The sequence below is a fragment of the Kitasatospora sp. NPDC048407 genome (assembly GCF_043200475.1).
In the GTDB taxonomy this organism is placed as follows: domain Bacteria; phylum Actinomycetota; class Actinomycetes; order Streptomycetales; family Streptomycetaceae; genus Kitasatospora.
On the sequence record NZ_JBICXW010000020.1, the window covers coordinates 56,496 to 143,232 of the forward strand.

77 protein-coding genes, 1 rRNA gene, 1 pseudogene and 1 riboswitch (1 of these 80 running past the window's edge) are annotated in these 86,737 nt (G+C 72.6%); of the genes and pseudogenes, 30 read left to right on the forward strand and 49 right to left on the reverse strand.

Annotated elements, in window-relative coordinates; translation table 11 throughout:
- From cobT to argC, 15 genes are all read right to left on the reverse strand, one after another.
- Positions 1-3,042: the 5' portion of a nicotinate-nucleotide--dimethylbenzimidazole phosphoribosyltransferase gene (gene cobT, locus ACGFWJ_RS28910; protein ID WP_392954816.1), read on the reverse strand. The gene continues 783 nt to the left of window position 1, outside the view; the window shows 3,042 of its 3,825 coding nt (coding positions 1-3,042); its start codon is at positions 3,040-3,042; its stop codon lies beyond the left edge, outside the window.
- A gap of 405 nt (positions 3,043-3,447) precedes the next feature.
- Positions 3,448-4,686 (reverse strand): precorrin-6y C5,15-methyltransferase (decarboxylating) subunit CbiE, encoded by a 1,239-nt coding sequence (cbiE, locus tag ACGFWJ_RS28915; RefSeq protein ID WP_387642956.1) that lies wholly within the window; start codon positions 4,684-4,686, stop codon positions 3,448-3,450.
- A gap of 179 nt (positions 4,687-4,865) precedes the next feature.
- Complete coding sequence (locus ACGFWJ_RS28920; RefSeq protein WP_392954819.1) at positions 4,866-5,492, reverse strand: GNAT family N-acetyltransferase; 627 nt, start codon at positions 5,490-5,492, stop codon at positions 4,866-4,868.
- 153 nt (positions 5,493-5,645) lie between these two features.
- Complete coding sequence (locus ACGFWJ_RS28925; RefSeq protein WP_392954821.1) at positions 5,646-6,485, reverse strand: MetQ/NlpA family ABC transporter substrate-binding protein; 840 nt, start codon at positions 6,483-6,485, stop codon at positions 5,646-5,648.
- A 69-nt stretch (positions 6,486-6,554) separates the two neighbouring features.
- Positions 6,555-7,325: a methionine ABC transporter permease gene (locus ACGFWJ_RS28930; protein ID WP_387642959.1), complete on the reverse strand. Its 771-nt coding sequence runs from the start codon at positions 7,323-7,325 to the stop codon at positions 6,555-6,557.
- Positions 7,322-8,365, reverse strand: a complete 1,044-nt coding sequence (locus ACGFWJ_RS28935) for a methionine ABC transporter ATP-binding protein (RefSeq protein ID WP_392954823.1) — start codon at positions 8,363-8,365, stop codon at positions 7,322-7,324. Before ACGFWJ_RS28935 ends, ACGFWJ_RS28930 begins: the two co-directional genes overlap by 4 nt.
- Positions 8,366-8,774: 409 nt before the next feature.
- A complete protein-coding gene (locus ACGFWJ_RS28940; RefSeq protein WP_392954825.1) occupies positions 8,775-9,266 on the reverse strand; it encodes a GNAT family N-acetyltransferase in 492 nt (163 codons plus the stop codon).
- A 281-nt stretch (positions 9,267-9,547) separates the two neighbouring features.
- Positions 9,548-10,912 carry an FAD-binding oxidoreductase gene (locus ACGFWJ_RS28945; protein WP_392954827.1) on the reverse strand — a complete coding sequence of 455 codons (1,365 nt, stop codon included), beginning with the start codon at positions 10,910-10,912 and terminating at the stop codon, positions 9,548-9,550.
- Positions 10,913-11,135: 223 nt separating this feature from the next.
- On the reverse strand, positions 11,136-12,557 hold the full coding sequence (argH, locus tag ACGFWJ_RS28950) for an argininosuccinate lyase (protein WP_392954829.1): 1,422 nt from the start codon (positions 12,555-12,557) through the stop codon (positions 11,136-11,138).
- 91 nt (positions 12,558-12,648) lie between these two features.
- Positions 12,649-13,842, reverse strand: a complete 1,194-nt coding sequence (locus tag ACGFWJ_RS28955; RefSeq protein ID WP_392954831.1) for an argininosuccinate synthase — start codon at positions 13,840-13,842, stop codon at positions 12,649-12,651.
- Between the two features lie 109 nt (positions 13,843-13,951).
- On the reverse strand, positions 13,952-14,497 hold the full coding sequence (locus ACGFWJ_RS28960; RefSeq protein ID WP_387642966.1) for an arginine repressor: 546 nt from the start codon (positions 14,495-14,497) through the stop codon (positions 13,952-13,954).
- A 25-nt stretch (positions 14,498-14,522) separates the two neighbouring features.
- Positions 14,523-15,740: an acetylornithine transaminase gene (locus ACGFWJ_RS28965; RefSeq protein WP_392954834.1), complete on the reverse strand. Its 1,218-nt coding sequence runs from the start codon at positions 15,738-15,740 to the stop codon at positions 14,523-14,525.
- Positions 15,737-16,669 carry an acetylglutamate kinase gene (gene argB, locus ACGFWJ_RS28970; protein ID WP_387868546.1) on the reverse strand — a complete coding sequence of 311 codons (933 nt, stop codon included), beginning with the start codon at positions 16,667-16,669 and terminating at the stop codon, positions 15,737-15,739. Before argB ends, ACGFWJ_RS28965 begins: the two co-directional genes overlap by 4 nt.
- 22 nt (positions 16,670-16,691) lie before the next feature.
- A complete protein-coding gene (gene argJ / locus ACGFWJ_RS28975; protein ID WP_392954931.1) occupies positions 16,692-17,846 on the reverse strand; it encodes a bifunctional glutamate N-acetyltransferase/amino-acid acetyltransferase ArgJ in 1,155 nt (384 codons plus the stop codon).
- Positions 17,847-17,860: 14 nt separating this feature from the next.
- Positions 17,861-18,889, reverse strand: coding sequence for an N-acetyl-gamma-glutamyl-phosphate reductase (gene argC / locus ACGFWJ_RS28980; protein ID WP_392954836.1), 1,029 nt, complete (start codon positions 18,887-18,889; stop codon positions 17,861-17,863).
- A gap of 105 nt (positions 18,890-18,994) precedes the next feature.
- Between argC and ACGFWJ_RS28985 the strand changes: the two genes are divergently transcribed.
- Positions 18,995-20,185 (forward strand): YncE family protein, encoded by a 1,191-nt coding sequence (locus ACGFWJ_RS28985; protein ID WP_392954838.1) that lies wholly within the window; start codon positions 18,995-18,997, stop codon positions 20,183-20,185.
- Between the two features lie 408 nt (positions 20,186-20,593).
- Here ACGFWJ_RS28985 and ACGFWJ_RS28990 read toward each other — a convergent pair whose 3' ends face one another.
- Positions 20,594-21,442, reverse strand: a complete 849-nt coding sequence (locus tag ACGFWJ_RS28990; RefSeq protein WP_392954840.1) for a universal stress protein — start codon at positions 21,440-21,442, stop codon at positions 20,594-20,596.
- Between the two features lie 319 nt (positions 21,443-21,761).
- Here ACGFWJ_RS28990 and ACGFWJ_RS28995 point away from each other — a divergent pair, with 319 nt between their 5' ends.
- The 6 genes from ACGFWJ_RS28995 to ACGFWJ_RS29020 all read left to right on the forward strand — a co-directional run bounded on the left by ACGFWJ_RS28995 (position 21,762) and on the right by ACGFWJ_RS29020 (position 26,903).
- A complete protein-coding gene (locus tag ACGFWJ_RS28995; protein WP_392954842.1) occupies positions 21,762-22,634 on the forward strand; it encodes a universal stress protein in 873 nt (290 codons plus the stop codon).
- A gap of 150 nt (positions 22,635-22,784) precedes the next feature.
- On the forward strand, positions 22,785-23,801 hold the full coding sequence (gene adhP / locus ACGFWJ_RS29000; protein WP_392954844.1) for an alcohol dehydrogenase AdhP: 1,017 nt from the start codon (positions 22,785-22,787) through the stop codon (positions 23,799-23,801).
- 54 nt (positions 23,802-23,855) lie between these two features.
- A complete protein-coding gene (locus ACGFWJ_RS29005) occupies positions 23,856-24,377 on the forward strand; it encodes a universal stress protein (protein WP_392954846.1) in 522 nt (173 codons plus the stop codon).
- Between the two features lie 63 nt (positions 24,378-24,440).
- Positions 24,441-25,430, forward strand: a complete 990-nt coding sequence (locus tag ACGFWJ_RS29010) for a cation-transporting P-type ATPase (protein WP_392954848.1) — start codon at positions 24,441-24,443, stop codon at positions 25,428-25,430.
- Complete coding sequence (locus ACGFWJ_RS29015) at positions 25,420-25,725, forward strand: hypothetical protein (protein WP_392954850.1); 306 nt, start codon at positions 25,420-25,422, stop codon at positions 25,723-25,725. The genes ACGFWJ_RS29010 and ACGFWJ_RS29015 overlap by 11 nt, the downstream gene beginning before the upstream one ends.
- A gap of 41 nt (positions 25,726-25,766) precedes the next feature.
- Entirely contained in the window at positions 25,767-26,903 is a 1,137-nt protein-coding gene (locus ACGFWJ_RS29020) for a hypothetical protein (RefSeq protein ID WP_392954852.1), read from the forward strand.
- Positions 26,904-27,065: 162 nt separating this feature from the next.
- Here the strand turns inward: ACGFWJ_RS29020 and ACGFWJ_RS29025 are convergent, their stop codons facing one another.
- Together ACGFWJ_RS29025 and ACGFWJ_RS29030 are read right to left on the reverse strand one after the other, a co-directional pair.
- Positions 27,066-27,521 (reverse strand): hypothetical protein, encoded by a 456-nt coding sequence (locus ACGFWJ_RS29025; protein WP_392954854.1) that lies wholly within the window; start codon positions 27,519-27,521, stop codon positions 27,066-27,068.
- Positions 27,522-27,645: 124 nt separating this feature from the next.
- Positions 27,646-28,638: a LacI family DNA-binding transcriptional regulator gene (locus ACGFWJ_RS29030; RefSeq protein WP_392954855.1), complete on the reverse strand. Its 993-nt coding sequence runs from the start codon at positions 28,636-28,638 to the stop codon at positions 27,646-27,648.
- Positions 28,639-28,847: 209 nt separating this feature from the next.
- Here ACGFWJ_RS29030 and ACGFWJ_RS29035 point away from each other — a divergent pair, with 209 nt between their 5' ends.
- The 5 genes from ACGFWJ_RS29035 to ACGFWJ_RS29055 all read left to right on the forward strand — a co-directional run bounded on the left by ACGFWJ_RS29035 (position 28,848) and on the right by ACGFWJ_RS29055 (position 33,246).
- The gene (locus ACGFWJ_RS29035; RefSeq protein WP_392954857.1) at positions 28,848-29,756 is read left to right on the forward strand and encodes a ribokinase; all 909 of its coding nucleotides are present in this window, start codon (positions 28,848-28,850) and stop codon (positions 29,754-29,756) included.
- Between the two features lie 90 nt (positions 29,757-29,846).
- Positions 29,847-31,193, forward strand: coding sequence for an NtaA/DmoA family FMN-dependent monooxygenase (locus ACGFWJ_RS29040; protein ID WP_392954859.1), 1,347 nt, complete (start codon positions 29,847-29,849; stop codon positions 31,191-31,193).
- Between the two features lie 110 nt (positions 31,194-31,303).
- Positions 31,304-31,852 (forward strand): flavin reductase family protein, encoded by a 549-nt coding sequence (locus ACGFWJ_RS29045; RefSeq protein ID WP_392954861.1) that lies wholly within the window; start codon positions 31,304-31,306, stop codon positions 31,850-31,852.
- Positions 31,845-32,279, forward strand: a complete 435-nt coding sequence (locus ACGFWJ_RS29050) for a riboflavin kinase (RefSeq protein WP_392954863.1) — start codon at positions 31,845-31,847, stop codon at positions 32,277-32,279. The genes ACGFWJ_RS29045 and ACGFWJ_RS29050 overlap by 8 nt, the downstream gene beginning before the upstream one ends.
- Positions 32,280-32,565: 286 nt before the next feature.
- Positions 32,566-33,246 carry a nicotinamide riboside transporter PnuC gene (locus ACGFWJ_RS29055; protein ID WP_392954865.1) on the forward strand — a complete coding sequence of 227 codons (681 nt, stop codon included), beginning with the start codon at positions 32,566-32,568 and terminating at the stop codon, positions 33,244-33,246.
- A gap of 70 nt (positions 33,247-33,316) precedes the next feature.
- Here the strand turns inward: ACGFWJ_RS29055 and ACGFWJ_RS29060 are convergent, their stop codons facing one another.
- Positions 33,317-34,480 carry a serine hydrolase domain-containing protein gene (locus ACGFWJ_RS29060; protein WP_392954867.1) on the reverse strand — a complete coding sequence of 388 codons (1,164 nt, stop codon included), beginning with the start codon at positions 34,478-34,480 and terminating at the stop codon, positions 33,317-33,319.
- Between the two features lie 111 nt (positions 34,481-34,591).
- On the opposite strand from ACGFWJ_RS29060, the gene ACGFWJ_RS29065 reads away from it, so the two are divergent.
- The 5 genes from ACGFWJ_RS29065 (at position 34,592) to ACGFWJ_RS29085 (ending at position 38,657) form a co-directional block, all read left to right on the forward strand.
- Positions 34,592-36,046, forward strand: a complete 1,455-nt coding sequence (locus ACGFWJ_RS29065) for a hypothetical protein (RefSeq protein ID WP_392954869.1) — start codon at positions 34,592-34,594, stop codon at positions 36,044-36,046.
- 42 nt (positions 36,047-36,088) lie between these two features.
- Positions 36,089-36,589, forward strand: a complete 501-nt coding sequence (locus ACGFWJ_RS29070) for a GNAT family N-acetyltransferase (RefSeq protein WP_392954871.1) — start codon at positions 36,089-36,091, stop codon at positions 36,587-36,589.
- Positions 36,590-36,725: 136 nt separating this feature from the next.
- Positions 36,726-38,039, forward strand: coding sequence for a hypothetical protein (locus ACGFWJ_RS29075; protein WP_392954873.1), 1,314 nt, complete (start codon positions 36,726-36,728; stop codon positions 38,037-38,039).
- A 27-nt stretch (positions 38,040-38,066) separates the two neighbouring features.
- Positions 38,067-38,303, forward strand: coding sequence for a hypothetical protein (locus ACGFWJ_RS29080; protein WP_392954875.1), 237 nt, complete (start codon positions 38,067-38,069; stop codon positions 38,301-38,303).
- A gap of 36 nt (positions 38,304-38,339) precedes the next feature.
- Entirely contained in the window at positions 38,340-38,657 is a 318-nt protein-coding gene (locus ACGFWJ_RS29085) for a hypothetical protein (protein ID WP_392954877.1), read from the forward strand.
- A gap of 24 nt (positions 38,658-38,681) precedes the next feature.
- On the opposite strand, the gene ACGFWJ_RS29090 is transcribed toward ACGFWJ_RS29085, so the two are convergent.
- The 3 genes from ACGFWJ_RS29090 to ACGFWJ_RS29100 form a co-directional block, all read right to left on the reverse strand.
- Entirely contained in the window at positions 38,682-39,215 is a 534-nt protein-coding gene (locus tag ACGFWJ_RS29090; RefSeq protein WP_392954879.1) for an SMI1/KNR4 family protein, read from the reverse strand.
- Positions 39,216-39,241: 26 nt separating this feature from the next.
- Entirely contained in the window at positions 39,242-40,759 is a 1,518-nt protein-coding gene (locus tag ACGFWJ_RS29095) for a hypothetical protein (protein ID WP_392954881.1), read from the reverse strand.
- Positions 40,760-40,855: 96 nt separating this feature from the next.
- A complete protein-coding gene (locus tag ACGFWJ_RS29100) occupies positions 40,856-42,091 on the reverse strand; it encodes an erythromycin esterase family protein (protein WP_392954883.1) in 1,236 nt (411 codons plus the stop codon).
- Positions 42,092-42,170: 79 nt separating this feature from the next.
- Here ACGFWJ_RS29100 and ACGFWJ_RS29105 point away from each other — a divergent pair, with 79 nt between their 5' ends.
- Complete coding sequence (locus tag ACGFWJ_RS29105; protein WP_392954885.1) at positions 42,171-42,944, forward strand: MerR family transcriptional regulator; 774 nt, start codon at positions 42,171-42,173, stop codon at positions 42,942-42,944.
- On the opposite strand, the pseudogene ACGFWJ_RS29110 reads toward ACGFWJ_RS29105, so the two are convergent.
- Positions 42,941-44,225: pseudogene (locus tag ACGFWJ_RS29110) on the reverse strand (amidohydrolase); the annotation flags it as partial. The gene ACGFWJ_RS29105 and the pseudogene ACGFWJ_RS29110 sit on opposite strands and share 4 nt — an antisense overlap.
- 375 nt (positions 44,226-44,600) lie before the next feature.
- On the opposite strand from ACGFWJ_RS29110, the gene ACGFWJ_RS29115 reads away from it, so the two are divergent.
- Positions 44,601-45,824, forward strand: a complete 1,224-nt coding sequence (locus ACGFWJ_RS29115) for a beta-ketoacyl-[acyl-carrier-protein] synthase family protein (RefSeq protein WP_392954933.1) — start codon at positions 44,601-44,603, stop codon at positions 45,822-45,824.
- Between the two features lie 79 nt (positions 45,825-45,903).
- Here the strand turns inward: ACGFWJ_RS29115 and ACGFWJ_RS29120 are convergent, their stop codons facing one another.
- Positions 45,904-46,890, reverse strand: a complete 987-nt coding sequence (locus ACGFWJ_RS29120; protein WP_392954887.1) for a hypothetical protein — start codon at positions 46,888-46,890, stop codon at positions 45,904-45,906.
- Between the two features lie 127 nt (positions 46,891-47,017).
- Between ACGFWJ_RS29120 and ACGFWJ_RS29125 the strand changes: the two genes are divergently transcribed.
- Complete coding sequence (locus ACGFWJ_RS29125) at positions 47,018-48,187, forward strand: methyltransferase (RefSeq protein WP_392954889.1); 1,170 nt, start codon at positions 47,018-47,020, stop codon at positions 48,185-48,187.
- 143 nt (positions 48,188-48,330) lie between these two features.
- Positions 48,331-49,275 carry a rhomboid family intramembrane serine protease gene (locus ACGFWJ_RS29130; protein ID WP_392954891.1) on the forward strand — a complete coding sequence of 315 codons (945 nt, stop codon included), beginning with the start codon at positions 48,331-48,333 and terminating at the stop codon, positions 49,273-49,275.
- Positions 49,276-49,326: 51 nt separating this feature from the next.
- Here the strand turns inward: ACGFWJ_RS29130 and ACGFWJ_RS29135 are convergent, their stop codons facing one another.
- Positions 49,327-50,787, reverse strand: coding sequence for a PLP-dependent aminotransferase family protein (locus ACGFWJ_RS29135; RefSeq protein ID WP_392954893.1), 1,461 nt, complete (start codon positions 50,785-50,787; stop codon positions 49,327-49,329).
- A 223-nt stretch (positions 50,788-51,010) separates the two neighbouring features.
- Between ACGFWJ_RS29135 and ACGFWJ_RS29140 the strand changes: the two genes are divergently transcribed.
- The 3 genes from ACGFWJ_RS29140 to ACGFWJ_RS29150 all read left to right on the forward strand — a co-directional run bounded on the left by ACGFWJ_RS29140 (position 51,011) and on the right by ACGFWJ_RS29150 (position 53,925).
- Positions 51,011-51,958, forward strand: a complete 948-nt coding sequence (locus ACGFWJ_RS29140) for an EamA family transporter (protein ID WP_392954895.1) — start codon at positions 51,011-51,013, stop codon at positions 51,956-51,958.
- Positions 51,959-52,040: 82 nt separating this feature from the next.
- Positions 52,041-52,871: a polysaccharide deacetylase family protein gene (locus tag ACGFWJ_RS29145; protein ID WP_392954897.1), complete on the forward strand. Its 831-nt coding sequence runs from the start codon at positions 52,041-52,043 to the stop codon at positions 52,869-52,871.
- A gap of 61 nt (positions 52,872-52,932) precedes the next feature.
- The gene (locus ACGFWJ_RS29150; RefSeq protein WP_392954899.1) at positions 52,933-53,925 is read left to right on the forward strand and encodes a ketopantoate reductase family protein; all 993 of its coding nucleotides are present in this window, start codon (positions 52,933-52,935) and stop codon (positions 53,923-53,925) included.
- 31 nt (positions 53,926-53,956) lie between these two features.
- Here the strand turns inward: ACGFWJ_RS29150 and ACGFWJ_RS29155 are convergent, their stop codons facing one another.
- Positions 53,957-54,775 (reverse strand): SDR family NAD(P)-dependent oxidoreductase, encoded by an 819-nt coding sequence (locus tag ACGFWJ_RS29155; RefSeq protein WP_392954901.1) that lies wholly within the window; start codon positions 54,773-54,775, stop codon positions 53,957-53,959.
- A 239-nt stretch (positions 54,776-55,014) separates the two neighbouring features.
- On the opposite strand from ACGFWJ_RS29155, the gene ACGFWJ_RS29160 reads away from it, so the two are divergent.
- Positions 55,015-55,878: a 3-hydroxybutyryl-CoA dehydrogenase gene (locus ACGFWJ_RS29160; protein WP_387643003.1), complete on the forward strand. Its 864-nt coding sequence runs from the start codon at positions 55,015-55,017 to the stop codon at positions 55,876-55,878.
- A gap of 73 nt (positions 55,879-55,951) precedes the next feature.
- On the opposite strand, the gene ACGFWJ_RS29165 is transcribed toward ACGFWJ_RS29160, so the two are convergent.
- Both ACGFWJ_RS29165 and ACGFWJ_RS29170 read right to left on the reverse strand, forming a co-directional pair.
- Complete coding sequence (locus tag ACGFWJ_RS29165) at positions 55,952-56,338, reverse strand: hypothetical protein (protein ID WP_392954903.1); 387 nt, start codon at positions 56,336-56,338, stop codon at positions 55,952-55,954.
- Between the two features lie 205 nt (positions 56,339-56,543).
- Positions 56,544-57,368: a chitosanase gene (locus ACGFWJ_RS29170; protein ID WP_392954905.1), complete on the reverse strand. Its 825-nt coding sequence runs from the start codon at positions 57,366-57,368 to the stop codon at positions 56,544-56,546.
- Between the two features lie 190 nt (positions 57,369-57,558).
- On the opposite strand from ACGFWJ_RS29170, the gene ACGFWJ_RS29175 reads away from it, so the two are divergent.
- Positions 57,559-58,047: a GNAT family N-acetyltransferase gene (locus ACGFWJ_RS29175; RefSeq protein WP_387643006.1), complete on the forward strand. Its 489-nt coding sequence runs from the start codon at positions 57,559-57,561 to the stop codon at positions 58,045-58,047.
- On the opposite strand, the gene ACGFWJ_RS29180 is transcribed toward ACGFWJ_RS29175, so the two are convergent.
- Entirely contained in the window at positions 58,028-59,275 is a 1,248-nt protein-coding gene (locus tag ACGFWJ_RS29180; RefSeq protein ID WP_392954907.1) for an MFS transporter, read from the reverse strand. The two genes, ACGFWJ_RS29175 and ACGFWJ_RS29180, sit on opposite strands and share 20 nt — an antisense overlap.
- A gap of 152 nt (positions 59,276-59,427) precedes the next feature.
- Between ACGFWJ_RS29180 and ACGFWJ_RS29185 the strand changes: the two genes are divergently transcribed.
- Positions 59,428-59,817, forward strand: a complete 390-nt coding sequence (locus tag ACGFWJ_RS29185; RefSeq protein WP_392954909.1) for a hypothetical protein — start codon at positions 59,428-59,430, stop codon at positions 59,815-59,817.
- 78 nt (positions 59,818-59,895) lie between these two features.
- On the opposite strand, the gene pheT is transcribed toward ACGFWJ_RS29185, so the two are convergent.
- The 7 genes from pheT to infC form a co-directional block, all read right to left on the reverse strand.
- Complete coding sequence (pheT, locus tag ACGFWJ_RS29190; RefSeq protein WP_392954911.1) at positions 59,896-62,406, reverse strand: phenylalanine--tRNA ligase subunit beta; 2,511 nt, start codon at positions 62,404-62,406, stop codon at positions 59,896-59,898.
- A complete protein-coding gene (gene pheS / locus ACGFWJ_RS29195; RefSeq protein WP_030464253.1) occupies positions 62,406-63,527 on the reverse strand; it encodes a phenylalanine--tRNA ligase subunit alpha in 1,122 nt (373 codons plus the stop codon). Before pheS ends, pheT begins: the two co-directional genes overlap by 1 nt.
- 148 nt (positions 63,528-63,675) lie before the next feature.
- Positions 63,676-64,770 (reverse strand): ATP-binding protein, encoded by a 1,095-nt coding sequence (locus ACGFWJ_RS29200; RefSeq protein WP_387643010.1) that lies wholly within the window; start codon positions 64,768-64,770, stop codon positions 63,676-63,678.
- A gap of 50 nt (positions 64,771-64,820) precedes the next feature.
- Entirely contained in the window at positions 64,821-65,681 is an 861-nt protein-coding gene (locus tag ACGFWJ_RS29205; RefSeq protein WP_387643011.1) for a TrmH family RNA methyltransferase, read from the reverse strand.
- Positions 65,682-65,798: 117 nt separating this feature from the next.
- Positions 65,799-66,185: a 50S ribosomal protein L20 gene (gene rplT, locus ACGFWJ_RS29210; protein ID WP_387643012.1), complete on the reverse strand. Its 387-nt coding sequence runs from the start codon at positions 66,183-66,185 to the stop codon at positions 65,799-65,801.
- A 104-nt stretch (positions 66,186-66,289) separates the two neighbouring features.
- Complete coding sequence (gene rpmI / locus ACGFWJ_RS29215; RefSeq protein ID WP_030268653.1) at positions 66,290-66,484, reverse strand: 50S ribosomal protein L35; 195 nt, start codon at positions 66,482-66,484, stop codon at positions 66,290-66,292.
- Positions 66,485-66,617: 133 nt separating this feature from the next.
- Positions 66,618-67,328 carry a translation initiation factor IF-3 gene (gene infC, locus ACGFWJ_RS29220; protein WP_387643047.1) on the reverse strand — a complete coding sequence of 237 codons (711 nt, stop codon included), beginning with the start codon at positions 67,326-67,328 and terminating at the stop codon, positions 66,618-66,620.
- 463 nt (positions 67,329-67,791) lie between these two features.
- Here infC and ACGFWJ_RS29225 point away from each other — a divergent pair, with 463 nt between their 5' ends.
- On the forward strand, positions 67,792-68,166 hold the full coding sequence (locus ACGFWJ_RS29225; protein ID WP_387643013.1) for a DUF1844 domain-containing protein: 375 nt from the start codon (positions 67,792-67,794) through the stop codon (positions 68,164-68,166).
- A gap of 546 nt (positions 68,167-68,712) precedes the next feature.
- On the opposite strand, the gene gcvP is transcribed toward ACGFWJ_RS29225, so the two are convergent.
- The gene (gcvP, locus tag ACGFWJ_RS29230) at positions 68,713-71,583 is read right to left on the reverse strand and encodes an aminomethyl-transferring glycine dehydrogenase (RefSeq protein ID WP_392954916.1); all 2,871 of its coding nucleotides are present in this window, start codon (positions 71,581-71,583) and stop codon (positions 68,713-68,715) included.
- A 218-nt stretch (positions 71,584-71,801) separates the two neighbouring features.
- Positions 71,802-71,908: riboswitch (glycine riboswitch) on the reverse strand.
- Between the two features lie 186 nt (positions 71,909-72,094).
- Between gcvP and ACGFWJ_RS29235 the strand changes: the two genes are divergently transcribed.
- Positions 72,095-73,096 carry a PRC and DUF2382 domain-containing protein gene (locus ACGFWJ_RS29235; RefSeq protein ID WP_392954918.1) on the forward strand — a complete coding sequence of 334 codons (1,002 nt, stop codon included), beginning with the start codon at positions 72,095-72,097 and terminating at the stop codon, positions 73,094-73,096.
- 158 nt (positions 73,097-73,254) lie between these two features.
- Complete coding sequence (locus tag ACGFWJ_RS29240) at positions 73,255-74,730, forward strand: MFS transporter (protein WP_387643016.1); 1,476 nt, start codon at positions 73,255-73,257, stop codon at positions 74,728-74,730.
- 426 nt (positions 74,731-75,156) lie between these two features.
- Here ACGFWJ_RS29240 and ACGFWJ_RS29245 read toward each other — a convergent pair whose 3' ends face one another.
- From ACGFWJ_RS29245 to rrf, 12 genes are all read right to left on the reverse strand, one after another.
- Positions 75,157-76,539, reverse strand: coding sequence for a DNA polymerase IV (locus ACGFWJ_RS29245; RefSeq protein WP_392954920.1), 1,383 nt, complete (start codon positions 76,537-76,539; stop codon positions 75,157-75,159).
- A gap of 147 nt (positions 76,540-76,686) precedes the next feature.
- On the reverse strand, positions 76,687-77,406 hold the full coding sequence (locus tag ACGFWJ_RS29250; RefSeq protein ID WP_387643018.1) for a vancomycin high temperature exclusion protein: 720 nt from the start codon (positions 77,404-77,406) through the stop codon (positions 76,687-76,689).
- Between the two features lie 54 nt (positions 77,407-77,460).
- On the reverse strand, positions 77,461-78,138 hold the full coding sequence (locus ACGFWJ_RS29255) for a MerR family transcriptional regulator (protein ID WP_387643019.1): 678 nt from the start codon (positions 78,136-78,138) through the stop codon (positions 77,461-77,463).
- Positions 78,139-78,451: 313 nt separating this feature from the next.
- A complete protein-coding gene (locus ACGFWJ_RS29260; protein WP_387643020.1) occupies positions 78,452-78,925 on the reverse strand; it encodes a bifunctional nuclease family protein in 474 nt (157 codons plus the stop codon).
- Positions 78,926-79,013: 88 nt separating this feature from the next.
- Positions 79,014-79,754, reverse strand: a complete 741-nt coding sequence (locus ACGFWJ_RS29265; RefSeq protein WP_387643048.1) for a MerR family transcriptional regulator — start codon at positions 79,752-79,754, stop codon at positions 79,014-79,016.
- Positions 79,755-79,819: 65 nt separating this feature from the next.
- Positions 79,820-80,362, reverse strand: coding sequence for an FHA domain-containing protein (locus tag ACGFWJ_RS29270; RefSeq protein ID WP_387643021.1), 543 nt, complete (start codon positions 80,360-80,362; stop codon positions 79,820-79,822).
- Between the two features lie 505 nt (positions 80,363-80,867).
- Positions 80,868-81,803, reverse strand: a complete 936-nt coding sequence (locus tag ACGFWJ_RS29275; protein WP_392954923.1) for a DUF881 domain-containing protein — start codon at positions 81,801-81,803, stop codon at positions 80,868-80,870.
- A gap of 10 nt (positions 81,804-81,813) precedes the next feature.
- On the reverse strand, positions 81,814-82,146 hold the full coding sequence (locus ACGFWJ_RS29280) for a small basic family protein (protein WP_043908904.1): 333 nt from the start codon (positions 82,144-82,146) through the stop codon (positions 81,814-81,816).
- Positions 82,143-83,123 carry a DUF881 domain-containing protein gene (locus ACGFWJ_RS29285; RefSeq protein WP_392954925.1) on the reverse strand — a complete coding sequence of 327 codons (981 nt, stop codon included), beginning with the start codon at positions 83,121-83,123 and terminating at the stop codon, positions 82,143-82,145. Before ACGFWJ_RS29285 ends, ACGFWJ_RS29280 begins: the two co-directional genes overlap by 4 nt.
- 195 nt (positions 83,124-83,318) lie before the next feature.
- Positions 83,319-85,814: a sugar phosphate nucleotidyltransferase gene (locus tag ACGFWJ_RS29290; RefSeq protein ID WP_387643024.1), complete on the reverse strand. Its 2,496-nt coding sequence runs from the start codon at positions 85,812-85,814 to the stop codon at positions 83,319-83,321.
- A 125-nt stretch (positions 85,815-85,939) separates the two neighbouring features.
- On the reverse strand, positions 85,940-86,551 hold the full coding sequence (locus ACGFWJ_RS29295) for a CDP-alcohol phosphatidyltransferase family protein (RefSeq protein ID WP_392954928.1): 612 nt from the start codon (positions 86,549-86,551) through the stop codon (positions 85,940-85,942).
- Between the two features lie 101 nt (positions 86,552-86,652).
- A 5S ribosomal RNA gene (rrf, locus tag ACGFWJ_RS29300) occupies positions 86,653-86,737 on the reverse strand; the annotation flags it as partial.

Below are 86,737 nucleotides of genomic sequence, written 5' to 3' on the forward strand. Positions count from 1 at the left end.
CACCGCTCCCCCGGCCAGGAAGTTCCCGACCATCTGCGCGGTGACCTCCTGCGGCCACGGCGTCACGCCCTGGGCGTGCACCCCGTGGTCACCGGCGAAGATCGCCACGCAACCCGGCTCCGGGATCGGCGGCGGGCACTGGCGGGCCAGGCCGGACAGCTGCGCCGCGATGATCTCCAGCACGCCGAGCGACCCGGCGGGCTTGGTCATCCGCTTCTGCCGGTCCCACGCCTCGCCGAGCGCCTTGGCGTCCAGCGGACGGATGTTGCGCAGCGTGTCGGACAGCAGGTCGTGCGGCTCCTCGCCGGGCAGCGCGCGGTTGCCGTACTGCTCCTCGTGCACCACCCAGGACAGCGGGCGCTTCTTCGCCCAGCCCTGCTGTTGCAGTTCCGGCTCGTCCGGGAACGCGTCCACGAAGCCGACGCACAGGTAGGCGACGACCTCCAGGTGCTCGGGCAGGCCGAGCTCGCGGACCAGCTCCTCGTCGTCGAAGAAGCTCACCCAGCCGACGCCCAGCCCCTCGGCGCGGGCCGCCAGCCACAGGTTCTCCACCGCCAGGGCCGCCGAGTACGGGGCCATCTGCGGCTGGGTGTGGCGGCCCAGCGTGTGCCGGCCGCCGCGGGTGCGGTCGGCGGTCACCACGATGTTGACCGGCGTCTCGAGGATCGCCTCGATCTTGATTTCCTTGAACTGCTTCGCCCGGCCCTTGGGCAGCGAATCCGCGTACGCCTCGCGCTGACGCTCCGCCAGCTCGTGCATCTTCCGGCGGGTCTTCGCGGACCGGATCACCACGAAGTCCCACGGCTGCGAGTAGCCGACGCTCGGCGCGGTGTGCGCCGCCTCCAGCACCCGGATCAGCACCTCGTGCGGGATCGGGTCCGGCCGGAAGCCGTTGCGGATGTCGCGGCGCTCGCGGATCACCTGGTGCACGGCCTCGCGGCTCGCGTCGTCGAAGCCGGGGGCGGCGGGGCCGCGGGGCTCCTCGGGGACGGGGGTGACATCGGCGTCGGGGGTGGGAGTGGAGTCGGTTTCCGGGGCGGGGGCCTCGACGGCGGATTCGGCGTCGGGGGCGGAGACGGGGACGGGGTCCGCGGTGGGCTCGGCCGCTGCTTCGGCGTCGGCCGGGGCCTCGGGGGCTTCGGCGGCCTCCGGGGCTTCCTCGGACTTGGCGGCCTCGGGAGCCTCGGCGGGCTCCGGCGCGGTCTCCGGTTCGGCGGCAGGCTCGGCGACGGGCTCGGCCTCGGCGGCGGGGTCGGGCTCAGTAGCGGGCTCGGCCTCGACCTCGGGGGTCGGCTCGGCGGCCGGTTCCGGGGTCTCGGCGGCCGGCTGCTCGGCACCGGCCGGGGTCTCGGCCTCCGCAGCCGCCTGAACGGGCGCGGCAGGCACCGCTCCCTCGGTCGGCGCGGCGGCCCCGGTGGCCTCCGCGGCCTCGGTGGCCTCCGCGGTCTCGGCAACCTCGGCGGCGGGCTGCGGCTCGGCCGACGGCGCCTCGGGCGTCAGCAGCGGCAGACCGGCGGGCGCGGCGAGGAACGCCGAGATGCGGCGGTGCGCACCCCGTCCGGCCGACTTGGTGGCCTGCGCGGGGATCGGCTGCTCCGCGGCCTCGCCATCGGCCGCCTCCGCCTGGGCGGCCTGCGGCGCGGGCTCCTCGGTGGTGGCGGCTTCCGGCTGCTCGGCCGACGGGGTTTCGGCAGCGGCGGCCTCGGCCTGCGGCTCCGACGGCGCGTCAGCCGCCTCGGCCGCGACCGGCTCGACGGCGACCGGCTCGACCGCAACGGGCTCGGCGGACACAGTCTCGGCAGCCGGCTGGGCCTCGGGCTCGGCGGCGGGCGCCTCCGCAGCCGGGGCGTCCGCGGCCGGTGCTTCGGCAGCCGGTTCCTCGGCAGTCGGCGTCTCCGCCGGGGCCGCCTCGGCAGCGGGCGCCTCGGCCACGACCGGCTCAGCGGCGACCGGCTCGGCGGCGGGCTGCTCGGCGGCGGGCTGCTCGGCGGCAGCCGGGGCCTCGGGGGCCGGGGTGGTCTCGGCGGTGGGCGCCGGGGCGTTCGCGGGTGCGGTGGGCTCGACCGGCTCGACGAACACGGGCGTCAGGTTGGCGGCGGGCGCGGGGATCGCCACGGCCTCCGGCGCCGGCTGTGCGGGGGCCTCGGCGGCGGCGGGCGCGGGCTCGGTGACGACCGGTTCGGCCGCGACGGGGGCGACCGCGATCGGTTCGGCGGCCACCGGCTCGACGGCGATCGGCTGCGCGGCGGCGGCCTCCGGCTCGGCGGCGGGCGCTTCCTCGGCGGGGGCGACCGGCTCGACGACGGCTGCGGCAGCTGCGGCCTCCACCACGTGCGGCTGCACGGACGCGGGCACCTGCGCAGCGGTCGGCGCGGGTGCGGTCGCCTGGGCGGGCACCGGCACCGGCTGGGCCTGCACGGCCTGCGGCTGAACCGGTTGCTGCACCGTTTCGGCGTTGACCACGGGCACCCCGAAGGCGGGCGTGCCGCCGGGGGTGGACGGGCCCCGATCGGCCAGCGAGCGGACCGGGACCTGGCCGGTCATCAGCGACGGGTCCGGGATCGGCGGGCCGGCGTGCAGCGGGCGGCGCTGGTGAGGGGGGGTCAGCAGCGGGGCCGCGGCGGGCTGCGCCTGCGGGGTACCGGCTGCGGGAGCGCTCTCCGCCACCGGCTCGGCGGTGAGCACCGGCGGGGCGAGCGGCGGCCAGGACGGCGCGACGGGGGTGCCGGGCGGCTGCTCGGCGACCGGCTCGGCGGCGGCGGCCTCGGCGGCTGCCGGGGCGTCAGCGGGCCCGGCCGCCGCCTCGGCGGTGCCGTTCACGGCGTCGCCCCAGGCGGTCTGGGGGCCGGGCATCAGCAGCACGTCGTCGTCCTCGTCGCCGTCGGGCTGGTCGAGGAAGGTGTAGGCGGGCCGCTGCTCGCCGTGCCATCCGGCGGCGGCAGGCGGAAGGGGCGCGCCGAGGTGGTGCTCCGGGGCGGACCCGCCGGGCCCGGGTTCGGGCGCGAGGGGACCGGCGTGGGGGGCGTGGCCGCCGTCGGTCATGTCAATGCTCCTTCCAGGCCGCTTGCGCGTCCTTGGCGGGTGTCCCGGAGGTCCCGCCCACTTCGCCGGGGCGGAGCCGCACCGACCCGTCCCTTACTCCATCGGTCGTCACCCTCAGGGGTGGCGTGCCATCAGAAACAACGACAGCCCCGGGCAACCGGCACGACGGCACGGCCGCTTTCGGACGCTCACGGCATTCTTCCGGGCTGGTGCGCACCGCGTCGAATGCCCGCGAAGCGGGCTGTTCGGGTTGCAGTGCGTCAAATCGGCGGTAATCATGCCTGATCGGACACGGTGCTGCCGTGACGAATTGCGCCCCGGGGAAACCCTACCGGCCGCGACCGAACCGTTCTCGAAACCTTGTCCGGATGCGACGGGGATCACCGTACCGTCCGGGTCTGACGGTCAGTCGCGCGGTTCGGCCCAGATCAGCAGGGTGTAGTCGCCGCGCCCGAAGGAGGGTCCGGCGCCGCCGGCCGGTTCGGCGCGCAGCGGGGCCGATTGGAGCAGCAGTCCGTCGGTGCGGTAGCCGGCGGTGTCGAGGATCTGCCGGGTCTCGCCGGCTTCGGCGAGGCTGCGGGCGACGGCGACGACGCGTTCGGGTCGGCGGTCGACGACGGCGCGGACCATGACGGGTCCGCCGTGTTCGACGGCGACGGCGTCGGGTTCGGGGAGGGCGCCGAGGACGTCGGGTCCGGTGCCGGTGGCGGTTTCGATCTCGACGCCGGCCTTGCGGGCGTTGGCGGCTATCCGGGCGCAGTCGGAGGGTTCGGCTTCGACGGCGACGACGGCGGCGCCGAACCGGGCGGCTTCGACGGCGAGTGCGCCGTCGCCCGCGCCGACGGTCCAGAGCAGGTCGCCGGGGGTGGGTGCGAGGCGGGCGAGGGCGAGCGCGCGGACGTGCGGGGGCAGTGCGCGGGGGCGCCTGGTGTCGGCGTCCGCGCCGGCGTACGCCCGGTTGGGAAGCGCCCAGCCGCGCTGCGGTCCGGGGTGGTCGAGGGGTTTGCCGGCCAGCCAGCCCGAAGCGGCCTCGGTGGGCGGGACGTTGCCGATGACCAGGACGACGGAGGGGTCGCGCCAGTCGTGGTCGGGGACGCGTTCGGAGGTGAGGACGGTGACGTCCTCCTCGGGGGTGCCGAGGGCTTCGCAGACCACGAAGGTGCGGGGGACGCCGCGCAGCATCAGGGCGAGTTCGCTGGGTCCGGCACCGGCGGTGGTGAGGACGGCGACCTTGGGGTGGGCGCGGCAGACGTTGGCGGCGCGGCGCAGTCGTCCGCCGTGGGCGGAGACCACCTGGGCGTCCTCCCAGGGCATGCCGGCCCGGGCGAAGGCGGCGGCCACCGAGGAGACGGCGGGCAGCACTTCGAGTTCGAGTCCGTATTCGGGGCGGCGCAGGGTGCGGACGACGCCGAAGAAGCCGGGGTCGCCCTCGGCGACGACGACGGCGGTGCCGCGGTGGTCGGCGAGGCGGCGGGCGGCGGCCCGCAGGTCGGCGAGGCCGATGCGTTCGGCGCGTTCGGGGACGGGAAGTGCGGCGAGCTGGTAGCCCGCTCCGGCGACCAGGGTGGCGGCGGCGAGTGCGCCGGCGGCTGCCTGGGTCAGTGGGGTGCCGTCCCACCCGATGACCGTGATCCGGTCAGCCATCTGCGGCTGTTCTCCCTATGCCGTGTTCCGCCCCTGGTGGGTGCGCCGGTGGCGGATTCCGCCGTCGGTGTTCCCTGGGCAGAGGCTACCGCCTGCCGGGGGTGTGCGGAGCAGGGGCACGCGCCCGGGGGCGCGTTCAGTGGCGCAGGGCACAGAACGCGTCGGTGGCGCGGCGCGGGTCAGTGGCGCAGCGCGTGGTGCTGGTCGGCGGGGTGGGCGGGTTCGGGCGGGTCGAGGTCCTCGGGGAGGAGGCTCCACACGATCAGGTCGGTGTGTTCCTCCGGGCCGGGGCCCCATTCGCCGCCGCGGACTATCGCGGCGTTGCGCAGGACGCCTTCGCTGATCGCGCCGGTTTTCTGGGCGACCTGCTGGGCGGCGGTGTTGCCGGCGGCGGTGCGCAGTTCGAGGCGTTGGAAGCCGCGGTCCTCGAACAGCCACTGGGCGGTGCCGAGGACGGCTTCGGGGGCGTAGCCCTCGCCGCGGGCCCAGGGGGCGGTGATGTACCGGACCTCGGTGGCGCGCAAGTGCCAGTCGGTGTGGTCGAGTTCGAGGAGTCCGACCAGGCGCTGGGTGAGGTGTTCGGTGACGGCGAAAACGATTCCGCGTCCCCCGGTGCGGCGCTCGGGTGCCTGGCGGGTGATCAGGTCGTGGGCGTCGGCCTGGGTGTAGGGCCGGGGGTACTCGGACCAGATCTGGACGAGTTCGTCGGAGAGCATGGTGATCAGGCCGGGGGCGTCCTGGTCCTCAAGGGCGCGCAGCAGCAGCCTTTCGGTGCTGATGGCTGTCTCGGGGAAGTTCGCAACCATGCCGTCTCTCCTCGCCGGGTCGTGGACACACCGTACGCCCCGCCCTTGTCGGGCGTGTCAGCGTACCTGTTCCGCTCCTGACAGCTGGTCGGCACGGTGCCCCCGGCGGGGAGGCCGGGGGCACCGTGGGAGCCGATCGGGTCAGCGGGTGGTTCAGAACGCGGGGATGACGGCGCCCTGGAAGTTGTCGTCGATGTACTTCTTGACGGCGTCGGAGTGCAGCAGCTCGGCGAGCTTCTTGACCCGCGGGTCGCTCTCGTGGCCCTTCTTGACGGCCAGGATGTTGGCGTACGGGTTGCCCTGGGCCTTCTCGACCAGCAGCGCGTCGCTGGACGGCTTGAGGCCGGCGCCGAGCGCGTAGTTGCCGTTGATGACGGAGGCGTCGACGTCGTCGAGCGAGCGCGGCAGCTGGGCGGCCTCCAGCTCCTTGATCTTCAGGTGCTTGGGGTTGGAGGCGATGTCGTCGGCGGTGGCGGTGGTTCCGGCGCCGTCCTTGAGGGTGATGATGTTGTTGTCGGCCAGCAGCTTGAGGGCGCGGCCCTCGTTGGTGGCGTCGCTGGGGACGGAGACCACGGCGCCGTCCTTGAGGTCCGCGAGGTTCTTGACCTTCTTGGAGTAGACGCCGAGCGGCTCGAGGTGGACGGTCCCGACGGAGACCAGGTCGGTGCCGTTCTTCTTGTTGAAGTCGTCGAGGTACGGCTGGTGCTGGAAGAAGTTCGCGTCCGCGGATCCGTCCTGGACCGTGGTGTTGGGGGTCACGTAGTCGCTGACCTCCTTGACGTCCAGCTTGAGGCCGGCCTGGGCCGCCAGGTTGTCCTGCACGAACTTGAGGATCTGCGCGTGCGGGGTGGCGCTGGCGGCGACCACCAGGGGCTTGTTGGGGTCGGCCGAGGCGCCGGAGTCGGAGCTGCCGCCGCTGGAGCAGGCGGTGAGGCCGACGACGAGTCCGGCGGCGGTGGCGGTCAGGACGGTGGTCTTCAGAAACTTACGCACGAAAAGTGCCTTTCTGCGGGTGCGAACGGCCCGGGTGGGCCGGGGACCGCTCCGGGTGGGGAGCGGTGGTCAGTGGGAGGAGACGAGGTCCTCTTCGACCGCCTCGGCGGTCTTCTGGGCGCGCGGCGCGGCCTTCGTGGCCTTCGCGGCGCGCAGCAGGCTCAGTCCGCTGCGGTAGTTGCCGCGGTGGCCGAGCCGGCGGGCGATCAGGTCGCCGAGCAGTTGCAGCGCGGTGACGATGATCACGATTTCGGCGACGATGACCCACATGAAGGTGGTCTCGAAGCGCTGGTAGCCGTAGCGGATGGCGAGGTCGCCGAGTCCGCCGCCGCCGACCACGCCGGCCATCGCGGAGTATCCGATCAGGGCGATCAGCGTGGTGGTGAAGGCGGAGACCAGCGAGGGCAGGCTCTCCGGCAGCAGGGTCTTGCGGACGATGGTGCCGGTGCCGGCGCCCATCGCCTTGAGCGCCTCGACGAGTCCGCCGTTCACCTCGCGCACGGCGGTCTCCACCAGGCGGGCGAAGAACGGGATCGCGCCGATGGCGAGCGGGACGGTGGCGGCCTGCCAGCCGAGCGAGGTGCCGCCCGCGACCACCTTGGTGAACGGGATCACCGCGACGATCAGGATGACGAACGGGATGGAGCGCCCGACGTTGACGATCGCCCCGAGCACCCGGCTGACGGCGCGGTTCTGCAGCAGGCCGCCCTTGTCGGTGAGCACCAGCAGCAGCCCGATCGGCAGTCCGACCACCAGGGTGGCGAGGCCGGCGAGGCCGACCATGCTGAGGGTCTCCCAAGTGGCGGGCCACATCAGTTCCTGCATCCGGTCCCAGGTCATGCCGCCACTCCGTTCGACAGGTCGAGGACGTCCACCTGGAGTCCCTGTTGGCGCAGGTAGCCGATCGGCACCACGTTGTCGGTGTGGCTGCCGGGCAGTTCGACCCGCATGCGGCCGACCAGGCGGCCGGCGATGGTCTCCACGGCGGCGCCGAGGATGTTGATGTCGATCTGGTAGGTGCGGGCCAGCTGGGAGACGAACGGCTGGGCGGGTGCGTCGCCCTGGAAGGTGATCTCCAGGACGGTGCGGTCGCCCGTAGTACCGAACGGAGCAGCGCCGGAGCCGAAGTCGCCGAGCGGGAACAGGTCGCGGGCGATCCGCGAGTGGCCGTCGGCGAGCAGGTCGGTGAGCTGTCCGCTCTCCACGACCTTGCCGCCGCGCATCAGGGCCGCGGAGTCGCAGACCGACTTGATGACGTCCATCTCGTGGGTGATCAGCAGCACGGTGAGGCCGAGCTGCTGGTTGAGGTCGCGCAGCAGCGCCAGGATCGAGCGGGTGGTCTCCGGGTCGAGGGCGCTGGTGGCCTCGTCGGAGAGCAGCACCTTGGGGTCGCCGGCCAGGGCGCGGGCGATGCCGACGCGCTGCTTCTGGCCGCCGGAGAGCTGGCCGGGGTAGCTGCGCGCCTTGTCGGCGAGGCCGACCAGGTCGAGCAGTTCGGCGGCCTTGCGGCGGCGGTCGTGCCGGTCGAGGCCGATGATCTCCAGCGGGAGTTCGACGTTCTGCTGCACGGTGCGCGAGGACAGCAGGTTGAAGTGCTGGAACACCATGCCGATCCGGCGGCGGGCCTCGCGGAGTTCGCGGCCGGCCCGGTGTTCGCTGCCGGCCAGCGCGGTCAGCTCGACGCCGTCCACGGTGACGGTGCCGGAGGTGGGCCGCTCCAGCAGGTTGACGCACCGGATCAGGGTGGACTTGCCGGCGCCGCTGGTGCCGACGACTCCGAACACCTCGCCCTGCCGCACGTGCAGGTCGACGCTGTCCAGCGCCAGGACGTCACGGCCCCGGGAACGGTAGACCTTGGTCAGGTCCTTGGTGGTGATCACAGCTGCTTCCGTTTGTTCGTCAGCGGACGACCCTTGGGGCATCCGCGCCAATGGAACGGCACCTGGTGCCGGGAGGAAGATCGGGGGCTGACGTCTTGTCGATCACGGCCGCCGGCCGGACGGACCGCGCACGGGCGCGGCCTTGTCGGGACATCGGAGGACGGAACGTCAGCGGGCGCTGGGCAGAGCTCTCAGCGACAACACATTCGACGGCACATGCGTCGCTCACCTGCCGGCGTCGCGCCGGTGGGGATGCATGTCGTCGTCGTGGTCATGGAACCCAGTAAATCAGACAATTGGTGAACGTCCCAACTTCCAGGACTCACTGTCCGACATGCGGACACGACCCTTGCGGGACAAGCACTGCGGCACCCGACCGATGTCCGGTTCGGGTGCCGCAGTAGGTGGTTCAGGCCGCCAGCGAGGCCGCGCCGGGCTTGGCCAGGGTGACGATCGACAGCCGGCGGGAGACCTCGCGCACCTCGGTCTCGCGGTAGCCGAGGCTCTGGTAGAGCCGCAGGTTGCCGAGGCTGCGATGGCCGGTGAACAGCTCGAAGCCGGCGGCGCCGTCCTCGGCGAGCTGCGCCTCCAGGGCGGTCAGCAGCCGGCGGCCGAGGCCGTGCCGCTGCATCCGCGGGTGCACCACCAGCTTGCCGATCCGGCCGGTGCCGGTCTCGTCCACCGAGCCGCGCACCGAACCGACCACCTCGTCGCCCAGGCGGGCCACCAGGACGCGGTGCCCGGCGAGTTCGGCCTTCAGGCTCTCCAGGCTCTGGGTCAGCGGCTCGAGGGTCCAGTCGCTGTACAGCTCCGCCTCGCTCTGGTAGCCGAGGTACTGGAGCTTGAGGATCTGCTCCGCTTCATCAGGTCGTGCCGCTGCGATGATCACACTCATGCCCATGTGCGGGGGCCTCCATCGTCAATCGCCCGGCGCGCACGAGTGAGGGTCTGGCACCGGCCTTGTCCGAGGTGTGCCCGGACGGGGATCGGCCCGGCCCGGGAAAAGCGCGACACGTCCCGCCGGACGGTGGCCCGACGGACCGGAACTGACGCGCTCACGCTCAGTATCCGGACGGTCGGACTACGGTCAAGAGAGACGTTCGCCACCGCTCTACCCAGCCGACCACTGTTCTCAACCTCCTGGACGCCCCGACGTGGCGAGCGTCACGCCGGCCCCGGCCGTCACCCGTTCGGACGGATGTTCTGGTTCACCCGGAACAGGTTCCCCGGGTCGTAGCGCTCCTTCAGCGCCACCAGCCGCTCGTACTTCGCCAGCCCGTACGCCTCCACCACCCGCCCCTGGCCCTCCATGCCCATCAGGTTCACGTACGCCCCGCCCGAGGAGAACGGCCGCATCGCCTCCCAGCACTGCCGCACCCACGCCACCTGCGGCTCCGCCGGGCCGGTGGTCCACCGGCCCACCGCGCTCAGCAGGTACGGGGCCTGCCGGTAGGTGTACGCACTGTCCTCCGCGCCCACCCGGGCCACCGCGCCGCCCAGGAACGCCAGCTGGGCGTACGCGTCCGGCGAGGGCAGCGCGGCCGTCTGCTCCGCCAGGCAGCCGATCGCCGCGTCGTCCAGCACCGACAGGAACTCCGACCGGCCGAACACGCCCGCACCCGGGCCCCGGCCGGTGTCCAGCATCTGCTGCCACAGCGTGTACGGGCGGGTCTGCACGGTGTCCGCCACCACGCCCGGCAGAGCACGCAACGGCGCCAGCACCTCCCGGCCCCGATCGGCCCGGCCGGCCCAGCACAGGCCGATCCGCACCGCCGCCCCCGCCGGCAGCTCCGGCACCCCGCGCGGGTGGCCGAACTCGCACGCCACCGTCAGCCCGTCCGGGGCCTGCGCCATGAAGTCCCGCACCGCCGCCACCGTCTCCGCCAGCGCCTCCCCCGGCAGGTACAGCGCCCCGCACAGCACGTGCGGGCCCACCCGGTGCAGCCGGTACGTGAACGAGGTGACCACCCCGAAGTTCCCGCCGCCGCCGCGCAGCCCCGCGAACAGCTCCGGGTGCGAGGCCGCGCTCGCCGTCAGCAACCGGCCCTCGGCGGTCACCACGTCCGCCTCGACCAGGTTGTCGCAGGTCAGCCCGTACGCCCGGGTCAGCCAGCCGATGCCGCCACCGAGCGTCGTCCCGGCGATGCCCGCCCCCGAGTACGGCGCGCCCGGCGTGGCCAGGCCGAACGCCTGCGTCTCGTGGTCGAAGCCGCCCCAGGTCGCGCCCGGCTGCGCCCGGGCGGTCCGCCGCTCCGGGTCCACCCGCACCCCCGTCAGGCCGGACAGGTCGATCAGCATCGCGCCCTCGCCCGTCCCGAGCCCCGCCAGGCTGTGCCCGGCGCCGCGGACGGCCACCGGCAGGCCGTGCTCGCGGGCCACCGCGACGGCCTGCAGCACGTCCGCGACCCCGGTGCAGCGGGCGATCACCTCGGGCCGGCGGTCCACCGCCGCGTTCCACACCCCCCGCGCCCGGTCGTAGTCCACGTCCCCGGGCACCACGATCTCGCCCCGGAACCCTTCGGCAAGCGCCACGGCTGCGTCGGCCATGGATCCAGCCTAGGCGGGCCGGCCGCCGCCCGCTCCGGCGCGGACCGGCCATCGGGTGACGCACGTCACCGGCAGTTCCCGCCGATTCCGGCCGCCGGACGCGGGCGGACGGCATGCTCGGAACCGATGATTCGCGCGATCCTGCACGGGAACCCCGGCCTGCTGCCCGCGTTCCCGGTCACCGCCCTGCTGCTCGGGGCGCTCTCGTTCGTCGATCGCGGTCTCAGCCGAGCCAGGCCTGCTGGACGGCCAGGTCCTGCTTGATCTCGGCGAGCTGCACGGCGACGGCCGAGGGGGCGGTGCCGCCGCGGCCGTTGCGGGAGGCGATCGCGCCGTGGACGGACAGGACGGTGCGGACGTCCGGCGTCAGGTGGGAGGAGATGGCGGCGAACTGCTCGTCCGTCAGGTCGGACAGTTCGATGCCCTCGGCCTCGCAGACCTTGACGCAGGCGCCGGCCACCTCGTGCGCGACGCGGAACGGGACGCCCTGCTTGACCAGCCACTCGGCGATGTCGGTGGCGAGCGAGAAGCCGGCCGGGGCGAGCTCCTCGAGGCGCTCGCGGTGCACGGTGAGGGTGGCGATCATGCCGGTGAAGGCGGGGAGCAGGACCTCGAGGGTGTCGCAGGAGTCGAAGACCGGCTCCTTGTCCTCCTGGAGGTCCCGGTTGTAGGCCAGCGGCAGCGCCTTGAGGGTGGCGAGCAGGCCGGTCAGGTTGCCGATCAGGCGGCCGGACTTGCCGCGGGCGAGCTCCGCGATGTCGGGGTTCTTCTTCTGCGGCATGATCGACGACCCGGTGGAGAAGGCGTCGTGCAGCGTGATGAAGCCGAACTCCTTGGTGTTCCAGATGATGATCTCCTCCGCGATCCGCGAGAGGTTGATGCCGATCATCGCGGTGACGAAGGCGAACTCGGCGACGAAGTCGCGGGAGGCGGTGCCGTCGATGGAGTTGCCCACCGAGCCGCGCTCGAAGCCGAGTTCGGCGGCGACGGCCTGCGGGTCGAGGCCCAGCGAGGAGCCGGCCAGCGCGCCCGAGCCGTACGGGGAGACGGCGGTGCGGGTGTCCCACTGGCGCAGCCGCTCGGCGTCCCGGCCCAGCGACTGGACGTGGGCGAGCACGTGGTGGGCGAACAGCACGGGCTGGGCGTGCTGGAGGTGGGTGCGGCCGGGCATCGCGGTGTTCGGGTGCGCCTCGGCGAGGCCCACCAGGGCGTGCTGGAGGTCGAGGATCAGCGCGCCGATGGTCTTGGCGTGGTCGCGCAGGTACATCCGGAACAGGGTGGCGATCTGGTCGTTGCGCGAGCGGCCGGCCCGCAGCTTGCCGCCGAGGTCGGCGCCGAGGCGCTCCAGCAGGCCGCGCTCCAGGGCGGTGTGCACGTCCTCGTCGGCGACGGTGCCGACGAACGCGCCGGACTCGACGTCGGCCAGCAGCTGGTCCAGCCCGCCGAGCATGCCGGTGAGCTCGTCGTCGCTGAGCAGGCCCGCCTTGTGCAGGACCCGGGCGTGGGCCTTGGAGCCGGCGATGTCGTAGGGGGCGAGCCGCCAGTCGAAGTGGACGGAGGCGGAGAGCTTGGCGAGGGCCTCGGAGGGGCCGTCGGCGAAGCGCGCGCCCCAGAGGCGGACGTCGGCGGGCTGGTTCGCGGTCATCGCGTGGACTCCTTCGAGGGTGGGTCTGAGTGTGGAGATGCCCCGGCCGCCGTGGCGGATACGGCGGGCCGGGGCAGGTACTGCGGGTGGATCAGGCCAGGTCGCGGCGGGCGGCGATCTTCGAGGACATGCCGAAGATCTCGATGAAGCCCTTGGACATGGACTGGTCGAAGGTGTCGCCGGTGTCGTAGGTGGCGAGGTTGAAGTCGTACAGCGACTGGTCCGACTTGCGGCCGTTGACGACGGCGCGGCCGCCGTGCAGGACCATCCGGATCTCGCCGGAGACGGCCTGGTTGGCCTCGTTGACGAAGCCGTCCAGGGCGCGCTTGAGCGGGGAGAACCACAGGCCGTCGTAGACCAGCTCGGCCCAGCGCTGCTCGACCTGCCGCTTGTAGCGGGCGAGTTCGCGCTCGACGGTGACGTTCTCCAGGGCCTGGTGGGCGGTGATCAGGGCGATCGCGCCGGGGGCCTCGTAGATCTCGCGGGACTTGATGCCGACCAGGCGGTCCTCGACCATGTCGAGGCGGCCGATGCCCTGGGCGCCGGCCCGCTTGTTCAGCTCCTCGATGGCCTGCAGGACGGTGACCTTGCGGCCGTCGATGGCGCCCGGGACGCCCGCCTCGAAGGTGATGACGACCTCGTCGGCCTCGCGCGGGGTGGCCGGGTTCTGGGTGTACTCGTAGACGTCCTCGATCGGGGCGTTCCAGATGTCCTCGAGGAAGCCGGTCTCGACGGCGCGGCCGAAGACGTTCTGGTCGATCGAGTACGGGTTCTTCTTGGTGGTGACGATCGGGAGGTTCTTGGCCTCGGCGAAGGCGATCGCCTTGTCGCGGGTCATCGCGTAGTCGCGGACCGGGGCGATGCACTTCAGGTTCGGGGCCAGCGACTGGATGCCGACCTCGAAGCGGACCTGGTCGTTGCCCTTGCCGGTGCAGCCGTGGGCGACGGTGGTGGCGCCGTGCTTCTGCGCGGCGGCGACCAGGTGCTTGACGATGACCGGGCGGGACAGCGCGGAGACCAGCGGGTACTGGCCCTGGTACAGGGCGTTGGCCTTGAGGGCGGGCAGGCAGTACTCGTTCGCGAACTCGTCGCGGGCGTCGGCAACCTCGGCCTCGACGGCGCCGCAGTCGAGCGCGCGCTGGCGGATGACGTCGAGGTCCTCGCCGCCCTGGCCGACGTCGACCGCGACGGCGATGACCTCGGCGCCGGTCTCCTCGGCGATCCAGCCGATGCAGACGGACGTGTCCAGACCGCCCGAGTAGGCGAGTACGACGCGCTCAGTCACGGCTTTCTCCTTCAGTACAGGTTTCATGCGGCGTTAGGCATAAGTATGCACGAGTGCGTATGCATTGCCAAACCGGTGGCACTCGGTGAGACGGATAAGGGGTGGAGGGCTACTGCGACTTGGCCTGGGCGAGCTGCATCAGGTGGTCGGCGAGCGCCTGGCCGCCGGCCGCGTCGCGGCTGATCAGCAGGACGGTGTCGTCGCCGGCGATGGTGCCGATGATCTCGAACACCTCGGCGGTGTCGATCGCGGAGGCCAGGAACTGGGCGGCGCCGGGCGGGGTGCGCAGCACGACCAGGTTGCCGGAGGCGGTCGCGGAGACCATCAGCTCGCCCGCCAGCCGGGCCATCCGGGCCTCGCTGGCGGACTCGCCCATGGGGGCGCGCGGGGTGCGGTCGCCGCCCTCGGCCGGGACGGCGTAGATGAGCGCGCCGTCCCGGTTGCGGATCTTCACCGCTCCGAGTTCGTCCAGGTCCCGGGAGAGGGTGGCCTGGGTGACCACCAGGCCGTCGTCGGCGAGCAGCTTGGCCAGCTGGCTCTGCGAGCGGACGGGCTGACGGGTCAGCAGGTCCACGATCCGGCGGTGGCGCGCGGTGCGGGTCTGCGGGACCTGCGGCGTGGGCGCCGTGGTCGACTCGGGGCGGGGTTCGGTCATAACTGAAGATTCTCCTGAAAGACGCTCAGCTGTTCGCGTCGGGGGCCGTTTCGCGGACCGTTCGGAGGATCGCGGGCAGTGCGGCAAGGAACCGGTCGGCCTGCTCCTCGGTCAGGATCAGCGGCGGAACCAGCCGTACGGCGTCCGCGACGGCCGCGTTGACCAGGAAACCGGCGTCCTGCGCGGCGGCCTGGACCTGGGCGGCGACGGGCTGCGTCAGCACGATACCCAGCAGCAGGCCCTTCCCGCGCACCTGTGCGACCAGCGGATCGCCGATCGCCTCGATGCCGTGGCGCAGCCGCTCGCCGATCTTGGTGACGTGCTCCAGCAGGCCCTGCTCCTCGATGGTGCGCAGCACGGCGAGGCCGGCGGCGGCGACCACGGGGTTGCCGCCGAAGGTGGTGCCGTGCTGGCCGGGGGCGAGCAGTTCGGCGGTGTCGCCGAAGGCGAGCACGGCGCCGATCGGCAGGCCGCCGCCGAGGCCCTTGGCGAGGGTGACGATGTCCGGGTCGGCGCCGTCCTCGGCCTGGTGGGCGTACCAGTGGCCGGTGCGGCCGATGCCGGTCTGGATCTCGTCCATGACCAGCAGGGTGCCGGTGGCGCGGGTGATCTCGCGGGCGGCCAGCAGGTAGCCGTCGGGCAGCGGGACGGCGCCGTTCTCGCCCTGGACGGGCTCCAGGAAGACGGCGGCGGTCTCGGTGGTGACGGCCTGGCGCAGGGCTTCGATGTCGCCGAGCGGGACGTGCGTGACGTCGCCGGGCAGCGGCTTGAAGGGTTCCTGCTTGGCGGGCTGGGCGGTGAGCGCGAGGGCGCCCATGGTGCGGCCGTGGAAGGCGCCCTGGACGGAGACCAGGTGGGTGCGGCCGGTCAGCCGGGAGATCTTGAAGGCGGCCTCGTTGGCCTCGGCGCCGGAGTTGCAAAAGAACACCCGGGCCGGGCGGCCGGCCAACTCGACGAGCTTCTCGGCGAGTTGGATGGTCGGCTCGGCCATGAACAGGTTGGAGACGTGGCCGAGGGTGGCGATCTGCTCGGTGACGGCGGTGACGATCGCGGGGTGCGCGGTGCCGAGCGCGTTGACGGCGATGCCGCCGACCAGGTCGAGGTACTCGTTGCCGTCGGCGTCCCACAGCAGGGCGCCCTCGCCGCGGACCAGCGGGATGCGCGGGGTGCCGTAGTTGTGCATCAGGGTGTGCCGGTACCGCTCGGTGATCGACGCGTTGCTGATGGCTTCGTGCTCGCTCATGCCAGGCCCCCCAGGACGGTGGTGTCGTCGTCGGGCACGACCATGGTGCCGATGCCCTCGTCGGTGAAGATCTCCAGCAGCAGGCTGTGCTGGACCCGTCCGTCCAGCACGCGGGCGGTGCCCACGCCGGAGCGGACGGCGCGCAGGCAGCCCTCCATCTTGGGGAGCATGCCGCTGGCCAGGGTCGGCAGCATCTCCTCCAGTTCGGAGGCGTTGAGCTGGCTGATCACGTCGTCGGAGTTCGGCCAGTCCTTGTAGAGGCCCTCGACGTCGGTGAGCACGACCAGCATTTCGGCGCCGAGCGCGACGGCCATCGCGGCGGCGGCGGTGTCGGCGTTGATGTTGTAGATGTGGCCGTCGGCGCCGCGGGCGATCGAGGAGATCACCGGGATGCGGCCGTCGGCGATCAGTGCCTTGACCGCGCCGGCCTCGATGTTGACGATGTCACCGACCAGGCCGATGTCGACCTGTTCGCCGTCGACCACGGCGTAGCGCTTGACCGCGGTCATGGTGTGGGCGTCCTCGCCGGTCATGCCGACGGCGAACGGGCCGTGCGCGTTGAGCAGACCGACCAGTTCGCGCTGGACCTGCCCGGCGAGCACCATCCGGACCACGTCCATGGTCTCGGGGGTGGTGACACGCAGGCCGGCGGTGAACGAGGACTCCAGGCCGAGCTTGTCGAGCTGGGCGCTGATCTGCGGGCCGCCGCCGTGCACCACGACGGGGTGCAGGCCGGCGTAGCGGAGGAAGACCACGTCCTGGGCGAAGGCGGCCTTCAGGTCCTCGTCGACCATGGCGTTGCCGCCGAACTTGATGACGACGGTCTTGCCGTGGAAGCGCTCCAGCCAGGGCAGCGCCTCGATCAGGGTGCGGGCCTTGGGCAGGGCGGCGTTGCTGCGGGCCTGTTCGCCCTTGGGTGCGATCTGCATGGCGTGTGTCGATTCCCCCGGGTCAGCTGGAGTAGGCGCTGTTCTCGTGCACGTATTCGGCGGTCAGGTCGTTGGTCCAGATGCTGGCGGAGGCCTGACCGGCCTTCAGGTCGGCGGTGATGACGACCTCGCGGCCCTTCATCGAGACCAGGTCGCGGTCCTCGCCGACGCCGCCGCCCCGGCACACCCAGACGCCGTTGATGGCGACGTCCAGCTGGTCCGGGTCGAAGGCGGCGGAGGTGGTGCCGATCGCGGACAGCACCCGGCCCCAGTTCGGGTCCTCGCCGTGGATGGCGCACTTGAGCAGGTTGCTGCGGGAGATGGTGCGGGCGACGTCGACGGCCTCGTCCTCGGTGGCGGCGTTCACGATGTCGATCCGGATGTCCTTGGACGCGCCCTCGGCGTCGCCGATCAGCTGGCGGGCCAGGTCGGCGCAGACGGTGCGCACGGCCTCGGCGAACTCGGCCTGCTCCGGGGCGAGTTCACTGGCGCCGGAGGCGAGCAACAGCACCGTGTCGTTGGTGGACATGCAGCCGTCGGAGTCGACCCGGTCGAAGGTGGTGCGGGTGGCGTCGCGCAGCGCGGCGTCCAGGGCCTCCGCATTCACCACCGCGTCGGTGGTGAGCACGACCAGCATGGTGGCCAGGCCCGGGGCGAGCATGCCCGCGCCCTTGGCCATGCCGCCGACCGTCCAGCCGGCCGGGCTGGTGACCTGGGCGGTCTTGTGCACGGTGTCGGTGGTCTTGATGGCGATCGCGGCGCTCTCGCCGCCGGTGGGGCTGAGCGCCTCGGCGGCCTGCTCGATGCCGGGCAGCAGCTTGTCCATCGGCAGCCGGACGCCGATCAGGCCGGTGGAGCAGACCGCGACGTCAATCGCGCCGACGCCGAGTTCGGCGGCGACCTTCTCGGCGGTGGCGTGGGTGTCCTGGAAGCCCTCCGGGCCGGTGCAGGCGTTCGCGCCACCGGAGTTGAGGACGACGGCGGTCAGCTCGCCGTCCTTCAGCACCTGCCGCGACCACTTCACCGGCGCGGCGTGCACCCGGTTCGAGGTGAACACGCCCGCGGCGGCGTGCAGCGGGCCGTCGTTGACGACCAGCGCCAGGTCTGGGGTGCCGGACGCCTTGATGCCGGCGGTGACGCCCGCCGCGCGGAAGCCCTTCGCCGCGGTGACGCCGATGTTCTGGGTGTCCGTCATGGTGCGACTCCGTTCAGCGGGAGGCCGAGCTCCTCGGGGAGGCCGAGGGCGATGTTCATGCTCTGCACCGCGCCGCCGGCGGTGCCCTTCACCAGGTTGTCGATCGCGCTGATCGCGATGATCCGCCCGGCGTGTTCGTCCAGCACGACCTGCAGCACGGCCGCGTTCGACCCGTACACGGACGAGGTGTGCGGCCACTGTCCCTCGGGCAGCAGGTGGACGAACGGCTCGTCGCCGTACGCCTCCTGGTACGCGGCTCTGATTTTCGCGGCGGTGGTGCCGGGCTTCGCCTTGGCGGAGCAGGTGGCGAGGATGCCGCGCGGCATCGGCGCGAGCGTCGGCGTGAAGGAGACGGTGACCGGCTCGCCCGCGAGCGGCGTCAGGTTCTGCGCCATCTCCGGGGTGTGCCGGTGGCCGCCGCCGACGCCGTAGGGGCTCATCGAACCCATCACCTCGCTGCCCAGCAGGTGCGTCTTGGCGGCCTTGCCCGCGCCGGACGTACCGGACGCGGCGGTGATCACCGCCTCCGGCTCGGCCAGGCCCGCGGCGAACATCGGGAACATCGCGAGCGTCACCGCGGTCGGGTAGCAACCCGGCACCGCGATCCGCTTGCTGCCCTTCAACGCGTCACGGTGGCCCGGCAGTTCGGGCAGACCGTAGGGCCAGGTGCCGGCGTGCGGGGAGCCGTAGAACTGCTCCCAGTCGGCCGACGACCTCAGCCGGTGATCGGCGCCGAGGTCGACCACCAGGACGTCCTCGCCGAGCTGGGCGGCGATCTCGGCGGACTGGCCGTGCGGCAGACCGAGGAACACGATGTCGTGCCCCGCCAGCGTCTGCGCGTTCGTCGGCTCCAGCACCCGGTCGGCCAGCCCGATCAGGTGCGGCTGCAGCGCGCCGAAGCGCTGACCCGCGTTGGAGCCGCCGGTCAGCGCCCCGATCTCCACCTCCGGATGCCCTTGCAGCAGGCGCAGCACCTCACCGCCCGCATACCCGCTCGCTCCGGCGACGGCAACTCGCAATACCATGGCATTCCCTCCTGAAGCCCAGCATGAATATACGCAGCTCGGCAAAATCATGCAAGAATGCCGACTGTCGTACCGGCTGTCGTACACGCGTCCTAGCCTGCCGCCATGACCGAACTCGCCGTACTGGACCGCCTTCTGGACGACAGCGACTTCCCGGTGGAGCAGCTGACCTGCCATCCGCGGCTGCCGCTGGCCGCCGGCACCTCGACCGACTGCCGTACCGTCCGCGTCTTCGACTGCGCCGAGGGGCGGCTGCGCGAGCTCGCCGCGCTCGACGCCGAGCCGGGCGCCTCGCCCTGGGGCGACTCGGCCCCGCAGGCGGTGGCCTGGCACCCGCACCGGCCGCTGCTGCTGGTGGCCGACGGGGAGTTCCTGCTGCGGTGGACCGCTGACGACCCGTCCGGCCCGGTGCGCGTCCCGGCCGGCGCCGAGTACGACGCGCTGGCGTTCAGCCCGGACGGCGGCCGGCTGTGGGCCACGCCGTCCGCCGACGACGGCTGGACGGGATCGGACGTCCTCGACCCCGCCACCGGCGCGGTCACCGGCACCGCCCGGCACTGGGACACCGGCGTCGCCGTCCACCCGTCCGGCGAGCTGGTCGCCACCCTGGCCAGCGACCAGGGCGCCACCTACTGCCTGTTCGCCCGCCCCGGCGACGGCCCCGCCGCGGCGATGCGGACGCTGCGACAGGCGCTGATCCTGGACTGCGACGGCTACGGAGCCCCGCTGTTCAGCGCCGACGGGCGGCACTTCGCGATCCGCGGCAACGCGTACGTCGACATGCTGGAGGTCTTCGCCTTCCCCTCGCTGCGGAAGGTCCTGTCGACGACGCTCGCCGAGGACAGCTCCGAGGAATGGCCGCGCGGCAACCTCGCCTGGAGCGCCCGGCCCGGCGTGCTGTGGATCGGCACGCCGACCGGCTCGCTCCTCGAACTCGACGTCGAGGCCCGGGAAGCCGCCGAACACGCCTCCCCCGACGACGTCCCGGTCGCCGCCCTGGCCGCCACCGCGAACGGCGACCTGCTGCTCGCCCGCACCGACGGCGAACTCGTCCTGCTGTCGGTACGGCCCGCCTCCGCTGCCGCGGAGCCGAACGACGACGTCGCGGTGTTCCTCGCGGGGACGGAAGAAGCGCCCCTGGACGGTGCGGTGGACGAACACCTGGAGGTCACCGACGGCATCCGCAGCTGGACGGACGACGATCTCGACTCGGTGACCGAGACCTCCGACGACGACCCGACCTGGTTGCAGATCCAGGCCTCGATGAACCGCTTCCGCAGCACTCGGGCCACCTGACACCGAAATCGGCCACGCTCCGACCGCACAGATCCGACCGCGCGGATCGGGGTGCGCGTTCCGCCTACCGCTGCCGGGCAAGCCGGGGCGTTCCGGCTGCCGCGCCGCGCCGGTCGAGGATCTGGACGGCCAGCTCCCGCGCGGAGGCGACCGGGTCGGTGTCCGCGCGGGTGGCCGCGGCTGCCAGGGCTCCGTCGATCAGGAGCAGGAGTTGGTCGGCGGCGTGAGTCGGCCGGGGAAGGGCCAGAGGACAGCAAGTTGACGCCAAATCAGGCATTTGCGCCGATAATGGTCATCGTCAACGAGGCCCGGGCCCGACCGGCGGCCGGGCAGCGACAGCGCCCCGCACGGCGGTTGGCCGAGCGGGGCGTTCTGCTGTCCGGACACCCGCCGGGCGGGTGGGGCGGGTCAGTCGTGGGGGACGATGGCGACCGGCGACTTGGCGTGGTGGCTGACCGCGTGGGCGACCCGGCCCAGGCGGTGGCGGCGGCGGCCGACCACCACCAGGGCGGCGCCGGCGGAGGCGTCCACCACTGCCCCGGCACCGCTGCCGATCCGGCTGTCCTCGACCACCGTGACCTGCGGGTACTTGGCCCGCCACACGCCGAGCGCCTGGGTGAGCAGCTCCGCCTCGAGGACGCGGAACTGCTCGGCCTCGGTCGCCGGCGCCACCCCGCCCGCGTAGCCCCAGACCGGGGGCGGAGTCCAGCCGTGGACGGCGCGCAGCACCGCGCCGCGGGCCTCGGCCGCGCGGAAGGCGAATTCGACGACGGCGTCCGCCGGGGCGTGGGTGTCGATCCCGACGACCACCTCGCCGGGGGCCTCGCCCGGCTGCGGCTGCGCGGCCCGCACCAGCACGACCGGCACCTCGCAGCGCGCCGCGACGTCGAGGCCGATCGACCCCACCAGCAGGCCCTCGAAGCGGCCCAGGCCCAGCGAACCGACGGCGAGCAGCTCCGCCTCGGCCGCCGCGGCGGCCAGGTCGGCGGCGGGCTCGCCGCCGGTCAGCATGCCGGTGTGCAGTTCCAGCCCCGGGTGGGCCTCGCGCACCTGCTGCGCGGTGTCGGCCAGCATCCGCTCCGCCAGGGTGCGCACGGACTCCGGCTGGCTGGGGTCGGCGTGCAGGTCGTCCTCCCAGGTCCAGGCGTGGACGAGGCGCAGGGCGAGGCCGCGGCGCAGCGCCTCGTCGGCCGCCCAGTGCGCTGCGGCGGTGCTCTCGGCCGAACCGTCGGTGCCGGCCAGAACGAACGTGCCCATGGCGGTTTCCCTGCTCTCCGTTGCTCGGGGCGGCCCCGGGCGTGGTCGCCGGGGGTCCATGATCATCCTGGCCGAGGTGCACCCTCCGAGTCCAGTGCCTGCCCGGCCCCCGGGCCGGGCCCATGGTCCCGCCCGGTCGGGGGCCGGTGCGGGCGGTCCGGCGAGGCCGTCCCGGACGGGCGACGGCCTGCGGGACCTTCGGGACCCGCCGGGGGCTTCCGACCCCTGTCCGGACGGCCGGGGCCGCGGCGACGCTGACGGGAGCACGAGGCCGGGCGGACCGCCGCCCGGACCATCCGCACCCCCTGGAGGTCCTCCCATGTGCGATTCCGTCGTGGCCGGTGTCGACGGCTCTGCCGAGAGCGCCGCAGCGGCCCGCTGGGCGGCGGCCGACGCGCTCCGGCGCGGCGTCGCCCTCCGGCTGCTGTACGTGGCGTCACCGTCGGGCAGCGCCTTCGGGCACCGCGAACCGGCCGGGCACGCCCTGCCGGAGTTCGCGACGACGCTCCGGGCCGAGCTCGTGCACGCCCTGCCGGGGCTGGACGTCTCCTGCGAGGCAGTACCCGGCGAGCCGTGGTCCGTGCTGGCCGCCGCCGGTGAGAAGCAGTGGCTGCTGGTGCTCGGTTCCAGGGGATCGGGCCAGCTCGCCGGGCGGCTCCTCGGTTCCGTCGCGCTGCGCACGGCCGCGGAGGCGCGGTGCCCGGTCGTCCTGGTGCCAGGAGGCGCCGCGGACCCGGACGGCCCCGGCGAGGTCGTGGTCGGCATGCGGGGCGAGCAGCCGTCCGGCGCCGTCCTCGGGTTCGCCTTCGAGGAGGCCGCCCGGCGCGGGGCCGTGCTGCGGGCCCTGGAGGGCGGGGCCGATCCGCACGGGCCGCTGCGGACCGACGCCCCGATCGAACCGGCGGAGATCCGGCGGTCGCTGATGGAGGCGAAGACCGTCCGCCTGCAGGACGCGCTGGCCCCCTGGCAGGAGAAGTTCCCCGCGGTGCGCACGGTGGCGGAGGTGACCGGCTGGGGCGCGTCCCGGGCCCTGCTGGAGGCCTCGCGCGGCGCGGCCCTGGTGGTGCTGGGCCGGCGCGCCCCCGCGCATCCGCTGGCCGCGCCGCACCTGGGGCATCTGGCACACGCGGTCGTCCACCACGCCCACGGCCCGGTGGCGGTCGTCCCGCACGACCCGGCGCAGCCCCGGTGACCAGCGGCCTCGGCGGCCGGGGACCTTCAGCCCGCCGCGAGTGCACCGCTCGACCCCTGTGAACGGCGGGCCCGGGCGGTGGGATGGAGACACAGCAGAACCGGCGCGGACCGGAAACCGCCGCCGTTCCGTACGAAGGGCAGGAACACCATGAAGGCCGCCGTCGTCCGCGACTTCACCGCACCGCTCGTCATCGAGGACCGGCCGGTGCCGGCCCCGGCACCGCACCAGGTGCTGGTCCGGCTGGAGGCCTGTGGGCTGTGCCACACCGACATCCACGCCGCCCGCGGCGACTGGCCGGTCAAGCCGAACCCGCCGTTCGTCCCCGGGCACGAGGGAGTCGGCATCGTCGAGGCGACCGGCGTGGACGTCCGGCACGTCCGGGTCGGCGAGCGGGTCGCCATCCCCTGGCTCGCCGAGGCCTGCGGCCGCTGCGACCACTGCGTGGACGGCTGGGAGACCCTCTGCACCCGCCAGCAGAACAGCGGGTACTCGGTGGACGGTGGCTACGCCGAGTACGCCGTCGCCCACGGTGACTACGTCGTCCCCGTCCCCGACGGGGTCGACCCGCTGGACGCCGCTCCGCTCACCTGCGCCGGCGTCACCACCTACAAGGCGCTCAAGGTCTCCGGCGCCCGGCCCGGCACGCGCGTCCTGGTCTCCGGCATCGGCGGCCTCGGCCACCTGGCGCTGCAGTACGCCCGGATCTTCGGCGCCGAGACCGTCGCGGTCGACGTCACCGACGACAAGCTGGCCCTCGCCCGCGAGCTCGGCGCCGACCACGTGATCGACGCCCGGGTCCAGGACGTCGCCGCCGAGGTGCAGCGGCTCGGCGGGGCGGACGCGGCGATCGCCCTCGCCGTCAGCAACGACTCCTTCCGCGCCGCGTACGGCGCGCTGCGGCGCGGCGGCACCCTCGTCCTGGTCGCGCTGCCCGCCGAGGGCGAGCTGACCCTGCCGGTGTTCGAGACGGTGCTGAACGGCACCAAGGTGGTCGGATCCATCGTCGGCACCCGCCAGGACCTCGCCGAGGTGTTCGCCCTGCACGCCCTCGGCCGCACCCGGGTGATCCGGGAGAGCCGCCGTCTGGAGGACGTCAACGCCTGCATCACCGAGGTCCTGGACGGCAAGGTCGCCGCCCGCCTCGTCTTCGACCTGCGCGGCTGAACCGCACCGCGCAACCACGCAACCCGACAACCCACCGATCGGAAGGACACCAGCATGAACGGGACCGGCAGCACGGCGCAGCGGCGCATCGTGGTGGGAGTGGACGGCTCGGAGTCGTCCCGGGCCGCCCTGCGCTGGGCAGTACGGCAGGCGGCCCTGACGGGTGCCGCCGTGGAAGCGGTGATCACCTGGGAGTTCCCGGCCATCTACGGCTGGGGAATGACGCTGACCGACGCGGACTTCACCACGGCCGCCGAGCAGACGCTCGCCCAGGTCACCGAGGAGGAGAAGGACCCGGCCCACCCGGTCGAGATCAGCCGCCGGGTGGAGCGCGGCAACGCGGCCCGCGTCCTGCTGGACGCCGCCAAGGGCGCCGAACTCCTGGTCATCGGCAGCCGGGGCCACGGAGGCTTCACCGGGGCGATGCTCGGCTCGGTCGGCCAGCACTGCGTCCACCACGCCACCTGCCCGGTCGTCGTCGTCCGGGACACCGAGTACCAGGACACCGCCCGCGACACCGAGCACCGGGACACCGCCCGCGCCGAGCACACCGACGTGCCGACCGCCGGTCACTGACCCGCAGCCCCGGCTGACAGGAGTTCCAGCCGGACGCACCGGACCCTCACCCGGCCGGGCCCGGTGCGTCCGGCTGCCGGGCAGCAGGGCGCCGCCGCCGGGATACCCGCCCGCCAGGCCGCCACGCAGGACGCCGAGCAGGTGCTCGCCCGCCTGGGCAGCACCCGCGCCGGGCTGTCCGGCGCGGAGGCCGGGCGGCGGCTCGCCCCCGGCGGCCCCAACGCGGTCCGCACCCACCGGGTGCGGGCCCTGGCGGTGTTCGGCCGCCAGCTGCGCAGCGCCCTGCTGTTCCTGCTGCTGGCCGCCGCGGTGGGGTCGTTCTTCTTCGGCGAGCGCACCGACGCGGTGATCATCGGCGTGATCCTGCTGCTGAGCGTCGCCCTCGGGTTCGCCAACGAGTACCGGGCCGAGCGGGCCGCGCAGGCCCTGCACTCGCAGGTACGGCGCACCGCCGTGGTGCTGCGCGACGGCCACGAGCAGGAGGTGGACGTCACCGGCCTGGTCCCCGGCGACGTGGTGCGGCTGGCCCTCGGCCAGATCGTGCCCGCCGACCTGCGGGTGCTGGAGCGCACCGGCCTCCAGTGCGACGAGAGCATCCTCACCGGCGAATCCGCCCCGGTGGACAAGGACCTGGCCGCGGTGGACGGCGAACCGGAGCCGGCGGAACTGTCGTGCTGCGCGCTGATGGGCACGGTGGTGCACGCGGGCAGCGGCACCGGGGTGGTCGTCGCCACCGGCGGGCGCGCCGAGTTCGGCCGGATCGCGCTCGGCCTCGGCGAACGGCAGCCGGAGACCGCGTTCCAGGTCGGCCTGCGCCGGTTCTCGGTCCTCCTGCTCCAGGTCGCCGCCGCCCTCACCACCGGCATCTTCGTGATCAACACGGTGCTGCACCGGCCGCTGCTGGACGCTCCGCTGTTCCCGCTGGCCATCGCCGCCGGGATCACCCCGTTGCGCGAACTCCCTCCCGTGGAGAACGGGTTGGCGCCCGAGTTCGACCCGGCCGACCGCGGCGCTCTGACGCCGGTCCGCCATAATGGCGCTCATGACTGGTGAGCCCTTGTCCATCTCCCTCGCCGACCTGCGCAAGTCGTTCGACGTGCTGCTGAGCCGCGTGGAAGCCGCCGCGGCGGGTGATTCCGTCCTCCTGGACAAGGAGTACTTCTGGTCCGTCCCCTCGGACGCGCTGTACGACGTCGCCAGGGATCCGGAGATCCTGACGATCGGGCAGCTCTCGGAGTCGTGGCAGCATCTGACGGCCCTGCTGGCGGACCAGGATCGCGCGACGGGGCACCACTTGGTGTGGCTCGCCGATGTCCTGCGGGCGATGGGCCAGGACCTTCCCGCGTAGCACGCCGTGTTGGTGTCACGCCCGGCCGCTACGGTGCCGCTATGACCCAACTCGCCCTGCTGGCCCACCTGTCGGCCGACGGCCGGCGCCCCGTCGAGCAGCTCGCCCGCCACCCCCGGCTCCCACTGGTGGCCGGTACTGCCAGGGAGAGCCGGGTGGTCCGGATCTGGGACTGTGACGGCGGGCGGTTGCGTGAACTCACGCCGGTGGACCTCGGGTTGGCGCCCGAACTCGACCCGGCCGACCGGTGGCGCGCCAACGTCCCTCCCCCGCTGGCGTGGCATCCCGAGCAGCCGCTGCTCGTCGTCGCCGACGGCTCCACCCTGACGCGCTGGACGCCCGACGGGCCGTCGGCACCCGAGCAGGTCACGGCCGTCTACCACCACCTGGCGTTCAGCCCGGACGGCCGCGCTCTGTGGGCGAAACCGTCCGGCGACACCTCGGACGTTCTCGATCTCGCCAACGGCGCCACCGCCAAGGGCCCGTACTGGGACACCGGGGTCGGCGCGCACCCGTCCGGGGAGCTCCTCGTCACGCTGGTCAGCGACCAGTCCGCCACCTTCTGCCTGTTCGCCCGGCCCGGCGGCACCGACGGCGGCATGCGGGTGCAGCGGCACGCGCTGATCCTGCACGTCGACGGCTACGACACGCCGCTGTTCAGCGCGGACGGGCGGCATCTCGCCGTCCGGGGCAACGCGTACGTCGAGTCGCTGGACGTGTTCGCGTTCCCCTCACTGCGGAACATCCTGACGACGACGCTCGCCGAGGACCCGTCCGAGGCGTGGCCGCACCACAACCTCGCCTGGGACGCCCGGCCCGGTGTGCTGTGGATCGGCACGCCCACCGGTTCGCTGCTCGAACTCGACGTCGAGGCACGGAAGTCCACCGAACACCCGCACCCGGACGGCGTCCCGGTGTCCGCGCTGGCCGCCACCGCGAGCGGTGAACTGCTGGTCGCTCGCGCGAACGGCGAGTTGGCACTCCTGTCGGTGCACCCCGTCGGCGCCGCGCCCGCTCCGAACGACGACGTCGCGGTGTTCCTGGCGGGGACGGAAGAGGCGTCACCGGAAGGGGAGTTGGAGGATAACCTGGTGTTCACCGACGGCACCGCCGGCTGGGACACCGAGTCCCTGGACGTGGTGACCGAGGCCGCCCCCGCCGCCCCGATGCGGCTATGAGCCCGATCCGCCGGCCGGACAAAGGCGCATAACTGACGTGCCGTCACATCGACTCGGCTGCACGCCAGTTGACGGTCGGCCCGACGATCCGGCGGCCGGGAGCAGACGGCCCGGGCGCCGGGCCGCGCCGAAGCTGGAGTTCGGTGCGGCCCGGGTGGCCGGTCAGGACTCCGGCTGTGCGACCGTCAGCCCCCAGTGCACGTCGGGGGCCGAGGTCAAGACCCCGACGTAGAAGGCCCGGCCCTGTTCGGCCGTGACCACGACCGAGCCGCGGCCGACGGTGTCGGCGGGGCAGGGCACGGTGAACTTCACGGGGGTGGTGTCGCCGTACTCCGGCCGGTAGGTGACCTGCGCTTCGCCCGCGCCGTCGCTGCCACCCTGGCAGCCGACCGTGACGACGACCGGCTGACCGTTGGGGCTGGCGCCGCCGGTGACGGCTCCGCCGTTGCCGATCCAGTCCGGGATCCAGATCAGGCCGTCGGGCCCCGGGTGCGGCAGGATCTCGCCCGTGCCGGGCATGCCGTGGTCGGGTTCCCCGTCCTGTCCGGCGGCCGCCGGGCCCGCCGCCACCACGAGTGCCGCCACTGCAGCGACCCACGCGAAAGTCGTACGCTTCATGATTTTCCCCTCCGACACCGTCGGGTTCCGAAATCCCGACGTGCCCGAACAGTTTCATTCTCCCCCGACCGGCCCTGCCTGAGTACGGATACTCAAGTCCCCTGCCCAGGGCCGGAGCAGGCCGTCAGGCGTTCGCGTCGGTGGAGGCCCGGACGACCAGTTGGGGGGCGAAGCGTTCGACGTCCTCGGCCCGTTCCCTCGCGGGGGACTGCAGGAGGGTCAGGGTGCGTTCGGCCATCGCGGCGAGCGGGTGGCGGATCGAGGTGATCGGCGGGTCGAGGAGTTCGAGTATCTCGGTGTCGTCGAAGCCGGTGACGGCGATCTCGCCGGGCACCGACACGGCCGAGCGCTGCAGGGTGGAGACCAGGCCGACGGCGAGGACGTCCGCGCCGCAGACGACGGCGTCGATGCCGTCCCGTTGCGCGGCGATCCGCCGCCCGGCGGTGCGGCCGGCGTCGGTGGTGAAGCTGGGGAGCAGGACGGTGGTGGCGTCGTCGCCGCGGGCGGCGGTGAAGGCGGCGAGGCGTTCCGCGCCGGAGGAGGAGGCCTGGTCGGCGGCGACCAGGGCGATGCGGTGGCGGCCGAGGGTGTCGAGGTGGTCGAGGAGCAGGCGCATCGCGGCGGCGTTGTCGAGGGTGACCGCGACCGTCCCGGAGCCGCTGGCCCAGCGGTCGAACAGGACGAGGGGTGCGCGCTTGGCGGCGGCCCGGACGGCGGGGCCTGAGGCGGCGGCCGAGACGGGGACGACGACCAGGCCGTCCACCCGTCCGCCGAGCAGGGTTTCGATCTGTTCGGCCTCGATCTGCGTCGAGTTCGCGGCGTCGGAGACGACCAACTGCCCGCCGGCGGCGCGGACTTGCTGGGCGATGGCGTCGGCGAGCTGGACGAAGTAGGGGTTGGCGAGGGAGGGGACGACCACGCCGACGGTGCCGGTGGTGCCGGTGCGCAGCGCTCTCGCGGAGTGGTTGGTGCGGTAGCCGAGTTCGCGGGCGGCGTCCTCGACGCGGCGGGCGAGTTCGGGGTCGACGTTGCGCGGGGTGCCGGCCAGGACGCGTGACGCGGTCGCGCGGGAGACGCCGGCGGCTGCGGCCACATCGAGGAGTCGGGGCGCTGTCACGTGGGGGTCCTCCCCGGTCGGGAATGGTGTCGGCGGTGGGCGCCGACGATTTCGGTGTCGAAACGATGTCGGCGCGGTCTCGGATCGGGCGGCCGCGGACCGGTATGTCCGAGCTGGCGGAATGCGCAGCACGAGGGTACTTGACGGTCGGCGAGGGCTGGGCCAGAGTGTGGGAAATCGATCTCCCAAGGAGCTCCCAAGGAGCGCAGATGCCGTCCATCACCGTCGTCGGTTCGGTCAACCGCGATCTTGTGCTGACCGTTCAGGACCTGCCGCGACCTGGCGAGACCGTGCTCGCAGAGGGGTTCGTGGAGGGTGTCGGCGGCAAGGGCGCCAACCAGGCCGTGGCGGCCGCCCGGCTCGGTTCGCGGGTGCGGCTGGTGGCCCGGGTCGGGGCGGACGCGGAACCGATCCTGCGGGCGCTGGCCGCCGAGGGTGTGGACGTCGCGGCGGTGCTCCCGGCCGAGGACGCCAGCACCGGGATCGCCTCGGTGGTGGTCGACCGCGCGGGCGAGAACACCATCGTGGTCAACCCGGGCGCGAACGCGGCACTCGCCATCGCCGACCTGCCGGAGCAACTGGCAAGCGCCGCAAGCGATGTACTGCTTCTCCAGCACGAGATCGCCCCCGAGGTGGTCGCCGCCGCGGCACTCCGGGCCCGACAGCAGGGCGGCACGGTCGTCCTCAACCCGGCGCCGGCCCGCCCGGTAACGCGTGAGGTGCTGACGGCGGTGGACGTCCTGGTCCCCAACCTGGGCGAACTCGCCTCGCTGCTGGGCGTCGAGCGTCCGACCGGCCCCGAGGGCGCCCGCGAACTGCTGGAGAACGCCGAACTGCCTTGCGGGGCCGTGGTGGTGACGCTCGGCGCGGACGGGGCACTGGTCAAACAGCCCGGCCGGCCCGCCGTCCACCTGCCCGCCCCCGAGGTGGAAGCCGTCGACACCGTCGGAGCCGGCGACACCTTCTGCGGGGCGCTCGCCGACTCCCTCGCCCGCGGCACCGACCTGCTCGCCGCCGCCGAACGCGCCGTCCGGGCGGCCTCGTTGGCCGTCACCGGGCTCGGCGCGCAATCCTCGATGCCGTACGCGACGCAGCTCGACTCCCCCACCGCACCCTGACTCCCCCACGCCTCCCTGACGTACCGTCACCTCACTGAGTTCCCACAGACTTTCCTGTCACCCGCAGCATCAGTTCAACGGAGAACACCCATGCGCAGCCTCAAGCTCGGACTGTTCGAGAACGCCCAGACCAACGCGAGCGGCACCGCCACCTGGCGCCACCCCGACAGCCGTCGACACCTGTTCGACACTCTCGGCTACTGGCGCGAGGTCGCGCAGCTCTGCGAGGACGCCAAGCTGGACTTCCTGTTCCTGGCGGACGCCTGGGGCTGGTCGGAGATCAACGGGGTGCGCCCGCCGATCGCCACCGAGGAGACCCTCGACCTGCCGCGCCTGGACCCGTTCGTGATCGCCTCGGCGCTGCTCGCCTCGACCACCGACCTCGGCCTGGTGGTGACGGGTTCGGTGCTGGTGGAGCCGCCGTACGGGTTCGCCCGCCGCCTGGCCACCCTGGACCAGCTGTCCGGCGGCCGGCTGGGCTGGAACATCGTCACCACCGGCACCGCCGACACCGCCGTGAAGGCGTTCGGGATGGACATGGTGGCGCACGACGACCGGTACGCGATGGCCGAGGACTTCCTCGACCTGGTCTACAAGTACTGGGAGGGCTCCTGGGAGCCGGACGCCCTGGAGAAGGACAAGGCCGGCCGGTTCGCCGACCCGGCGAAGGTGCACCTGGTCGAGCACGCGGGCCCGTACTTCCGCTCGCACGGCTACGGCAACACCGCCCGCTCCCCGCAGGGCACCCCGGTGCTGTTCCAGGCCGGCGCGTCCCCGGCGGGCCGCCGGGTCGGCGGACGGCACGGCGAGTGCATGTTCGTCGGCAGCGGCAGCGTCGCGCAGCTGGCGGGCCACACCAAGGCGATCCGCGAGGAGGCCGTGAAGGCCGGCCGCGCCGCCGACCAGGTCAAGATCATGTCGGCGTTCTCCTGCGTGGTCGGCGCGAGCACCCAGGACGCCGAGCGCCGCTGGCAGCGGATCCTGGACGCGCAGCGCCCGGAGGTCACCGTCGCCTCGTACGCGATGTTCACCGGCCTGGACCTGTCCTCGTACGCGCCGGACACCCCGATGAGCGAGCTGTCCACCGAGATGTCGCAGACCCAGGTCGCCCGGTTCGCCGACAAGACGGTCGGCGACGTGCTCGCCGACTGGCACACCCACGGCGTCGGCGCCCGCCCCGTGGTCGGCACCGCCGAGGAGATCGCCGACGAGATCTGCGCGCTCGCCGAGGGCGCGGACCTGGACGGCTTCCTGCTGTCGCCGCCCGTGCAGCCGGCCTCCACCGTCGAGTTCGTCGAGTCGGTGCTGCCGATCCTGCGCAAGCGCGGCGTGTTCCGCGGCGAGTACACGGACGGCGAGTCGCTGCGCGAGCGCCTGACCGGTGCCGAGGACCGCGCCCTGCCGGCCAGCCACCCGGCCGCCCGCTACCGCCGCTGACCCTCCCCGCCCGCACACCCACGCCACCCACGCCATTCGCGCCATTTAGCGACGAGAGGACGACGACGGCCATGGCCACTCCTGCCCACCACCCCACGACAGCCGGTGACTTGAGCACGGCCGCTCGGCCGAGCACGACCGGCGACCTGGGCGCGGCCACGCTGCCCGGACCGACCGGCGACCTGAGCGCGGCCACGCTGCGCCAGGCCTTCGGGGCGTACCCCACCGGCGTGGTCGCGATCGGCGCACTGCGCGACAGTGCGCCGGACGGGTTCGCGGCGAGCTCGTTCGTGTCGATATCGCTGGAACCGCCGATGATCGCGGTCAGCGTGGCCCGCACCTCGACCACCTGGCCGCGCCTCGCCGACCTGCCGGTGCTGGGGCTCAGCGTGCTCAGCCACGGCCAGGGCACGCTCTGCCGCCGGCTGGCCGCCCGCTCGGGCGACCGCTTCGAGGGCACCGACTGGCAAGCCACGCCGGACGGCGCGGTGCTCATCGAGGGCGCCGCGCTGTGGCTGACCGCCCGGGTCGGCGCGGTGTACGACGGCGGCGACCACGAGATCGTCCTGATGGAGCTGCTCACCGCCGAACTGTTCCCCGGCGTGGAGCCGCTGGTCTTCCACACCAGCCAGTTCCGCGAGCTGTCCCCCCATGCCTGACCCCTCGCCCTCGCCAACCCGCCTGTCCGGCACCGTCGTTCACGGTGCCGGACGGGGCCGGGGCCTCGGCTTCCCCACCGCCAACATCTCCCCCGACCCCGGCGCGGACGTCCCGCCACCGGCCATCTACAGCGGCTGGCTGGCCCGCCCGGCCACCGGCGCCGTGCACCGCGCGACGATCAGCATCGGCACCAACCCCACCTTCGAGGACGGCCCGCGAATCCACACCGAGGTGTACTGCCACGACACCTCCGACGACCTGTACGGCGAGCACGTCGCCCTCTGGTTCGTCGCCCGGATCCGGGACACCATCAGGTTCGCCTCGGTGGACGAGCTACTGCTCGCCGTGAAGGCGGACGTCCGCCGCTCGGAGGCGCTGCTGGACTCGGCGCACGGCTGCCGCGTTCGGGCCGCTGTGCTCAGCTGACGTTTCGTCAACTTCGTTATTTTGCAGGTACGCACGGCCTCGCGGCCCGTACCCCACAAGCCGGTCGGCCCCGCCCCCGCTTCCCCCGATGCGGGGCCGACCACCCCCTCTTCCCGCTGCACGGCACGCCCCCTCCCCCTTTCCCATTGCACGGCACGCACCCTCACCCCCACACCCACGTCTGCGCCCAACGCCCGCGTGCCCGGCCGGCCCCGCCCCGCATCCCCCCTCGCAGGGCCCGGCCGCTCTTCCCCCTCCTCGCTCCGAACGAACAAAGGTGTGAGCAATGAGCGCATTCAACTGGCTGAACGAGCAGTTCAGCTTCTTCGGACTCCCCGTCTACTGGTCCGACTTCCTGGGCAACATCCTCGCGCTCGCCACCGTCTGGCTGGCGCTGCGCCGTTCGCTGGTGGCCTGGCCCGTCCAGATTCTCGGCTCGGTCTTCCTGTTGATCGCCAGCCTGAACGTGCACCTCGGCGGCAACGCCGCCCGGCAGGTCGTGATCATCGTGTCGGCCTCCTGGGGCTGGGCGACCTGGAAGCGCAGCCGCGAGCAGGAAGGCGTCATCAACGTCCGCTGGGCGACCTGGACCGAACGCGCCCTGCTGATAGGCGCGATGGTGCTCGGCACTGCCGCGTTCGGCGCGGTGCTCAACTGGAAGGACGCCTCGTTCTACCCGGGCGCCCCGTGGTGGATGATCCTCGCCGACGCCTGGATCTTCATCGGATCGATTCTCGCCATGTACAGCCAGGCCCGCCGCTACATCGAGTTCTGGTTCGTCTGGCTGGCCGTGGACCTGGTCGGCGTGCCGCTGGCCATCCACTCGGAGCTGTACTTCTCCGGCATCGTCTACGGCATCTTCTTCGTCATGGTCCTGATGGGCATCCGCGACTGGGCGTCCCGCAGCAAGCCCCAGGACATCGCCTCCCCGCTGGAGCCCGCCGTCCAGGTCGAGAGCCGCTCCTGACACTCCCCCGCAACCGCGACAGGCCGGCCCCACCCCACGGGAGCCGGCCCGTTGCGCTTCTGACGTTGCGTCAGTTTGCCTGAAGCGCCCGGTAAACGGCCGCGATCAGCTTGTGGTTCTCCGGGCCCGCGCCGTAGCGGGACGGGAAGCCGAAGCGACGGCGGGTGTAGGCGTAGGCGAGGCCGGCGCCCGGGTCGGCGAAGCCGAGGGAGCCGGTGGCGCCGCTGTGGCCGAAGGCTTCGGGGCCCAACGGGAGAAATAGGGCGGTGAGTTCCTCGAAGCCGAGGCCAAAGACGTCCTCGTTGCCGGTGATCACGTCGGTGCCGTGGAACTGCGGGCGGGCGAACTCGGTGATGGTCTCCGGCTTCAACAGCTGGGCCCGGCCGTCCACTTCGCCGATCGCCGCCGAGTACATGCCCGCCACGCCGCGGGCGGTGCCGACGCCGCCGGACGAGGCCGGCCCGAGGGCCCGCACGGTGGGGTTGTTGGCGAAGTCCACCAGTTCCGTCTTGTGCGGCCCGTTCTGGTTGCCGGCGACGGCGAGGATGCTGTTCGGGTCGAGCTTCCTGGCCGCGAGCCGCGCGGCCTCCTCCGGCGTCGGCAGGTGCGGCAGCGTCCCGGCCCGGCGCGGCTCCAACTCCTCGGGCAGGCCGAGGTAGAGGTCCAGCCCGTACGGGGCGCGGATCCGCTCCTCGAAGATCTGCTGGATCGAACGGCCGGTCACCCGGCGCACCACCTCGCCGGTCAGCGCGCCGATCACGAACGCGTGGTAGCCGTACGCCGATCCCGGCTCCCAGAACGGCCGTTGGGCCGCCAGCCGGGCCGCGATCACCCGGTCGTCGGCGAGCTCCTCGTCAGTGAAGCCGCCGTCCACCCCGGGCACGCCCGAGCGGTGCGCGAGCAGCTCACGCAGCGTCAGCCGATCCTTGCCGTGCGCGCCGAACTCCGGCCAGTACGAGGACACTTCGCGGTCCAGGTCGAGCACGCCGTCCTGCACCAGCAGGGCGACGACCAGGTGCGCCGCGCCCTTCGAGATCGAGAACACGTTCATCAGCGTGTCCGGCTCCGTCCCGTCGCCGGACCACAGGTCGACCACCCGGCGCCCGTCGACGTGCACCACCAGCTGCGCCTCCGGCGAGGCGTTCATCTCGCCCAGCGCGGCGGCGAATTCGTCCCGCACGCCCTCGAAGCCCGCCGCCACCGTGCCCTGCACCGCACCGCCCTGGTACGCCATGGCCGTCTCCCCCGTCCACTTCGGTCATCCGGCCGCATGTCGACCCGGAGTCCCCAACTACCGTTCCCCCACCAAGATTCCCGTTCCGGACGATCTTCTAGGATCACCTCCGTGACCAGCACTTTCCACATCGAACGCCGCTTCGCCGACCGGCCGTTCGCCGAGGCCGGCGACCCTGCGGTGGCGGTGACGGACGAGCGCCGCGCCCTGCTCGCGGTGGCGGGCCTGGCCCGCCACGGGCGGCCGGCGCCGGTGACGGTGTACCGCACCGGCGACCTGGCCTGCGTCGCCCTGCTGCGCTCCGGCTACCCCGTGCACGCGCTGGCGTTCCACCCCGAGCTGCCGCTGCTGGCGATCGGCACCGGCCGGTACGACGGCGGGCACTCCTTCGAGGGCGAGCTGCTCCTGCTGGATCTCGAATCCGGCGCGCACGTCTCGCTGTTCGAGGACTGGACGGGTCGCGAGGTGCTCGGCCTGGAGTGGCTGGACGGGCAGTCGCTGCGGCTGCTGCTCGCCCCGCCGGACGACTGGCAGGACCGCGCCGCGTGGCAGGACGGCCACCGCGCCGTACTGCACCGCCCCGACTGGCGCACCGTCGCCCCCGGGTCCGTCACGCCGGCCGAACTGGCCGGTCCGCGCCTTCCCGTCCCCCGCCCGGACGGCGCCGAGGCGGCCCGCCGCCTGCTGGACGACCTGCACGGCGGATGGGCGCCGCGCGGTCCGGTCAGCGCTGTCGAGGAACTCCCGGACGGGCGCCTGCTGGTGGCGCTGCCCGGGGTGCTGGAGTGCCGCACACCATCGGACGCCGTCGCCTGGTCGGCGGAACGGGTGGACCGCGCAGGCGAGTTCGCGGTCGCCCCCGAGCGGCAGTCGGTCTTCGTCCGCAGCGCCGAACCGTGGTCGGTCACCGAGCTCTCCCTCGCGGACGGCTCCCGGCTCGCGCAGTATCAACCCCGGCGCAACACCGGGCTGTTGGCGTGCGCGGACGGCCTCCCGGTGATCGCCCCGTTCTGGCACCGCGATCTGCGGATCCGGCACAGCCGCCTGGTGTACACCTCGCCGCACCCGCCCCGGCCCGACCGGTGGGTGGCGACGGCCGACCCGTCGCGCCTGCCCGCCGCCGAACGGCCCTTCCGCACGATCGGCCGGCTCGAACAGCGCTTCCCGCTGTCCTGGGACCCGACCGAAACCCACCTGCCCGGCCCCGGCGTCGAACTCCCCGACGGCGACCTGCTCCACGCCGGAACTGTCCACCACGGCCAGGGCCTGCAACCGGGCGGCTCCTTCGTGGTCCGCCGTGACCCGTCCGACGGCACGCCGCGCTGGGTCTTCCGCACCGACCGCCCGGCCCTCGCGCTGGACGCCGACTGCGACCGTGGCCTCGTCCATGTCGCCTACGACGACGCCGAGTTGGTGACCCTCTCGGCCACCGACGGCACCGTCCTGCGACGCGCCCCGCTCACCGTCGGCCGGGTCACGGCGGTCGCGACGGCACTCACCGTCCCCGGCCCCGGCCGCGTGCTGATCGGCACCGCGGACGGCCGCCTGCTCGCCTGCACCACCTGACGCGGGCCGTTCCGCCGCGCCGGCCCGTGCCATGATCGGACCATGACCGAGCCCGTGATCCGCCCGCGACGTGACGACGATCTGCCTTCCTGCGTACGGGCGTTGGCCGGTGTGTACGAGTCGGACGGGTATCCGGCGTACTGGCCGACCGAACCGAAACACTGGCTGACGCCAACGGAGTTGCTCGGCGTGTGGGTCGCCGCCAACGGGCCGGAGGTGCTCGGCCACGTGGCCCTCACACACAGCGGGCCCGTCCTGGCGGCGGCGGTCGGGCTCCCGGAGGACCAACTCGCCGCCGTGGCACGGCTGTTCGTCGGGGTTCCGGCGCGGCGGGGTGGTCTGGCCGGCGCGCTGCTGGAACGGGCGGCGCAGGCGGCGGTCGAGGGCGGGCGGCGGCCGGTGCTGGAGGTGGAGTCCGGTGCCGCGGGTGCGATCGCGCTGTACGAGCGGGCCGGCTGGCAGTTCGTCTGCACCGCCACCGCGAACTGGCTGACGCCCGCCGGGGAGCCCGCCGTGGTGCACACCTATCTCGGCCCGGCCTGACCCTCGCTCAGCACCCTCCACCGCTCGTGGGACGATACGAAAATCGGTTCGCCTTCCGGCCGCGATTCACGGGAAACTGCCTGGTCGCGATCGGCGCGCCCGATCACCGCCGTCCCGAAGCCCAAGGTGCTGCCGCATGACCGTCCCCACCCCGCCCGACCGCCCCGAAACCGCTTCCGGGCCGGCGCCCGAAGCTGCTGCCGGGCCGGTGTCCGAGGCCACGCCCGCGCCCGTCTCCATGGCGAAACCCGAGGCCGAGGCCGAGCCTGTCTCCGCGCCCGAGCCGGACGCCGAAGCCAAGTCCGAGCCCGTCTCCATTGCGAAGCCCGAGGCCGAGCCCGCGCCCGTGTCGATGGCAGAGCCTGAGCCCGCGCCCACGCCCGAGGCCATGCCCAAGTCCGCCTCCGAGGCCATGCCCGAGTCCGCCTCCGAGCCCACGCCCGCGCCCGCCTCCGAGGCCATGGCCGAGCCCGCACCCCCGTCCGCGGACACCCCGCCATCCGCCAACCCGTGGGCCGCACCGAACCCCAACACGGCACCGCCCACGCCGTATCCGGCACCGACACCGACACCGACTCCGATTCCGGCCCCCGGCCCGCCCCAGGCCCCCGGCGCCACCGGCACGTACTGGCCGCCGTACGCGCCTCCGGCCCCGCAGCCGCGGAACGGCATGGGCGTGACGGCCCTGGTGCTCGGAATCGTCGGGCTCGTGCTCAGCCTGCCGCTGATCCTGTTCTGGCTCGCCTGGCTGCCCGCCCTACTCGCGGTGATCTTCGGCTTCATCGGCCTGAGCCTGTCGCGCAAGGGCCTCGCCACCAACCGGGCGATGGCGCTCACCGGCACCATTCTCGGCCTCATCGGCGTGGTGGCCTCCCTCTGCGTCGGCGGACTCGCCATCGTCGCCGTGCAGGCCGGCGTCCGCGAGGAACACCGCCGCGTGCAGGAGCAGCGGCGCGACGACACCGAGCGGCAGCGCCTCGCGGACGAGCGGGCGAGGCAGCGCGCCACCGAGCAGGAGACGAAGGCCGCGGACGAGCGGGCCCGCCGTCTGTCGTTCGGCGGTTCCTACACGTACCCGGACGGCCTGAAGGTCACCATGTCCGAGCCGACCCTCGTCACTCCTAGCCGGAGCGGCGGCGCGCCGCTCCCGGAGGACGCGACGTTCGTCCAGGTCCGGGTCACCGTCGTCAACACCACCAACGCCCAGCTGTCGCTGTACGGTTCGGGCCTGCTGATCGTCAAGGACTCACACGGCACGCTGCTCCACCCGCTGTACGGCGGCAGCCAGTACAAGGCTCTCCCGCAGAACCTCGACCCCGGCCAGGAGGCCACCGGGCAGGAGACGTACGGGCTGCCGAACGCCTCGGCCAACCCGTTCAGTCTCCAGTTCACCCACGGCACCCGGATGGAGCGCAAGGACGTCATCTGGACCGGCGCCCCGCCCCACTGACCCGTCCCGCCAACGGAGTTCACCCGCATGACCGCCATCCACGAGCTCGCCGCCCTCGGCGAGCCCGTCCTCGCCGTCGCCGACCCCGCCCGCCGGCTGCTCGCCGTGGCGTGCGCGGACAAGTACGGCGAGGCCCTGACGCTCGGCCTGTTCGAGACGGGCGAACGGGCCCGGCTGCTGCGCCGGATCAAGTGCGAGCACCACATCAACGCGCTGGCGTTCCACCCGAGCAGCCCGCTGCTCGCGGTGGGCCTCGGCGAGTAAGACGGCGGCTACTTCTTCGAGGGCCAGCTGCTCCTGGTGGGACTCTTCAACAACACCCGGCGGTCGATGTTCGCCCACTCCTGGGGCCGCCAGGTCATCACCGCCGAGTGGCTGGACGACACCCGGCTGCGCGTGCACCTGGCCCCGCACGACGACGACAACGACGACGCCGCCCACCACGAGGCCCACGTGGTCGTCCTGGACCGCCCCGACTGGACGTCCGCCCTCGGCCGGACCATCCCCGACAAGCACCTCCAGGGCCCACGCATCCCGTTCCCCCGCCCGGTCCACGACCCGTCCGACGCCGGCCAGTTGGCGACCCGCCTGCTCGACCCGCCGGTCCACAACCGCTGACAACCTGCTCCCCGGGGCGCGACCTCAGCGGCAGAGCTCGGCCACGGTGTCGTCGAACTCGGGGAACTCCATGGCCGCTTCCTCGATCACCGCGGTGGGCGACTGCCGCCGCTCCCCGGCGAACTGCTCGGCGACAGCCAGCAGTTCGGGCCGCGGCCGGGCCTTCCACTCGCGCCGCCGCCACGGGTCGGCGGCCTCGCCCGGGCCATAGCCGCCCAGCAGCCACAGGAACGCGCCCAAGTCGCGGGCCACGACGCCGGTTTCGCCCTCGGATCCGAGGAACACCACGGGCTGCTCCACGACCGGACGCCCCGTCCGGACCAGCCAGAACGCCGCGTACCCGCCGCTGCCGTCCTGGCCGAACACCTGGAACCCGTCACCGTCCAGTTCGGCGTTCCCGGTCCAGGCCCGGAACCAGGACGTGGTGTCGTCGGCGCACTCGAAAGCCGGGAGCGGCTCGAAGTCGATCCCGCCGTCACCGTCGTAGTCGCAGTCGAGGACGAGTGCCAGCGCGGCGGCGAGAGCGGCGGGGAACTGTCGGCCATCGGTGTGGTTCACGTGGGCGAGGCTAGTAATACGGCCCGTCAGCTCACCCCGTCCGGCGGCATCAGCCGCAGCATCTCGGCCACTGGCAGCGCCGGATTCGCGGCGGCGCCCTGGACGGTCGCCGGGTCCGAGTCGTCCAGCAGGGGCAGGAGTTGGGCGAGCGGCAGCGCCGGATGGGCGGCGGCCTTGCGGCGGGCTCGTCGGTCGCGCAGACAGGCGGTGAGGGTGGGGCCGTCGGCCGCGGGGTGGTCGGCCAGGGCGCGCAGGGTGGCGACGTTGTGGTCGGCGCGGACGAGTTCGGCCAGCAGCGCCGTACTCGCGTCGGGGTTGGCCGCGATTCCGGCCCCGACGGCGCGGCCGTGGCGCCGAAGCATTGCTCTCAACTGCCCTTCGCCCAGGCCGGGATGGGGCGCGACGGCAGCAGCGACCTTGGCCACGGCGTCGTCGGCGAGCCGGTCGCGGACGGGGGCGGGCAGGTCGCGGCGGAGTGCGGTCAGGCGGCGCAGTTCGGGGTTGGCGGAGCCGGCGAGCGCGTCCAGTTCGGCGGGCGTGGCGGCGGCGATCCGCGGCAGCAGCAGCGAACCGAGCCAGTCGGTGGCGCACAGCCGGCCCAGGACGTCCAACGGGAGCAGCGGGTGCTGGGCGGCGCTGCGTCGCACCTCCACGGACGGGTCCTCGGCGAGGTGCCGGAGCAGTTCCTCCCCGATCGCGGGGTTGCTCGCCAGCGGCTCCCGCACCCAGATCTCCGGAGCGGCGGCGAGCACGGCGTACGCGGACGCGGGGAGGTCGGTGCGCGAGGCGAGTTGCTCGCGCAGGAACGGCGACGGGGCGTCCAGGTACCGCATCACCTCGGCGACGGGCGCGGCCGGATTCCCGAGCGCGGTCCGCAGAATCGTGTGCCGCGCGTACTGGTGACTCCCGTCGCAGGCCGCCCCGCCAGGCAGGGTGCACTCCGGGTCCGGGCAGTCCGGCGGATGGACCCATGGGACGGCGTGGCGCACGCATACGTCACAACTGATCAGCGGCGGACGGTCGTTGATCAGGTCGGCGAGGACGGTGGGCGACACGTCCCGGTTGAAGCCGAGTTCCGCCCGGATGTGCTGCGACGGGTGCGCGGCCAGCAGCGCGGCAATCTCCGGGTCGGCCGTCTCCTCGGCGAGCGCGAGCGGGACGGCAGGATCGGAGTCGCCCGCCAGCCGCCGCGCCACCTCGCGCGGCAGCGCGCGGCATCCGGCCAACTCCTCACGCAGCTCGTCCCGTTCGACCAGCACGTGCGCCCACTCGACGGGCGCGAGCCCGGCCCGCAGCAGAGCGAGCGCGGCGACCGGCTGTTGCGCCGGGTCGATCCGCTCCACAGCCAACTGCCCACTCTCAACGAGGCCCCCCGCGACCGCGACACCCCGCTCGGCAAGGACCAGTCTCTGAGGCGCCGTCAGATCAGTGCGCTCCGCAAGCTCCAGCGACAGGTCCGGCTCGCCCATCGCCAGCAGCCGGTCCACCGCCTCGACCGGCAGCAACGGATTCTCGGCCAGCCCGGCCCACACATGACGACGCATCCCGGCATCCTCCCCGAATCGCCCGCACCCCGCCGCGAATTACGCCCCGCCCCCGACCAAGCCGCAGCCTGCCCGCCGCAAGCCGATCGCCCCGCCTCACCCGCCCCCGAACACCCCTGCCTGCCGCGGAATCTCCCGCACGAACACCACCCCGTCCAGCAACTCCAGCGCCTCCGGATCCAGCCCGAAGTACGTGTGATCAGCCGGAACCCGCCGCTTCACCCGACCGGCCGTCGCGGCGGCCAGCAGCCCGGGGTCCAGGACCGAACGGGCCTCGGGCAGGGTGGCGAGGTGGCCCTCGAGAGTCTCGGGGGCGGGGTGGTCGTCGGCGGCGCGGTGGCCGAAGGCAGTGGCGACGAAGGCGTAACCCTCGCCGAGGCGGGCGGCGAGGAGGGAACCGGCGCTCCAGCTGAGCAGGTGGTGGGTGCCGAGCGGGATGCGGGCGGCCTCGCGCTGGAGGTGGAGGTTGTGGGCGAAGACCAGTGTCGGACCGCGCCGCGCCTCGCGGCGTGTGATCGCTTCGAGGTTGTCGGCCATCATCAGCCCCCGTTGCCGCATCAGCGCGTTGAACCGGTCCGGCCCGGTGTCCGCCATCGCGGCGTGGAATCGCAGCAACCCGCTCGCGGTCCGCGCGTCCAACTGCGCCCGCCAGTACGTCTCGGGGTCCGCCTCGGCCGCGAACTGCGGCCCGTGCGCTGCGAGCAGCGCCGCCAGATCGTCGGCGACCAGCCGTAGTTGCTCGGCATCGGCCGTCCGCCCGACGGACCGCTCGGGCTCGAACGCCGCCGCCGGGTCGGTCCACCTCTCGTCCGGCCCGCACAGCCGCCGCAACTTGCCCTCCGGCACCACGAGTTCGGCCGGAAGATGCGCGGCCAGGAAGTCGCGCAACCGGACCAGCGAGGGCCCGGGCGCCGCCGCTCGCGTCGTCTCCAGCGGCCCGTCCGCGCCGTAGAACCGCAGCCGTTCCTCCCCCTCCCCCAGCCCATCGTTGAACTCCCGCATCCAGCGCACCAGTTCAAGGTTCCCGGCGAACTCGCCGAAACCGTGGCTGAACCCCTCCCGCACCACGTCCGCAAGCTCGCCCTCCCCGCCGCCGCCCACGTAGGCGTCCACGGCGAGCGCCGCCAGGCAGTCGCTCTCCACGGCGATCGACCGGTAGCCGTGTTCGGCGACCAGGTGCCGGAAGAGTTCGTTGCGGATGTCGAGGAACGCCTCGACGCCGTGGGTGGGTTCACCCAGTGCCAGCACCCGGGTGCCGGGCGGGATCAGGTCGGTGACGGCGGACGGGGAGAAGGGACGGGAAGCGTCCCGGAGCGAAGACCAGAGAGTCATGACTTCCACCGTATCCCTGAATTCTCGTTGTAAAGTTTTCTGCTCTCAGCCCGCGAATCCAGTAGAAAAGTTTCAAATCATGGCGCTGCGGCCGATCGATCTGGCCCGGGAGCACGGCCTGTCCACCCAGGCGGTGCGCAACTACGAGGAGGCGGGCATCCTGCCGCCCGCCGAGCGGTCCCCGTACGGGTACCGGCAGTACGGGGAGCGGCACGCCGTCGCGCTCCGCGCGTTCCTGGCCCTGCTGCCGGGGCACGGCCACCGCGCGGCCGGCGCCATCCTGTGCGCCGTCAACACCGGGGAGTCGGAGGAGGCGCTGCGGCTGATCGACGACAGCCACGCCCTCCTCGCCGAGGACCGCCGCACCCTGGACGCGGTGCGCACCGCACTCGATCACCTGCCCCCGCGCCAACCGGCCGCCACCGAACCGGCCCAACCAACCGTCACCCAACCGGCCGCCACCGAACCGGCCCAACCGGCCCAACCGGCCGTCGCCGAGAGCGAATTCACCCACATCGGCCCGCTCGCCCACCGCCTCGGCCTGCGCCCGGCCACGCTGCGCGAGTGGGAACGCGCGGGGCTGGTCACCCCGTCCCGCGACGCCCGCACGGGCTACCGGACGTACACGCCGGACCAGGTCCGCGAGCTGCTGATCGCCGAGCAACTCCGGCGCGGCGGCCACGGGTTGGCCCGGACGGCCGAGATCCTGCACCGCCTGCGCTCGGCGGGCCACCCGGATGCCGTCCGCCCCACCCTGGCCGCCTGGCAGGACCGCCTCACCGCCCGCGGCCGCGCCCTGCTCTCGGGCGCGGCCGCCCTGGACCTCTACCTCAACCAACCACAAGAACCTTAGATCTGACGGTTCGTCACCAAACCACCGGACATGGTCATCGGCACGGCAGACCTGCGAACTCATCGGCCTGCGCGGTCAGCGGGTCGAGTGCGAAGGCGGTGAGGTCGGCGCGCAGCCCGGGCACGATACGGCCGGTGCGGTCGAACTCGCCTGCGGCGCGGGCCGCGTGGGTGGTGTAGCCCTCCAGCGCCACCAGCGGGGTGAGCCCCTGGCGCAGGGCGACGGGCGCGGTGCCGGCGTGGCGGCGCAGCTGCGCGTAGGCGAGGACGCCGCGCGGGCCGTGGTGGGCGATGGGCCAGTCGGAGCCGAGGGCGAGGGTCGCGCCGCTGTCGCGCAGGGTGCGGCAGATCCAGGCGCGTTCGGCGCGTTCGGCGCGTTCGACGCCGAGGCGGGTGGACCAGGCGTCGGTGTGGTCGGCCCGGGTGTACGCGGAGTGGGTGGGCTGCGTGGACGGGGGACGCCCAACTCGGCGAAGCGCAGCGCCTGTTCGTCGCTGAGCGTCTCGATGTGCTAAATCCGGCGCCGGCCCCGGGCGGTGTACGGCAGTGCGGCGATGGTGTCGAGGACGTGCCGCACGCCCGCGTCACCGATCGCGTGGGTCGCGGTGCGCACCCCGTAGGCGTCCAACTGCCGGACCACGTAGGTGTATTCGGCGGGGTCGAGCCACAGCGCGGCGGCGCCCTCGCCGTGGCAGTCGGGGCGTTCCAGCCAGACGGAGCCGCCTTCGACGGTGCAGTCCATGAACAGCTTCACCCCGCCGACCAGCCAGTTGCGGCCGGACTCGCCTTGCAGGTCGGCGAGTTGGCGCAGGTCGGCGGCGCTCGCGCCGGGCATGCACCAGGGGACGATGCGCAGCCGCAACGGCAGGGGGCGGTCGGACTCGATGGCGCGGACCAGTTCGAGGATGTCGCCGCCGGCGTCCATCACGTGCGCGCCGGCCAGGCCGCGGGCGGCCATGTCGAGCAGCAACGAGTGCAGCGTGTCCCGGCGTTCGGCGAGCGGGCGGCTGGGCATGACGGCGGTGACGAGTTCCATCGCGGCGAACTCGATCAGGTGGCCGGTGGGGGTGCCGCCGGGGTCACAGACCACGGTGGCGCGCTGGGCGAACTCGCGCGGCCCGGTGACGCCGGCGGCGCGCAGGGCGGCGCCGGTGACGAGCGCGGAGTGGCCGTCGTAGAGCCGGATGAACACCGGCACGCCGGGGCCGACCATGTCCTCGATCAGGGCGCGGTGCACGGGCCGGTCGCCGAACACGTTGTGGTCGAGGTTCCAGGCGAGCAGCGAGGCCAGGATGCTGGTGACGATCAGTACGGGCATCAGGTCCGCGGCCCAGCCGCCGACGTACTGCTCGATGGCGGTGAAGAACAGGCCGCCGGGGTCCTGGGCGGCTGCGGCGACCACCTCGGCGTCGCCGTAGGCCCACGCCGCCCTCCTCACCCGGGCCCGCACCCTGCTCCCCTGAGCCCCTGAGCCCTTCCCGGCGAACCGTCGACTCAATCTGTCCGTTCCCTCCAAATTCGCCGGACGCGAATCAGTCCCGTTCAGTACCCCAACCCCCCATCCTCCCTTGGCAGAGTGGCCATCACCGACCGACCCGGCCGAACGCCGGGGCGGAACTTGTTGTGCCATCACTACAAATGGAGCTGCACCGTGCGCATGGAATCCGACAGCGTCACCGACCCCGTTCTGGTCACCGGCTTGGGCGCCACCACCCCGCTCGGCGGCACCGCCCCCGCCACCTGGCAGGCCATGCTGGAGGGCCGCAACGGCATCCGGGCCATCGAGCGGGAGTGGACGGCCGAGATGCCGATCCGGATCGCCGGGCAGCTCGCCGTCGAACCGTCCGAGGTGCTCGACCGCATCGAGGCCCGACGCCTCGACCGCAGCGAGCAGTTGGCGCTGATCGCGGCCCGCGAGGCCTGGGCGGACGCGGGCCGGCCCGAAGTGGACGGGGAACGTCTGGCGGTAGTGATCGGCACCGGCACCGGCGGCGCGGTCACCATGCTGGAGCAGGACGACGTGCTGGAGCGCTCCGGCGTCCGCAAGGTCTCGCCGCACACCGTGCCGATGCTGATGGCCAACGGTCCGGCCGCCTGGGTGTCGATCGACCTCGGCGCCAAGGCCGGCGCCCACACCCCCGTCAGCGCCTGCGCGTCCGGCGCGGAGGCCGTCGCACTCGGCCTGGACCTGATCCGCCTCGGCCGCGCCGACGTGGTGATCGCCGGCGGCACCGAGGCCTGCCTGCACCCCCTCCCGCTGGCCGGCTTCGCCCAGGCCCGCGCACACTCCCTGCGCAACGACGACCCGGCCCACGCCTCCCGCCCCTTCGACCTCGACCGGGACGGCTTCGTCATCGGCGAGGGCGCGGCCGTCCTGATCCTGGAACGCGCCTCACTCCGCCCCGGCCGACGCGCCTACGCCACCCTCGCCGGCGCCGCCGTCACCTCCGACGCCCACCACATCACCGCCGGCCACCCCGACGGCCAGAGCCGCGCCATCCGCCGCGCCCTCGCCGAGGCCCGCATCGCCCCGGAACAGATCGGCATGGTGCACGCCCACGCCACCTCCACCCCCAAGGGCGACCTCACCGAAGCCGAAACCCTGGCCCGCGTCTTCGGCCCCCACCGCCCCGCCGTCACCGCCACCAAGTCCATGACCGGCCACCTCTTCGGCGCGGCCGGCGCCCTCGCCGCCCTCGCCACCGCCCGCTCCCTCCGCACCCAACTCGTCCCGCCCATCCGGAACTTGACCACCCCCGACCCCGCCGCCGACCTCGACCTGGTCACCACCACCGCCCGCCCCGTCACCACCGCCGCCGCCCTCACCAACGCCTTCGGCTTCGGCGGCCACAACGCGAGCCTGATCTTCACCACGGCCTGACGCCCGGCCCGGCCCACGCCGGAAACGGCCCGGCCCGACCCGCCCCGAAAGCCGCCCGCCCGCGCCGGAAACCGCCCGGCTATCCGGCCCGCAGGGCGCGGCGGCGCAGCCGCTTGTAGGCGGTGCCCCGGCCGAGGCTGGTGAGGGAGCGGAGGTAGGCCCAGGGATGTTCGCTGGCGTAGCCGTTGAGCGCCCTGAAGTGCGGTGCGGCCAGGGCGTGTTCCTCGGCGAGTCCGAAGACGGCCGCGAAGAAGCCGTGGGCCTCGATCGCCGAGTAGCCGCCGCGGAACTCGGGGTGGAGGACGGATGCCCGTGCGGCGTCGACGAGTTCGGCGACGACCTCGGGCCGGCGCAGGTGGGCCGGGTCCTTGTCGCCGCCGACGTTGAGCCAGCGTTCGAGGTGCGCCTGCGCCACCAGGACCGGGTCGAGGCCGCCGGGGTCCGCGGCGCCGCGGCACTCCCGGGCGAAGGCGAACGCGGCGTCCCAGGATCCGCCCCACTTGGGCAGCAACTGCTGGAGCAGCTGGGACTGGCCGGCGTAGTCGTGCGGCTGGTGCGCGGCGAGCCGCTCGTAGCGGGTCCTGGCCCGGGCGATGCCGAGTTCGAGGCCGCGGGCCGTGGTGAGCCGGAGCCGCCACGCGTCGGCGTTGCCCGGTTCCTCCGCGACGACCTCGGCGAGCAGCTTGTCGGCGATCTTCAGGCGGCGGTGGAAGAGCTCGAAGGACTCGGCATCGACGTACTTCGCCCGGGCCGCACCGCGCGCCTCCCAGGCCTGGTGGACGTAGTAGCAGCCGTGCAGCACCCGTGGCAGTGTGCTCCCGGGGTGCTCGGCCGTCATCCGTTGCAGGAACGCGCCCGCGTCCGGCGTCTCGGCGACGACGTACGCGGCGGTGGCGCGGTCGGCCGGGTCGGTCAGCCCGCCCAGGAAGGCCGCCACCTGCTCCCAGCGCTGCTGCTGGACGGATTCGCGCAGCGCCGCGAGTTCGGGGAAGGCCTTGAGCCGGTCGAACTCCGGGGACCGGGCGGGCGGTGCGGCCGGTATGGACGGCGGCGGGGTCGGTGACATGCGGGGGATCTTAACGATCATCCTCGCCCTCGCGATCGCCCCGTCCACCGCCGTTACTGCCCCGACCGCCCCTCCCCCGCCGTCGCCGTCCGGCCGCCCCCAGCGCCTCCGATAGCCTGGGGGCACGATGAACAACTCTTTCACCACCGCCTGGGGCACCTTCGAGCTGGCCCGATTCCCGGAGAACCCGCGTGAGCAGCTGCGCGCCTGGGACGCCGCCGACGAGTACCTGCTGCGGTACCTGAAGGAGGGGCCGGAGAACGGCGGCCCGGTGCCGCTGGACGGCGCGGTGGTGGTGCTCGGCGACCGCTGGGGCGGCGTCTCCACGGCACTCGCGGGAGCGGCCGGAACGCTGACGGCGATCACCGACTCGTACCTGTCCGGCCGGGCGATCACCGCGAACCTGATCCGCAACGGCCTGGACCCGGCGCTGGTGGACGTCCGCACCACCCAGGACGCACCCCCGTCCCGCATCGACGTCCTGCTCGTCCGGGTGCCCAAGAGCCTGGCGCTGCTGGAGGACCAGCTGCACCGCCTGGCACCCGCCCTGCACGAGGGCACCGTGGTGGTCGGCACCGGAATGGTGACCGAGATCCACACCTCCACCCTCCAGCTGTTCGAACGGATCCTCGGCCCGACCCGCACCTCGCTGGCGGTCCGCAAGGCCCGCCTGATCCACACCACCCCGCAGCCGGAGCTTGCTCGCCCGGCCAACCCGTGGCCGCTGCGCTACCGGCTGCCGGACGGCATCGGCGTGCTCTCGGGCCGCCAAGTCGCCAACCAGGCAGGCGTGTTCTGCGCGGACCGCCTCGACATCGGCACCCGGTTCTTCCTCCAGCACCTGCCCGACCTGCAGGACGCCCGCCGGGTCGTCGACCTCGGCTGCGGCAACGGCATCGTCGGCACCGCGGCCGCACTGACCGCCCCGCACGCCGAACTCCTCTTCGTGGACGAGTCGTTCCAGGCGGTGGCATCCGCCGAGGAGACCTTCCGCACCGCCCTCGGCCCGGACGCCCGCGCCGAATTCCTGGTCGGCGACGCCCTCGCGGACATCCCGGACGCCTCGGTGGACGTCGTCCTGCTGAACCCGCCGTTCCACTCCCACCAGGCCACCACGGACGCCATCGCCTGGCGGATGTTCACCGGCGCCCGCCGGGTGCTGCGCCCGGGCGGCGAGCTGCGCGTGGTCGGCAACCGGCACCTGGGCTACCACGTCAAGCTCCGCAAGCTGTTCGGCAACTGCCGTACGGTGGCGGGCAGTCCGAAGTTCACCATCCTCAGCGCAACCCGCCGCTAGCTCCCGACACGCCCCGCCGGCAGCCCGGGCAGGGCTGACCTCCCACCCGTCCGGGCCGTGCTCTAGGGTGAGCGCCGATTCGCCGTGGATCATCGCCGTGGACGCCCCGCGGCCGAGCACCACCGCCCAGGGGAGGCCCGTTCATGGACGCCGCAGAACCCGCCCCGGGAGCCCCCGCTCCCGAGGCGCCGTCACCGACCTGCTTCCGGCACGCCGACCGCGAGTCGTACGTCCGCTGCACCCGCTGCGACCGCCACGTCTGCCCGGACTGCCGACGCGACGCCGCGGTCGGCTACCAGTGCGTGGAATGCGTCAAGTCCGGCCACCAGAGCGTCCGTCAGGCCCGCACCGCGTTCGGCGGCCGGATCACCTCCCGGCCCTACGCCACCATGGTGTTGATCGCGCTCAACCTCGCCGCGTACGTCCTCGAACTGGTCCGCCCGGAGACCATCCAGCGGTTCGGCATGCTCGGCTCGGCGCTGATGCTGCGCAACCCGGGCGAGGACCCCACCGACATATCGGCGTTCTACCAGGCCGGCGTGGCCCACGGCGAGTGGTACCGGCTCCTCACCGGCGCCTTCCTGCACCTCTCGCCGACCGCGGACTCCTCCTTCGGCCCGTTCGCGATCGCCCACATCGTCTTCAACATGTACTGGCTCTGGTCACTCGGCTCGGTCATCGAGGACCGTCTCGGCGCCCTCCGCTTCACCGCCCTGTACCTGCTCTCCGCCCTCGGCGGCGACGTCCTGGTCTACCTGATCGCCCCCAACAGCCTCGCCATCGGCGCCTCCGGCGCGATCTTCGGCCTGGCCGGCGGCTACTGGATCCTCAGCCGCCGCCAGGGCTACGACCCCCTCGGCGGCAACCAGATGCTGATCACCATGGTGATCTGGATGGCCGTCTCCGCGAGCTTCACCTCCTGGCAGGGCCACCTCGGCGGCCTCCTCACCGGCCTCGCCTCCGGCGCCGCCATCGCCTACGCCCCCCGCCACCAACGCGGCGTGGTCCAACTCGTCCTGCTGACCGTCGTCCTGCTCGTCCTCGTCTTCGCCGCCGTCGCCAACACCTACCAGCTGCTCACGACCTGACGCTCCGTCAGCCTTGCCGCCGCCGAGGTACAACCCGGCGGCGGCACCCCGTCAACCCACCTCCCGCACCGCCTCCCCGAGCAGCGCAGCCTCCCCGAGCAGCGCCGCCGCCTCCCGCGCCGCCTCCCCGAGCAGCGCCGCCGCCTCCCACAGCCGCTGCTCCGCAACTCCCGCATACCCCAACGCAATTGCCGGCCGCCCGGGCCCCAGCCGCCCCGGCGCGACCGTCGCCACCCGCACCCCGCGCCGCAGCGCGGCACCCGCCACCGCACCCTCCTCCACGCCGTCCGGCAGATCCGCGTACAGGTGCAACCCGGCCGCGACGCCCCGCAGTTCGGCCTGCGGAAGGTGCTGCCTCAGCGCGGCCGCCAAGGCATCGCGGCGGGCCCGGTAGCGGGGGCGGACGGAGCGCAGGTGACGGTCGTAGCCGCCGCTCTCCAGCAGGGCGGCGAAAGCGAGTTGGTCGATCGCACCGGTCCCGAGATCCGCGTACCGCTTGGCGTCCGCGAACTCCTCCACCAGGTACTCCGGCAGCACCGCCCAGCCGAGCCGCAGTCCGGGCGCCAAGGTCTTGCTGAGCGAACCCAGATACACCGTCCGCTCCGGCGCCAACCCCTGGACGGCGCCCAGCGGTTCACGGTCGTAGCGGAACTCCGCGTCGTAGTCGTCCTCGATCACCAGCCCGCCGGCCCGCGCCCACGCGGCGAGTTCACTCCGCCGACGCGCCGACAGCACCACCCCGGTCGGATACTGGTGCGCCGGGGTGACCAGCACCGCGTCCGCACCACTGGACGCCAACTCCCGCACCACCAAACCCTCTTCGTCCACCCGCACGCCCACCGGCCGCGCCCCGTGCGCCCGCAGCAACTCCAGTGTGCCGGGCGAACCGGGATCCTCCACCGCGATCCGCCGCCGCCCGCCGGCGGCCAGCACCTGCAACAGCAGCGCCAGCCCCTGCCCCACCCCGCTCACCACCGCCACCCGCTCCGGCCGCGCCACCACCGCCCGCACCCGGCCCAGGTACGCCGCCAACTCCCCACGCAGCTGCGGAAGTCCGGCCGGATCCGAGTACCCCAGCTCACTGTTCGCCGCCCCCAGCAACGCCCGCCGCACCGCCGCCGCCCACGCCGCCCGCGGAAACACCCCGAGATCGGGCGTCCCGGGCTTCAGGTCGTACCGCACCTCGGCCGGCGCCGCCCGCTCCACCCACCCCGGCCCGGCCGCCGCCACCCCCGCCGCGACCCGCGTCCCCGACCCGCGCCGCCCCACCAGGTAACCCTCCGCCGCGAGTTGCTCGTACGCCTCCACCACCACCCCCCGCGACACCCCCAACTCCGCCGCCAGCACCCGACTCGCCGGCAACCGCTCCCCCGCCCCCAACCGCCCGTCCCGCACCGCCGCCCGCAACCCCCGCGTCAACCGCCCCGCCAGATCCCCCGCCCCCTCCCCCCACTCGACCAACAACTCCCGCACCCCACCGGAAGACGCCCCCGACCCCACCGAATAACCCATACCCGCCATCATGCGACAGGCCCCACCAGGGGCCCGTGGGGGCACCTCCCGGCCCGCCAGGGGCCGGGGGAGAACGGCGGGGCCAAGTCTGCCGGCGATCAACGGGGCGCGAAAAGGCCCCGAAGTTTCTGGTCCCCGTCTCCGACCCGCGCCAAAGTGGTCCTCTCCACCAGCCCACAGGTGGCCCTGGGAACCAGACCACCCCGCCCCTAGCGTCACCACCATGCCCACCACCACCGCCCCAGCCGCAACACCCCCGCACACCGCAAGCTCGCGACTGCCGGGTTCCCTCCAAGCCGCCGCCGCCATGACCCTCCTCGGCTGCTCCACCGGCGTCACCGCCGCCCTCTCCTCGTACCCGCTCGCCGCCGGCCAGGCCCTCCGCTACGCCCTCGCCGCCGCCGTCCTCCTCCCTCTCGCCCGCCGCCAGGGCCGCCTCACCAGACGGCTGACGGCACGCGAACTGGCGCTCCTCCTCGCTCTCGCCGCCACCGGCCTCTTCGCCTTCAACCTCCTGATGGTCACCGCGTTGCGCCACACCGACCCGGCAGTGGTCGGCAGCATCGTCGGCTGCACCCCGCTGCTGCTGGGCGTCCTCGGACCGCTCCTCGCCCGCCGCCGCCCCGCCGCCCGGCTGCTCGCGGCGGCCGCCCTGGTGGTGGTCGGTGCGGCTCTCACCCAGGGTTTCGGCTCCGGCGACACCCTCGGACTGCTCTGCGCCACCGGCACCTTGCTCTGCGAGGCCGCGTTCTCCCTCCTCGCCGTTCCGCTCCTGCCCCGTCTCGGACCGGTACGCGTCTCGGCATACACCGTCGCCCTCGCGGTCCCGCTGTTCGCCGCGACGGCCGCCCTCTCCCCCACCTCCCCGCGCCCGCCGACCGGGACCGAGCTGCTCGCCTTCCTCTACCTGTCGCTGCTGATGACGTGCGTCGCCTTCCTGCTCTGGTACTCGGCCCTGACCCGGCTCACCCCGGAGCACGCCGGCCTGTTCGGCGGCCTGATCCCGCTCACGGCCACCCTCTCGGGCGCCGTCCTCACCGCCACCGCCCCCACCCCGCTCCAACTGCTCGGCGCCACCCTGGTCACCGCCGCGCTCCTCCTCGGCCCACCCCGCCCCACGAAGCACTCGCCCACCACCGAGCACCCGGACCCCAAGCACCCAACTCCCTGACCCGCCACCCGAAACCGAAACCCCACTCGTCCGGACGGCAGCCGCTGCCACACCCCGAGGGCTCTGCGTAGGGTGGGCCGCGATGACACTCGACCGCCGCAGTGTTCTGCGTTCCTCCGCCCGGCTGGCTGCTCTCACCGCCACCGTCGGCCTCACCGCCACGTGCAGCGCCGCCACCGACGGAAACCGCAACGGAGCCGCCTCCGTCGCGGCCCGCCCGCAGCCCTCCCACCTCGCGGAGGACCCGAGCCCGTCCCCGTCCGCCGCCCCCGAGACCGAAGAGGCCCCCGCCCTCCCCCCGCTGGCTCCGGACACCCCGCAGGAAGTGGTCACGGGGCCGCACAGCCGCCCGCAGCTCGCCCTGACGTTCCACGGGCAGGGCGACCCGGCGGTCGCGACGGCGCTGCTGACGGCGGCCGAGCAGCGCGGGGCGCGGCTGACCGTCCTGGTGGTGGGCAGTTGGCTGGACGAGCAGCCGCAGATGGCGCAGCGGATCCTCGACGGCGGCCACGAACTGGGCAACCACACCCAGAACCACCTGGACATATCCGCGATGCGCCCGGACCAGGCCCGCGACGAGATAGCCCAGTGCGCCGAGCGCCTGCAGCGCCTGACGGGGTCGATAGGCCGCTGGTTCCGGCCGTCCGCGGCGCAGTACGCGACGCAGATGGTGAAGGACCAGGCGCAGCAGGTCGGCTACCAGCACATACTGTCCTTCGACATCGACCCGCTGGACTACACCGACCCGGGCTCGGACGTCGTCACCCAGCGCGTCCTGAAGTCGGCGGCGGCCGGTTCGGTGGTCGCCCTGCACATGGGCCACCAGGGCACCGTGACGGCTCTGCCCGCCATCCTCGACGGACTCGACGCCAAGGGCCTGCACGCGGTGACAGCCTCCGAACTCTGCTCGTAGCAGACGCCCCAAAAAGCACCGGGCCTCAACTCCCGCTCCCCGCCCGTGCGATGCTCACCCCATGCGCTATCTCTTCCTCGGCGCCGGCGCGGTCGGCGGCACCATCGGCGGACGTCTGCACCAGAGCGGCCACGACGTGGTCCTGGTCGCCCGCGGCCCGCACCTCACCGCCCTGCGCAAGGACGGCCTGCGCCTGACCACCCCGGACGGCACGCACCACCTGCCCGTCCCGGCGATCGGCGGGCCGGACGAGATCGACCTGATGCCGGACGACGTACTGGTGCTGGCGGTGAAGACCCAGCATTCGACGGAGCTGCTCGACCAGTGGGCGCCCCGCCCGGTCGCCGGCGGCGGCACGGCGGGCGAGCGCCTGCCGCTGGTGTGCGCGCAGAACGGGGTGGAGAACGAACGGATCGCGCTGCGCCGCTTCGCCCGGGTGTACGGGATGTGCGTGTGGCTGCCGTCCACGCACCTGGAGCCGGGCCGGGTCTCGGCGGCGGGCTCGCCGCGCTCGGGCATGCTGCACCTGGGCCGCTACCCGCAGGGAACCGACGGCCTCGCCGACCGGATCGCCGCCGATCTCACCGCCTCGTTCTTCGACGCCCCGGTGACCGACCGGGTGATGGAGTGGAAGTACGCGAAGCTGCTGGGCAATCTCGGCAACGCACTGGAGGCGGTGGCCGGACCGATCGACGGCGAGCTGCGCGAGCAGGTGTGGCAGCGCGTCCAGGCGGAGGGCCGGGCGGTGCTGGCGGCCGCCGGGATCACCCACCCGTCCTCGGACGAACAGCGGGCCACCCGCGCCAACCGCGTGACGCTGGTGCCGCTCAACGGCGAGCAGCGCGGCGGCGGCTCCTCCTGGCAGAGCCTGATGCGCGGCACCGGCGACATCGAGGCGGACTGGCTGAACGGCGAGATCGTCCTGCTCGGCCGCCTGCACAACATCCCGACCCCGGTCAACGCGGCCCTCCAGCAGCTCGCCGGCGCCTTCGCCCGCGAGGGCCGCCCGGCCGGCTCACTCCCGGACGCCGACTTGGCCGCACTCCTCCTCTAAAACGTCCTCCTCTAAAACGCTCAGCACACCGTCACGCCATCGGATCATCGGGCCCGTACGGCCGCAGCCGCAGCGTCCGCGCGTCCGCCTCCCGCATCGCCTCGGCGGACGCGACCAGCGTCTCCAGGTTGTCCCGCCCGGCGTGCAGGAAGCGTCCGTGCAGCGCGTCGAAGCGCCCGCGGGCGGCGTCCACCGTGACGGCCACCATGTAGGGAATGGAGCCCCACTCGCTCCGGTCCCGGAACATCGGCATGTCAGCGGTCATGTCCGTCCGGACGGCGCCGGGGCTGATGTCCAGCACCACGATGCCGTGCTGCCCGACCGAGTCGGCGATGTTGTCGGACAGTTGCAGCAGCGCGCCCTTGGAGGTGGCGTAGGCGGTGTAGTTGCCGTCGGGGCGCAGCGCGAATCCGCTGTTGAGGTTGACGACCCGGCCGCGGCCGCGTTCCACCATTCCGGGCAGGACGTGGCGCAGCAGGTTGTAGGGGCCACGCAGGTTGGTCTCGACGACCTGCCACCACTGCGCGGGGTCGGTCTCCCAGATCGGCACTTCGTCGCGGTCGACCTGCCCGGCGTTGTTGACCAGCAGGTCGACGGGGCCGAGGTCGTGTTCGACGGCGCGGACGGCTTCGCGGACGGCGCCGGGGTGGCTGACATCGGCGGTGACGGCGACGCCGCGCGATCCGTGCCGGACGCACTCCTTGAGCGTGGCGATCAGCGTCTCCTGGGTGCGGCCGATCAGGCCGACGGCCATGCCCTCGGCGGCGAGGCCGATGGCGATCTCCCGTCCGATGCCGCGCCCGGCACCGGTGACCAGCCCGACCTGCCCGGCAAGTGATCCGGTTCCCATCTGCCTGCTCCCTCCTACGGCTGAACGTTCGCATTCTGGTGCCCGGCCGCGAAGCGCGAACGGGCGCACCGCCGATGCTCACCCGTTCGGAAGAGCGAAGCCGGGCACAGGTCCGGGGTGAACGAGCGTTAAGCCAGGTAGTACCGTCGTCCGGGCGGACTCGCCGGGCCCCGACCGGGGCGCGGTGGCCGTGACACCACCGGCTGGGTGACCCCCAGCTCCACGTGAAGGGCATCTGAGTGAGTGACATCGCGCGTGTCGGAGTAGTCGGCTGCGGCCTCATGGGGTCGGGCATCGCCGAGGTCTTCGCCCGTTCGGGCCTGGACGTGCTGGTCTCGGAGGCCAGTGGCGAGGCGCTGGAGCTGGGCCGGACCCGGCTGACCAACTCCCTGGAGACCGCGGTTCGGCGCGGCAAGCTGACCGAGGAGCAGCGCGACGAGGCGCTGTCGCGGCTGGCGTTCACCACCGAGCTGGCGGACTTCCACGACCGGGACCTGGTGGTCGAGGCGGTCGCGGAGCGCGAGGACATCAAGATCAAGATCTTCCAGACGCTGGACCAGGTGGTGAGCCGCCGGGACGCGATCCTGGCTTCGAACACCTCCTCGATCCCGATCGTGAAGCTTGCTGCGGCGACCAGCCGCCCCGAGCAGGTGATCGGCCTGCACTTCTTCAACCCGGCGCCGGTGCAGAAGCTGGTCGAGGTCATCCCGACGCTGACCACCTCGGCGGAGACCACCACCCGGGCCGAGCAGTTCGCCGTCGAGGCGCTCGGCAAGGAGCCGATCCGCGCCCGCGACCGGGCCGGTTTCGTGGTCAACGCACTGCTGGTGCCGTACCTGCTGTCCGCGGTGCGGATGTTCGAGTCCGGCGTGGCCACGGCGGCGGACATCGACAAGGGCATGGAGGCCGGCTGCGCCCACCCGATGGGCCCGCTGCGCCTGTGCGACCTGATCGGCCTGGACACCATCGTCTCGATCGCCGAGTCGATGTACGACGAATACAAGGAGCCGCTGTACGCGGCCCCGCCGCTGCTGTCGCGGATGGTGGACGCGGGCCTGCTGGGCCGCAAGTCCGGCCGCGGCTTCTACGACTACACCGCATAACTCCGACCGCCCCCTTCGGCCGCCCCTTCCGCGAACCAGCAGGGGCGGCCGAAGGCGTTTCAGTGCGCGGCTCTCAGGGCGTGGCGTAGCGGGCGATGTCCACGACCCGGCAGCTGACCGGGCCTTTCGGGTCCGCGGTTCCCTGGGCCTGCTCGACGGCGTCCTGCGCGGGGGCGAGGGAGCTGGCGGCGGCGACGCCCTCGGTGATCTGGCGGCCGGCGTTGTCCAGGAAGGCGATCTGCACCACGTAGTTGCTGATGGTGGCGGTGTGATTGGTGATCCGGACGGTGGCGGCGGGCCAGTGCAGTTCGTCGTCGACGGCGCAGGCGGTCAGCTCGACGTCGCCGGTGCCCCGGTCGATCTCGTAAGCGAGTCCGGGCCCGCCACGGGCCGGTGCGCAGCCGCTCGCCGCGAGAACGACGGCCAGGCAGGCGGCGGTGACGGTCGCTCGGATGCGCATGGCTCCCCCTCGGAAACGGGCGCGGGTCGAGGCCGACGCTACCGACCGGCCGGGGCACGGCGTCCCAGTTGTGTCCGAGTTGTAATAACCGTGCGCACCAAGTGTGTTGACGAACCATCGACAACACCGTCGACAGCACCCGACGGCCCGGCCCCCGCAGCACCGCACGGAAGCCGGGCCGTCAACAGCCGCCCCTACAACCCGATCAGCTGTTGATCTGGTACGAGTCGCCGTACACCTTCCACTTCAGCGGCGGGTTGAGGTCGAAGTTCTTGGCGTTCAGGAACACCCGCTGCTCGGTGTCGACCCGGCTGGTGTCGGCGTGCGCCTCCTCCTGCTTCATGATCACCTTGCGGACGTCCAGGAAGGCGTTCAGGTAGGTCGCCTCGTCGCCGCCCTGGGCGGGCGTCTTGGCCTTCTTCATGGCTGCGGCGCGGATCCCGCCGAAGGAGTCGGAGCTGCTGCCGGGGCCGTGCATCACGATGGCGTCGTAGTAGATGAACTGGCCGAGCGCCCGCAGCCCGTCGGACTTGGCCTGCTTCACCGAGGGGTTGAAGTACACCCGGTCGCGCTCGTCGTTCTGCGCGGTCTGGAAGACGGTGTCCTTGGCGGCGGTCTTCCAGTCGTTGACGAAGGCGGTGCCGAGGCCGGAGTGCGAGGAGCTGCCGTTGACCTTCTTCAGCGCGGGCAGGTACTTCGCCAGCACGTTGCCGGACTTCAGGTCGGTGTAGTGCTGCACCAGTTCCAGCATGTCGCCGGTGCCGGAGCAGAAGCCGATGATCCCGGCGGTGTAGCCGCGGCCGTCGCCGATGTCCTCGATGTACTGGTACTGGGCCTTCCAGTCCAGCGAGGAGTTCTCCGCCGAGGAGACCAGCTGCATGGCGATCTCCTTCTTGTGCGCGTCGTCCAGCCCCACGGACGCCGCGGCGGCGGTGCCCGCCCCGGCGGTGGCCAGGGTGAGCGGGATGGCGGCGAACAGGACCGCGAGGGCGGCGCGGGTGGTGCGGTGCTTGGTCTGCATCTGACGCATCTGACACTCCGTCGGCCGGCTGCGGGCATGGGAGGACCCACAGGAGAGGGTTAGGAAAGTTTCCTAACAGGGATTGAAGCGTCCACCTCGCGACCCCGCAAGACGTCCGGCAGCATCTGACGGGTACTCGCCAAAGAATGCGGCGGAAAACCGCTCGCCACCGCCGGCGAGCACCGCCATGCTGGCCCGAATGATGATCCGCGACGCCAACTCCGAGGACTGGCCGGCCATCTGGCCGTTCTTCCACCGCATCGTCCGCGCCGGCGAGACGTTCACCTACCCGGTCGACCTCACCGCCGACACCGCCCGCGACTGGTGGATGCTGACCGCGCCGAACCGCACCGTCGTCGCCGTCGACGACGACGGCACGGTCCTCGGCACCGCCAAGATGAACAACAACCAGTGGGGCAACGGCGCGCACATCGCCAGCGCCAGCTTCATGGTCGACCCCGACCACGCCGGCCGCGGCACCGGCCGCGCCCTGTGCGAGCACACCCTCGACTGGGCCCGCCAACAGGGCTACCGCGCCATGCAGTTCAACGCCGTCGTCGCCAGCAACGCCCCCGCCGTGCACCTGTACGAGTCACTCGGGTTCACCGTCCTCGGCACCGTCCCCGAGGGCTTCCGCCACCCCACCCTCGGCCTCGTCGGCCTGCACATCATGCACCGCCCGCTCTGACCCCACCCGCCGCAGCCGCCGCCTCCCGCCGCACCGCCCGGCGGGAGGCCACCGTCACCACCAGCGAGAGCGCGGCCAGCAGCCCGATCGCCCACCCCGGCTCCACCACCTGTGCGAGCGCGCCCCCGACGGCCGCGCCGATGCCCTGCCAGGTGATCCGCCCGGCCGACTCCACGCCCTGCACCTGCCCGCGTTCCGCGTCCGGCGTCAACGCCAGCAGCCGTTCCTGCAACGGCAGCGTCGCCGCGAACCCCACCCCGGCCACACCCACCGCGAGCACCGCCACCGCCACCGGCGGGCGCGGCGCCAGCAGCAGGAACGGCCCCGCCAGCAGCAGCCGCAGCGGATACGCCCACCGCGCCCGCCCGGCCTCGTCCAGCAGCCGGCCCACCACCAGGTCGCCCAGCAGCATCCCGGCCGAACCCGCCGCCAGCAGCAGGCCGGCCGAGGCGGGCGCGTACGGCAGCAACAGCGCCTCGCAGCCCACCACCAGCCCGTTCGGCACCCACAGGTTCAGCAGCAGCGCCCGCCGCCCCGGACGGCCCAGCAGCGCCACGTTGCCCTGCCAGGTCTCCCGCAGGCCCGGCCGGCGCGCCGTCCGCACCGAACGCTCCCGCACCGTCGCCGCCACCACTGCGGTCGCCAGCGCCGCCAACACCCCGGCCAGCACGAACACTTGGGACGGGCTCAGCGCCGCCAGCAACGCCCCGCCGAGCGCGAACCCGAGCACCGACGCGCCGCCCGCCGTGAGGTTCATCAGCGACCGGGCCGGCGCGTAGCCGGAGGCCGGCACGATCTCCGCCAGCAGCCCCATCCGCGCTCCCGTGCCCAGCGACTGGAAGAACCCCACCACCAGCAGCAGCCCGAACCGCGCCACCAGCGGCAGCCCGGGCACGGCCTGCGCCGCCACCGCCACCAGCGACAGGCCGTGCAGCGCCACCAGCGTCCGCCGCGGCCGCCCGCCGTCCGCGACCGACATCAGCGTCAACGCGCCCGCCACCGCCGCGAACGACGACCCGAACATGCTCAGCGCCGTCAGCAACGGCGACCCGGTCCGCGCCTGCACCAGCGAGCCCAGCGCGAAACCCGACAGCGTCCCCGACGCCGCCGTCAGCGAGAAACTCGCGTACAGCCCGGCAAACTCGCGCTGCCGCAGCAGCGCCAAGTACCCCACCGGGCCGGACGATTCAGCGGCACTCCCCGTACCCCACACCGTGTCAGAAGTCATGAAAAAAGCCTCCGACGCTGCCGCGGGGGCGCGTTCGAAGGCTGTCAGGGGGAACATAGCAGCCCGGCCGGCCGGTTCGTCAACCGTGTTGTCCCGCACACCTTTTCGGTACCGGCCGCGCCCCGCGCCGCTGTTCTGGCACAGTGTCCCCCATGCGATCCGTCATCACCCGAACCGCCCTTGGCTGCCTGGCCCTCGGCGTCGCCCTCACCCTCACCTCGTGCGACTTCCCGGGCTCCAAGAGCAGCGACAAGAAGCCCGCCGCCGCCGCGTCCCCCTCGGACGACAACTGGGACCAGGCCGTCGACGCCGAGATCAACATGCTCAACGGGCTGAAGGATCTCGACCCGGACCTGATCAAGGACCAGCAGACGGCGATCGACGCCGCCGGCGAGGTCTGCAAGGAGATCAAGAAGTCCAAGGGCAGCGACGCCGGCCTCGGCCAGGTCGCCGCCACCAAGTTCGCCGAGGCGAAGAGCGGCCTCACCGCCGCCGAGGGCGACAAGATCGTCACCGTGCTGAAGGACACCACCTGCAAGTAGCGCACACACGACGGAGCCCCGCCGCGCCGCGACCCGAAGGTCCCGGCCCGGCGGGGCTCCCGTCCGTAGCGGTAGCCGTCAGGCCCCGCGCAGCACCGCGCCGGTGCGCTCCGCGGCCACCGCGACGGCCGACTCGCGGGCCGCCGACGCCTCGTCCGCGGTCAGCGTCCGGTCCGCGGCACGGAACCGCAGCGTGTACGCCAGCGACTTCTTGCCCGCACCGGCCTGCTCGCCCGTGAACACGTCGAACAGCCGCAGCGACTCCAGCAGTTCGCCCGCGCCCTCGCGCAGCGCCGACTCCACGTCCGCCGCGTGCACGCCCGCGTCCACGATCAGCGCCACATCCTGCGTCGCCACCGGGTACGCCGAGACCGGCGGGCCGGACACCCGGCGGCCGTCCTCGAACACCAGGTCCAGGTCGATCTCCATCGCGCTGGTGCGCTCCGGCAGGTGCAGCGCCTTGATGACCCGCGGGTGCAGCTCACCGGCGTGGCCGACGACCTCGTCACCGACCAGCAGCTCGGCGCAGCGGCCCGGGTGCCACGGCGCGTACTGCGCCTGGCGGACCGTCAGCTCCACACCGGCCGCCGCGGCGACCGTGCGGGCCGCCTCGATGGCGTCCGCCCAGCCGGACGGCGCGCCCTTGCCCCACCAGCCCGACGGCAGCCGCTCACCGGTCAGCGCGACGGCGACCCGGCGCGGCTGGTCCGGCAGCGCCGCGTTCAGCTCGGCGAGCTGCTCCTCGGTCGGACGGCGGTCCACCGGCAGCCGCGGCGCGACCTTCGGCTCGGCCTTCGGCAGGAACACCGTGCCGGTCTCGAACAGCGCCAGGTCGGTGTTGCCGCGGCCCACGTTGCGGCGCAGCGCGCCCAGCAGACCCGGCAGCAGCGTGGTGCGCAGCGCCGGCTCGGCGTCGTTCAGCGGGTTGACCAGCTTGACGGTGCGACGGCGCGCGTCGTCCTTGTCCAGGCCGAGGCCGTCGAACGCGGCGTCGCCGACGAACGGGTACGCGTTGATCTCCACGTAGCCGGCGCCGGCCAGTGCCACGCCGACCCGGCGGTGGAAGCGCTGCGCCTCGCTCAGGCCGCGGCCCGGCGGGACGACCGGCATCCGGGCGGGGACGTTGTCGTAGCCCTCGAGCCGGACGACCTCCTCGACCAGGTCGTACGGGTCGGTCAGGTCGGGCCGCCAGGACGGCGGGGTGACCTCCAGGACGTCCGCTCCGGCGACGCCGCAGCCGACCTCCTGCAGGCGGCGGGTGACGGTCTCGCGGCCGTACTCGGCGCCGGCCACCCGGTCGGGCAGGTCGGCGTCGATGGTGATGGTGCGCACCGGGCGCGGGGCGGCGATGTCGGTGACACCGGCCTCGGCGGTGCCGCCGGCGATCAGCACCAGCAGGTCCACGGCGCGCTGCGCGGCGGCCCGGGTGGCCTCGGGGTCGACGCCGCGCTCGAAGCGCTTGGACGCCTCGGAGGGCAGCTTGTGGCGCTTGGCGGCGCGGGCGATCGCGACCGGCTCGAAGTGCGCGGCCTCGATGATGATCTCGGTGGTGCCGGTGACGGCGCCGGTCTCCGGGTCGGTGACCGGCTCGAGGATCTCGGTGGCCGCCCCGCCCATCACACCGGCCAGGCCGATCGGGCCGGAGTTGTCGCAGATCAGCACGTCCTCGGCGGACAGCTTGCGCTTGACGCCGTCCAGCGTGGTCAGCGTCTCGCCCTCGGTGGCGCGGCGGACCTGGATCGGCCCGTCCACCCGCTCGCGGTCGTACGCGTGCAGCGGCTGGCCGACCTCCAGCATCACGTAGTTGGTGATGTCCACGGCCAGCGAGATCGGGCGGATCCCGGACTTCTGCAGGCGGCGCTGCAGCCAGATCGGCGACTTCGCGGCCGGGTCGACGCCGGTGACGGTGCGCGCCACGAAGCGGTCGCAGCCGATCGGGTCGGCGACCTTCACCAGGTAGCCGTAGGAGTTGGCCGGCGGCACGTCCAGCAGCGCCGGGTCGGCCAGCGGCAGGCCGTACGCGGCGGCGGCCTCACGGGCCACGCCGCGCATCGACAGGCAGTAGCCGCGGTCCGGGGTGACGGCGATGTCGAGGACCTCGTCGGCGAGCTGGAGGAGCTCGATCGCGTCGGTGCCGGCCTCGTACTCGGGCGGCAGCACGATGATGCCGTCGTGGTCCTCGCCCATGCCGAGCTCGCGGGCGGAGCAGATCATGCCGGCCGAGGTGTGGCCGTAGGTCTGCCGGGCGGAGATCGGGAACGGGCCGGGCAGCACGCCGCCGGGCAGGATCACCACGACCTTGTCGCCGACCTGGAAGTTGGTCGCGCCGCAGACGATCTCCTGCGGCTCGCCGGTGCCGTTGGCGTTGCCCACGTTGACGAAGCAGTGCCGGATCGGCTTCTTGAAGCCGGACAGTTCCTCGATGGAGAGGACCTCGCCGACCACCAGCGGGCCCTTGATGTCGGTGCCGAGCTGCTCGACCGTCTCGACCTCGAGACCCGCGCGGACCAGTCGGGCCGCGACGTCGCGTCCGGTCTCACCCGCCGGCAGGTCGACGTACTCACGCAGCCAGGAAAGCGGGACGCGCATCAGATCTCCATCCCGAACGGGAGGGTGAAGCGGACGTCACCCTCGACCATGTCGCGCATGTCGGCGACGTTGTGACGGTTCATCAGGATCCGCTCCAGGCCCAGGCCGAACGCGAATCCGCTGTAGCGGTTCGGGTCGATGCCCGCGGCGACCAGCACCCGGGGGTTGACCACGCCGCAGCCGCCCAGCTCGATCCAGCCCTCCGAGGAGCAGGTCCGGCACGGACGGTCGGGGTTGCCCACCGAGGCGCCGCGGCACACGAAGCACTGCAGGTCGATCTCGGCGCTCGGCTCGGTGAACGGGAAGTACGAGGGCCGCCAGCGCAGCTCCAGGCCGCCGCCGATCAGCTTCTCCACCAGCACCTCGATGGTGCCCTTCAGGTGGCCGAAGGTCAGGCCCTCGTCCACCGCGATCGCCTCGACCTGGCGGAACACCGGGGTGTGCGTGGCGTCCAGCTCGTCGGTCCGGTACACCCGGCCCGGGCTGACCGCGTACAGCGGCGGCTCGCCGGCCAGCATCGCCCGGATCTGCACCGGCGAGGTCTGGGTGCGCAGCACCATGCCGGAGTCGGCGGTGCCGTCGGGGGCCTCGACGAAGAAGGTGTCCTGCATCGAGCGGGCCGGGTGGTCGGCGTGCAGGTTGAGGGCGTCGAAGTTCAGCCACTCCGCCTCGACCTCGGGGCCGGACGCCACCTGGTAGCCCATCGCGACGAAGGTGTCCTCGATGCGCTCGGCGAGCGTGGTCAGCGGGTGCCGGGCACCGCGCGGGACGCGGCCGTAGGGCAGCGTGACGTCCACTGCCTCCTCGACCAGCACCCGGGCGTCGCGCTCCGCCTCCAGCTCGACCTGCCGCTTGGCGAGGGCCTGGTTGACCGCTCCGCGGGCCTGGCCGATCAGCTTGCCCGCCGCGGCCTTGGCCTGCGGGGGCAGCGCGCCGATCTCACGGTTGGCGAGCGAGAGCGGGGAACGGTCGCCGGTGTGCGCGACCTTCGCCTGCTTGAGCTCGTCGAGGTCGGCGGCGGCGGCGAAGGCGGCGATCGCCTCGTCCCGGGCCTGTTCCACCACCTCGGGCTTGAGGGCCTCGACCTCGACCGGGTCGTACGACTTGTTGGGTGCCGACATCTCTATGCTTCCCGTGCTCCTGCTCGTGATCAGGTCTGCTGCCTCGCCGGGCGTCCGCGAGAACGCCAAGGGTCGAGTGTAGTCGCAGGCCGCGACCGACTACGCTGGGCGACCACGGGGTGGGCCCCCTCGACGCAGGAAAACGGGGTCAGAGCATGAAGTCGGGAATCCCCGCGGGCAGCACGAACCGGAACCTGGCCCCGCCGCCCTCCGCCCGGCTGATCCGGATCACCCCGCCGTGCGCCTCCACGATGCCCTTCACGATGTACAGCCCGAGGCCCGTCCCGCCCCGCTTGGAGCCCCGCCAGAACCGGGTGAACACCCGCGGCATCGCCTCCTCCGCGATGCCCGCGCCCTGGTCGCTGACGGTGACGGCGGTGCCCTCGATCATCCGCGGCGGCGAACCGGCCGCCTCCACCACGTCGTTGGCCGGCCCCAGCTCGATCGTCACGGTGCCCTCGCCGTGCCGCACCGCGTTCTCCAGCAGGTTCGCCAGCACCTGGTCGATCTTGTCGGGGTCGCCCCACTGCTCGCCCAGCGGCGCCGCCACCCGGATGTCGAACCGCTCCTCGGGGATGCCCGCCGCGACCTTCCCCTCCACGTGCCGGCGCACCGCCGCCGCCAGGTCCAGGCGCTGGCGGCGGATCTCGAGCCGGCCGGCGTCGATCCGCGAGATGTCCAGCAGCTCCGCGATCAACCGGGTCACCCGGTCCGCGTCCGCGTCGACGGTCTCCAGCATCACCCGCTTCTGGCCGTCGTTGAAGCGCTCCCACTTCGCCAGCAGCGTCGCCGTGAACCCCTTCACGCTGGTCAGCGGCGACCGCAGCTCGTGCGCGACGGTCGCGATCAGCTCGGCGTGACTGCGTTCGGTGCGCCGCCGCGCCTCGGTGCCGCGCAGCGTCACCACCACCCGCCGCACCGGCCCGCCCGGCCGCTCCCGCAGGTAGCGGGCGCACACCAGCACCTCGCGGCCCCCGGGCAGCAGCAGGTTGCGCTCCGGCTGCCCGCTGCGCACCGCCAGGCCCCCGTACGGGTCGGTCAGCTGCCACCAGCGCCGGCCGTCCAGGTCCTCCAGCGGCAGCGCCTGTTCCAGCGCCACGCCGATCGCGCAGTGCGCGGAGCGGCCGGTGATCCGTTCGGCGGCCCGGTTGAAGACCACCACCCGGCCCTGTGCGTCCGCGACCACCAACCCGTCCGGCAGGTCGTCCGGTTCCAGGGTCGCCAAGCCGTCGTCGCCGCCCATGGGTGTCCTCCCCCGCCCCGCACCGGCTATGGGGATCGACCCTAGCGCGCTCAGGCCGTGCCGCGACACCCGCCGGGGGAGCGCTGGGCGCGCGCGGAGGCGTACAGGCACACGGCGGCGGCCGTGGCGAGATTCAAGCTCTCCGCGTGCCCGTGGATCGGGACGCGCACCACCTCGTCCGCCAGCGCCCGGGTCTCCTCCGGCAGCCCCCACGCCTCGTTGCCGAACACCCAGGCGCACGGCCCCTCGAGGGTGCCTTCGTCCAGCTCCTGGTCGAGGTCGCGCTGCCCGGCCCCGTCCGCGGCCAGCACCCGCACCCCGGCCTCCCGCAGCCGCGCCACCGCCTCCTCCACCGGCACCCCGGTCGCGAACGGCAGGTGGAACAGGCTGCCCACGGACGCCCGCACCGCCTTCGGGTTGTACGGGTCCACCGAAGCGTCGGTCAGCACCACCGCGTCCGCACCCGCCGCGTCGGCGGTGCGCAGCACGGTGCCCGCGTTCCCGGGGTCGCGCACGTGCGCGAGCACGGCGACCAGCTTCGGCCGGGACGCCAGCACCTGCTCGAACGGGGTGTCGATGAACCGGCACAGCGCGACGATGCCCTGCGGGGTGACGGTGTCGCAGATCTCCGCGATCACTTCCTCGGTGGCGGTCAGCACCGGCAGGCCCTCGGCGTGCGCGGAGGCCACGATCTCGGCGTGCCGCTCGGCGGCCTCCCGGGTCACGTACACCTCCACCACGGCGTGCTCCCCGCCGGGCAGCCGCCCGAACGCCACGGCCTCCCGCACGGCCTGCGGGCCCTCGGCCAGGAAACGCCGGTCCTTGCTCCGCTGGTTGCGCTTGGCCAGCCGGCGGGCGGCGACGACGCGCGGGGAGCGCAGGGAGGTCAGCAGGGGGGTCTCGGTGCTCATGCTCACGTTCTTCGTCACGGAGGGGCGGGCGGACAAGGGCCTGTCCGGAGGCACAACGCACGGACCCGCAGGCCGGGCGGCCTGCGGGTCCGGGAAAGCATCAGGGCACGGCCTGGATCAGGCGGCGACCTTGGGGGCGTTGACGTCCTCCGGCAGCGCCTTCTGGGCAACCTCGACCAGCGCGCGGAACGCGACGGTGTCGTTGACCGCGAGCTCGGCGAGCATCTTGCGGTCGATCTCGACGCCGGCGGCCTTCAGGCCCTGCACGAAGCGGTTGTAGGTCATGCCGTTGTTGCGGGCAGCGGCGTTGATGCGCTGGATCCACAGCTGACGGAAGTCGCCCTTGCGCTTCTTGCGGTCGTTGAAGTTGTAAACGAGCGAGTGGGTGACCTGCTCCTTGGCCTTGCGGTACAGGCGCGAGCGCTGGCCACGGTAGCCGGAGGCGCGCTCCAGGATGACCCGGCGCTTCTTGTGGGCGTTCACTGCCCGCTTGACGCGTGCCACTTCATTACTCCTTGGTTCCGGACCCCCGGTTCGTGCCGCCGGTCCGTTATTCGATTCGGTCGGAAAGGATCAGCTGTGCCCGCAGCCTGGCCGCGGGCGGGCGATCACTTGCCGAGAAGCTTCTTGATCTTCTTGGCGTCGCCGGGAGCCATCTCGGCGTTGCCGGCCAGCTTGCGGGTCAGCGTCGAGGGCTTGTGCTCAAGCAGGTGGCGACGGCCGGCACGCTCGCGCAGCACCTTCCCGGAACCAGTGATCTTGAAGCGCTTGCTGGCGCCGCTGTGCGTCTTCTGCTTCGGCATGTCGCCGTATCTCCTCGTCGGTCCGTTCGCGGCCCGCACCCCGGGGGTGCGGGCCGGAACTGGATGGATCTCGTCTCCGGGACGGACGCCCCGGAACCGGTGCCGATCCCGCCCGGAATCTGAACCCGAAGGCTCAGGCGTCCTGGGCGGTCTCGGCGGGCTGCTCGACCTCGGCGGTCTCGGCAGCGGGCTCGACCTCGGCGGTCTCGGTCTCCTCGACCTGCTCCACCTCGTCGACCTCGTCGTCCGCCTGCTCCGCGGCCGGGCCGCGACCGAGCCGCTCCGCCTTGCGGGCGTCAGCGGCGGCGCGGGCCTCGGCCATCGCCTCGGTCTTCTTCTTGTGCGGGCCGAGAACCATGATCATGTTTCGGCCGTCCTGCTTGGCCGCGGACTCCACGAAGCCGAGCTCCTGGACGTCCTCCGCGAGCCGCTGCAGCAGTCGGAAGCCCAGCTCGGGGCGGGACTGCTCACGACCGCGGAACATGATCGTGATCTTGACCTTGTCGCCCTGCTTGAGGAACCGGACGACGTGACCCTTCTTGGTGTCATAGTCGTGCGGGTCGATCTTCGGCCGGAGCTTCATCTCCTTGATGACCGTGTGCGCCTGGTTCTTGCGCGCCTCACGGGCCTTCATGGCCGACTCGTACTTGAACTTGCCGTAGTCCATGAGCTTGCACACCGGCGGACGCGCCGTGGCGGCGACCTCGACCAGGTCCAGGTCGTACTCCTGGGCAAGCTCCAGCGCCTTCGCGAGCGGGACGATGCCGACCTGCTCGCCGCTGGGACCGACGAGTCGCACCTCGGGGACGCGAATCCGGTCGTTGATGCGGGGCTCGGTGCTGATGGGGCCTCCTCGGTTGCACCTTCTTCGATGCGGCCGTCGGACGGCGGTCGCACGTAGTGGCTTTCGACCACTGGGCGGGGCTTCATTCATGCTTCGCTGCCCCTCTGCCGTCTGGCAGAAGCACCGAACGCACGAAAAAAGCCCCGCACGGTACAGGCGGGGCTCCACACGTTCCGGGATGCCCTGTCGGACACCACTGGCAGCAAGCATTCCTTGCGGCGCTCGCCACGGACCGGACCCGTCGGCCCTTCGGCCGCTCGGGTGGGAGACTGTCGCGGTTGCCCTCTCGGGCCTCCTGAAGTGGAGCCTCCACTTGCTGGCCTGGCTCCCGAATCGGGTTCCTGGCCGGTCAGTCTCGAAGCATACCAGCGTTCCGGGGCCGACCGGTATTCCGGTCCGCCTCCGCCCGCCTTGTACCCTCCCTTTGTACTGCGCTTTCGCACCAGCATCCCGGAGTGACACCGTGACCACCCAGCCCGACCACTCGCCCGAGTCCGACGAGGCCCTCGGCTTCGACGACCTGACCCGCGACATCGCCGAGGTCCCCGCCGTCGAGGTGATCACCACCGTCGCCGTCCACCTGATGAGCGCCGCCGCCGTCAAGTGCGGCCTGGCCGAGGGCGGCGAGGCCGACAAGGACCTCGACGAGGCCCGCAAGCTGATCACCGCCCTGGCCGGCCTGGTCACCGCCGGAGCCCCCGAAATCTCCAACTTCCACGCCGCCCCCCTCCGCGACGGCCTCCGCTCCCTCCAGCTCGCCTTCCGCGAAGCCTCCCTCATCCCCGACGCCCCCGGCTCCGGCCCCGGCGAGAAGTTCACCGGCCCGGTCTACTCCTGACCCCAGGCCCACCCGAAGGCGCCTCCCGCACCCCCTGCCGGAGGCGCCTTCGCCTTCCTCCCGCCCCCCTCTCCCTCCCGCCCCTTCCCCGCGCCCCGCCAGGGGCGCGAGGAACTGCGCGAGGCGGAAGACCCCAACACCAAAGCCGCCCACCAACAAAACTCCCCCGACGAGCGGCCTTCGCTATACGCCCCCCCCGCCGAAGGCACCCTCTCCTCCCTCTCCCCCGCCCCACCAGGGGCGCGAGGAACTGCGCGCAGCGGAAGACCCCAACACCAAAGCCGCCCACCAAGAGAACTCCCCCGACGAGCGGCCTTCGCTATACGCCCCCCGCCGAAGGCACCCTCTCCTCCCTCTCCCCCGCCCCACCAGGGGCGCGAGGAACTGCGCGCAGCGGAAGGCCCCAACACCAAAGCCGCCCACCAAGGGAACTCCCCCCGACGAGCGGCCTTCGCTATGCCTCCGGCCCCTGCCGAAGGCGCCCACGCAAAAGCCGCCCGCCGAGGAGAACTCCCCCGACGGGCGGCTTCGCCGTGCAACTGCAAACTACGCGTCGTACTCGTCCAGCGGCGGGCACGAGCACACCAGGTTCCGGTCCCCGTACGCCCCGTCGATGCGTCGCACCGCCGGCCAGTACTTGTCCGCCGGGTTGACGCCCGCCGGGAAGACCGCCTCTTCGCGGGTGTAGGGGTGCGCCCACTCCCCGGCCATCATCGCCGCGGTGTGCGGCGCGTTGCGCAGCGGGTTGTCGTCCGCCGCCCACTCGCCCGCGCCGACCTTCTCGATCTCCCGGCGGATAGCGATCATCGCCTCGCAGAAGCGGTCGATCTCGTGCAGGTCCTCGGACTCCGTCGGCTCGATCATCAGCGTGCCGGCGACCGGGAACGACATGGTCGGTGCGTGGAAGCCGTAGTCGATGAGTCGCTTGGCGATGTCGTCGACGCTGACGCCCGTCTCCTTGCTGAGCGGACGCAGGTCGATGATGCACTCGTGCGCGACCAGCCCGCCGGGGCCGGTGTAGAGCACGGGGAAGTGCGGGGAGAGCCGCTTGGCGATGTAGTTGGCGTTCAGCACGGCCACCTGGGTGGCGCGCTTGAGGCCCTCGCCGCCCATCAGGCGGACGTACGACCAGGAGATCGGGAGGATCGCGGCGGAGCCCCACGGCGCGGCCGAGATCGGTCCGACGCCGGTCGCGGGGCCGGCCTCGGCCTGCAGCGGGTGGTTGGGCAGGTACGGCGCGAGGTGCTCGCGCACCGCGACCGGGCCGACGCCGGGGCCGCCGCCGCCGTGCGGGATGCAGAAGGTCTTGTGCAGGTTCAGGTGCGAGACGTCCGCGCCGAACTTGCCGGGCTTGGCGAGGCCGACCAGCGCGTTCAGGTTGGCGCCGTCGACGTACACCTGGCCGCCGGCCTCGTGGACGAGGGCGCAGATGTCGGTGATCTGGGTCTCGAACACGCCGTGGGTGGACGGGTAGGTGACCATCAGCACGGCCAGCTGCTCGCGGTGCTGCTCGATCTTGGCCTTGAGGTCTTCGACGTCCACGTCACCGTCGGCCAGGGTCTTCACGACCACGACCCGCATGCCGGCCATCGCCGCCGAGGCCGCGTTGGTGCCGTGCGCCGAGGACGGGATCAGACACACGTCGCGCTGGGTGTCACCGTTCGCCCGGTGGTACGCCCGGACGGCCAGCAGACCGGCCAGCTCGCCCTGCGAGCCCGCGTTCGGCTGGATCGACACGGCGTCGTAGCCGGTGACCTCGACCAGCTGCTGCTCCAGCCCGCGGATCAGCGTCAGGAAGCCCTCGGCCTGGTCGACCGGCGCGAACGGGTGCAGCTGGCCGAACTCGGGCCAGGTGATCGGCTCCATCTCGGTGGTCGCGTTGAGCTTCATGGTGCAGGAGCCCAGCGGGATCATGCCGCGGTCGAGCGCGTAGTCGCGGTCCGACAGGCGGCGCAGGTAGCGCAGCATGGCGGTCTCGGAGCGGTGGCTGTGGAAGACCGGGTGGGTGAGGTACTCGTCCTCACGCAGCAGCCCGGCGGGCAGCGCGTCCGCGTCCTCGACCACCTCTGCCGTCACACCGAACGCCGCGAACACGGCCGCCAGGTGCTCACGGGTCGTCGTCTCGTCACAAGAGACCGAGACCTGGTCCGCGTCCACCCGGAACACGTTCACGCCACCGGCCAGCGCCGCAGCGACAACCTCGTCCGCACGCCCCGGAACAACAGCGGTCACGGTGTCGAAGAACGCCTCGTGGGCGAGCTCGACGCCGCCCGCGCGCAGGCCGGCGGCGAGCGCGGCGGCGTAGCGGTGGGTGCGGCGGGCGATGTCGGCGAGGCCGTCGGGGCCGTGGTAGACGGCGTACATGGAGGCCATCACGGCGAGCAGCACCTGGGCGGTGCAGATGTTGGAGGTGGCCTTCTCGCGGCGGATGTGCTGCTCGCGGGTCTGCAGGGCCAGCCGGTACGCGCGGTTGCCGTCGGCGTCGACGGAGACGCCGACCAGGCGGCCGGGCAGGTTGCGGGCGTACTCGGCGCGCACGGCGAGGTAGCCGGCGTGCGGGCCGCCGAAGCCCATCGGGACGCCGAAGCGCTGCGAGGTGCCGCAGGCGATGTCGGCGCCGAGCTCGCCGGGCGAGCGCAGCAGGGTGAGGGCGAGCAGGTCGGCGGCGACGGCGACGACCGCGCCGAGCTGGTGGGCCTGCTCGATGACGGGCTTGATGTCCCGCACCGCGCCGGACGCGCCGGGGTACTGGATCAGCATGCCGAAGACGCCGCGTTCGGCGATCTCGGCGGGGATGCCGTTCGACAGGTCCGCGGTGACGACCTCGACGCCGGTCGGTTCGGCGCGGGTCTCGATCACGGCGAGGGTCTGCGGCAGGGTGTCGGCGTCGACCAGGAAGACGCCGCCCTTGACCTTGGTGACGCGCCGCGTCAGGGCCATCGCCTCGGCGGCGGCGGTGCCCTCGTCGAGCAGCGAGGATCCGGAGGTGGCCAGGCCGGTCAGGTCGGCGACCATGGTCTGGAAGTTGAGCAGGGCCTCCAGGCGGCCCTGGGAGATCTCCGGCTGGTACGGGGTGTACGCGGTGTACCAGGCGGGGTTCTCGAGGACGTTGCGCAGGATGACCGGCGGCGTGAAGGTGCCGTAGTAGCCGAGGCCGATCATCGAGGTGAGGACCTGGTTGCGGCCGGCGAGCTCGCGCAGTTCGGCGAGCACCTGGGCCTCGCTGCGGCCGGCGGGCAGGCCGAGCGCGGTGAGGCTGCGGATGGCGTCGGGGACGGCCGCGTCGGACAGTTCGTCCAGCGAGGTGTAGCCGACCTGGGCCAGCATCTTCTGCTGGGCGTCGCTGTCGGGGCCGATGTGGCGGTGCTCGAAGGGGCTGGCCTGCTCAAGCTCGGTGAGCGTCGGCTGGGCGTTCATGGGGGTCAAGCCTCCTGGTCGCGGACCGGCGGTGGGACGCACGCCGGCCGGCCGCTGTGGAAGCGTCCGGGCGTACGAACCCGTCAGCCTCCCCCTCTGTCATCGGTACCTGAGAGCTTCGCGCGCCCGGGGTGGTTCCCGGTCGGCTTGCACCGTCGGCGAGGACAGCGTCCGGCGGCTTCGGTGCCGACGGTCCTGCCCTGCTTTCCAGAGTGACCTGATCCCGTTCGGTACGGATGCCTGAGAGATTCCGGGGAGGGGTTGCTCCTTCGGCGTCCCGCATCCCCGCTTTCCAACGGGTCCGGGACTCTCCCGAGCGGGCTCGGCGGTCGCCGCCCAGGGTACCAGCGCCGACCTGGACGATCACCGCTGCGGCCGCACGATCCGCCCCGGACGGAGGCACCCGGAGTGACACCGTCCGGAACGTGCCTTTTGGTGTGAAACAGCGGCCCGGCACGCTCCTCCGACCGCTCCCCCGACGTTCCCTCAGGAGCAGCAGCTGGAGGACAGCGTGCAGACCGATATCGATCCGCGCGACCTGATCGGACACAAGGCGGTCGACCGGAACGGTGACAAGATCGGCACGGTCGACGAGGTTTACCTGGACGACACCACCGGCAGACCCGAGTGGGCGGCCGTCCGGACCGGGATCTTCGGCCGGGACGCCTTCGTCCCGCTGACCACCAGCGACTTCACCGGCGACGAGCTGCACGTCCCGTACGACAAGTCGCTGATCAAGGAGTCCCCGGACTTCGGGGTGGGCCAGCACCTCTCCCCCGAACAGGAACTCGAGCTCTACCGCTACTACGGCCTCGACACGGCGAGCCCCGACGAGTCCGTCCGGTTCATCTCCGAACGCACCCCGGCGCGCAGCAAGCCACCCATCGACCACGACTTCGGCACCCCCGCCCCCTCCTCCGGCCCCGTCCACGGCCCGGCCCCCGCGCCCCCGGGCTTCACCGCCCCGCAGGCCGCCCCCGAGCCACCGGCCCGCCCCGCCGAGCCGCCGACCGCCCGGGCGGACCGGGCAGACCAGGCGGACCGGGCAGACCGGGCGGACCGGGGGGACCGGCAGAAGCCGGTGGAGATCACCTGCCGCGAGGAGCGCCTGGACATCACCACCCAGTGGCACAACATCGGCACCACCCGGCTGCGCAAGTACGTGACCACCGAGGCGGTCGTGCGACGGGTGCCAGTGGTGCGCGAGCGCGTGCGGGTGGAGCGGATCCCGGTGTCGGAGGCGGAGCGGGCGGCGCTGAGCGACCAGGAGATCACCGAGGCGGTGGAGGAGGTCACGCTGCGCGAGGAGCGCCCGGTGGTCCGCAAGTACCTGGTACCGGTGGAGCGGGTGCGGCTGGTGGTCGAGCAGTACACCGAGGAGCAGGTGGTCCGCGAGGAGCTGCGCCGCGAGCAGGTGGAGGTGCACGGCGCGACCACCGGCGCGGACGGCGAGGCCTCGCAGCGGCAGCCGTGGAACTCTCATCCGCAGTCCCCGGCCGCCTCTCCGGTCTGACGATCCGACAACTCCCGGCCCCGGTCCGCCTCCGCGGACCGGGGCTTCGACTTTGCCAAAGCTTCACCTTTCGATATTTGACATAGTGAAGCATCTCCCGACATCGTTACTTCAGTTCCTGCACTATCGCCCCGCCTGAAGCAACCCGGAGGATTCCCGTGAGTGAGGCACCACAGCCCACCGCCGCGGCCGCCAAGCCCACAAGCGCCAGGGTTCTGCCCGCGCTGATCCTCGCCATGCTGGCCTACAGCGTGGTGCAGACCGCGGTCGTCCCGATCCTTCCGAGCCTGGCCGCCGAGCTGAAGGTGTCGGGCTCCGACATCACCTGGCTGATGACCGCCAACCTGCTCTCCGCAGCGGTCCTCACCCCGCTGCTGGGCCGCTTCGGCGACCTGCGCGGCCGCAAGCCCGTGCTGCTGATCTCGCTGGCCGGCCTGGTGCTCGGCTCCGGCCTCGCGGTGTGCACCCACTCCTTCGGCCTGCTGGTCGTCGCCCGGGTGCTCCAGGGCGCGGGCGGCGGCGTGCTGCCGCTGGCGATCGCCATCGTCCGTGACGAACTGCCCAAGCAGAAGGTCACCGCCGGCGTCGCCGCCATCTCCGCCTCGATGGGCGTCGGCTCCGGCCTCGGCCTGGTCGCCACCGGCCTGCTGTTGGAGCACTGGGACTACAAGTCGATCTTCTGGATGGGCCTGATCTTCGGCCTGGCCGCCGTCGCGCTGGTGATCCTGCGAGTGCCCAGCGACCCGGTCGTCGACAAGAACGGCGGCGCCGACCCGCTCGGCGCGCTCACCCTGGCCGGCTGGCTCTCCGCCCTGCTGATCGCCGTCAGCCGCGGCAACGAGTGGGGCTGGGGCTCCACCCGTACCCTCGGCCTGTTCGCCGTCGCCGCGGTCGTCGCCCTGCTCTGGCTGCTGGTCGAGTCCAAGGTCGCCCACCCGCTGGTCGACCTGAAGATGATGGCCCGCCCCGCCGTCGCCTTCACCAACATCTCCGGCCTGCTCATCGGCTTCGGCATGTACGGCTCGTTCATGGTGATCAGCAACTTCGCGCAGACCCCGGAGAAGCTCACCCACTACGGCTTCACCGCCACCGTCCTGCACGCCGGCATCATGCTGCTGCCCTCCGCGATCGGCTCCATGGTCGCCGCCCCCGTCGGCGCCCTGCTCATCGCCCGCCGCGGCCCCCGCCTCCCGCTGGTCCTCGGCGGCCTGCTCGGCGCCGTCGCCATGGCCTACCTGGCGCTGCGTCACGACGCCGAGTTCGACATCTACCTCTCCTCCGCCGTCTTCGGCCTCGGCGTCGGCCTCGCCTACGCCGCCATGCCCGCCTACATCAACGGCGCCGTCCCCGCCGAGCAGTCCGGCATCGCCAACGGCATGAACGCCGTCCTGCGCACCGTCGGCGGCGCCATCGGCACCGCCGTGATGGCCGCGATCCTCACCGGCGACACCCTCAAGCTCCCCATCCCGGTCCACCTCCCCACCCTGAACGCCTACCAGCACGCCTTCTGGGTCGCCGGCGCCATGTGCCTGGTCGCCGCCGTCGTCCCCTTCGCCATCCGCCACACCAAGACCCCCACCACCCCCACCGAGCAGCCCGCCCCCCAGCCGGCCCGCACCAAGACCGACGCCTAACGGCGTCCCCCCTCGCGTACTGGACACACGCGAGTCACTCCGGACACCCCCCGCCACGGGCATCGGCGGGGGGTGTCCGTCATTTGACCCAGGCGGGCGCGAACCCAAGCGGGTGCGAACCCAGGGGCGCGAGGAACTGCGCGAGGCGGAAGGCATCCACCCCCAAGCTCGCGCCCCTCTCCAGCCCCCACCCCACAAGGCGCCCCGCGCTAAAACGGCACCCAGCCAGGGGCGCGAGGAACTGCGCGAAACGGAAGGCATCCACCCCCAAGCTCGCGCCCCTCTCCAGCCCCCACCCCACAAGGCGCCCCGCGCCAAAACGGCACCCAGCCAGGGGCGCGAGGAACTGCGCGCCCAACCACCCCCACCCCCAAACTCGCACCCCGCGCCCAACCCACCTCACCCAGCGCGCCCCAGCAGCGTGGCCTACCCCTCAACCGCCGGAGGCCTGAGCGGGAGCGCCCCCGAAGCCACCAACCCCTCGTCGTCCACCGAAAACGTCCGCACCCGCCCGGGCCCCGAGTACGGCGTCTCGAACCGCACCGTGACCCGCCCCACCCCGCTGCCCTGCACCCACCCGGGCCCGAACTCCGAGTGCGTCACGTCCTGCCCGGGCCACCACCGCCGAGCCACCGGCTCAACGGCCACCTCAGCCGCCTCAACCACACCCTCCCCCTCCCCCTCCCCAAACTCCCCCTCCTCCGCCTCCCGCTCCGCCTGCGCGAACAGATCCTCCTGCGTGTAGTCGGCCAGCTGAGCAACGCCCACTCCCAGCAACCGCACACCCCCCGTGGTGTCCACCTGCTGCGCCAGCCGCCGCGCCGTCGCCGCGATCACCGCAGGATCGTCCGTCGGCCCACCCAACGTCTCGGACCGGGTCAGCGTCGAAAAGTCGAACCGCCGTACCTTCAGCACCACCGTCCGCCCCGAGCGCCCCGCCGCCCGCAACCGCCGCACGCACCGCGCGGCCAGCTGGTCGACCTCACGCAGAATGCGCTCCCGATCGGCCAGGTCGACCTCGAACGTGTCCTCCACCGACACCGATTTGGCATCCCGATCCGGCACCACGGGCCGCTCGTCCCACCCCAGCGCCATCTGGAACACGCCCGCGCCGTGCGCCTTCCCGAGCAGCCCGACCAGCTCCTCGAATCCGGCCTCCGCAAGATCCGCAACACTCGTAAGCCCGGCCCGTCGCAGCGCCTGCTCCGTCGCGGGCCCGATGCCGGGCAGCGCCCGCACCGGCATCGGCGCCAGCACGGCCCGCTCCGAGCCTGGTTCGATCAGCACCAACCCGTCCGGTTTGGCCTGCTCGGAGCCGATCTTCGCCATCAACTTCGAAGCCGCGGCACCCACCGACGCGGTCAGCCCGGTGCGTTCCACGATGTCCGCCCGCAGGTCCTCGGCGAGCGCCAGCACCAGCTGCGCTCCTTCGGCGGGCGTCGCGGCGGCCAGCGCCGGCCCGTACGGCCCGGCCTCCAGGTCGACGAACGCCTCGTCCAGGCTGAGCGGTTCGACCAGTGGGGAGCGTTCCCGCAGCAGACCCATGACGATCTCACTGTTGGCCCGGTACGCCTCGAACCGGCCGGTCAGGAACGCCGCGTTCGGGCACAGCCGGCGCGCCTGCGCCATCGGCATCGCCGAGTGCACACCGAACTTCCGCGCCTCGTAGGACGCGGTGGAGACCACCCCACGCCCGCCGAGCCCGCCGACGATGACGGGCTTTCCGCGCAAGCTCGGCTTCGACGCCTGCTCCACCGCCGCGAAGAAGGCGTCCATGTCGAGGTGAATGATGCTCGGCACCGATCGCACGCCCCATCTTCCCGCGCACCACCGACAAACCCCACTCCCCCTACCGGGGGGACCCGCAAACAGCCCTCACCCCCACTCCCCCTACCGGGGACCCGCAGACAGCCCTCACCCCCACCCCCGCGCCCCCAGGGGGCCTCGCGGCAGCCCTCACCCCCGCGCCGCGTCGGCCAGCGCCCGCTCCACCCCGTCCTCGTGCCGGCCGAGCAGCGTCGGGTCGGGCCGCACCAGCACGTTCAGGAACGCCTTCGCCGCGCTGCCGATCTCCCGCACCTCGCCGTAGTGCCAGGTGGTGTCGTGCCACTCCTCCACGCCGACCCCGGACGACTCGATCCCGGCGGCCCGGCACAGCGCCAGCGCCCGCCGCACATGGAAGGTCTGGCTGATCAACACCGCCTTGTCGACGCCGAAGATCCGGTGCGCGCGGGTGCAGGAGTCCCAGGTGTCGAAGCCCGCGTAGTCGCCGACCACCCGGATCTCCGGCACGCCGCGCTCGATCAAGTAGGTACGCATCGCGTCGGTCTCGTCGTACTCGACGGTGCCGTTGTCGCCGGTCACCAGGATCGCCTGCACCTTGTTCGCCCGGTACAGCTCCAGCGCGGCGTCCAGCCGGTGCGCGAGGTACGGGGAGGGCTTGCCGTTCATCAGACCGGCTCCGAACACGATGGCGACCGGCGCGGCCGGCACGCTCTGCACGGTGCCGATCTTGTGGGACTGCGTCACGAACAGCCAGGCGTTCGGGGTCAGCGCCAGCACCGAGCACGCCAACAGCGCCTGGAACCAGCGCCGTTGCCCACGCCGACTGCCCCACCCGGGCGGCCGCCGCTTCAGCAGCCACCGCCCGCGTCGCCCGAGCCCCTGCATGATCATTCGCACACGGGAGTGGACGAAACGCCCGCCCGGCCGGTTCCCGCGGGGAGATCGTCAGACGGCGCGGTTGCGGCGCTGCGCCAGCTCGTCCCCCGGGTCGTGGCCGACCAGCGTCTCGCCGGTGTCGGTGCGCTCGCCGTGCAGCCGGCCGAGGGTGGCCTCCAGCTCCTGCCACACCGCGCCGACCGCGATGCCGAACACGCCCTGGCCGCCGTTCAGCAGATCGACGACCTGCTGCGGGGAGGTGCACTCGTAGACCGTCGCGCCGTCGCACATCAGGGTCAGCCCGGTCAGGCCGGCCTGATCGGCGGACTGCAGGTGCGTGACGGCGACCCGGATGTTCTGCAGCGAGACTCCGGCGTCCAGCAGCCGCTTGACGATCTTCAGCAGCAGGATGTCCCGGAAGCTGTACAGCCGCTGCGCACCGGCCGGATAAGTGGAGCGCACCGAGGGCTCCAGCAGCCCGGTGCGGGCCCAGTAGTCGAGCTGGCGGTAGGTGATGCCGGCGGCGGCGCAGGCCGTGGGGCCGCGGTAGCCAACCAGGGCCGAGGTGGGGGTGAGCCGTTCGATCGCGGGCTGCCCGGGCTGGACAGCCGGGAACCGGCCGAGTCGGGGCAGCTCCTCACCGTCCGGTTCGGGCCGCCAGGGCCGCCCGATCGGACCGCGGCCGGCGCGCGGCACGTGCACCGCGCACAGGGCTCCGGAACGCGTCTCGTCGCCGGTGCCGCTCATCGCCAACCTCCGTCCATTCCGCCTCAAGGCCCCCGTGGCCCCGCACGGACCCGACGGGCCCAGGCTGCGGGCGGCCCGTCCGGCGGGCCATCACCTGACGGTAGGCAGTCGCCCAAGCACCGTCAACGATCGCCACGCCGGGGCCTCGCACAAACTTCACCCCATCGAGTGGTTATTCGTGCCCCATGCGCGGGTAGCGAAATGGATTTCTACCACAGCCGAGTTGCGGCCCACGGCCCGCCCCGCTAGCAGAGCGTCCGCCCCAGGTGACCGACCGCCACCGAAGAGCGCCATCAACCGCCGCAATTACGGCCTACTGCGGACCACCGCCGAAGTCCTCCGGCGAGACCTGGTCCAGGAACTCCCGGAACTTCTCGACCTCGTCCTCCTGCTCGTCCGGGATCGAGATACCGGCCTCGGCCAGCACCTCCTCGGTCCCGAAGATCGGCGTGCCGGTGCGCAGCGCCAGCGCTATCGCGTCGGAGGGGCGCGCACTCACCTCGGCACCCCCGGAGAACACCAGGTCGGCGTAGAACACCCCGTCCCGCAGGTCGTTGATCCGCACCTCGGTCAGCTGCTGGCCGAGCGCCTCCAGCACGTCCTTGAACAGGTCGTGCGTCAACGGCCGCACCGGAGTCATGCCCTGCTGGGCGAAAGCGATCGCGGTGGCTTCCCCCGGCCCGATCCAGATCGGCAGGTAGCGGTCCCCGCCGACCTCCCGCAGCAGCACGATCGGCTGGTTGGAGGGCATCTCCACCCGGACACCCACGACGTCGAGCTCATTCACACCAGCAACCCTATGGCGCGAGCCCCCGATAGGAAAGCGCAGCAGGCAGCGGCCACCGTGATCCGGACGCCGCCCACCGCCCGCCCGCTCAGGACCGGGCCCGCAGCCCGGCCTGAACCATGGCCGCGTGCAACCGCACCGACAGCGTCGCCAGCTCCCGGGCCGTCGCCTCCGCGTGCGCCCGGGTCTGCGGATTGCGGTGCCGCCTCAGCGGCGCCACCACCTGCTCCACCAGCGAAACCTCGCGGTCCGCCGCCGCCTTCATCGCCCGCAGGTGCCGAGGCTCCAGGCCGAACCGGCCCAGCTCCGCCACCAGCCGCGCGATCTGCAGCGCCTCCCCGTCGTACCCGCCGTCCGGCCCTGCCTGCACCAGGCCGTACGACTCCCACTCGACGAGCTCCCGCTCCTGGGCCTCCGCCGCCGCGATCAGCTCGGCCCGGCCCAGCCGCACCCCGCCCACCGCCGATGACCCCGCCAGCTCCCGGTCCGCCTCCTCCAGCGGCCCCGGACGGGCCTCCGCCGCCGGAAGCGCCGGCGGCTGCTCGCCGCGCTCGATCGCGTCCAGGTGCTCGCGGATCACCCGCAACGGCAGATAGTGGTCGCGCTGCATCCGCAGCACGTACGCCAGCCGCTCCACGTCCGCCGCCGAGAACTTCCGGTAGCCGGACGGAGTGCGCTGCGGCTCGACCAGGCCCTCCGCCTCCAGGAAGCGGATCTTCGAGATCGTCACCTCCGGGAAGTCGTCCCGCAGGAAGGCCAGCACCGCGCCGATGGACAGCAGTTCGTCACCCCGCCGGCGCGCCTCGCCCGCGCGGCGCGAAGCCGGCACGGGCGAGGACCCGAGGGACGGGGTCGGAGTCTGTGGGGTCACTCGGGCTCCAAACGGAGAAGTGGTCAGTACCCCCGGTGGTGACTGGCGAAGAACACCAGCCGGTACTTACCGATCTGCACCTCGTCGCCGTTGTTCAGCAGCACCTCGTCGATCCGCTCCCGGTTCACGTAGGTGCCGTTCAGGCTGCCCACGTCCGCGACCGAGAAGCCACCGTCGGGCTGCCGGCGGAACTCCACGTGCCGACGCGACACCGTCACGTCGTCCAGGAAGATGTCCCCCTGCGGGTGGCGACCCGCCGTGGTCACGTCCGAGTCCAGCAGGAACCGGCTCCCCGAGTTCGGGCCGCGCTGCACGATCAGCAGTGCCGAGCCCGGCGGCAGCGCGTCGATCGCCGCCATCACCTCGGCCGACAGCGCCGGAGTGGCGCCCGTCGACGTCGCCGTCGGGTCGTACGACTCGATGCCGGAGATCGAAATGGTCGACGTGGTCTCCACCGCGCCCTCCGGGAAACCGCCGCCACGCAGCTGAGTACCGCAGTTCGAGCAGAACCGGGCCTGCGCCGGGTTCTGGTTCCCGCACCGCGGGCACGGGCTGGTGCCAGCCATGTTCACAGCCTCCTGGCGCGGCGCACCCGACTGGGGGTGCCCGGCGTAGGTGTCCGGGGCAAACCCTCCACCGGAGGTTGAGGGTCCTGCCGGGAAACCTATGCGCGGCCCGCCCGACGAATCAACCGACGCGCCGTAGCCCGCGTCAATCTGCCCGGTCGGCACGCCGGCCCCCTGGGTCACGTCCTCCCGGTACAGCGGACGCTGCCCGTCCGGCGCCGGACGGGCCGACGGCACCCCGCCGTCCTCCTGCCGGTACCGGGCGGTCGGTGCCTCCGCCGCCGCCTGCTTGTTACGGCCGAAAAGCTTCGAGAAAAAACTCACGGGCGAATCCCCTTGCGTGTGACAGAACCGCCCGCGGGGCAGGGTTCAGGGCTCGGTGTGGCGGTAAGCCCGGCATCCGGCCGGAAACTGACGATCGACAAAACCAAGTGTCGCCGACCCCCTGCGGGCACCCACCACCGGGGGCGACCCGCAGCTGACGAACCGTACGGAGCGCGCCCCGTCACTTCGCCGCCGGCTTGCCGTACTGCAACGGCCGCGGGGTGGCCAACACGTCCACCACCACCTTCGGCTGCGGGACGATGGTCGCCCGCGCCTGCTGCTTCTCCAAGCTGCGCACCACACCGCCGGGAATGTTCAGTGCCGGAGTCAGATCCTGCGGGTTTCCCACCACGGTGAAACGAAACGGCTGCGACACGTTCTTCCCGTCGATCCGCACACCGCCGCCCGACGCGTTGTCGGTGAAATACGTCCCGGCCACCACGCGCACGTCGTTGATCTGAATCGCCTCCGCCCCCGCCGCTCGGAGTTCCTGCAGGGTGTCCAGCAGCATATCCGCCTTCACCTGCCCTTGGGGATCATCGATCGTCAGCACGATCCCCGGACCGGTCGCCTTCTCCGTCCCCGCCAGCACGCCCAGCTCGCCGGCCTTCTTCCTGGTCTGCTCCTGCGCCTCCTTGGCCTGGTTGGACGAGTTCTCCAACTGCGCCAAGGACTGCTCCAGCTGCGTCTTCTCGAACTGAAGACGCTGCTGGCGGCCGTCCAGTTCGTCCAGGATCCGCACCAGGTCCTCCTGCCGCGCCCCGCGCAGCTGGCTGTGGTCGTTCGTCGACCGCACCTGGATCGCCAGCGCCAGCCCCAGCGCGAACAGCAGCAGCGCCACCACGAACTGGCCGCGCGACACCCGCGGCGGCCACAGCGCCGCCTTCAACCGGGTCCGCCCGTCCGACGGCAACGCCACCGGCACCGGCGCGGCCTGCCGCGCCACCACCGGCTCCTCCGCCGCCGGCTCGACCTCGACCTCGGGCTCCGCCGCCGGGGTCTCCTCGACCTCCGACTCCGGCTTCTCGACCGGCTCCTTCGGCTTCTTCGGCTCCGCCTTCGGCTCTTCCGCCGCGGCCGGCTGCTCCGGGCCCTTCGGCTCCTTCTCCTCGCTCACAACCGCTCCCCTAGGCCCTGAACACGTGCCGACGGATCGCCGCCGCGTTCGAGAAGATCCGGATGCCCAGCACCACCACCACGCCGGTGGACAGCTGCGAGCCCACGCCCAGCTGGTCGCCCAGGAACACGATCAGCGCCGCCACCACCACGTTCGACAGGAACGACACCACGAAGACCTTGTCGTCGAAGATCCCGTCCAGCATCGCCCGCACGCCGCCGAACACCGCGTCCAGCGCCGCCACCACCGCGATCGGCAGATACGGCACCACCGCGTTCGGCACCTCCGGCTGCACGAACACGCCGACGACCACGCCGATCACGAGTCCCAGTACGGCAATCACGGTGTAGCTGCTCCTGTTCCGGAGGGAGTGGACTTCACGGTCGAACCCGTCGGCCTGGACGGCCCCGACGAGGACGGCGACTTCGGCTTCGCGGTCGGCGACGACGGCGGCTGCGACGACGAATGCGGTGCGGACGACGGCGCGGGCGACGGCGTCGGAGACTCCGTCCCGGCCACCCGCAGCGTCACGCCCAGCGCGGCCGGCAGCGTCAACGACTTCTGCGCGGACACCGTCGAACGGATCCCGTAGCTGTCCTGGATGACCTTCAGGTAGTGGCCGCCCTCGTTGTCCTGGAACGCCTGTGCCAGCCGCGGCCCGTCCCCGATCGCCAGCAGCGTGTACGGCGGCACCAGCGGCCGGTTGTCCACCAGGATCGCGTCACCGGCGGCCCGGATCGCCGACAGCGCGGTCAGCCGCTGCCCGTTCACGGACACCGCCTCCGCGCCCGCCAGCCACAGGCCGTTCACCGCGTACTGCAGGTCGTGGTCCTGGACCCGGCCCTTGTTGCCGAAGCCCTCCGCGTTCCGCGGATCGCTCACATTGCCGCCGCCACCGCTGCCGGACGCTTCCTCGATCACCAGCTTCACGCCCGGACCGGTTATCTCCCCGGTCCCGGCCTGCGCCGCCAGCCGGGCCAGCCCGCCGTCGTCCCCGGACTGCAGCGCCTGCGCCTGCGCGTCCTCGACCCTGTCGCGGTCCTGCTCGACCTGCCGCTGCAACGCGTCCGCCGCCTTGTTGGCGTCGTTCACCCGGCTCACCAGGGCGTCCCGCTCCTTCGCCAGGACCGGCGCCGCCTCCTGCGTGTTCACCGCCCCGACCGTCACCACCGTCGCCGCCAGCGCCAGCCCCAGGGCCAGCACCAGCCGACCCTTCGCCGTCGCCGGCAGCCGCGACCGGCCCTCCGCCCCGCGCGCCCGGGCCGCCTCCGCGTACCCGTCGTCCAGCGAGTGGTCCATCACCGTGGTCAGCAGGGACATCGATGCGTCCGGACGGCGGAATCGCCCGTCCGGGTCATTCGGCGTCGACGTTGCTGGCATGCGCCACATCGTTTCACGACCATGACGCGGCCCACGACCAGCCCCCGGGCCCGCAGGACGGTATCGGCACAGGATCGTGACAAACGCCCGGAGGGGACGGACCCGAAGGCCCGCCCCCACCAGAACATCTCCGCATTACCTCCCGGCACCGTCCACGACTGCGGCCCATTCGTCCAACAACCGCTCCGTCGCCTCGTCGTCCGGGCCCTCCGCCCACAGGTGCGTCACGGCCTCCGCCGGGTCCGGCAGCACCAGCGTCCACCGGCCGTCCGCCTCGACCACCCGCACCCCGTCCGTGGTGTCCAGCTTGCGGTTGCCCGCCGCCTCCACCACCGAGCGCATCACCATGCCCTTCGCGGCCCACGGCGTCGCGATGTCCCGCTTCTGGATGTGCGCCTGCGGGATCCGCGCATCGATCTGGCTCAGCGTCAGCTGCGTCCGCGCCACCAGACCCACCAGCCGCACGAACGCCGCCGCGCCGTCCAGCACCCCCGAGAACTCGGGCACCACGAAACCGCCGCGCCCGTCACCACCGAAGATCGTGCCGTCCGCCGCTGCGGCCTTCGCCAGATCGTCCGGCGTGGTCGTGGTCCAGATCACCTGGGTGCCGTGGTACGCCGCCACCTGCTCGGCGATCCGGGTCGTCGTCACCGGCAGCGCCACCTGCCCGGCCCGGCGCTCCGCCGCGACCAGGTCCAGCAGCACCAGCAGCGCCCGGTCGTCCTCGATCACCCTGCCCTGCTCGTCCACGAAGGACACCCGCTCGCCGACCGGGTCGAACCGCACCCCGAACGCGGCCCGCGAGGACGCCACCAGCTCACCCAGCCTGGCCAGCGCCGCCCGCCGCTCGTCCGCGCCCTCGGTCGGCCGCGCCTCGTCCAGGCCGCCGGCCACCGTCAGCGTCTCCACCCCGAGCCGGCCCAGGATGCTCGGCAGCACCAGCCCCGCACTGCCGTGCGCGGCATCCACCACCACCTTCAGCCCCGCCTCCCGCACCCCGCTGGTGTCGACCGCCCGCAGCAGGTTCGTCGCGTACGAGTCGAACACGCTCGCCGGGTGCAGCAGGTCGCCGATCTCGCCCGGGAACGCCCGCCGGAACTCCTGCCGGGCGTACACCCGGTCCAGCTTCCGCTGCCCGGCCTGCGACAGGTCCGCGCCGCGCTCGTCGAAGAACAGGATGTCCAGCGAGTCCGGCACTCCCGGCGTGGTCCGCAGGAAGATCCCGCCCGCACTCCCCCGCGCCGTCGCCTGCCGGGCCACCGGCATCGGCACGTTCTCCAAGTCCCGGACGTCGATCGCACTGGTCTGCAACGCCGAGATCATCGCCCGCTTCAACGCCCGCGCACCCCGCGAGTGATCACGCGCGATGGTGACGGTGGCCCCCTTCTTCAGCGTCGTCGCGTATGCCCCCGCCAGCCGCACCGCCAGCTCCGGCGTGATCTCCACGTTCAGGATCCCCGACACGCCCCGCACCCCGAACAGGTGCTCCTGGCCGCGGGACTCCCAGATCACCGAGGTGTTGACGAACGCGCCGGCCTCGATCGTCTTGAACGGATAGACCCGGACATTGCCCGCGATGATCGACTCCTCGCCGATCAGACACTCGTCACCGATCACCGCCCCCTCGTCGATCCGCGCCGCCTGCATCACGTCGGTGTTCTTCCCGACCACGCACCCGCGCAGATTCGACTGCGGCCCCACGTACACGTTGTCGTGCACCACCGCCTTGTGCAGGAACGCACCGCGCTTCACGACCACGTTCGAGCCCAGCACGGTGTGCTCACGCAGCTCCACGCCGGCCTCGACCTTGGCGTAGTCACCGATGTACAGCGGCCCCCGCAGCACTGCCTCCGGGTCCACCTCCGCACCTTCGGCCACCCACACGCCCGGCGAGATCTCGAACCCGTCCAGCTCGACCTGGACCTTCCCCTCCAGCACGTCCGCCTGTGCCTTCAGGTAGCTCTCGTGAGTGCCCACGTCCTCCCAGTAGCCCTCGGCGACATAGCCGAACACCGGCTTGCCCTCCTTGAGCAACCGCGGGAACACATCGCTCGACCAGTCGACCGACTCCCCCGCCGCCACGTAGTCGAAGACTTCCGGCTCCATCACGTAGATGCCGGTGTTCACGGTGTCCGAGAACACCTGCCCCCAGGTCGGCTTCTCCAGGAAGCGCTCGACCCTGCCCTCGTCGTCCGTGATGGTGATACCGAATTCCAACGGGTTCGGCACCCGGGTCAGGCACACCGTCACCAGTGCGCCCTTCTCCCGGTGAAAAGCAATCAGCTCGGAAAGATCAAAATCCGTCAGCGCGTCACCGGAGATCACCAGAAACGAATCGTCCCGCAACGCGTCCTCGGCGTTCTTGACGCTGCCGGCCGTCCCCAGTGGTGTTTCCTCGTTGGCATAGGTGAGGTGCATCCCCAGTTCCTCACCGTCGCCGAAGTAGTTCTTCACCAGCGACGCCAGGAACTGCACGGTCACCACGGTGTCATTGAGCCCGTGCCGCTTCAGCAACCGCAGCACGTGCTCCATGATCGGCCGATTGGCGACCGGCAACAGTGGCTTGGGCATGCTGGAAGTCATCGGGCGGAGTCGAGTGCCCTCCCCGCCCGCCATCACAACGGCTTTCATTACGGGTGCGTCCTCCTTCGCGGTGGTGAACCCCTGCGGGTCCATCAAACCGGTCCGACGCATGTCTACCCGGAAGAAATGATCCGACTCACCGTGGAGGCCGTGTGAAACGTCTCAGGCTGATCTCAAACAGCAGCCGGACGCTCCGCCTGCAGGATCTGCCGGGCCTGCACGGCATACAACGCGCCGGCCCACCAGTACAGCGTCGTCCCCCACCAGATGAACGCCCAACTCACCGCTTCCGCAACCTGGTGCACCCACCCGTCACCGACACCCAGCAGCAGAAGCGGAAACGCGTACATCAGATTGAACGTGGCAGCCTTCCCCAGAAAACTCACGTTCAACGGCCCGTAGCCCGCCCGGTTGAGCCGCAACAGCACCACCCCGACGAACGCCTCCCGGGCCACCAGCAACGCCGTCAGCCACCACGGCAGAATCTCCCGCCACGTCAGCCCCACCAGCGTCGACACGATGTACAGCCGGTCCGCCGCCGGATCCAGCAACTGCCCCAGCCGGCTGATCTGCCCCCACCGCCGAGCCAGCTTCCCGTCCAGATAATCGCTGACCCCACTCAGCATCAGAATGACGATCGCCCACCCGTCATTCTTCGGCCCCCCGAAGACCGGCCACAACACCAACCAGAGGAAGATCGGTACGCCCACCAGCCGAGCCATGCTCAGCAGATTGGGGATCGTAAAGATCCGGTCAGTCTGGACGCGCGTCTCCTGAACCTCCACTGTGCGGAGCCTCCTGTGGTACCAACGACAAAGTGTGCGGAATTGACCCTACAACAGAGAAGCCCCCTGACATCCCGTCAGGGGGCTTCTTCTGAATGATTGTTCGGCGGCGTCCTACTCTCCCACAGGGTCCCCCCTGCAGTACCATCGGCGCTGTGAGGCTTAGCTTCCGGGTTCGGAATGTAA

What these genes read in the sequence shown, in the direction of transcription:
- adhP (WP_392954844.1), top strand. Translation starts at nt 22,785, where the DNA reads ATGAAGGCCGCCGTCGTCCGCGACTTCACCGCACCGCTCGTCATCGAG.
- ACGFWJ_RS28945 (WP_392954827.1), bottom strand. Translation starts at nt 10,912, where the DNA reads ATGGCCGACGCAGCCGTGGCGCTTGCCGAAGGGTTCCGGGGCGAGATC.
- ACGFWJ_RS28990 (WP_392954840.1), bottom strand. Translation starts at nt 21,442, where the DNA reads ATGGGCACGTTCGTTCTGGCCGGCACCGACGGTTCGGCCGAGAGCACC.
- ACGFWJ_RS29070 (WP_392954871.1), top strand. Translation starts at nt 36,089, where the DNA reads ATGACCGAGCCCGTGATCCGCCCGCGACGTGACGACGATCTGCCTTCC.
- ACGFWJ_RS28960 (WP_387642966.1), bottom strand. Translation starts at nt 14,497, where the DNA reads ATGACCGAACCCCGCCCCGAGTCGACCACGGCGCCCACGCCGCAGGTC.
- ACGFWJ_RS29005 (WP_392954846.1), top strand. Translation starts at nt 23,856, where the DNA reads ATGAACGGGACCGGCAGCACGGCGCAGCGGCGCATCGTGGTGGGAGTG.
- ACGFWJ_RS29185 (WP_392954909.1), top strand. Translation starts at nt 59,428, where the DNA reads ATGCGATCCGTCATCACCCGAACCGCCCTTGGCTGCCTGGCCCTCGGC.
- ACGFWJ_RS29270 (WP_387643021.1), bottom strand. Translation starts at nt 80,362, where the DNA reads ATGGCTGGCACCAGCCCGTGCCCGCGGTGCGGGAACCAGAACCCGGCG.
- ACGFWJ_RS29025 (WP_392954854.1), bottom strand. Translation starts at nt 27,521, where the DNA reads ATGAAGCGTACGACTTTCGCGTGGGTCGCTGCAGTGGCGGCACTCGTG.
- ACGFWJ_RS28930 (WP_387642959.1), bottom strand. Translation starts at nt 7,325, where the DNA reads ATGACCTGGGACCGGATGCAGGAACTGATGTGGCCCGCCACTTGGGAG.
- argB (WP_387868546.1), bottom strand. Translation starts at nt 16,669, where the DNA reads ATGCAGATCGCACCCAAGGGCGAACAGGCCCGCAGCAACGCCGCCCTG.
- ACGFWJ_RS29020 (WP_392954852.1), top strand. Translation starts at nt 25,767, where the DNA reads ATGACCCAACTCGCCCTGCTGGCCCACCTGTCGGCCGACGGCCGGCGC.
- ACGFWJ_RS29155 (WP_392954901.1), bottom strand. Translation starts at nt 54,775, where the DNA reads ATGGGAACCGGATCACTTGCCGGGCAGGTCGGGCTGGTCACCGGTGCC.
- ACGFWJ_RS29180 (WP_392954907.1), bottom strand. Translation starts at nt 59,275, where the DNA reads ATGACTTCTGACACGGTGTGGGGTACGGGGAGTGCCGCTGAATCGTCC.
- ACGFWJ_RS29130 (WP_392954891.1), top strand. Translation starts at nt 48,331, where the DNA reads ATGGACGCCGCAGAACCCGCCCCGGGAGCCCCCGCTCCCGAGGCGCCG.
- ACGFWJ_RS28940 (WP_392954825.1), bottom strand. Translation starts at nt 9,266, where the DNA reads ATGGGCATGAGTGTGATCATCGCAGCGGCACGACCTGATGAAGCGGAG.
- ACGFWJ_RS29035 (WP_392954857.1), top strand. Translation starts at nt 28,848, where the DNA reads ATGCCGTCCATCACCGTCGTCGGTTCGGTCAACCGCGATCTTGTGCTG.
- ACGFWJ_RS29105 (WP_392954885.1), top strand. Translation starts at nt 42,171, where the DNA reads ATGGCGCTGCGGCCGATCGATCTGGCCCGGGAGCACGGCCTGTCCACC.
- ACGFWJ_RS29120 (WP_392954887.1), bottom strand. Translation starts at nt 46,890, where the DNA reads ATGTCACCGACCCCGCCGCCGTCCATACCGGCCGCACCGCCCGCCCGG.
- ACGFWJ_RS29100 (WP_392954883.1), bottom strand. Translation starts at nt 42,091, where the DNA reads ATGACTCTCTGGTCTTCGCTCCGGGACGCTTCCCGTCCCTTCTCCCCG.
- ACGFWJ_RS29150 (WP_392954899.1), top strand. Translation starts at nt 52,933, where the DNA reads ATGCGCTATCTCTTCCTCGGCGCCGGCGCGGTCGGCGGCACCATCGGC.
- ACGFWJ_RS29115 (WP_392954933.1), top strand. Translation starts at nt 44,601, where the DNA reads ATGGAATCCGACAGCGTCACCGACCCCGTTCTGGTCACCGGCTTGGGC.
- ACGFWJ_RS29135 (WP_392954893.1), bottom strand. Translation starts at nt 50,787, where the DNA reads ATGGGTTATTCGGTGGGGTCGGGGGCGTCTTCCGGTGGGGTGCGGGAG.
- ACGFWJ_RS29050 (WP_392954863.1), top strand. Translation starts at nt 31,845, where the DNA reads ATGCCTGACCCCTCGCCCTCGCCAACCCGCCTGTCCGGCACCGTCGTT.
- ACGFWJ_RS29140 (WP_392954895.1), top strand. Translation starts at nt 51,011, where the DNA reads ATGCCCACCACCACCGCCCCAGCCGCAACACCCCCGCACACCGCAAGC.
- ACGFWJ_RS29200 (WP_387643010.1), bottom strand. Translation starts at nt 64,770, where the DNA reads ATGGGCGGCGACGACGGCTTGGCGACCCTGGAACCGGACGACCTGCCG.
- ACGFWJ_RS29170 (WP_392954905.1), bottom strand. Translation starts at nt 57,368, where the DNA reads ATGCGTCAGATGCAGACCAAGCACCGCACCACCCGCGCCGCCCTCGCG.
- ACGFWJ_RS29290 (WP_387643024.1), bottom strand. Translation starts at nt 85,814, where the DNA reads ATGAAAGCCGTTGTGATGGCGGGCGGGGAGGGCACTCGACTCCGCCCG.
- ACGFWJ_RS29055 (WP_392954865.1), top strand. Translation starts at nt 32,566, where the DNA reads ATGAGCGCATTCAACTGGCTGAACGAGCAGTTCAGCTTCTTCGGACTC.
- ACGFWJ_RS28985 (WP_392954838.1), top strand. Translation starts at nt 18,995, where the DNA reads ATGACCGAACTCGCCGTACTGGACCGCCTTCTGGACGACAGCGACTTC.
- gcvP (WP_392954916.1), bottom strand. Translation starts at nt 71,583, where the DNA reads ATGAACGCCCAGCCGACGCTCACCGAGCTTGAGCAGGCCAGCCCCTTC.
- ACGFWJ_RS29095 (WP_392954881.1), bottom strand. Translation starts at nt 40,759, where the DNA reads ATGCGTCGTCATGTGTGGGCCGGGCTGGCCGAGAATCCGTTGCTGCCG.
- ACGFWJ_RS29250 (WP_387643018.1), bottom strand. Translation starts at nt 77,406, where the DNA reads ATGATCATGCAGGGGCTCGGGCGACGCGGGCGGTGGCTGCTGAAGCGG.
- ACGFWJ_RS29125 (WP_392954889.1), top strand. Translation starts at nt 47,018, where the DNA reads ATGAACAACTCTTTCACCACCGCCTGGGGCACCTTCGAGCTGGCCCGA.
- argH (WP_392954829.1), bottom strand. Translation starts at nt 12,557, where the DNA reads ATGACCGCGAACCAGCCCGCCGACGTCCGCCTCTGGGGCGCGCGCTTC.
- ACGFWJ_RS29080 (WP_392954875.1), top strand. Translation starts at nt 38,067, where the DNA reads ATGACCGCCATCCACGAGCTCGCCGCCCTCGGCGAGCCCGTCCTCGCC.
- ACGFWJ_RS29015 (WP_392954850.1), top strand. Translation starts at nt 25,420, where the DNA reads ATGACTGGTGAGCCCTTGTCCATCTCCCTCGCCGACCTGCGCAAGTCG.
- ACGFWJ_RS29205 (WP_387643011.1), bottom strand. Translation starts at nt 65,681, where the DNA reads ATGAGCACCGAGACCCCCCTGCTGACCTCCCTGCGCTCCCCGCGCGTC.
- ACGFWJ_RS29040 (WP_392954859.1), top strand. Translation starts at nt 29,847, where the DNA reads ATGCGCAGCCTCAAGCTCGGACTGTTCGAGAACGCCCAGACCAACGCG.
- argC (WP_392954836.1), bottom strand. Translation starts at nt 18,889, where the DNA reads ATGGTATTGCGAGTTGCCGTCGCCGGAGCGAGCGGGTATGCGGGCGGT.
- ACGFWJ_RS29075 (WP_392954873.1), top strand. Translation starts at nt 36,726, where the DNA reads ATGACCGTCCCCACCCCGCCCGACCGCCCCGAAACCGCTTCCGGGCCG.
- rpmI (WP_030268653.1), bottom strand. Translation starts at nt 66,484, where the DNA reads ATGCCGAAGCAGAAGACGCACAGCGGCGCCAGCAAGCGCTTCAAGATC.
- ACGFWJ_RS28995 (WP_392954842.1), top strand. Translation starts at nt 21,762, where the DNA reads ATGTGCGATTCCGTCGTGGCCGGTGTCGACGGCTCTGCCGAGAGCGCC.
- ACGFWJ_RS29175 (WP_387643006.1), top strand. Translation starts at nt 57,559, where the DNA reads ATGATGATCCGCGACGCCAACTCCGAGGACTGGCCGGCCATCTGGCCG.
- ACGFWJ_RS28920 (WP_392954819.1), bottom strand. Translation starts at nt 5,492, where the DNA reads ATGGTTGCGAACTTCCCCGAGACAGCCATCAGCACCGAAAGGCTGCTG.
- ACGFWJ_RS28965 (WP_392954834.1), bottom strand. Translation starts at nt 15,740, where the DNA reads ATGAGCGAGCACGAAGCCATCAGCAACGCGTCGATCACCGAGCGGTAC.
- ACGFWJ_RS29060 (WP_392954867.1), bottom strand. Translation starts at nt 34,480, where the DNA reads ATGGCGTACCAGGGCGGTGCGGTGCAGGGCACGGTGGCGGCGGGCTTC.
- ACGFWJ_RS29165 (WP_392954903.1), bottom strand. Translation starts at nt 56,338, where the DNA reads ATGCGCATCCGAGCGACCGTCACCGCCGCCTGCCTGGCCGTCGTTCTC.
- ACGFWJ_RS29285 (WP_392954925.1), bottom strand. Translation starts at nt 83,123, where the DNA reads ATGTCCCTGCTGACCACGGTGATGGACCACTCGCTGGACGACGGGTAC.
- pheT (WP_392954911.1), bottom strand. Translation starts at nt 62,406, where the DNA reads ATGCGCGTCCCGCTTTCCTGGCTGCGTGAGTACGTCGACCTGCCGGCG.
- ACGFWJ_RS29145 (WP_392954897.1), top strand. Translation starts at nt 52,041, where the DNA reads ATGACACTCGACCGCCGCAGTGTTCTGCGTTCCTCCGCCCGGCTGGCT.
- ACGFWJ_RS29255 (WP_387643019.1), bottom strand. Translation starts at nt 78,138, where the DNA reads ATGAGCGGCACCGGCGACGAGACGCGTTCCGGAGCCCTGTGCGCGGTG.
- pheS (WP_030464253.1), bottom strand. Translation starts at nt 63,527, where the DNA reads ATGTCGGCACCCAACAAGTCGTACGACCCGGTCGAGGTCGAGGCCCTC.
- cbiE (WP_387642956.1), bottom strand. Translation starts at nt 4,686, where the DNA reads ATGGCTGACCGGATCACGGTCATCGGGTGGGACGGCACCCCACTGACC.